97 protein-coding genes (1 of these 97 only partly in view) are annotated in these 115343 nt (G+C 38.3%); 39 read left to right on the top strand and 58 right to left on the bottom strand.

Annotated elements, in window-relative coordinates; genetic code table 11:
* The first annotated feature begins 514 nt into the window (after nucleotides 1-514).
* A complete protein-coding gene (locus tag EL17_RS18555; RefSeq protein ID WP_035077379.1) occupies nucleotides 515-1126 on the top strand; it encodes a class I SAM-dependent methyltransferase in 612 nt (203 codons plus the stop codon).
* Nucleotides 1127-1231: 105 nt separating this feature from the next.
* Here EL17_RS18555 and EL17_RS18550 read toward each other — a convergent pair whose 3' ends face one another.
* Nucleotides 1232-1447, bottom strand: coding sequence for a hypothetical protein (locus EL17_RS18550; RefSeq protein ID WP_035077377.1), 216 nt, complete (start codon nucleotides 1445-1447; stop codon nucleotides 1232-1234).
* Nucleotides 1448-1803: 356 nt separating this feature from the next.
* On the opposite strand from EL17_RS18550, the gene EL17_RS18545 reads away from it, so the two are divergent.
* On the top strand, nucleotides 1804-4221 hold the full coding sequence (locus EL17_RS18545) for an ABC transporter permease (protein WP_035077375.1): 2418 nt from the start codon (nucleotides 1804-1806) through the stop codon (nucleotides 4219-4221).
* 214 nt (nucleotides 4222-4435) lie between these two features.
* On the opposite strand, the gene EL17_RS24385 is transcribed toward EL17_RS18545, so the two are convergent.
* Nucleotides 4436-4498 carry a hypothetical protein gene (locus tag EL17_RS24385; protein WP_394332177.1) on the bottom strand — a complete coding sequence of 21 codons (63 nt, stop codon included), beginning with the start codon at nucleotides 4496-4498 and terminating at the stop codon, nucleotides 4436-4438.
* Between the two features lie 3 nt (nucleotides 4499-4501).
* The gene (locus EL17_RS23910) at nucleotides 4502-4675 is read right to left on the bottom strand and encodes a hypothetical protein (protein ID WP_205623582.1); all 174 of its coding nucleotides are present in this window, start codon (nucleotides 4673-4675) and stop codon (nucleotides 4502-4504) included.
* A 764-nt stretch (nucleotides 4676-5439) separates the two neighbouring features.
* Here EL17_RS23910 and EL17_RS18535 point away from each other — a divergent pair.
* The 10 genes from EL17_RS18535 to map all read left to right on the top strand — a co-directional run bounded on the left by EL17_RS18535 (nucleotide 5440) and on the right by map (nucleotide 18412).
* Nucleotides 5440-5838 carry a hypothetical protein gene (locus EL17_RS18535; protein ID WP_164675148.1) on the top strand — a complete coding sequence of 133 codons (399 nt, stop codon included), beginning with the start codon at nucleotides 5440-5442 and terminating at the stop codon, nucleotides 5836-5838.
* Between the two features lie 1354 nt (nucleotides 5839-7192).
* Nucleotides 7193-10186, top strand: coding sequence for a SusC/RagA family TonB-linked outer membrane protein (locus EL17_RS18530; protein WP_240486021.1), 2994 nt, complete (start codon nucleotides 7193-7195; stop codon nucleotides 10184-10186).
* A gap of 25 nt (nucleotides 10187-10211) precedes the next feature.
* Complete coding sequence (locus EL17_RS18525) at nucleotides 10212-12038, top strand: RagB/SusD family nutrient uptake outer membrane protein (RefSeq protein WP_051720136.1); 1827 nt, start codon at nucleotides 10212-10214, stop codon at nucleotides 12036-12038.
* Nucleotides 12039-13065: 1027 nt separating this feature from the next.
* Nucleotides 13066-13767, top strand: a complete 702-nt coding sequence (locus tag EL17_RS18520) for a helix-turn-helix transcriptional regulator (RefSeq protein ID WP_051720134.1) — start codon at nucleotides 13066-13068, stop codon at nucleotides 13765-13767.
* Nucleotides 13768-13832: 65 nt separating this feature from the next.
* The gene (locus EL17_RS18515) at nucleotides 13833-15077 is read left to right on the top strand and encodes an epoxide hydrolase family protein (RefSeq protein ID WP_035077367.1); all 1245 of its coding nucleotides are present in this window, start codon (nucleotides 13833-13835) and stop codon (nucleotides 15075-15077) included.
* A 121-nt stretch (nucleotides 15078-15198) separates the two neighbouring features.
* Nucleotides 15199-15591 (top strand): alkaline phosphatase, encoded by a 393-nt coding sequence (locus tag EL17_RS18510; RefSeq protein ID WP_240486020.1) that lies wholly within the window; start codon nucleotides 15199-15201, stop codon nucleotides 15589-15591.
* Between the two features lie 176 nt (nucleotides 15592-15767).
* Nucleotides 15768-16331 (top strand): GNAT family N-acetyltransferase, encoded by a 564-nt coding sequence (locus EL17_RS18505; RefSeq protein ID WP_035077363.1) that lies wholly within the window; start codon nucleotides 15768-15770, stop codon nucleotides 16329-16331.
* 70 nt (nucleotides 16332-16401) lie between these two features.
* Complete coding sequence (locus EL17_RS18500; RefSeq protein WP_035077362.1) at nucleotides 16402-16968, top strand: Crp/Fnr family transcriptional regulator; 567 nt, start codon at nucleotides 16402-16404, stop codon at nucleotides 16966-16968.
* Nucleotides 16969-17021: 53 nt separating this feature from the next.
* On the top strand, nucleotides 17022-17474 hold the full coding sequence (locus EL17_RS18495) for a DoxX family protein (protein WP_035077360.1): 453 nt from the start codon (nucleotides 17022-17024) through the stop codon (nucleotides 17472-17474).
* A 173-nt stretch (nucleotides 17475-17647) separates the two neighbouring features.
* Nucleotides 17648-18412, top strand: coding sequence for a type I methionyl aminopeptidase (gene map, locus EL17_RS18490; RefSeq protein ID WP_035077357.1), 765 nt, complete (start codon nucleotides 17648-17650; stop codon nucleotides 18410-18412).
* A 120-nt stretch (nucleotides 18413-18532) separates the two neighbouring features.
* Here map and EL17_RS18485 read toward each other — a convergent pair whose 3' ends face one another.
* Entirely contained in the window at nucleotides 18533-19105 is a 573-nt protein-coding gene (locus tag EL17_RS18485; RefSeq protein WP_035077355.1) for a DNA-3-methyladenine glycosylase I, read from the bottom strand.
* 597 nt (nucleotides 19106-19702) lie between these two features.
* Between EL17_RS18485 and EL17_RS18480 the strand changes: the two genes are divergently transcribed.
* Both EL17_RS18480 and EL17_RS18475 read left to right on the top strand, forming a co-directional pair.
* On the top strand, nucleotides 19703-20740 hold the full coding sequence (locus EL17_RS18480) for a zinc-binding alcohol dehydrogenase family protein (RefSeq protein ID WP_316932676.1): 1038 nt from the start codon (nucleotides 19703-19705) through the stop codon (nucleotides 20738-20740).
* A 50-nt stretch (nucleotides 20741-20790) separates the two neighbouring features.
* Nucleotides 20791-21186, top strand: coding sequence for a RidA family protein (locus EL17_RS18475; RefSeq protein ID WP_035077353.1), 396 nt, complete (start codon nucleotides 20791-20793; stop codon nucleotides 21184-21186).
* A 195-nt stretch (nucleotides 21187-21381) separates the two neighbouring features.
* On the opposite strand, the gene EL17_RS18470 is transcribed toward EL17_RS18475, so the two are convergent.
* A complete protein-coding gene (locus EL17_RS18470; protein WP_035077351.1) occupies nucleotides 21382-22383 on the bottom strand; it encodes a zinc-dependent alcohol dehydrogenase family protein in 1002 nt (333 codons plus the stop codon).
* A gap of 128 nt (nucleotides 22384-22511) precedes the next feature.
* Here EL17_RS18470 and EL17_RS18465 point away from each other — a divergent pair, with 128 nt between their 5' ends.
* Nucleotides 22512-22862, top strand: coding sequence for a winged helix-turn-helix transcriptional regulator (locus tag EL17_RS18465; RefSeq protein ID WP_035077349.1), 351 nt, complete (start codon nucleotides 22512-22514; stop codon nucleotides 22860-22862).
* 43 nt (nucleotides 22863-22905) lie between these two features.
* Here the strand turns inward: EL17_RS18465 and EL17_RS18460 are convergent, their stop codons facing one another.
* The 17 genes from EL17_RS18460 to EL17_RS18380 all read right to left on the bottom strand — a co-directional run bounded on the left by EL17_RS18460 (nucleotide 22906) and on the right by EL17_RS18380 (nucleotide 50795).
* Complete coding sequence (locus EL17_RS18460) at nucleotides 22906-24273, bottom strand: pectate lyase family protein (protein ID WP_035077347.1); 1368 nt, start codon at nucleotides 24271-24273, stop codon at nucleotides 22906-22908.
* Nucleotides 24274-24276: 3 nt separating this feature from the next.
* Complete coding sequence (locus tag EL17_RS18455) at nucleotides 24277-25698, bottom strand: glycoside hydrolase family 28 protein (protein WP_035077345.1); 1422 nt, start codon at nucleotides 25696-25698, stop codon at nucleotides 24277-24279.
* A 27-nt stretch (nucleotides 25699-25725) separates the two neighbouring features.
* Nucleotides 25726-26124 (bottom strand): VOC family protein, encoded by a 399-nt coding sequence (locus EL17_RS18450; RefSeq protein WP_035077343.1) that lies wholly within the window; start codon nucleotides 26122-26124, stop codon nucleotides 25726-25728.
* A 206-nt stretch (nucleotides 26125-26330) separates the two neighbouring features.
* Complete coding sequence (locus EL17_RS18445) at nucleotides 26331-27782, bottom strand: pectate lyase (RefSeq protein ID WP_035077341.1); 1452 nt, start codon at nucleotides 27780-27782, stop codon at nucleotides 26331-26333.
* 151 nt (nucleotides 27783-27933) lie between these two features.
* Nucleotides 27934-29586 carry a DUF4957 domain-containing protein gene (locus tag EL17_RS18440; protein WP_035077336.1) on the bottom strand — a complete coding sequence of 551 codons (1653 nt, stop codon included), beginning with the start codon at nucleotides 29584-29586 and terminating at the stop codon, nucleotides 27934-27936.
* Nucleotides 29587-29611: 25 nt separating this feature from the next.
* A complete protein-coding gene (locus EL17_RS18435) occupies nucleotides 29612-31360 on the bottom strand; it encodes a RagB/SusD family nutrient uptake outer membrane protein (protein WP_035077334.1) in 1749 nt (582 codons plus the stop codon).
* 11 nt (nucleotides 31361-31371) lie between these two features.
* Nucleotides 31372-34590, bottom strand: coding sequence for a SusC/RagA family TonB-linked outer membrane protein (locus tag EL17_RS18430; protein WP_084166264.1), 3219 nt, complete (start codon nucleotides 34588-34590; stop codon nucleotides 31372-31374).
* A gap of 641 nt (nucleotides 34591-35231) precedes the next feature.
* Nucleotides 35232-37106 (bottom strand): pectinesterase family protein, encoded by a 1875-nt coding sequence (locus EL17_RS18425; RefSeq protein ID WP_035077332.1) that lies wholly within the window; start codon nucleotides 37104-37106, stop codon nucleotides 35232-35234.
* A 366-nt stretch (nucleotides 37107-37472) separates the two neighbouring features.
* Complete coding sequence (locus EL17_RS18420) at nucleotides 37473-38255, bottom strand: rhamnogalacturonan acetylesterase (RefSeq protein ID WP_035077330.1); 783 nt, start codon at nucleotides 38253-38255, stop codon at nucleotides 37473-37475.
* A 16-nt stretch (nucleotides 38256-38271) separates the two neighbouring features.
* The gene (locus EL17_RS18415; protein WP_035077328.1) at nucleotides 38272-39012 is read right to left on the bottom strand and encodes a rhamnogalacturonan acetylesterase; all 741 of its coding nucleotides are present in this window, start codon (nucleotides 39010-39012) and stop codon (nucleotides 38272-38274) included.
* 3 nt (nucleotides 39013-39015) lie between these two features.
* A complete protein-coding gene (locus EL17_RS18410) occupies nucleotides 39016-40716 on the bottom strand; it encodes a glycoside hydrolase family 28 protein (RefSeq protein WP_035077326.1) in 1701 nt (566 codons plus the stop codon).
* A 126-nt stretch (nucleotides 40717-40842) separates the two neighbouring features.
* Nucleotides 40843-42477, bottom strand: coding sequence for a glycoside hydrolase family 43 protein (locus EL17_RS18405; RefSeq protein ID WP_035077324.1), 1635 nt, complete (start codon nucleotides 42475-42477; stop codon nucleotides 40843-40845).
* Nucleotides 42478-42507: 30 nt separating this feature from the next.
* Nucleotides 42508-43476 carry a pectinesterase family protein gene (locus tag EL17_RS18400; RefSeq protein WP_035077322.1) on the bottom strand — a complete coding sequence of 323 codons (969 nt, stop codon included), beginning with the start codon at nucleotides 43474-43476 and terminating at the stop codon, nucleotides 42508-42510.
* Nucleotides 43476-44687, bottom strand: coding sequence for a glycoside hydrolase family 88/105 protein (locus tag EL17_RS18395; protein WP_035077776.1), 1212 nt, complete (start codon nucleotides 44685-44687; stop codon nucleotides 43476-43478). The genes EL17_RS18400 and EL17_RS18395 overlap by 1 nt, the downstream gene beginning before the upstream one ends.
* 59 nt (nucleotides 44688-44746) lie before the next feature.
* A complete protein-coding gene (locus EL17_RS18390; RefSeq protein ID WP_051720193.1) occupies nucleotides 44747-46444 on the bottom strand; it encodes a RagB/SusD family nutrient uptake outer membrane protein in 1698 nt (565 codons plus the stop codon).
* A gap of 24 nt (nucleotides 46445-46468) precedes the next feature.
* Entirely contained in the window at nucleotides 46469-49495 is a 3027-nt protein-coding gene (locus EL17_RS18385) for a SusC/RagA family TonB-linked outer membrane protein (protein ID WP_240486019.1), read from the bottom strand.
* 28 nt (nucleotides 49496-49523) lie between these two features.
* A complete protein-coding gene (locus EL17_RS18380) occupies nucleotides 49524-50795 on the bottom strand; it encodes a DUF4861 domain-containing protein (RefSeq protein ID WP_035077320.1) in 1272 nt (423 codons plus the stop codon).
* A 290-nt stretch (nucleotides 50796-51085) separates the two neighbouring features.
* Here EL17_RS18380 and kduI point away from each other — a divergent pair, with 290 nt between their 5' ends.
* The 5 genes from kduI to EL17_RS18355 are packed head-to-tail and all read left to right on the top strand — an operon-like array spanning nucleotide 51086 to nucleotide 56676.
* Complete coding sequence (gene kduI, locus EL17_RS18375) at nucleotides 51086-51925, top strand: 5-dehydro-4-deoxy-D-glucuronate isomerase (RefSeq protein WP_035077318.1); 840 nt, start codon at nucleotides 51086-51088, stop codon at nucleotides 51923-51925.
* A 2-nt stretch (nucleotides 51926-51927) separates the two neighbouring features.
* Nucleotides 51928-52728 carry a gluconate 5-dehydrogenase gene (locus EL17_RS18370; protein ID WP_035077317.1) on the top strand — a complete coding sequence of 267 codons (801 nt, stop codon included), beginning with the start codon at nucleotides 51928-51930 and terminating at the stop codon, nucleotides 52726-52728.
* Nucleotides 52729-52772: 44 nt separating this feature from the next.
* On the top strand, nucleotides 52773-53846 hold the full coding sequence (locus EL17_RS18365) for a LacI family DNA-binding transcriptional regulator (RefSeq protein WP_051720132.1): 1074 nt from the start codon (nucleotides 52773-52775) through the stop codon (nucleotides 53844-53846).
* Entirely contained in the window at nucleotides 53821-55242 is a 1422-nt protein-coding gene (uxaC, locus tag EL17_RS18360; RefSeq protein ID WP_035077315.1) for a glucuronate isomerase, read from the top strand. The genes EL17_RS18365 and uxaC overlap by 26 nt, the downstream gene beginning before the upstream one ends.
* 27 nt (nucleotides 55243-55269) lie before the next feature.
* Nucleotides 55270-56676: a tagaturonate reductase gene (locus EL17_RS18355; RefSeq protein ID WP_035077313.1), complete on the top strand. Its 1407-nt coding sequence runs from the start codon at nucleotides 55270-55272 to the stop codon at nucleotides 56674-56676.
* 168 nt (nucleotides 56677-56844) lie between these two features.
* On the opposite strand, the gene EL17_RS18350 is transcribed toward EL17_RS18355, so the two are convergent.
* The 6 genes from EL17_RS18350 to EL17_RS18325 form a co-directional block, all read right to left on the bottom strand.
* Complete coding sequence (locus EL17_RS18350) at nucleotides 56845-57759, bottom strand: DUF4625 domain-containing protein (RefSeq protein ID WP_035077311.1); 915 nt, start codon at nucleotides 57757-57759, stop codon at nucleotides 56845-56847.
* 152 nt (nucleotides 57760-57911) lie between these two features.
* A complete protein-coding gene (locus EL17_RS18345) occupies nucleotides 57912-60278 on the bottom strand; it encodes a TonB-dependent receptor (protein ID WP_240486018.1) in 2367 nt (788 codons plus the stop codon).
* Nucleotides 60279-60395: 117 nt separating this feature from the next.
* Nucleotides 60396-61739 (bottom strand): M24 family metallopeptidase, encoded by a 1344-nt coding sequence (locus EL17_RS18340; protein ID WP_035077309.1) that lies wholly within the window; start codon nucleotides 61737-61739, stop codon nucleotides 60396-60398.
* Nucleotides 61740-62095: 356 nt separating this feature from the next.
* Nucleotides 62096-62800, bottom strand: coding sequence for a tetratricopeptide repeat protein (locus EL17_RS18335; RefSeq protein WP_035077307.1), 705 nt, complete (start codon nucleotides 62798-62800; stop codon nucleotides 62096-62098).
* Between the two features lie 11 nt (nucleotides 62801-62811).
* The gene (locus EL17_RS18330; protein WP_035077305.1) at nucleotides 62812-64233 is read right to left on the bottom strand and encodes a CCA tRNA nucleotidyltransferase; all 1422 of its coding nucleotides are present in this window, start codon (nucleotides 64231-64233) and stop codon (nucleotides 62812-62814) included.
* Nucleotides 64233-64694 (bottom strand): hypothetical protein, encoded by a 462-nt coding sequence (locus tag EL17_RS18325; protein ID WP_035077761.1) that lies wholly within the window; start codon nucleotides 64692-64694, stop codon nucleotides 64233-64235. The genes EL17_RS18330 and EL17_RS18325 overlap by 1 nt, the downstream gene beginning before the upstream one ends.
* Before the next feature lie 198 nt (nucleotides 64695-64892).
* Between EL17_RS18325 and EL17_RS18320 the strand changes: the two genes are divergently transcribed.
* The 8 genes from EL17_RS18320 (at nucleotide 64893) to lepB (ending at nucleotide 73466) form a co-directional block, all read left to right on the top strand.
* A complete protein-coding gene (locus EL17_RS18320; RefSeq protein WP_035077758.1) occupies nucleotides 64893-66512 on the top strand; it encodes a CTP synthase in 1620 nt (539 codons plus the stop codon).
* A 59-nt stretch (nucleotides 66513-66571) separates the two neighbouring features.
* On the top strand, nucleotides 66572-68392 hold the full coding sequence (gene yidC / locus EL17_RS18315; protein WP_035077303.1) for a membrane protein insertase YidC: 1821 nt from the start codon (nucleotides 66572-66574) through the stop codon (nucleotides 68390-68392).
* Between the two features lie 215 nt (nucleotides 68393-68607).
* Nucleotides 68608-69288: a metal-dependent hydrolase gene (locus EL17_RS18310; RefSeq protein WP_035077301.1), complete on the top strand. Its 681-nt coding sequence runs from the start codon at nucleotides 68608-68610 to the stop codon at nucleotides 69286-69288.
* Between the two features lie 9 nt (nucleotides 69289-69297).
* Nucleotides 69298-70080: a ParA family protein gene (locus EL17_RS18305; protein WP_035077299.1), complete on the top strand. Its 783-nt coding sequence runs from the start codon at nucleotides 69298-69300 to the stop codon at nucleotides 70078-70080.
* Nucleotides 70081-70083: 3 nt separating this feature from the next.
* Nucleotides 70084-71001, top strand: coding sequence for a ParB/RepB/Spo0J family partition protein (locus EL17_RS18300; protein WP_035077297.1), 918 nt, complete (start codon nucleotides 70084-70086; stop codon nucleotides 70999-71001).
* 1 nt (nucleotide 71002) lies between these two features.
* Complete coding sequence (locus tag EL17_RS18295) at nucleotides 71003-71644, top strand: DUF5683 domain-containing protein (RefSeq protein WP_316932675.1); 642 nt, start codon at nucleotides 71003-71005, stop codon at nucleotides 71642-71644.
* A gap of 4 nt (nucleotides 71645-71648) precedes the next feature.
* Nucleotides 71649-72371 (top strand): 4-hydroxy-tetrahydrodipicolinate reductase, encoded by a 723-nt coding sequence (dapB, locus tag EL17_RS18290; protein ID WP_035077295.1) that lies wholly within the window; start codon nucleotides 71649-71651, stop codon nucleotides 72369-72371.
* Nucleotides 72372-72386: 15 nt separating this feature from the next.
* Nucleotides 72387-73466, top strand: coding sequence for a signal peptidase I (gene lepB / locus EL17_RS18285; protein WP_035077752.1), 1080 nt, complete (start codon nucleotides 72387-72389; stop codon nucleotides 73464-73466).
* Nucleotides 73467-73499: 33 nt separating this feature from the next.
* Here the strand turns inward: lepB and ung are convergent, their stop codons facing one another.
* Nucleotides 73500-74162, bottom strand: coding sequence for a uracil-DNA glycosylase (gene ung / locus EL17_RS18280; protein ID WP_035077293.1), 663 nt, complete (start codon nucleotides 74160-74162; stop codon nucleotides 73500-73502).
* A gap of 72 nt (nucleotides 74163-74234) precedes the next feature.
* On the opposite strand from ung, the gene apaG reads away from it, so the two are divergent.
* Both apaG and EL17_RS18270 read left to right on the top strand, forming a co-directional pair.
* A complete protein-coding gene (gene apaG / locus EL17_RS18275) occupies nucleotides 74235-74621 on the top strand; it encodes a Co2+/Mg2+ efflux protein ApaG (protein WP_035077291.1) in 387 nt (128 codons plus the stop codon).
* An 11-nt stretch (nucleotides 74622-74632) separates the two neighbouring features.
* Nucleotides 74633-75400 (top strand): O-methyltransferase, encoded by a 768-nt coding sequence (locus tag EL17_RS18270; protein ID WP_051720128.1) that lies wholly within the window; start codon nucleotides 74633-74635, stop codon nucleotides 75398-75400.
* On the opposite strand, the gene EL17_RS18265 is transcribed toward EL17_RS18270, so the two are convergent.
* Nucleotides 75387-75977, bottom strand: coding sequence for a class I SAM-dependent methyltransferase (locus EL17_RS18265; RefSeq protein WP_035077287.1), 591 nt, complete (start codon nucleotides 75975-75977; stop codon nucleotides 75387-75389). The two genes, EL17_RS18270 and EL17_RS18265, sit on opposite strands and share 14 nt — an antisense overlap.
* A 36-nt stretch (nucleotides 75978-76013) precedes the next feature.
* Between EL17_RS18265 and EL17_RS18260 the strand changes: the two genes are divergently transcribed.
* The 8 genes from EL17_RS18260 (at nucleotide 76014) to pfkA (ending at nucleotide 83708) form a co-directional block, all read left to right on the top strand.
* Entirely contained in the window at nucleotides 76014-76934 is a 921-nt protein-coding gene (locus EL17_RS18260; protein ID WP_035077285.1) for a hypothetical protein, read from the top strand.
* Between the two features lie 192 nt (nucleotides 76935-77126).
* Nucleotides 77127-77498 (top strand): 30S ribosomal protein S6, encoded by a 372-nt coding sequence (gene rpsF, locus EL17_RS18255; protein ID WP_035077283.1) that lies wholly within the window; start codon nucleotides 77127-77129, stop codon nucleotides 77496-77498.
* Nucleotides 77495-77746, top strand: a complete 252-nt coding sequence (gene rpsR / locus EL17_RS18250; RefSeq protein ID WP_035077281.1) for a 30S ribosomal protein S18 — start codon at nucleotides 77495-77497, stop codon at nucleotides 77744-77746. The genes rpsF and rpsR overlap by 4 nt, the downstream gene beginning before the upstream one ends.
* Before the next feature lie 38 nt (nucleotides 77747-77784).
* The gene (rplI, locus tag EL17_RS18245; protein WP_035077279.1) at nucleotides 77785-78228 is read left to right on the top strand and encodes a 50S ribosomal protein L9; all 444 of its coding nucleotides are present in this window, start codon (nucleotides 77785-77787) and stop codon (nucleotides 78226-78228) included.
* A gap of 229 nt (nucleotides 78229-78457) precedes the next feature.
* Nucleotides 78458-79438, top strand: a complete 981-nt coding sequence (locus EL17_RS18240) for a GSCFA domain-containing protein (RefSeq protein WP_035077277.1) — start codon at nucleotides 78458-78460, stop codon at nucleotides 79436-79438.
* A 144-nt stretch (nucleotides 79439-79582) separates the two neighbouring features.
* Nucleotides 79583-82099: a replication restart helicase PriA gene (priA, locus tag EL17_RS18235; protein WP_035077275.1), complete on the top strand. Its 2517-nt coding sequence runs from the start codon at nucleotides 79583-79585 to the stop codon at nucleotides 82097-82099.
* A gap of 246 nt (nucleotides 82100-82345) precedes the next feature.
* The gene (locus EL17_RS18230) at nucleotides 82346-82732 is read left to right on the top strand and encodes a methylglyoxal synthase (RefSeq protein WP_035077272.1); all 387 of its coding nucleotides are present in this window, start codon (nucleotides 82346-82348) and stop codon (nucleotides 82730-82732) included.
* Entirely contained in the window at nucleotides 82722-83708 is a 987-nt protein-coding gene (gene pfkA, locus EL17_RS18225; RefSeq protein ID WP_035077270.1) for a 6-phosphofructokinase, read from the top strand. Before EL17_RS18230 ends, pfkA begins: the two co-directional genes overlap by 11 nt.
* A 56-nt stretch (nucleotides 83709-83764) precedes the next feature.
* Here the strand turns inward: pfkA and EL17_RS18220 are convergent, their stop codons facing one another.
* Nucleotides 83765-85681 carry a polysaccharide biosynthesis protein gene (locus tag EL17_RS18220; protein WP_035077269.1) on the bottom strand — a complete coding sequence of 639 codons (1917 nt, stop codon included), beginning with the start codon at nucleotides 85679-85681 and terminating at the stop codon, nucleotides 83765-83767.
* A gap of 227 nt (nucleotides 85682-85908) precedes the next feature.
* On the opposite strand from EL17_RS18220, the gene EL17_RS18215 reads away from it, so the two are divergent.
* A complete protein-coding gene (locus tag EL17_RS18215) occupies nucleotides 85909-86679 on the top strand; it encodes a hypothetical protein (protein WP_035077267.1) in 771 nt (256 codons plus the stop codon).
* Nucleotides 86680-86770: 91 nt separating this feature from the next.
* On the opposite strand, the gene EL17_RS18210 is transcribed toward EL17_RS18215, so the two are convergent.
* The 27 genes from EL17_RS18210 to EL17_RS18080 form a co-directional block, all read right to left on the bottom strand.
* A complete protein-coding gene (locus tag EL17_RS18210; protein WP_051720126.1) occupies nucleotides 86771-87646 on the bottom strand; it encodes a glycosyltransferase family 2 protein in 876 nt (291 codons plus the stop codon).
* 162 nt (nucleotides 87647-87808) lie between these two features.
* Complete coding sequence (locus tag EL17_RS22805; protein WP_051720124.1) at nucleotides 87809-88822, bottom strand: glycosyltransferase family 2 protein; 1014 nt, start codon at nucleotides 88820-88822, stop codon at nucleotides 87809-87811.
* Nucleotides 88823-88934: 112 nt separating this feature from the next.
* Entirely contained in the window at nucleotides 88935-89888 is a 954-nt protein-coding gene (locus tag EL17_RS18200; RefSeq protein ID WP_205623580.1) for an MraY family glycosyltransferase, read from the bottom strand.
* Nucleotides 89885-90814, bottom strand: coding sequence for an NAD-dependent epimerase/dehydratase family protein (locus tag EL17_RS18195; protein ID WP_035077265.1), 930 nt, complete (start codon nucleotides 90812-90814; stop codon nucleotides 89885-89887). The genes EL17_RS18200 and EL17_RS18195 overlap by 4 nt, the downstream gene beginning before the upstream one ends.
* An 83-nt stretch (nucleotides 90815-90897) precedes the next feature.
* Entirely contained in the window at nucleotides 90898-92400 is a 1503-nt protein-coding gene (locus EL17_RS18190; RefSeq protein WP_084166260.1) for a putative collagen-binding domain-containing protein, read from the bottom strand.
* 157 nt (nucleotides 92401-92557) lie between these two features.
* The gene (locus tag EL17_RS18185; RefSeq protein ID WP_035077260.1) at nucleotides 92558-93466 is read right to left on the bottom strand and encodes a beta-1,6-N-acetylglucosaminyltransferase; all 909 of its coding nucleotides are present in this window, start codon (nucleotides 93464-93466) and stop codon (nucleotides 92558-92560) included.
* Between the two features lie 10 nt (nucleotides 93467-93476).
* A complete protein-coding gene (locus EL17_RS18180) occupies nucleotides 93477-94433 on the bottom strand; it encodes a glycosyltransferase family 2 protein (RefSeq protein WP_051720122.1) in 957 nt (318 codons plus the stop codon).
* Nucleotides 94434-94634: 201 nt separating this feature from the next.
* On the bottom strand, nucleotides 94635-95654 hold the full coding sequence (locus tag EL17_RS22800; RefSeq protein ID WP_051720119.1) for a glycosyltransferase family 2 protein: 1020 nt from the start codon (nucleotides 95652-95654) through the stop codon (nucleotides 94635-94637).
* Nucleotides 95655-95660: 6 nt separating this feature from the next.
* The gene (locus EL17_RS22795; RefSeq protein ID WP_051720117.1) at nucleotides 95661-96674 is read right to left on the bottom strand and encodes a glycosyltransferase family 2 protein; all 1014 of its coding nucleotides are present in this window, start codon (nucleotides 96672-96674) and stop codon (nucleotides 95661-95663) included.
* A 20-nt stretch (nucleotides 96675-96694) separates the two neighbouring features.
* The gene (locus EL17_RS22790) at nucleotides 96695-97729 is read right to left on the bottom strand and encodes a glycosyltransferase family 2 protein (protein ID WP_051720115.1); all 1035 of its coding nucleotides are present in this window, start codon (nucleotides 97727-97729) and stop codon (nucleotides 96695-96697) included.
* 34 nt (nucleotides 97730-97763) lie between these two features.
* Nucleotides 97764-98828 carry a hypothetical protein gene (locus tag EL17_RS18160; RefSeq protein ID WP_035077258.1) on the bottom strand — a complete coding sequence of 355 codons (1065 nt, stop codon included), beginning with the start codon at nucleotides 98826-98828 and terminating at the stop codon, nucleotides 97764-97766.
* 49 nt (nucleotides 98829-98877) lie between these two features.
* Nucleotides 98878-99885 carry a glycosyltransferase gene (locus EL17_RS18155; RefSeq protein ID WP_035077256.1) on the bottom strand — a complete coding sequence of 336 codons (1008 nt, stop codon included), beginning with the start codon at nucleotides 99883-99885 and terminating at the stop codon, nucleotides 98878-98880.
* A 17-nt stretch (nucleotides 99886-99902) separates the two neighbouring features.
* On the bottom strand, nucleotides 99903-100904 hold the full coding sequence (locus tag EL17_RS22785) for a glycosyltransferase (protein WP_051720113.1): 1002 nt from the start codon (nucleotides 100902-100904) through the stop codon (nucleotides 99903-99905).
* A gap of 395 nt (nucleotides 100905-101299) precedes the next feature.
* Nucleotides 101300-102325, bottom strand: a complete 1026-nt coding sequence (locus tag EL17_RS22780) for a glycosyltransferase family 2 protein (protein WP_051720111.1) — start codon at nucleotides 102323-102325, stop codon at nucleotides 101300-101302.
* A 128-nt stretch (nucleotides 102326-102453) separates the two neighbouring features.
* A complete protein-coding gene (rfbA, locus tag EL17_RS18140; RefSeq protein ID WP_035077254.1) occupies nucleotides 102454-103326 on the bottom strand; it encodes a glucose-1-phosphate thymidylyltransferase RfbA in 873 nt (290 codons plus the stop codon).
* 369 nt (nucleotides 103327-103695) lie between these two features.
* Nucleotides 103696-104445, bottom strand: coding sequence for a glycosyltransferase family 2 protein (locus EL17_RS18135; protein ID WP_035077252.1), 750 nt, complete (start codon nucleotides 104443-104445; stop codon nucleotides 103696-103698).
* 283 nt (nucleotides 104446-104728) lie between these two features.
* Nucleotides 104729-105634, bottom strand: coding sequence for a glycosyltransferase family 2 protein (locus EL17_RS18130; RefSeq protein ID WP_205623578.1), 906 nt, complete (start codon nucleotides 105632-105634; stop codon nucleotides 104729-104731).
* A complete protein-coding gene (locus EL17_RS18125) occupies nucleotides 105635-106198 on the bottom strand; it encodes an LbetaH domain-containing protein (RefSeq protein WP_035077250.1) in 564 nt (187 codons plus the stop codon).
* A gap of 2 nt (nucleotides 106199-106200) precedes the next feature.
* Nucleotides 106201-106863 carry a hypothetical protein gene (locus EL17_RS18120; protein ID WP_164675147.1) on the bottom strand — a complete coding sequence of 221 codons (663 nt, stop codon included), beginning with the start codon at nucleotides 106861-106863 and terminating at the stop codon, nucleotides 106201-106203.
* Between the two features lie 293 nt (nucleotides 106864-107156).
* Nucleotides 107157-108314, bottom strand: a complete 1158-nt coding sequence (locus EL17_RS18115) for a glycosyltransferase (RefSeq protein ID WP_035077246.1) — start codon at nucleotides 108312-108314, stop codon at nucleotides 107157-107159.
* Nucleotides 108315-108326: 12 nt separating this feature from the next.
* Nucleotides 108327-109469, bottom strand: a complete 1143-nt coding sequence (locus EL17_RS18110) for a glycosyltransferase family 4 protein (RefSeq protein ID WP_084166259.1) — start codon at nucleotides 109467-109469, stop codon at nucleotides 108327-108329.
* Nucleotides 109469-110668 (bottom strand): O-antigen ligase family protein, encoded by a 1200-nt coding sequence (locus EL17_RS22775; RefSeq protein ID WP_164675146.1) that lies wholly within the window; start codon nucleotides 110666-110668, stop codon nucleotides 109469-109471. The genes EL17_RS18110 and EL17_RS22775 overlap by 1 nt, the downstream gene beginning before the upstream one ends.
* A 5-nt stretch (nucleotides 110669-110673) precedes the next feature.
* Complete coding sequence (locus EL17_RS18100; RefSeq protein ID WP_205623577.1) at nucleotides 110674-111147, bottom strand: acyltransferase; 474 nt, start codon at nucleotides 111145-111147, stop codon at nucleotides 110674-110676.
* Between the two features lie 20 nt (nucleotides 111148-111167).
* Nucleotides 111168-112325, bottom strand: a complete 1158-nt coding sequence (locus tag EL17_RS18095; RefSeq protein WP_035077240.1) for a glycosyltransferase — start codon at nucleotides 112323-112325, stop codon at nucleotides 111168-111170.
* Nucleotides 112326-112456: 131 nt separating this feature from the next.
* Nucleotides 112457-113818, bottom strand: a complete 1362-nt coding sequence (locus tag EL17_RS18090) for a hypothetical protein (RefSeq protein ID WP_035077238.1) — start codon at nucleotides 113816-113818, stop codon at nucleotides 112457-112459.
* A 121-nt stretch (nucleotides 113819-113939) separates the two neighbouring features.
* Complete coding sequence (locus EL17_RS22770) at nucleotides 113940-114911, bottom strand: glycosyltransferase family 2 protein (protein WP_051720106.1); 972 nt, start codon at nucleotides 114909-114911, stop codon at nucleotides 113940-113942.
* On the bottom strand, nucleotides 114908-115343 hold the end of the coding sequence (locus EL17_RS18080; RefSeq protein ID WP_164675145.1) for a glycosyltransferase. Its footprint extends 677 nt past the window's final position; the window shows 436 of its 1113 coding nt (coding positions 678-1113); its start codon lies beyond the right edge, outside the window — the gene reads right to left on this strand; the stop codon is at nucleotides 114908-114910. The genes EL17_RS22770 and EL17_RS18080 overlap by 4 nt, the downstream gene beginning before the upstream one ends.

Raw genomic sequence — 115343 nt, 5'->3', positions numbered from 1 at the left:
AAATCTATCTGAACCTATTGGGTTTTCCGATCAAATCCAATAAGTATTATCCTTTAAGCGTTTCCTACGCATCTTAGTTTGCCAGGAATATTTTAAGGCAACTACTATTTGACCACCTGTTCTACTGATATCCAAATAACTTCTATTAGAATACCGGCAAAGGCCTTATCATTTCCAATGAATAATAGATATTCATCAAAATCTTTGTTGCAATAATATTGCATTTATGATATTATGCTTACCTTTATCCAAACTATATCAGTGATATACAACTGTATGAAAATGGCAGAAGTTTTCAATACAGATATCAAAGCCACAGTTTAAGCAGATCAAGTTATAAGCTCAATACGTGGTCACTACCCTGAACTAAAAATTCACCTTGACAATGACAAAACAGGTATGCAATATCCCTGTGTAGGTTTGAAGGCAGTTCATTCAGTCCTGAAAAAATTGACTATTGGTAGTGATCTGGGTTATCAATGTGCAGTTATGGAAGATAAAATTTGTATAAAAAATGACAGAATTCTGGGAAGAAGCATTTAAGGACAAACGAGAAATGTGGGGCAGTGAACCTGCGAAATCCTCAATACTCGCCAAGGAGTGTTTTGTGGAGAATAAAGTAAAAAACGTCCTTATTCCAGGCATTGGGTATGGAAGAAACGCTAAGATCTTTGCAGATAATGGAATGACTGTCACCGGAATTGAAATTTCGCAGACAGCCATAGATTTAGCTCAAAAGCATTTTGGAAAAGACTTGACCATATACCATGGTTCAGTAACTGAAATGCCCTTTGACGACCACTTGTATGACGGTATATTTTGTTACGGCTTAATTTACCTATTGGACAAAGCCGAGAGAATAAAGCTCATCCAAGACTGCTATAATCAGTTAACAGAAAACGGACTGATGATTTTTACGGCAATAACCAAAAACGCACAAACCTATGGGCAAGGAAAACTTATAAGCAAAGACCGGTTCGAAATGTTTGGTGGTGTTAAAATTTTCTTTTACGATATAAAAACCATAGAAGAAGAATTTGCCAATGCTGGTTCTTTTGACATAACAGAAGTAACAGAGAACTATCCTTTTTACTTCATCAAGTGCAAAAAGGATAAAGCTAACTGATCTGGTTACAGTATCGTAATTATACTATTCATTTACCAATAGCTGTGCTCGTTCTTCTAATGATCCCCTCCTTGCCCCCTTCCCCAGTGGCAAATCCTTCCTCACTCAAACCGGGTCTTCCAAATATGGAAAGAATAAGGTGGATAAACTGATATGGATAATATCCTGACCTAATCCGCTAATAAATATTTTCCTTTTGCCCATACCGATCCCGGTGGTATAACCGGCTCCATAAAAATCGAAGTATAATGGTTTACCCGTTTGTCTTGGGTAGATTGCAAATCCAAAAATCGTCAATAGGATTACTATATTTGATTTCATCTAATTATAATTTGTTATTCAAGGGTCAGGGTCTGTGCCATACCTGAGTTGGGGGTAGGCAGTATTTCCTACGTACCTCACTTTATTAGTTTTGAGCACGCACTCTAGCGATCTGTTCATTATTTCCAAAACATTTACGGGGTAGTCCCTATATCATATGGATTTTTAAAGAATTTCAGTTTGCTAAACATAACTTCATCCTATAATTCAGAATCGACCATTACCGATCAATTTTGTTCGATAAAATTATTAATGTTGATATAATTATAGCCATATCAGATTCCTTTAGGGGTTTTCCATTGGCACCAAACTCGCAATTCTGTCAGTCAAAACAACGAGCTATAAGTGTATATCACATGTTAAAAAACTACATCACCATCGCCTGGAGAAATCTTGTAAAAAATAAGGCTTATTCCTTTATCAATATATTTGGATTAGGGCTAGGGATGACCTGTTGTTTCCTGATTTTTATGTATGTGCAGGATGAATTATCTTATGATTCTTACCATGAAAAGGGAGATAGAATATACCGTCTGACCCATGGAAGCCTACCTGCCGAAGGCCAACCTGAAAATGCCGGGGCCAATCCTTTTTGGGTATGGAATAATGCCCCGATTGGTCCGGCCATCAAAAGTTATTTCCCTGAAATCGACAAAGTAGTCCAGTTCTCCGGCAGCTCTGATATCCTGCTTACAGATGGTGACCGTTCTTTTCAGGAAGAAGGCGTATTCTTTATGGATTCTACTGCCTTTGATATTTTTAGCTGGAAGGTACTTAAAGGCAATCCCAACACTGCATTAACGGCACCCTACAGTATGGTGATGACCGAAAGTACCGCCAAACGTTATTTTGGAGACGAGGATCCTATCGGAAAGATCTTAAAGGGAAGTGATTCACCGGGAAGATCAGAGGCCGGTGACTATACCGTCACTGCTGTCATAGAGGATATCCCTGCCAATTCCCATTTCAGTTTCAATATGCTGCTTTCATTGAGTACCTTTAGGATATCAATCCCCGAGGTATTTGAATATTGGGGTTACGCAGATTTTTATACTTACTTTTTGGCCAACGAAGATTTCAACCTGCGCTCTTTTAGGCAAAAAATCCCGGATTTTCTGGCAGCAAGACAGGACAACCCCCTCTACACTATCAAAGTAGAGCCGATGAAAGATTTTTACCTCAGGACAGATGCTGATAGACAACCCGGTAAAACAGGCAGTTTGTCCAATATTTATGTTTTTTCGACAATAGGGATTTTTATTTTGATCATCGCCATGATCAACTTCATGAACCTGTCCACAGCCAGATCTATGGAGCGTGCCAAGGAAGTGGGCATCAGGAAATCGGTAGGAGCGGATAGAAAACAATTGATTTACCAGTTTCTGGGTGAATCCGTTATCATCGTTTTTCTGGCTATGGTCGTTTCAGTTATTTTCGTTACTGTTGCCATTCCGTTGATGAACAGCATCACGGGCAAAGAATTGGAAGTAGGAAGATTTGTAATTTGGCAGGCGATCCCTGCCATGACCGTAACTTTAATTGTCATCGGGTTGCTAGCAGGATCATATCCTGCCATTGTATTGTCAGGATTTAAGCCGGTACAGATTTTAAAAGGAATATCTGTCAGCGATAGCAGTAGTGTCAACCTGAGAAAGGGTCTGGTAATTTTCCAGTTTAGCCTTTCTATCATATTGATAGCAGGATCTATCATTGTCTATACCCAAATGAATTTTTTGTTGGACAAAGACATGGGGTTTGACAAAGAGCAGATGTTGGTATTGGATTATAATTATGATGAAGAGGTAAATAGTAAATCGGGTGTCCTCAAAAGTGAACTGGAAGCAAATCCTGCTATGCTTTCAGTGGCATTCTCCAGAAGTGTACCGGGAAGTTATTTCCCAAATGCCGGCACAAACATCCAAAATCCCGAAGGTGAAATGGTCCTTAAGGGACAGGCTATTTTTCAGGTGGGTATAGACTTTATTGACCATTTTGATATGGAATTGGTGGCAGGCAGGTCATATTCAAGGGAATTTCCATCAGACTCTACCTCAGCCCTGGTGGTCAACGAAGCCGCAGCCAGACAATATGGTTACGCCAATCCGGCTGATATCATAGGGAAGAAATTTGACCAATGGGGAAGGGAAGGTGAAATCATTGGGGTAGTAAAAGATTTTAATTTTATCTCACTCCATCGCCCTATAGAACCCCTGACATTGCCATTTGATGCCTATGAAAGCCGCTTTCTTTCGATTAAAATAAAGGCAGACAATATGCAAAATACGATAGCTGAAATAGAAAATATTTGGAAAAACGCTTTCCCACACAGGCCTTTTTTATACAGTTTTTTAGATGAAGATTTTAACAGACAATACCAGGCAGATTTTAGGTTCAGAAAGATATTTACAGCATTTTCTGTGTTGGCAATTCTAATAGCAAGTTTGGGATTGTATGGATTGGCGACCTATACTGCCGAAACCCGAACCAAAGAAATCGGAATCCGAAAAGTACTGGGGGCAGAAGTATCAAGTATCGTTACTCTGTTATCCGGGGATTTTATCAAACTGGTCTTAATAGCCATTGTACTTGCTACACCCATCACTTGGTATGCCATGAATATTTGGCTGGAAGGATTTGCCTATAAAGTGGAAATCAGTTGGTGGATTTACATTCTAGCCGGTATACTTGCTGTCATTGTAGCAATGGCGACCATCAGTTCTCAGGCCATCCGTGCAGCAATGCTGAATCCTGTGAAGAGCTTGAGAAGCGAATAGAAAAAGAGGTGAAAATGACATTCTCTCCATATTAAAATCAGCTAATTCATTGGCTCAGGGGTCACTTCTACAATATGTGATCGCTTTTTATATTATCCAATACTAACGTTGGTCATCACTACCCTACCTAATGGTGGAGTGGCAAAATCCCTAATAGCAATTACTAATCATATTAACCCCCATCCCTTCATTTTATTTTTATACTTAAGGCTTTTCAGGTTTGCCAGCCTTCTTTATCAGTCACATGTATCATCAGATGATAATCACCAAGATCAATATCTTAGGGAACTACACTGTATCGGAAAGGCCTCTCGCCCCACTGCTTCCCCTCATGTTTCACCCTTTTGTCCAGCATCACTACCCTGTAGAATCCAAGCCCTCTTTTCAGTGGTTTCGATTTGCGGGAACCGATTCCTATTTTGCTGATTTCTGGGAATCTTTCCAAAGTCAGCATAAGGCTTCCAACCAGGTTCTTTGTAAAAAATGATGGTCCTCCAATTCAATATTAATTGATTCTTTCAGCTTGGTTATGGTCAGGTGATCACCGCTGATATCTACTTCATTATAGTGGCGGATGGCATCGGGTGTCCTTTTTCGTCTATTACCGTAACTGACAAATGAACTTTTTGATCCACGACATACCTCATAGTAGAGACAAAACAGAACTCCCCGGTACCCTTAAAATCATATAGTTCACCTTATTCATGGTATTAAGAATATAGCTGCTGATCACGACAACAGATTTATCCGTGGCATTTTATACAAGATAAATTGCGTATCTTAATATGGAAATAAATTAAAATTGAAGATAATTTTTGATTGAAATAGAACATTTTGATCTACGGATATTCCTCCTACATTACACTTCGAGCATCAGATTGTGGAATGCTGTAATTAACGGGAGTAGAAAAAAGATCAGTTTGCGAAAAGTACGCTTCAATGGATAATGCAAATTGCTATAGATCAAAGCATAAACCTATCAGAATTCATTCTTTAATGATTCACTATACACCTACACCCTATACAATATTTCATACCGTTTGTATTTAAGCAAAGACATAACGAAATCATTTTTATTGACTTTCCGGTATAACATTTAACTTATGAATAGCATCATAATGAATTTATAAATACCTTGTTATCTGGACCTAAAAGCACAGGACTAGAATAAAAGATTCGTATATATTAATATTATCTATTTCTAAAAAATATTATAATATGTCTAGAAAAAATAATAAATCAATGCACCTACGCATATATGATTTAAGCTCCCTTTTTACTGTAACACTCTTGGTAATATTATTTATAGGTATGCACGCTTGTGTTCCTGTCCGGTATGGGATTGATGCGCGGAGAGTCAGTAAATTTGCAACATTCAGTGAATTGGGCATTGACAAAAATGCTTTTATTCAACAATATGGAAACCCTACAAATAAGGGCATGTACACAGTATCTGAGGATAAAGTAATAGAAAAATTATACTATACGGAGAAAATTAGAAATTTTCTGGTTACGACAGCGTTTATATTTGAAAATGACGTTTTGGTCCAGATGGAGCGGGTGGATACCAGAAACGATTACCAGGAAATCTTAGAACAGCTAGATACAGTAAGATAATAGAAAGCAGGGTCAAATAAATTGTTTAAATCAAGTTCATAACCTTTGGCTGCCAAACCACCATTGTGGCTTTTCGATTGTATTATCAATAATGGACTGATCATATCAGTTGATGAACCACAATATATAAAAACTACAATGAACAAATAGAGATAGAGTCTCAATTACCAATAGACAATTTCAGCCAAGAGGCAATTATTGCTAAATTTTATTATTTCACTCGTTATTACTTAGGCAAATTATCTCTAGAGCATAAAATATAATATCCAAACGTGCATACATTTAGCTTCTGTATAGCAAGTGTTTCCTTTGGATTTTGCAAAAAAAATTAGTTGATATTGACATAATTTTTAAATAAAGATATCCTTATTTTTTATAGTTCTTTTTAAGAATATTCTCTTTTATGAATTACAGTTGATAAAAAGTATTGATTTTGTACTTTGTTCAAGGTTCATTCACTTCTAAAACTTAAGCAAGAAAACAATTCTTTTTTTCTCTATGCCTACCCTTTTTCATGACGATGTTGCAGACAGATGGAGAAAAAAATATTAATAATAAGGACGTTCCCCATTACTATATTACAACATTTATTAAATAATAAAATTAAAATCATGATGGTGCAGCGTTAATTAAAAATGCTCAAATAGTATTCACCCCCTGATGAACTTTTTTATAACAATGGTGGCCATATTCATGAGAGAGGCTCCCCAAAAACTGCTAAAAATTTGATACGTGATAAAAAAATCGGATCCGATCCGGAAAAGTCATAGTCCTTTTAGTAGTAAACCATGGCCTACCAAAAGATCCTTTACAATTTCAGCACCCATTAAACCAACTATTTTTTATTAACCGGTTCCCATTCTGTCTTGATATCGTGGGATGGTGTGCCGCCCCCTGTTCGTAAGTGCCGAACACATTCTGCAGTTCAAACATACCAGGATAATTTTCTATATCCACATTTAAAATTTGGTTTGGCGGTGATTATACCTGTATATCCATATAGATGTCAATAATCTGTATAGGACTTTACCTTGACCCTATGTGGCTGAACTTATACTGTAATGCAGGTATAAAAATCTTGTATTTCAATCATATTTGAAAGAACACCATTTTATAATAGCGTTTGTAAAATCATAAATTTCCGAAATCGATTGCGTAGATTATTATCATGATATTAAATTATAAAAGTCAGAATTTATATAATATTAAATATTGAAATAAATTCTATAAATAATTGATTCAATTTCTATATAATAACTTAAACCCAATACTTATGAAATGTATAATTTACTATTTAAAATGGGGACCATTATTTATTGCTCTATTTATTTCCTTTAGTTCAAATGGCCAAAATTTGCAAATTACAGGAACAGTTTTAGACGAAACAGACCTACCAATGCCCGGAGTCACAGTTAGAATAAAAGGAACCGATGTAGTAACCATAACTGATATAGAGGGGCATTATGGAATAAATGTCCCCAATAATGGGCTTTTAATATATTCGTTTATTGGATATGACACTAAAGAAATCTCTGTTAATAATCAATCAGTGATCAATTTAAAAATGATTCCCAATACATCCGATTTGGAGGAAGTAGTAGTAATAGGTTATGGAACAGCTAAAAAAAGAGATATAACTGGAGCTGTTTCGACTATAAAAAATGACTTATTAAAAAACGAAAATCCCAATTCTGTCCAGGATATCTTGAGGGGTAATGCAGCAGGTTTAAATGTAGGCTTAAATACGGATGCCAAAGGAGGTGGATCATTGGAGGTAAGGGGAAGAACATCTCTAAATGCGGGAAACAGTCCACTATTGGTAGTGGATGGAGCGATTTATTACGGCCAGTTAGCAGATATCAATCCCAATGACATTGAAACGATAGAAGTATTAAAAGATGCCAGTGCAGCTGCAGTATTCGGAGCTAAGGCCGCAAGTGGGGTAATTTTGATAAATACCAGAAGAGGTAGAGAAGGTAGATCCATGATTAATATAAACTCTAATGTTGGATTGGCTACCAATTCCAGATTCCCTTCAGTATATGGGCCTGAAGGATTTATAGCTTGGAGAGAAGACGTGCAGAAAAGCACTTTTGCAGGAGGTGGGTTTGGAGAACATCAATTTTCAGATCCAAGAAATTTACCAAGCAATGTATCAATGGATCAATGGCTAGCATATGATGGGTCTGCAGGGGATCCTATAACGGTATGGTTGCAACGCTTAAACTTACAGCCAGCAGAGATAGAAAATTACCTAAATGAAAGATCTGTAGACTGGTACGACAGGATATTTCAGGTGGGACTTCGCCAAGACCATACTGTCAGCTTATCAGGAAGTAAAGACGATTTTAAATATTATTGGTCTCTAGGTTACCTCAACAATCAGGGAATAGTCATTGGAGATGAATTTAAAACGTTCAGAAGCAGGATAAATCTTGAGGGTAAAGTCAATAAATTTCTTACAGTAGGAATGAATTCACAGTTTGCCAACAGAGACGAAAGTCAGGTACCTGTTAGCTGGGGGAATATAAGAGTACTTTCACCATGGGGTACTGAATATAATGATGATGGATCATTAAAATGGAGACCTAATGATGAAGCCAGTGGCGGAAAGCATCCTTCATATGATAGGGCTTTCATAGATAGGGTACAACGTGAATTTACCATCAATTCCACCTTGTATGCAGTTATTGATCTTCCATTGGGATTTTCGTTCAGGACCAACTTTACTCCTAGGTTTGAATTTTATGAAAGGTATAACCACGAGTCTGCAGCACATGTAGAATGGGCAGAAAGGGGAGGGAATGCCTCAAGACAGCAACGGAAAGTTTATACATGGCAAATAGACAACATTTTGACATGGCAAAAACAATTCGCAGAAAAGCATGATTTTAACGTCACCTTACTTGCCAATGCAGAACAGTTTCAAAGTTGGGACAATACTATGTCAAACAATGGGTTTCAACCGCATGACCGGCTGGGATTTTCTAAAATCGATGCCGGCATCAATCCATTAATTTCTAGCCATGATCAGTACAGTACCGGGGATGCATTGATGGGAAGGATGATTTATAGCTATGATGGCAAATATTCCACTACAGTCTCAGTGCGAAGAGATGGATACTCTGCCTTTGGCCAACTCAACCCACGAGCTACCTTTTATTCTGCGGCAGTAGGTTGGATATTTTCAGATGAAAATTTTATGAATATCAATTGGTTAGATTATGGCAAGCTGCGCTTATCATGGGGAAGTAATGGAAATAGAGATATAGGCATGTATGATGCCTTGTCAGATTTGGCTACAGGAAAATATTTCTATCAAAGGCCTAATGGAGAACTGTATTTGGTCAATCAGCTCTACGTAAACAGGATGGAAAATTCCAGACTGCGATGGGAAAGAACGGCTGCATTTAATTTAGGTTTGGATTTTTCTATATTAAAAACAAAAATCGATGGTAGCATAGAAGTATATAACATGTCAACCACTGACCTTTTGGTACAAAGAAACCTGCCCGACATCTTAGGCTTCAACTGGGTTTACGATAACCTCGGAGAGGTGCAAAATAGAGGGATTGAATTTTCGCTAACATCCAGAAACATCACAAGAAATAATTTTTCATGGATTTCTACAGGCAATTTTCAATTGAACAGAAATGTTATCAAAAGCCTATACGGCGATCTAGATGAAAATGGAAAGGAGCTTGATGATCTTGAAAATCAATGGTTTATTGGTCAGGCAATAGATAGAATTTGGCATTATAAAACGGATGGGATATGGCAATCACATGAAGCGGATGCAGCGGCTGAATATGGAGTTAGACCTGGAGATTATAAAGTTATAGATGTCAATGGAGATGGTCAGTTCACTAATGCTGATCGACAGTTTCAGGGTTATACCCAGCCTCGATTCAGGTGGAGTTTAAGGAATGATTTTAAGTTATTTAAGAATTTTGAGCTTTCCTTTATGATGTATTCCTACTGGGGACATATGGGCTCCTTCAATCAAATGAAAAATAGGGATGGTTTCCTAGACAGGACAAATTCATATGTCACGCCATATTGGACGGAAGAAAATCCCAACAATGAATGGGCTAGACTAAATTCAAGTGAAGGTGGTGCTAGTGGTTTCAATGTCTATAGAGACAGATCATTTATCCGACTGGAAAACATTTCTGCATCTTATTCTGTGCCAAAATCAAAACTAGAAAAATTGAAAATTGAGAATTTTAGAGTATATGGTAATATAAGGAATGTGGGCTATTATGCTCCTAATTGGGGATTTTGGGATCCAGAAAATTCTGGACCTGTGCCTACCATTTTTACTTTAGGAATAGATTTGACGCTTTGATTTTCAATATTTAAAAGACTAAGACATGAAACGTAAAAGAAAAATATTGCCATATATACTATTATTTCCAAGTCTATTGATTATTGGGACGTCCAGTTGTAATGAGGACTGGCTGGAACCAAGACCATTGTCATTCTATGCCCCCGAAAATACATATAACGTGGCAAGTGGGCTTTGGGGAGCATTGGTGGCCTGTGAGCGTAATATGAGGCATGAATGGACTGGTGATAACCCACCTATCCATACTGAAATGGTACTGACAGACATTGCTGTGGATGGTACTACAGATAAATCGAGCCCTCCACAAGATCTTAATCTAATCCTAACTCCTGATGCAAATCTTAACGGTTTGGATTATAATAGGATTGGCTGGTATTGGTTTGAAGGCTTTAAGGGAATCAAATATGCAAATGTTGTCATTTCAAGAATCGATGAGCCAGAAGATTACCAATCAGAGGCAGAAAGAAACCATATATTAGGGACCGCTTATTTCCATAGAGCACTTCGCTATTATAAACTTACTCATCAGTTTGGTGATGTACCACTGATCCTGGATGAAATTCGGGAACCAAAACTTGACTTTTATTCCACAGATAGAAACGTAATACTCAGGAAAATGAAGGAAGACCTAGAGTTTGCCGAAATTTGGGTTCCAGAAATAATGGATCGGGGAAGGGTCCCAAAAGGAGCGGTACAGCATTTATTAACTAAGGTAAATTTAGCCCTTGGAGAATTCCAAGATGCTGTGGCATCAGCATCCAGGCTCATTGATGAGGGACAGTATAGTTTGATGAGAGACCGATTTGGGATCAATGCATCAGATGCCAGCAGAAACGTTATATGGGACTTGCATAGGCCTGATAATAAAGCTAGCAATATCAACACAGAAACCATACTCCTGGTAATGGACAGAATAGACACCGAAGGAAATTCAGGTGGAACAACATCCATGCGACAAGCTGTACCATTTTGGAGTGTAAATATCAATACACCGTCAGGTAACAAAGGCACTCTGGATCTAGCGACTGCTCCGATACCTCAAGTCTTACATGTAGGTAGAGGTATCGGTAGAACCAGAGGCAACTGGTACTCCATGAATACTGTATGGGATGATGAAAATGATCTAAGACATGCTCCAGGTAACTGGATGAACATGGAAGATTTGGTCTATAACAACCCGAATATCCAAAACAGTGACCCAGACTATGGCAAAAACCTGAGGATGAGAAATGACAATGGGCAACTATTGACTTCTGATTCCATCAGAAGCTGGTTTTCATGGCCCCATTATAAAGTTTTTATTCCAGATCCACAGAGGGTACAGCCACAGGGAGGGCATTCTGATTGGTATATTTTCCGGCTGGCAGAATCCTACCTTTTAAGAGCAGAGGCATATTATTGGCTGGATAATTTATCCGGTGCTGTCGATGACCTTAACCAAGTCAGGACCAGGGCTGGTTGCGCACCTTATAACGCATCCCAATTGAACATGGAGACTATTTTGGATGAAAGAACTAGAGAATTATTCTATGAAGAACCCAGAAAAACCGAACTTACCCGTGTAGCTTATCTCTATGCCAAAACAGGAAAGGCCGCTGCATCAGGGAAATCATATACCATACAGAATTTTTCGACAGATAATTATTTTTACGACAGGGTGATGGAAAAATCCGATTTCTACAATAAGGGAGTCACAACCAGGCATGGCAACTTATTTACTATGAGCCCATACCATGTGCTATGGCCAGTACCTGCCAATGCCATCAATACCAATACGAGGGGGCAAATAAATCAGAACCAAGGATATGCGGGATATCAAAACAATAAACCTCCATTAACTACTATTGATTAGTTAATATATCATACCGATGTTTATTACATCTCCACTAACTTAAGGGACTGGTTTATTCCAGTCCTATTTTTATTTCTCTTTTACATAAAGGGATAACGGTATTTATACATTTAATTTTAAAATAGATGAGTATATCAATTGGATCGTTTGTTATGGCCTAGGTTAAAAAATGACTTCTCCTTCCTATGGGGTAACCAGAAACATATTCCCTTTCGATAAAAAGTAATCCTACCACATTCATGCTTTCCACACCTCCTCCTACCAACAATGAAATAATAATATCATTCCTTTCTTAACTTATATTCTAGTGCTGCTGTGAAAGTTTGCACCTGGTCAACTGTAAGCTATTCACAGCCGTAATGGTACATTAAACAGTAGGCGTGGGTTACATCTTAAAGCTCAGTGATCATTCCGGTTAGGATTACTGTACCTCCCTACTTATTTTTGCCAAGGTGAACAATAATTACCATCGGTATGGATAGCAGCAAATAAATTCTTTTAATTATCAACATAAGAGGATGTAGCATATAGATAAATCTGTCGGGTAAAAGATGATAATTTTAAAGAAAATGGGGTTGTGTTTAATACATTTGGAAATGGTGAAAATAAATTGAGGTAATCCCTCATTTAACGTACTCATGTTCCTAACAGAATGGGCTTACAAAAGCGAATACCTAGAAGGGGTCCAAAAAAAATCAATTATAGAAATGTTTAATGCTGGCCTCCATTCTATCATTTATAATATCAATATAATCGGGGCATTATCTTTTAAAAGTTATTTATTCAACCTTTTTCTTCATTATTAAATAGTAATATAAAGTGATTCCAAACAGGGGTTTTCTCTACTTTTGTGACGGGCATATAATTTTTGCAAAAACCGCAGATCTATCCAAGAGTGCTTTAAAGGTAAAGTTACCGATTTTGTCCAGAAACAATAAAATTTTTCCGACGTTCGCATGTATAAATAAATTGCCTATAGTGAAGTAGCCATATCCCAACTTTAAGCTAATAATTATATTCTTAAACAATGCAAGATAAAAACATTAAGCGGATTTCAAGACTGACAGCCATTCTCACACAGTTACAATCAAAAAGAATAGTCACAGCAACATCTTTGGCAGAAATGTATGAAGTAAATGTAAGGACCATATACAGAGATATTAAGGTTTTAGAAGCATCCGGTATTCCTATAATTACAGAAGAGGGTAAAGGCTATGCTATCTTGGATGGATATCGTATCCCTCCTGTTATGTTTACAGAAAGGGAAGCGCTCGCCCTTGTAACCGCTAACCAGATAATCGCTACACAAAAGGACAGTTCATTTAGAAAGGAGTTTGGCAATGCTATAGGCAAAATAAAATCGGTTTTAAAGAATTATGATAAGGTAAAAACTGAAATCCTTGAAACCAACCTTTATGTTGGCAAAAACCCGGAAGAAGAAACAAATAGCCATTCACTCATGGATATCCAAATGGCTATAGCAACCAATAAGGTAATAGGCATTGAATATAAAAATGAAAGTCAGTCTATCTCAGCTCGCCTACTGGAGCCATACCTACTTTATTATAGTAATCATGATAACTGGGTGATCTGTGCCTGGTGTACCCTGCGCAATGATTTTCGTTCATTTAGACTGGACAGGATCATAAAGTATGCTATTCTTGACAAAACTTTTACACCAAATAAAAGACTGTTTAACCATTACATAAAAGAAAATTTTTTGAACTGATACCATACCCTTGACATAGTGCTGTCACCAACCTACCTTTTCTTTGTGGTAAACAATAAAATAAAATGAAAACCAACGTTACCACCGCTTTTATAGCTGTACTACTCGGGATTAGCCCGGTTAAAGCGCAAAACTATTTGTCAAACCCAAAGCATCATCATCAAATGGAAGCATTTCAAATCAACATTTCCCAAGAGAAAATAAACGAACTTAACTCACGCATCAGCAAAACGCGCTGGATTAGTGAAACTGCTGCACCTGTCTGGGGAGATCCAATATTGGACTATTCCACTATCAAGGCACTAACTGATTATTGGGGGGCGGACTTCGAATGGAAAAAGCATGAAGCGCATATCAATAATTTCCCTCAATTCAGAGCTTTTGTAAAGGATATCAACATACATTTTGTATATCAAAAAGGAAATGGAAGCGGTCATATACCTATCCTATTTTTGCATGGATGGGCGAGCAACTTTAATGAGTTTTTAAAAACCGCCGAACTGATAGGAAAAGAAAATCCAGGGTTTGATGTCATCATTCCGTCCCTTCCCGGGTTTGCTTTTTCAGATGTACCAGAGAGCATGGACTCAGCCACTGCCGCAGAGTACATACACCATTTAATGACGGGAATACTGGGGTACGAAGATTATTATGTCCACGGTAGTGACTATGGAGCTTTTGTCGGAGAAAAACTGGCATTAAAATATCCGGAATCAGTAAAGGGATTACATTTATCTGATATACCATTTTACCATTTGTACTCTCCCGGTGAAAACCTCTCTCAATCAGAAAAAGATTACATAGAAAAGATAAACGACTGGTCCATGCGAGATGGGACCTATGGCATGATACAAGGTACCAAGCCCCAAACTTTATCCATTGGACTTAATGATTCGCCCGTGGCACTTGCAGCCTGGATTTTGCAGTTATATTTTGACTTAGGAGATAAGGAACTATCCATTTTTGAAAGGTTTTCAAAAGACGATTTGCTAGTAAACATTTCTTTGTATTGGTTTACGGAGTCTATTTATCCATCTATCCGGCTATACTCAGAAGACTTGAGTGGTTATGATGGTAAACCTGTTGAAAAAGTCACCGTCCCAGTCGCTTTTAACTTACATAGATTTGATATTTCAGGATTTGTGCCTAAAGCATTTGCTGAACGTTTTTATGCCAATATTGTATCATACACGGAGTTTAAGGACGGCGGCCACTTTAGCGGACTTTCCCATCCCGAACAATTGAAAAATAATTTAATCGATTTTATTGAACAGATTGAAGAAAACAAAACAGGGATCATTAACATATAAACATATCAAATCAGGGGGGCAAAAGAGAAAACCTCCCTAACCCGCTTCAAATTACCGTTGATCAAATTAATAAGATGGAAAAATCGGTTATTTTGCTTCCAGCCAGGAAATACCTTCCGTGGTGAAAGGTAAAGGGGGCTATCTTTTCGAAGCTACCGATCGGGCCCTATCCTATCTAACCAAAAAAGGGAAGCCGTTTTTCATTATGATAGAAGTAGCAAAGATAGATACAGGAAGACATCAAAATGATGCTGAAAAAGTAGTAGAAGAGGTGATAGATTTTGATCAAGCTTTGGCTGGGGCCTTGGCATTTGCAGATAATCATCCGGGGACCCTAGTTCTTATTACTGCAGATCATGAAACGGGAGGAGCAACCTTACCTCAGGGAAATGTATCAAATATGCAGATCGAGTTGGAGTTTTCCACTGAAGACCATACCGGAATCATGGTCCCGCTCTTTGCATATGCCCTCATGCTGGTGCTTTCAGATGTATGTATAAAACGAGATTTATAAAAAGCTAAAGGAATTTATCTTAAGCTATCATACGTTTGATGAAGGTGTAGCGGCTTTCTTCTGATTATTCTGATTAAATACTTGAAAAGCTATAGATAAAAAGATTATCTTAACTTCGGTCTTTTTTGAACCTATTTTAATAAAAAAACTTACCGGGGAGTAAAAAATCAATACATATGGAATGTTTACCTAAGATTGAGACGGAAAGACTTATTTTGGATGAATTAACTGCAGCAGATATCCCCTACATTGTATCATATGCATCTAACATAAGTATATCAGCACATACACTCAATATCCCCCATCCTTATGCCGAAAAGGATGCTATTTATTGGATTAATCTATCCATTCAAGGACTGAAAAATAAGACAAATTTTATTTTTGCTATACGGTTAAAAACTTCAGGTGAGTTTATTGGAGGAATTGGTCTGACAGTAGATCAAAAATTTTCGCGAGCGGAGGTTGGGTACTGGATTGCGCAATCTTTTTGGAATAATGGATACACTACAGAAGCTGCCAAATCCATTATTCAATTTGGATTTGACAAGTTATCATTAAACAAAATAACATCTTCCCATTTTGAAAAAAACCCTGCTTCAGGTAGGGTAATGGTTAAATGTAAAATGACTAAAGAAGGTGAATTGAAAGAACACATTCATAAAAACGGATTATTTCATACCCTTTTCCTATACGGTCTGACAAAATCTGAATATAAAACAATTATTTCAACGGCCCGATAATCGAATTAGGAAATAAAACCACGAGCTACAAAAGGCATCAAGGCAAAGTTAAAACCGTACTACATTTACCATGGATCAAATCAGAAAACATTTTGAAAGAACCTTTGAGCTAAGTGATAAAGATTGGCAGATTTTCTCTTCTAAACTTAAAAAAAAAGAATTTGCAAAAAAACATGTGCTCTTAAAAGCAGGACAAATTGAAAATCACCTTTCATTTATAGAAGCCGGTATTATACGTTTCTATATCTCCAAAGAAGAAAATGATCTCACCTTTGCTTTTACTTTCGACAACTGTTTTATCAGTGGCTATGATTCCTTCCTAACACAAACACCATCTATTTACCATATTGAAACTTTAACAGATACTACTCTTTGGCAACTCACCTACAATGACCTGCAAATAATATATAAAGAAACCGAAATAGGTAATTCTATAGGCAGACATGCAAGTGAAGATTTGTTTCTGAAAAAATCCAAAAGAGAACTTTCCTTGCTCAATGAAACGGCCCAACAACGGTATCTGAATTTATTAACTGAGCAACCCCATCTAATAAGCCATATTCCACTGAAATACATAGCCTCGTATATAGGGATTACACCACAGGCTTTGAGTAGGATACGAAGAAGGATTTCTTAACCCAGGTTCATTGATTTACATAGCAGAACAAATGACCTTTGTAGAAAAAAAATATGAAACCCTTTATAGTTTTGATCGGTGTATTTGCTTTCTCCATGTTGACTACAAAAATAGGATTTGGACAATATGATGTGCCCTTTTCAGGTAGAATGGCATTATCAGCCATGTTTTTATTTTCGGCTATGGGCCATTTCCTATTTACCAAAGGGATGTCATTGATGATTCCACCCTTTGTTCCATTTAAGATTAAAATCGTTTATTGGACAGGAATACTAGAAATTGCATTTGCAATAGGGCTATTAATATCAGATTACAGCATTACATCGGCCTGGGGGGTCATCATATTCCTAATAATGGTCCTCCCTGTCAACATATATGCCTCCATTAAACAAGTGGATTATCAAAAAGCCACATACTATGGAAAGGGATTATCATACTTATGGTTTAGGATTCCTTTACAACTGCTCTATATCACCTGGACCTATATATTCTTCTTGAAATACTAACTAACTCTATCCTTCCCAATAAAAAATAAAATAGTCATTTTACCATTTGGCGACAGGTTTACACCACCTTTAGAATTTTATTTTAAGTCAAAACCAGGGATTTTGATTAAATTGCCACTTGAATGCATTATGTAAGTGACCACGCAAAATAGTAAAAGCTAAAATTAATCTCCATGTCAATATCTAAGGAATCTGAGCTCATCGGAATGAAAAAAATAAGTGAAGTAGTTGCTTATACTTTAAAGGCTATGAAAAACTTTGCACGGCCTGGTATATCCACAAAACAGCTTGATGACTATGGTGCTGAAATATTAAACGATTTTGGTGCCCATTCCGCTCCTTATAAAACTTACAAATTCCCGGGTTGGACCTGTATAAGTGTGAACCATGAATTTTGTCACGGTATACCTTCCCCAAAATGCATATTAAAAGAGGGAGACCTTATCAATATTGACGTGTCAGCTGAACTGAACGGTTTTTGGTCGGACAATGGTGCATCATTCGTTATGGGTGAGGATATTTATGGACACCAAAAACTCGTAGATGCTTCAAGAGCAATTTTAAAAAAAACCTTAGACAATATCAAAGGTGGAGTGAAAATAGCTGAAATAGGCCATCTCATGGAAACAGAAGCAAAAAGGTCCGGTTATAAAGTAATCAAGAATTTAGGTGGGCATGGCATCGGTAGAAGTCTGCATGAACAACCAGACGAACTTCTTAACTATAAAAACCGATTGGACCATAGACGTTTCAAAAAAAATGCTGTTGTAGCCATCGAAACTTTCATTTCAACTTCATCCAATTATGCGGTGGGGATTAATGACGGATGGACTTTAATCGGCAATAAAGGTGGATTTATGGCCCAACACGAACATACTATTTTGATAACAGACCAAAAACCGGTGATTTTGACTGAAAGTAACGGTATCTGGAATTAAAAAAAACTCCAGACTTTATATGTGGTTTTAGGTCCAAGGTGCTCCGAGGGGAAAAGGTTTGACTACAAACAGATCCCTCTACTAGGTAGCGGTGGCATAAGTTTAGACTTAATAAGCCAGTTATTTATTACATTTAAGTTGGTTGGACATGATCCACATTGGCTTATCCAATAAGATTTGTTTGTATATAGGACAATTTTCAGAATGGGCTCCAGGCAAATAACCTATGCTCATCAAAAATTCGTTTACGATTTCACCACCAGTAAAACGGAATGTTTTTTTAAACAATTTGGTCCATTGATCCTTTGATTTCGGGTGCTGGTGCTCCAGCCATTTTTCAAATGAGCCGAACTCATTTTGCAGTTTAAGGATAGTTTTAGCGTTTTCTATTGCTGCATTTACTTTTAGTCTATTACGGATTATTCCTGCATTTCCCAATAACCTTTCCCGGTCGGCTTCGGTATAGGCAGCTACTTTTTTGATGTCGAAATTACTGTACGCTTGACGAAAAGATGCTTCTTTTTTTAATATAATCTCCCAACTCAAACCTGCCTGGTTAATTTCTAGAATCAATCTACCAAACAGTTCATTGTCATCATGTATGGGAAAACCATAATGATTGTCGTGATAATTTCTATGCAATGCCTGTCTTACTTCATCTTGCATAGTTTCTATAGCGTTACAATAGGACATATTATTCTGATTTTTTTTATTAATGATAATAACTTTATGCCATCAATTTTAATAGGATCATACAATACAATAGGACAGCCTGCGAATGACCCGGTTAATTCTGTCTATTAAAAACCTATCCTATTTTCCAGACTAATTTTAAAGGTCACACTCCCATTTTATCTTATTTTCAGTCAGATCATTAGGTAATTTCTAAACCATCCACTTTAGGGTAAGGTATAGTATCAGGGTAAAGATAAAGCTACAAATCTTTGAATAGTTAAAAAAGGGAGATGACTTCTAATATTCGGTATACTATTTCAGAATTAGCCCCTGCCCTCCATCCCTATGCTAAAAATCCACTATTGCCTGCCCCCCACTTTAACATGTAAGGATCAATTATCAAAATCCCCAACTTTAGCATATAAAGCCAGTGACTCATTTATTTCATATATTCTGAATATATATCACAGGATAAATGGCCCACCCTCCGATCAAGAACGGCCTACTTGAGTGCTATCAAATTTACCTTGCCACTTCAGCTATGCTCCACATAAGTTAGCTGATCAAAATTTATTACCGGATCCTAAACAGTTTTTTGGACTACCAGTTAAAATTATGGAATATACAAAGCCAGATATTATGAAAGCCATTGGATTTAAAAAATCATTACACATTGATGAAGCAGATAGCTTTATTGAATTTGAAAAAGAAATACCAACTGCTGAAGGCAGAGACATACTAGTAAAAATCGAAGCCATATCGGTCAACCCTGTAGATTATAAAATAAGAAAAAACAGCCTCAAAGACACCCAGCAGGACATACCTAAAGTAATTGGTTGGGATGCCATAGGCACAGTAGAAGCTACGGGGGATGAAGTTACACTATTTAAAAAAGGGGATCGGGTATATTATGCAGGTGATCTAACCAGGGATGGTTCTAACCAAGAATTTCAAATAGTCGATGAACGCATTGTAGGAATGGCACCTAAAAATATCAGCATCGAACAGGCGGCTGCCATGCCACTTACATCACTTACAGCATATGAAATTTTATTTGACCGTTTACAATTAAATAAGGAGAAAGATAAAGATAAAACCATCCTTATCATCGGAGGTGCAGGAGGTGTTGGTTCGGTGGGGATACAACTGGCTAAAAAGGTCCTAGGCTTATCCGTGATCGCCACAGCTTCCAGAGAGGTAACTGCTGAGTGGTGCCTAAAAATGGGTGCAGACCATTTAGTCAACCACCAGGACCTCGTCAGTGAGGTAAAAAAAATCGGCTTCGAACAAGTAGACTTTATAGTAGACTTTGTAAACCTGAATGAATATTGGGATGCCATAGTAGAACTCATCAAACCCCAGGGTAAAATCGGTTCTATCAGCGATCCCACCGGCCCGGTACCATTGAATCAGTTAAAAAAGAAAAGTGCCGCTTTTTATTGGGAATTAATGTTTACACGTGCTATGTTTCAAACGGAAGATATGATCGCTCAGCATCACATTTTGAACCAAATTTCTCAGCTGCTAGATGAGGGTATATTACAGCCCACTATGAATACTACATTAGATGGTTTTACGGCAGAAAATATGAAAGCTGCACACCGATTATTAGAAAGTGGCAAATCCGTAGGAAAACTGGTAGTGAAATTTTAAAAAAACAATGCACGAATGAACCTTACTAAGAAAAAAATAAGAATACTAAAATTGAATACATCAACCCTGAGGGACTTCCCAGTAATTCGGCATTTAGGCAAGCTGTGACGACTGAAGGTAAAGGTACGACTATCTATATTGGTGGCCAGGATGCTGTAAATGAAATGGGAGAAATAGTGGGTAAAGGTGAGCTGGCCAAACAGACAGAAAAAGTTATTATAAACATAAAGACAGCACTTTCTGCGTGTGGGGCTACATTTGATAATCTGTTAGAGCTTACCTTCTACATGGTTGAGGATCAGTATATAAAAAGGAGTATTAAGATTTCTCAGGAATTTTTCGGCCATATGACCAGCCCCCCCGTTGTCTCCGTTCTTTTAGTTTCGGGCTTGGCACATCCTGATTTCCCGGTTGAAATAGAAGGCACTGCTTTTATACCTGGATGAGAGCATTACAAAATATGGATAGAAAAGATCTAAAGAATCTTCATAGATCCAAGGGTTCTATATCACTGTCAAGTGTTCAGTCTCCACTAGCATACAGCACAAGCCAATGAAACCTGTAGGTAATCAAACTTTAAATTTATATTACAGCCTAACAATAGGGGCTCCCCCCTATTGTTAGGCCCCTTGGTAAAAAGTTTAAAAGGTTATAACTACTTTACCAAAATGCTTCCCTCTATCAAAATAGTTAAATGCGTCTAAAAATTGGTTTATGTTAAATGATCTATCTATTATAGGCCTGATATCAAAATGCTCAATGGCTTTGTTCATCGCTTCAAATGAGGATTTGGAACCAACCTGAATACCTAAAACGGATAGACTTTTTTGCATGATACCAAACACCGATAAGTCCGTATTGGCCCCTCCCATCAGTCCTACCACCACAATTTTACCTCCCAGTTTCATTCCTTCCATGGTTTTGCCTACATCTTTCCAGGACATTTCCAAAGCCAGATCAACACCGTTTCCCTCTGTGATTTCCAGGACCTTATTTTGCCAATCGGGTGTTTTGGAATAATTAATGATTTCATCTGCCCCTAACATTTTTGCCTTGCCCAGTTTTTCGTCATCACTAGATGTCAAAATTACCCTGGCCCCTAATGCCTTCGCAAATTGTAAAGCAAAGATAGAAACACCCCCGGTGCCCTGTAATAAAACTGTTTGCCCAGATTTTAATTGCCCTGCATTCACAATCGCCTCCCAGGCAGTAAGGCCGGCCATTGGTAACGTGGAAGCCTCTTCCATATTTAAGTTTTGGGGGATTTTAACCACTGAACCCATAGGCAAAGCCACATATTCTGAAAACACTCCGGAGACTGTAGTACCCAAACGCTTTTTTAAATAACCTGCCTCCAAACTACCGGCTTCCCAATTCTGAATAAAATGTGTGGTCACCACATCACCGACCTTCAGGGTAGTGACTTCCCGTCCTGTTCTTTCCACTATCCCCACCGCATCGGAACCTAAAACATGCGGAAGATCAGTACCGAATGCACCTCTTACTATCATCAAGTCCAACTGGTTTAATGAAATACATTGTACTCTTATCAAAACTTCATCCTCCCGTACATCGGGCATCGCTTGCTCTTTTAAGATTACTTTATCCAATCCATACCCACTTTGTAAAATTATTGATTTCATAAAAACACCTTTAAGATTATGAAGCAAAGTTATTTTTAGGGTATCTTTAAATCAAGTATGCACAAATTAGTAACCTAATTACCAAAATGATACTATAATTGATTATCAGGCTAAAAAAAAATTTAAAAATGAAAAAAAAAGATATTCAAGAACCCATTTGTGCGGTGGATTACGCATTCAGACGCATCGGCGGAAAGTATAAAGGTAGGATCATCTGGTATCTTTATAGCAAACAGATCATGCGCTATGGAGAGCTACGAAGAAAATTGACCGACATTACTCCAAAGATGCTTACCCAAACCTTACGTGAACTGGAAGATGATCAATTGGTACATCGGAAAGTTTATCACGAAGTCCCTCCAAAAGTGGAATATACCCTCACCGAGACAGGAGCAGAACTTATCCCATTTATTGACCATTTGAGACAGTGGGGAGATCATCAAATAGAAAAAGAAAACCGAATACCTAAGTCATGCTGAGAGGACAAAAAGTGCCAGCGTAATAGGTAAAGACTGACAAACGCTATAATACTTCTGCCACTACCAAGCTGTTGAGGTAAACTTCAACATTGGTATAATAAGCATGGAGGTCCAGACCAGCTGCATCATTGGCGTCATGTGGATCAAGGCCATTGGCCTGCTCCCATACATCCGGCATACCATCCATGTCACTATCCAGGGGTGCCTCCCCCTGTTTCAAAACCGGCCATCCGCCTACATCTTGCTGGCTGTCAATAATCCCATCACGGTTTTTTCCATGGACACTATTTCCAGAGCGGACTTCAGTGATCAGCCTTATATCCACTTCATCTCTTTTATAACTAGCCCCGGCATATGCCAACACTGACCGGAAAGCTTCCTCAGCAGTTTCGGTATTGCTCATCATATACGCATAGGGTGTAGCCACCAAAACTAGATCAGCAGATACACCGTCCACTCCTTTAGCATTATCCCGGGTGACATTTTCATATCCTTCTACTACATTTCCTGAAAGAAAAAAGGTACCATAGGGCTTATATGGCTCGATCAGCCTGCTCCGGTTGGATCTGGTGGCCGGGCCTGGTTTGTAGTAATTATTAATTATATTATGCATACCCTGCTCTCCTGCATATGAACTGTTGCTCTTCCAGTTATATAGTACATTGTTTCTAAAGTCCACTAGTTCTTTTTGGGGTTGCTTATGGTATCTGGATCCGTTAAAGCGGGGCAGACGGCTGTTGTGGCTGGCGATCAGATTGTGGTGAAAGGAAGCATTCTTACCTCCCCAGATCCCACCGTATCCATGGTCACCTTTGGCATGAACGGATTCATTCAGACTTTCTGAGACGATGCACCACTGTAGGGTAAAATTCTCATTGTCATAAAAAGAAGCACACTCATCTGTGGCCCAACTAAGTGAACAATGATCAATGATCAGATCTTTGTTCCTCAATCCGCTCATGGCATCATCCTGCACATCATACAGGTCTCCCAGTCTGCTCCTGATGTAGCGGATGATAATATTGTCCCCCTTGATTTTGATGGGATAGTTTTGGACAGTGATGCCTTCACCGGGGGCACTCTGTCCTGCTATGGTAAGGTCACCATGGTTGATGTCCAGATTTGATTCCAGCTCTATATTGCCCGCTACGGCAAAGACAATGATCCGGGGTTCTTTTTTCTGAACAGCCTCCCGCAAGCTGCCCGGGCCACTATCAGCTAGTGTGGTGACCACATACACTTTACCACCCCTTCCACCAGTGGTAAACTTTCCAAAACCATCTGCTCCCGGAAAAGCCAGGTTTTTCTCTGTCTCACCTATTGATTCACTGCCTTGTGGGAGTAGGCTCTGTGCCTGACATCCCAATGACAGCAAACCTAACAGCGATAGGTATATGATGCTTTTTATCATGAATTAGTCGTTTTGAAGTATTATTTCCTCCCCGTTGATGGTCACATTTTCAAAAATAATGTTCTTTACATTTGAGAATTTAAAATTTCGGTCCACTGATTTGATGTTTACATTTTTGAGTTGAATGTTCTCTACCGGGGAATTCTCATATCCTTCCAATAGCACACCTACTTTACCTCCCTTTTCTACATTGAGATTTTCTACTTTGACATTTCTGACAGTGGGCACATAGGCGCCGGAGTCTTCATAGAACATATTCACTCGGAACACCTGCTCTGCTACTTCTCCTACTTCTATATTCCTCATATATATATTTTCGATAACACCGCCCCTCATTGAGCTGGTTTTGATCCTCAAGACCCTGTCCAGATTAGGACTGTTCATCTCACAGTTTTCGGCAAAGACATTTCTCACACCTCCAGATATCTCACTTCCGATGACCACACCTCCATGTCCATCTGCCATCTGACAGTTTTGGATGATGATGTTTTCACTTGGTACATTAATCCTCCTTCCATCGGCATTTCTGCCAGATTTTATAGCAATACAGTCATCTCCTGTGTCAAAGAAGGTGTTTTTAATCAGAACGTTTTTAGAAGATTCAGGATCGCAGCCATCTGAATTGGGACCGTGACTGACTATCCTTACTCCTTCTATGGTCACATTCTCACATAACACAGGGTTCAAGATCCACATAGGTGAGTTTATGATGCTAACACCCTGGATCAATACATTCTTACATCTATAAGGCTGAACGAACTGGGGACGCAGATAAAAACCTTCGCCAAAAATCCTTTCTTCTACCGGTAAACCATCTTCTGCCATCTGAAAAAGGGCATGCCTCTTATCCCTATCCTCTTGATGAGGTTCGCCGGGTATCCATCCGTACTGTTCTTTGCCCTTCCAAGGCCACCAATTGGTTTCATTGGCCTGTCCATCCAATGTGCCTTCACCGGTGACGGCGATATTCTCTTCTTCAAATGCATAGACCAAAGGTGAATAGTTCATCAGCTCCACTCCTTCCCATCGGGTGAACACATTGGGCAGATAATCTTTAGGGTCTGTTGAGAACAGTAACGTAGACCCTTTTTCCAGGTGGAGATTTACATTGCTTCTGATATAAACGGGACCTGTGGCATAATATCCTTCAGGTACCACTACCCTGCCGCCGCCTGCTTCAGCGCATGCATCAATGGCAGCTTTGATAGCAACACTGGCATCTGTCCTTCCGTCAGCTATGGCGCCATAATCTAAGATACTGAAGTCATTGTCCGGAAACTCCGGCGACTGTATTCGGGAGAGGATATCTTCCACCTCATCCCAGGGATCCGTCTCTGTTTCATGGGCCACTTCGGGACCATTACAGCTGATGATAAGGGATGATATAATAAATAGAAAAAGGGTATTGATAGGAGGGGTTTTCATTTTGGGATTTAATATTGAATGGATTCATTATAATCTCTGACTTTTAAGCATTGGCATTGCCCTTTTACATAATTGGAGCGAAATGCCCCATGGATCCCTTAACATGACCAGACGTGAACCGTCCTTCAGCAGTTCATCGGAGACTTCCGTTGCGCCCGCTGCCAGAAGCCTTTCTTTATCGCTGGTAGGATTCTCCGATACAAATGCCAGGTGAACTGTCAGTGGATGCATATCAGCTAGAGGCAGTATGTGGCCTTTGGGATTATTATAGATTTCCAGCATGATGTCCCCGCTTTCGTCTGCTAAAAAGGTCATAAAAGGAGCTTCCTCCATCTTTTTGACCACCTTCAGTTTAAGATGTTCCTCATACCACTCTCCCATGGCTACAGGATGGGTCACGTTTAAGGCAAAGTGTTCGAATTTCATAAAATTATTTGGTCCATGCTTAACAGTTTACGGTGACACTTGAGTGCCATATTCGGTCCACTACCTACATTAGACAGTTAGTTTTTACATTAATTTATTTTATATGCTCAAGTAGATCCTACGGTTATATGGATAAATCTATATCACATTATTCATGTTTTAGCCAATGGTTCTTTATCTGAAGTTCCATTACAGCAACAGCATATTTATTTATACTGTCTGTCACTGATTTCTTTTACTATACCATTTATATACACTTCTATATTATCATAGGCTGAACTTAAATCCCTACCCTTGGCATCATCTTTAGTCGGATCCAGCCCATGGGCTGCCTCCCAGTCATCGGGCATACCATCTCCATCTGTATCTTTCAATGCAGTGGTTGCAATCAGATCAGGCCAACCGCCCACATCTGTTTGACTATCTATGAGCCCATTAAGACTGCCCTTAGAACCATGTCCATAGAAGCTCCTGTCTTTTGTCTCCTGGACAATGCGTACGTCTACAGCATCACGGACCAAACTCGCTCCTGAATATAAAAGCACCCGATCATATGCTTCCTGGGCAGTATGCATGAAGGAAAGATCTCCGTTTGGAAGTGGAGACGCCAGCATCATGTTTTCTTTATCTGCTATGGATCCCTGTTTAGCCATTACCCCTAACCAGTTGTCATTCGATATATCCTGCCTTCCATCGAGTACATTTCCACTGACATAGAATTTACCATATCCATAGATAGGCGCATTATTACTGGCCTGCTTATATGCATTAAGAAACATGTTGCTGTTTTGGGTGGCAGGTCCTGGTTTAAAATAGTTATTGACTATATTAAAGGTACCTAATTCCCCTCCATAGGCTGCTTCAGTCCCCCAGTTATAGATGACATTATTTCTAAAGTCAACCGTCCCTCTGAGATCACTTGTATTTTGGGGATCGGGGTAGATGGCTGGATGATCAAATCTAGGATTTCTGTTATCATGATGAGCTAAGAGGTTGTGGTGAAAAGAGGCGTTTTTACCTCCCCATATACCGCCATAGCCATGTCGCCCTTTGTCATGAACAGAATTTCTAAGGCTTTCTGACAGGATGCACCACTGCATGGTGAAATTTTCGTTTGCATAAAAGGAAGCTGTTTCATCAGTGGACCAGCTCATAGAACAGTGATCGATGATAATGTTTCTCTTATATCTGCCTTCTATGGCGTCAGCTTCAGCCCCTCCCTCATCTCCCATCCGAAAACGTAGATACCGAATGATCACATTGTCTGCATTGACGATGAGTGAATGGTTTCTAATGGTAACACCATCTCCTGGAGCCGATTGTCCTGCAATGGTAATATTGCCCTGAGTGATCACCAGATTACTAGATAAGTGTATATATCCGGACACATCAAAAATTACTATCCTAGCTCCGGGTGTATTGATGGCATTTCTCAAGCTACCAGGTCCGGAATCATTTAGATTGGTCACCTTAACCACCTTTCCCCCTCTTCCTCCCGTAGTCTTGTAGCCGAAGCCTGCTGCTCCTGGAAAAGCATATGCTTCTTCTTCAACAGGTTGAAATATGGTATCTCCTTCAAATTCGGATAATGACATATCTGTTTCATTACAGGAAATCATTAATAAAGATAAAAGAAGTATATAAGTTGTATTTCTCATGGCTGTTTATGTCGGATCATGAAGAGATATATAGGTAACTTAAGACAGATAAGCAGCCAAGGAACAAGAAGGAGTGGCCAAAGCCACAGATGAACTAACCATTTCTGTCAATTTCCACTCTATCTTATTCATCAACCTAAGGAAATGTTCTCTATAGAGTCCACCTTGGATCTCCTACAGGACTTCCATTTATGCCGGCCGTCCTTAATGGTGAGCCAGCAGGCAATGCCATATTGCTGGTATTCTGTGTCCACCCTAGGTCTACTTTAGTTATATTCAGCTGACTGAACAAGGCTGGAAAGGTAAGCTCTACCGGATCTGCCCCACCAGTGCTCAGCTTAAAAACATTGCTGTTTGCAAAAACCACCTGTGGTGAATCTGCATGCGCTCTTCCCAATAACGCACCTACGGTCTGGCCTTCAAGAGCCATATTGGCCACTATAGCATTTCTCATTCTGAAATCTACCTGATTATTATTGGCATCCAGTAAAGTATGGTTTCTGTTACTTGACCCTAAGCCGTTGATAGTTACATTTTCCACTCTGATCACAGGAGGAGCAGGCATAGGTATATTAGTAGCCCAACCTATAAATCCTCTACTGCCAAGATTACTGAAGGTAGAATTGGTGACTTCCATCTCTTTAAATTCAAGTTTGTCAAGGTGGAACACATGATAATTTGCTACCAAGTGATTTCTTAACCATGAATTGTTCACTTTGATCAGTTCAATTTTGTGCTCATTATTACCGGCCCTGTTGGCCCTCATAAAGGAAACCCTTACATTCTCCACTATACAGTTTTCTACTACTACATGAGTAAAGGCTGCGGCACTACCAGCAAAATTGAAAAAATAATCACCTGCTCCCGGCAGACCGTCGAAGGTAATACCATTTACTGATATGCCAGCCCCGTTGCCGGTAAAGGTTATTTCCTTAAAGTTTACCCGGGTATCTGAGGGATCACCGGATACTGACTGTAGGGTTATTGTTTTTTCTATAATCCTGAGATTGGCATACTCCCCTGCTCCATCAAATACATTATATATACCAGGTTCCAGTCCTATCATAGCACCGTTTTCTGCACCTTCTATGATATCCCTAAAATTATCAGTAGGAGAAAGTATGATATCATATATACTGGGTTCTTTGGTGACAAAAGAAGTCGTCCCTTTAATCCTGGTGCCTTCAAAGATTCCAGCAATATATTCTGTAAGAGGTAGTAATCCCTCCACCATCTTATTGGCAGCAGCTTTTTCTTCATCACTAATAGGAAATTCGGTAACTAGGCCAGATGGGTCTGTCAGTACTATACGTGTTGGATTGGCAGTAGGCCTCCACCTGAGGAGCACTGTATTGGATCCTATTTCATTGTCAAAAGTAGGAAGGAATATCTGCTCTCCAGTAATCTGAAAAGCCAAACTTCTTACCCACTCCGAATGTTGGGCAGGTGTGGCTCCGTTTGCCCTGATTCTGGCATAGTATTCTACCTGGATCTCCAGATCATCATCTGAGATTTCCATACTTCGGTCTTCTGTTTCCTGTTCAAATATTACTGTGGAAAACAAGCTGTCCTGAGCCACCTGAATGGTATATACCACTTCCCCCGGATCCGTAAACAGTGCTTCTGGCCAAGTGAGCATTACAGAAACCTCTCCCCCTGCCGCTGTAAGGGATACCGGTCTGAAACGCTTCATGGTATCCGGTACAGTGAGATCATCGATGTCATCGACGCAGGATCCTATGACTATTGCCAAAAGGAATAACGAGGCAATGTATCTGAATTGAAATAATTTATATGATTTCATATTAAATGCGATTATTTGGGAATAATTAATATCCGTACTCTTGTTTTAGCCTAGGGTTAGAATCCAGTACAGAAGTATGTAAAGGAAACAGTTCGCTCTTATTTGGCGTAAATCCAACAGCAAAAAACGCACTGATGGTATTGGTGATGCCACTTCCAGCCCAGACCACACTAGCAGATCCTGCAGGGGCAGTGGTGGGCTGTGGTTGATACAGGGAATTTAACCAGTTAATTTCAGTGGCCCCTGCTTCATAATACATGATAGTAGGCAGATTGGCATATTGACCCTGTCTAGCTGCCATAGCCGCAAGATTCGCTTTAGTTTCGTTTAGCTTGGTTTCCAAAAGATTCCATCTGATCAGGTCATATTTCCTCAGTGCTTCACCCGCAAATTCAAATGCCCTTTCGTCAACAATAGCCGAGAAGAATGTCTGATAATCTGAAGGAGTAATCCCTATTAAAGAAGCATCCCCTCCGAAAGCTCTTACTCTTACTTCTTCATATGCCGCAATAGCCTCTGGAGTAGGTCCATTGTTGAGTTCATTTTCTGCCTCTGCAAACATTAACAGGACATCTGAATATCTAATAACCGGCCAGTTGACGCCAAAATATTGGGCTGCAGAATTGACTACCACAGGATTTGTGATCCAATCTCTTCTGAATTTCCCATCTACTATAGTATGTAGGGATCTGGCCACCAATGTCATGTCCTGGTTAATGTTATAAGGTGCTGCCGTTACATCTCTCCGTTCATCATTTTGATCAAAAGCATAGAAGAAGGTTGGTAGAATAGTAAGTGCTGAATTGCCCAGGTTATTCCATCTTGGGCCGTTATAATATCCCAATTTACTATCACCCAACATACTTCCTCCGCCCGTCATGGCTATTTCCCACATGATTTCCCCGTTCGGTTCTCTTCTTCTGGCCAGTAGGGCATCTTTGAACACTGCCTGAAAATTTGGGTTCAATCCATGTGAGCCACTCTGCATTACTGCCAAAGTTTCATCCCTAGCGATCTGGTAAAACTGTCTATAGTCCGCAGATCTTTCCATTTGCCTGCTCAATCTCAAAGCATACCCTCCTCTAAAGAGCGCAATCCTTGCCCTCAAAGCTCTGGCAGTGCCCTGGGAAATTCTTTCACTGTTGCCGCCCCATGGAAGCAGTTCCGCTGCCTCTGCCAGATCAGCTATGATCTGATCATAGATTACATCCCGGTCTGTCCTTTCTGTAAAAAGGTCTGTCTGCATACTAGATGGTATAAAGCTGGCAGGTATATCACCCCAATGCTTTATAAGGTCAAAATAAAACAAGGCCCTAAGCGTCAACGCTTCTCCATGGAGTCTTCGGAGGGCAGCCTGTTGGGTAGGGTTCCCGGATACGTACATGGTCATTCGGGGAATTTCCTGAATACATATATTGGCCCTTTCCACCCCTACATACAACTGGTTGAAAGGTATCCTGATCTGGGTGTTACTAGGCTGTACATTATAGTGGGCGATGTCTCTTCTTTCATTATCTGGAAATGGATTGCCACCCTGCCCCATCATGATATCATCATCCAGAGAATAGTACATGCTCAATCTTATACCATAACCATGGTCTCCCCCCAATGCGGCATATACGCCGGATACCGCTTTATCTGCATTGGTCACATTGCTGAATACGTAATCAGGACCGAAGGAAGACACGGGTGTCTCTTCCAAGTAATCTGCGCAGGATGTTAGTAGTAAGACAGAAAATATGATTGCTACAATATTTTTATATAATCGTTCCATATGATAATCAATTAGAAAGTTAAATTAACACCGCCTATGAAAGTTCGGCTTCTAGGATACGCGGAGTAATCTACGCCAGGTGTCATAGGAGTTCTTCTTCTGGTATTTACTTCTGGGTCATAGCCGGTGTAATTAGTAAATACAGCCAGGTTATTACCTGTAGCATAGAACCTGATCTTCGCTATTTTCAGGCGGCTCAGTAATTGGGGAGAAAAGGTATATCCTACCGTTACGTTGTTTATCCGTAAAAAGGAGCCATCTTCCACAGCCCATGAATGCATATAAAATGAACTCGCTGTGGTCAGCGGTGTCCATATCTGAGCATTCTGATTGAGTGCCGCTAGTTCAGTAGGATCGGTCACCACCTGACCTGCTGGATTTACATTGGTCCATCGCTCATTCATGATAGCCAACATATTAGAGTTGGGGGTATATCCTGATGAAAATTCCAGCTTATTGGCATTTAAAATATCATTGCCTACCACAAAATTCAGGAAGATACTGGCATCAAAGTTTTTATAACTGAACATCTGGTTGAATCCTCCAAAAAACTTAGGTGTGGCATTCCCTATAGCTGTACGGTCATTATCATCAACTATACCATCTTCATTGATATCACGGAATTTCAAAGAACCTGGGCGTGGTGCCACCGCTGTAATTCCTTGGTTATTTGGCACACCATCTCTAAGGGTATATACTCCTTCAGCATAATCAAAATCATCCAGACCATAAAAGCCATCAGTGATGAGGCCCCACATCGTCCCGACAGGCTGCCCCACTAAGATCGCATAATCGAAAGGGACATTACCCCCAGCCCATCCAGATGGAACCAGAAAAGATGTCTGCTGACCTAAACTCTCTACCCTATTTTTATTGAAAGAAATATTAAAAGTGGAGTTCCAGGTAAAGTCACGGGTGTTGATCACTGTTCCGGACAGCTGTATTTCTACTCCTCTATTAGAAGTTTCACCTATATTCTGAAGCTGTGTGGTATAACCTGAAGTAGCCGGCACAGGGACTTCTAAAAGCAGGTCTCTGGTGCGGTTAAGGTAAGCATCCACCGAAAGCTGGACTCTTCCTCCCAAAAAACCAGCGTCTAAACCAAAGTTCTGTGCAATAGTGGTTTCCCATCTCAAATCCTCACGTGCCAAGGCATCTGGGGCATACCCCACCTCCAGCTGGTTACCAAACCCATAATAGGTGTTTGGCACAAACTGGGTCAGATAAAGAAAATTTGGGATTCTATTGTTACCGGATTCGCCATAACTAGCTCTTAATTTTAGATCCGATACCGTCCTATTGATACCCGCCATAAACCTTTCTTCAGAAATCCTCCAAGCTCCTGATACAGATGGGAAATATCCCCATTTGTTCCCTTTGGCAAATTTTGAAGAACCATCAGCTCTCATGGTGGCCGCAAATAAAAACCTATCTCCAAAAGCATAATTTACCCTGCCAAAGAATGACATAAGGGTGGATTTCTGGTAATTGGAGGTCGGTATTTGGGGCAGCCCCAAGGACATATTGCCCAGGGCCCTTTCTGCTGTAATGCCTATAGGAAAAAATCTGGTTTCCAGGTTATCTATCCTGAATTCCTCTTCAAAGATCTCATGGCCGATCAAGGCATCCAGTCTATGTTTTTGAAAGAAAGCAGAAGTGAGTTTATTACTGTTAAAAGTAAGGACATTTGAATTGTTCAATATTCTTCTCTGATTGGTTCTGATGGAAGCGATGGGCTGCCCCGAACCTACCTGTCTAGCGGGTCCTGTAATGGTGTCATTGAATGCGTAATCCGTAATATTATTTAAATCCAATCCTACTGTGGTCCTGAAGGCTACATGTTCATTGATTTTATAATTTACTGATCCGCTGAAGTTGGTCACTGTTTGCTCACGCTGTCTATATTCAGCATCGGTAAGCAGGATCGGGTTGATCAGGGCCAGGGAGTTGGCATTGGTCTCATCCGCGTAATCAGGATCATAGGCTGTAAGATCGGTACCGTTCATTAAAATTGGTCTGTATTTTACGGCATGACGCAGCCTATTGGTAGCCGAAGATCCTTCAGAAGCAGTACCGGCACCATTGACAGTCGTATTGTTAAACCTTACATTGAAACCTGCGCTGAGTCTTTCATTGATCTTATGGTCAAATTTGAAATTGATAAGTTGTCTATCAAAATCAGACGCTAACATGATGCCCTCTTCTTTGTTTTGTGTAACACTTAAGTTAAACTTAGTAGCAGCTGTTCCCCCTGCCACTGCCACATTATGGGTGGACATGACGGCATTTCTACCAAAAATTTCTTCCTGCCAGTCCACAAAAGGTACTTGACTATAATTTCCCATGTCACCGAAGTGTCCATAGGTATTTAAAAACCTGTTTCTTTCCTGCTCGCTACCTCTGGATCTTTCATACTGATAATTAACAAAATCCTGTGGTTTCATCACATCCAGTTTATTGGCCAGTTGCCTCACACCTACAAAACCGTTATAACTTACTGTAGTCTTCATCTCACTACCGCCTTTGGTAGTGATGATCACTACACCATTGGCTCCTCGGGCGCCATAGATGGCAGTAGCGGAAGCATCTTTCAGTACATCTATTGATTCTATATCCTGGGGAGACAATACCGAAAGCGCATTTTCAACCTGGATCCCATCCACTACATATAATGGGGCATTATCCTGTGTGATGGAACCTCCACCTCTTACCCTGATCATGACATCTGCATTGGGAGAACCTTCAGAACCTGTCACCTGAACACCCGCAAGTCTACCTGCCAAAGCCTCTGCAGCAGAATTAAGCGGTATATCTGCAAGCTGTTTTGCCCCAACAGAGGAAACCGAACTGGTAAGGTCACGCCTCTCAATAGAACCGTAGCCTATGACTACATATTCGTCCAATGTAGCCATATCATCCTGCAGAGTTACATTAATGACTGTTTGGTTACCTACAGCAACTTCTCTTTTTTCCATCCCCATAAAGGAAAAAATCAATACTGCATTGGATGGAACTTCTAAAGTATAAGTACCGTCAATATCAGTCACCATACCTGTGGATGTTCCTTTTACCAATATAGAGGCCCCAGGAATAGGCTCACCTGTCTGGTCTACCACGACCCCTCTTACAATAGACCCCTGCGCCATAGATAGGCTTTGGGACATTATCAGCAAACATATTGTCCAAAACATGCCTCTGATCAGGACTGGAAGATTTTTAGTAATTTTCATTTCATTTAGAATTGGGTTATTGTTTATAGGTTTTATTATTTTTTTTCTTCCATTTCAATCTAATTGCAGCAAATGATAATGAAGTATCTTTAATTATAGTGTTCTGATTCCCTACCCTATTATCGCCTATTTAAAACACTAAACTGCAATTATTGCGCAATCGATTGCATATTAAATAGAAAAAATTATTTAACCAAAAATTTTTTAAAAGAATGTGATAAAAATATATTTAACGCCTAAAATGCTATTTTTTCGTAATAAAAGATTTCATTAATTGCATAAATAAAAATATTTACAAACTATATATAGAACATTATGCGCAACCGATTACATAAATAAAAATCGTTTAAATTTAGGTTCATTAGCTCAATAGGGAATCATTCGATGCTGCTAAGAATATGATATTCGATTTCTACCGATTGTACCGCTAAACCAAAATAGAAAGCCTAAAACCCAATTCCTTATTACCAGGAAAGGAGAAGAAAATTTTCTGCTTAAATAGACTTGGAGGATGGACAGACCTCTCATACTAGCGGCCGGCCTATTGCTCGATTTAAATAAATCTAAAATGCCCTTTGGATCTCCCTCAGATTACATGGAGAACTTATTTCACTTCAATAAATATAAAATCTATATAAAAACTATTGGGCAAATACTTTTTCCAAAAAACTAACCATCAGTTCAAGGGTAGGCTCAAACCAGGGATTAAAAAGCCAAAAAGTATGTGGACTCGGGTCAAAGGTATGGACTTCAGCATAAACACCTTGGTTGTCCAGCAAGGCCATCATGTCATCCCTACCTGCATGAAAACGTGGATATTGGCTATTGATAAACAATACGGGTACGGCGCTACCATTGATCTGATACAGAGGTGAAGCAGCTATCCATTTTTCAGGAACTTCATAATATGTCCCTCCAAGCCAAAGAGCAGCCATCTCTCCTTCCTTAGATTCTGGATGATAAAAAACCGAGATACCATCCATATTGATAACCGCCTGGACTGTACCGGACGTTTTTAAATGACTAGCCTCTTCATATTCCTTATCCCCACTAGTATAAGCCACTAAGTGGGCCAATTGGCCCCCGGCGGAACTTCCCGAAATCGCTACCATAGTGGTATCCAAACCAAATGTATCTGCATTAGCCTTAAACCATTTAATAGCATCTTTTAAATCAAATACAGCTGCGGGATAAGGTTCTTCTAAAGAAAGCCGGTATTCAACCACTGCCGCCACATAGCCACGTGAAGCCAGAGCCTTTGCTAAGGGGGCCTGAAGCGACCTGTCCCCAGACTTCCAGCCACCACCATGAACCAGGAGCACTCCTGGTGCAGCCTTGGCATTTTCTGGCCGATAGATATCCATCTTTAAGGTCCTATATCCTAAATTTTTATATTCTACATCCATATCTGTTTTTCCTCTAAAATCTACCTCAGCTGGACTGATATGTGGAATTTTTTTCTTTGCTTTCTGATAGGCACTATAAAAAGTATATGAAGTATCCCGTTCATAATCATACCATACCTGACCTAATAGGTTTTTAGCATCTCTGCCCAAAATATTGACTTTACTAAATTCAATTGCTTTTTCTTCAGACAGTGTATATGACCATTCCACACGCTGACCAGTAACCGCTCCTGGTCCGCTGTTATTATACTCTGCATAAAACGCCGTTTCAGTCACGCCTGATCTATTCCAGTCATGCCATCCTTCTGGCCGTATATGGGGGCCCATTTCAGAATTCATAAAAACAGTTCTTGCAAAATCCCTCCACGGTCTGCCCAGATAAACCTGATTTACCCCTTCGTCGGCTGTTAATCTGCAGTTATCAAATACGAATCCACCATCCACCCATGCAGGAGTAGATGCAGCAGTAATATAGCTGTTGGATTTAGATTTGATTTCACATTTATCAAAATAGGCTGTGGCCGATCCAAAAATAAAATCTGTAGTACCTTCAATATAGCAGTTATTATAATACTGTTTCGAATTTTCTCCGGACGCGAACATGGTGTCCTGATCCCCTTTAAAATGGCAGTTCTTGAAAACCAACCGGTCTCCCTCGGCATGCAGCGCAACTGCCTGCCCCACCGGGCCGGCTGTATTCTGTATAGTAAGACCTTTAAATACGAGACCGCTGCCCAATACCATCAAGGTATAGGTTTCGAAAGTTTGCATTCCATTTTTGCCGGCATGGTCGTCATAAGTGAGTACAGTCTTATCAGGTCCCTCTCCCAGGAAAGTTACATTGGTGATGGTACCGGGGATGTGGATTTTTTCTTTATAAACTCCTTCTTTGATATAGACAGTTATCGGCTTGGGCAGGTAAACCCTGATGGCGTCTATGGCGTGTTGGATAGTGGTGAAGTCTCCAGTACCATCTTTGGCTACTACTATATCTCGTTCCAATTTACCTTTTAATTCCTTCGGCAAGCTATTTTTTTTATCCTGAGCCGATAAATCATTGGCCGCAAGGAAAACAAATAAGAGCATGATATAGAAACGGGCAAGTATCATGAGCTATGCTAGTGTTATTAATAGTAAGATGATGATATACCTTAAAAATAAGAATAAGACCCGGTTTATCTATTGACTAGGATATTAATATTTTTAATATGGTAATGCTTTAAATTTCAGCACCTAAGGCAAGGGATCGCATATAGGTGAGCCATCATAATTTTTGATATGGTTAAATCGGTTATTCCTTCGCTTTCAGCTACGGGTAATAATCTGATTTAAATTCACAGACCCAATGGGGCCACATAATGTAGCATAATTTAAGTGGATCATTTCCCACGTCCCATAGTGAACGTATGTTGAACCTCTGACTACACAGATATCATGTCTATCTCAGAGGCCTTCATAAAATATTTGTGAAAATAATTACCGGATAGATTTAAGTGCCTCAATTACCAGATCTGCCACGGCTGCTGCACCTTCGGGTTGAAAGTGGGTGTTGTCCTCCAGTCCATCTGGATAAGCACCATATTTACCTGGGGGAAGATTCATGAAGTAATTTTGGGTCACATAATCCTGTCCTTTTTCAGTGAACAGTTCCAATGATAACTGTGTCAGATCTATCAAAATCACACCTGTTTCTTCAGCTATCTCAGTTGCAGCTAGATGGTAGGCTTCATGGGAATTTAACAGTTTACTATCCTTCCAGGGATAATTTCTGTTTACCGGGGTGATCAGCACCGGCTTTGCTCCTTTATCATAGGTCTGGGAAATAAACAGTCTCAGGTATTCTTTGTAACCTTCCACAGATACATATCGCTCTGGCTTGCTTTCAGCAGCATCATTATGTCCAAACTGGATAAGCACCATATCCCCTGGCTTCAAAGCTTTATATACCGCCGACCACCTACCTTCTTCGAAAAATGTCCTAGTACTCCGGCCACCCCGGGCACGGTTATCTACTTTTATTGAATCCTTATTTATAATGTTTAAATCCCAAAGATTTTCAGATACCATTTGAGGAAACACTTGCCCCCAACCGGTCATTGGATAGCGTTTCCCCATATAATCCTCATCATAAGAGGGATAATCGGCCATCGTGCTATCACCAATCAAGAAAAAAGTTATTACTTTATTTTCTGTAGACTGAAAGGACCATAGCCCTACAACCATTAAGCCAATACATATAATACTGACGGTAAACTTCATATGCCTCACCTGTCTATTATTTTTTGATATACATGGTTAACTCCGGTATTTTACTATTGATTTCTTCCACCACCAGGTCACAGACTTTAAATGCTCCTATGGGAGACAGGTGGGTGTTGTCCACTACTCCTTTGGGAAATCGACTGTACTGGCCTGGTGAAAAATGTAGAAACAATAGCTTTGACTCGACCTCTCCCCATATATTGATCAGCTCTGTAGTTCTTTTGTTTATATCCAATAGGGGTATGTCCATTTCCGCAGCTAGCGCTTTCACTTCAGACACATAATCCATGTGGGTATCCACCAACATTCCTCTTTCATCATAATCTCTCCTGGCTATAGGTGTAGCCAATATAGGATGCCCCCCTTTGTCAATTACTTCTGTAATGTATAAGCGCAGGTTTTCTTTATATCTATAGGGGTCAGTGTATCTGGTCGGATCCTCTAGCTTCTGGTCATTATGCCCAAACTGGATGATCACATAATCTCCTTCCTGTACCTGAGCTATTACTACGTCCCAGCGGCCTTCATCCCTGAAGCTTTTACTGCTACGGCCATTGACAGCATGGTTTTGAACCCTGATATCATCATTGAGATACAAAGGAAAAACCTGTCCCCAGCCTTTTTCAGGGTTAGATGGTGAATATCCCTTGTCTGCCATAGTAGAGTCACCTATCATATAGATGGTTGGATATTTGTCTTTCGCCAGGCCGGAAAATATGGACAGGCCTATCAAGAATTGGATTATTAATGCCATAGGTTAATTATAAGTAATGACTTTAGCACCTACTTCTTTTGCCTGATTTACCTGCTGCTTAAAATTTTTAAAATCTTTCTGGTCCAGCATTATTTTTTCAGACTTGTGACCCAAAACCTTAACAGCATGAGGATCTTCACTTTCATAATCAAATCCAGATACTGCTACATTTTTACTGTTATATAGTGTTAGTGCGGGGCCTTTTCCCGGCACAACTTTGACATTTTTTAAAACCAGACCGTCAGTATCCATGGCAAGTATCCCCTGCTCTGCTTCAAAGGTGGAATTTTCAAGTGTCACGTTCAGCAGGTTCATCTCAGGCAACCCCTGAAAATTAGCCGCCACACCGCTACCGGTAGCGGTGATGTTTTTCATAAAGATGTTTCGGAAAGAGGGAGTCTCCTCATTCACAGGTACCAATGTCTCATCCATTGCTTCTCTTTCGGCACTTTGATCCGCTTCAAGCACTGGGGAGTTACCGCCGTAGAACATATTAAAATTGATTACATCAGTTGGAATATTGATCATATCTATATCAGATATATAAATATTTTCTACTACTCCACCTCTGCCCCTGGTGCTTTTGAACCTCAATCCCACATCCGTGCCCATAAAAGTACACTTGGATACGTGAACATTACGCACACCACTGGACATCTCACTGCCTATCACAAATCCTCCATGAGCGTGATAGACAATATTGTTTTTTACTACCACATTTTCCGTAGGAATATCCCTATCCCTTCCATCCTGATCCTTTCCACTTTTAAAACAAATGGCATCATCCCCTACATCAAAAGTATTGTTATAAATCAAAACATTCTTGCATGACTCCAGATCCAACCCATCACCGTTTTGGGAATACCATGGATTTCTTACATTCAAATTTCTGATGATGATGTCTTCGCTCATTAGCGGGTGGATGTTCCAAGCCGGGGAATTTTGAAATGTCACTCCATCCAGCAGGATTTGCCTGCTATCTACAATGCTGACCATTACAGGTCTTAAAAAGTCCTTTACCTTAGATAGCTCAGTCTGATCGATCAGATCTGGCACATTAAAATTACTGGAGGCAACAGAACCTGCTTTTGAAGATTCCGAAGGGAACCACATATCACCTTTCTCATTCAGCACCCCACCGGACTTTACCAGTTTTTTCCACTGGGCTTCCGTCATCTTACTTTTTTTTACGGGTCTCCATGCATCACCGTTTCCGTCTATGGTACCGGATCCTGTGATGGCTATATTCTCTACGCCCCTGGCATAAATTGGAGACACATTTCTTACCGTATTCAAACCTTCAAATGAAGTTTCTATCAAATGATAATCATCGAAATCTTTACTGAATAGCAATAATGCACCAGCTTCCAGATGTAAATTGACATTGCTCTTGAATTCGATAGGCCCGGTCAGCCATATGCCTCTCGGCACTAAAACCTTTCCTCCCCCGTTTGAAGCCACCGCCTCAATAGCTTGAACAAATGCATCGGTATTTTTAGTCAGCCCGTCCGCTATAGCACCATGTTCTTTTATATTTACTGTAAAATCAGGAAATTCCGTCACCTTTACTTTAGGCATATCAAACTCCACTTTTTCATATATGGATGTTTCATTTATCAATGAACTCTGATACTGCCCAAATACCGTAAAGGTAGAGGCGGCCATCATAAGGCCTGTGAGCAATGTAAAGTTTAAATTCTTCATTATTTTGAGGTTTTTGTTCTGTATATTGAGTAGCCTATAGTCTATTGATCATGGATTATAGTTGCTTTGATATATTAGAGAAGATAATAACATCCTTTATTAGAATCTGATTAACTCTTCGGTTAGTTATTTTTTTGTGATCCTGAACCAGTCTATATCAGCATATCCCGAATCGTTGATTTGAGATTCCCGGACAGCAAACAGACCGACTTTAGCTCCTATCCACTTGCCGGGTTGCGCTTTAAACGACTGTCCTACTCTCGTAAAATTTGTACCATCTTCACTAAAACTGAACTGGCATAAACCGCCTTCGTTTACCTCCACCTTCAGCTGAAGGCTGTGATGGTTCAACTTTTTTATAACTCTTTTATTTTCTGGCTTACCGTTTTCGGCATCCTGACAGATGCCATGTGTAAGATAAAGACCATCCATTTTACTTTCTAATCCTAGATAGACATAGCTCATTCCCATGACCAGTAGACCTACCTGCTCGTTTTCCAGCTTTTCATTTGGATGGAAAGTCAGTGAGGTGGTGGCGGTAAATTCTTCTGCTGGAAATTTCTGCAAAAGAAGGTTGGGTACATCCCAAAGATTTTTGTTTCCATCGGGCTTTAAATAAGTGTACAACCTCAGCTGCTTCTTTGCTGGATTGACAAACGCCCAAGTAGCTTTAGGGTTGGCATGCCACTGCCACTGTAGTCCTAAAGCGTCTCCATCAAATTCATCGGTATCTGGAGGAGTGGCTATGCTATGTGTTTTTCCGACATTCGGCTTTTTGTGCCGCATTACTGGCTGGCCTGTCCCATCACCATTTATATCCTCTCCCATAGTAGGCCAGTCTCCGTTCCAAGTCATAGGCTGCAGGTGAACTATCCTCCCGTAGGCGTCCTTATCCTGAAAATGAACAAACCAGTCATCTCCGTTTTCGAGGCTGACCCAGCCTCCTTGGTGGGGTCCATTGATCTCGGTTTCCCCCTGTGCTAAAGCTATATGCTCTTCGTAGGGGCCATAAGGATTTTTTGATCTTAAGATGAGCTGCCAGCCTGTAGACACTCCACCGGCTGGAGCGAATATATAATAGTAGCCGTTTCTTTTATAAAATTTGGCACCTTCTACTGTAGGATGATTTTCGTGTCCGTCAAAGACAAGTCTTCCGGTTCCGGTAGTCTTCGTTCCCTCTCTATTCATCGGCTTCACCACCAAGATGCTCTTTATACCCGCCCTGCTGCCTGCATAGGCATGAACCAGATAGGCCCTGCCGTCTTCATCCCATAGTGGGCATGCATCGATTAGCCCTTTTCCTTCTTCCACCAATACCGGTTCTTCCCACTGGCCAGTTGGATCCTTTGTTTTTACCATGTATATACCAAAATCAGGATCACCCCAATAGATATAATATTCACCCTTATGATATCGGATAGCAGGTGCCCATACCCCATTTCCGTGCTGAGGTTTTTCAAAATGTGCACCAGGAATCTGTCGGTCCAGGGCATGTCCAACTAATTTCCAATTGACCAAATCCCTAGAATGTAAAATAGGTAAGCCCGGAATGGCATTGAAGCTGGAAGCAGTCATATAAAAATCCCCGCCTACCCTTACTACATCCGGATCTGAATAATCTGCATGGATAATGGGATTTATATAGGTACCATCTCCCTGATCTGCTTTCCAAACTTTAGACACCCCCTCCTGGGACATAGAACAAGGTGATGCAAGTATAAGTAGGAGGAAGCATAAATATATAGGTTTGATAAATGTCATTATGTCAAGATTTAATGTATAAAGGCACGCCTATCTGATCTCCGGTGGGCTCCAGCCATCATCACCTTTCAGAATATTATTTACTGTATATGTTTGAAGCTGTTCTTCAGTCAGAAGATGGGACCAATTCACGCGGTCCCCAATATTAGCTCCTGCTCCTTTAGAACCCCATTCTGCGTAGTAACTGGTTTTTTCTGCATGTGGCTTGTTCCAGTTGTGCCATCCTTCTTTTTTGATATGATTTCCCAGAGCACTATTGATAAAAACGGTTTGGGCAGCATCTCTCCAAGGCCTGCCTAAGTATACAGAGTTATCTGGAGCATCTCCGGTCAACTTACAATTGATGAAAACAAACCCAAAAGACCGGCCTTCATGGGTAGATGCTGCGGTAATATATTGTCCGCCTTTCTTTGAATAAATTTCACAGTTTTCAAAGACTGCAGTAGCCCATCCAAAGATAAAATCGGTAGTTCCTTCTATATAACAGTCTTTATAATATTGCCTGCTGTTATCCCCATGCGCATAGAGGGTGTCCTGAAATCCAAGAAAGCGACACTTTTCAAAACTAGCCCTATCTCCCGTTACCCTGATAGCCACTGCCTGTCCTACCGGGCCTGCTGTATTGGCAAAAGTGATATTGCGGGCAGAGAAGTCCGAACCGAACACAAAAAAGCTGCTTGACCCTGTGGTGCCCATTTCTTCTCCAAAGGTATTGTGCTTTTGAGCATAATCGTCAAAAGTCAATATAGTACCGACTGCACTTTCTCCAAGTAGCAATACATTGGTCTTAGAGGTAGGGAGAATGATTTTCTCTTTATAGGTGCCGTTTTTGACATAAATAACTGTCTGTATTTTTCTGAAATCAGGTACTGCCCATATGGCTTCCTGGACAGAATTGAAATCGCCGGAACCATCCTTAGCCACTGTAAAATTTGCCTCTTGAGCATAACAACAGCAACTTATAAATAAGAGGATAAAGAGAGGTAACCTGACTTTCATTATTTATTCATGTTTTCATATATCAAAGAAGCCAATATAAAAGGGCCTACACCTTTGGGATCATTTTCCCTGATCTCTTCATTGATATAATATTCATATGAGCCATCCCGGTATGGGTTGCCTCCCAAACCTGCCACCCCACATACCTGGGTGATGCTGATGCCACCATCTGGATCTTCTCTGATGAACTGTTCCAGGATTCCTTCATAGGCTTTGATTCCTGCCTTTCTGTACTCTTCTCCCAGATAACCTTCTTCGGAACCCTTTAAAAGGAAATAGGCAAACATGCTAGTGGCGGAGGATTCCAAATAATTACCTTCACGGTTACCCTGATCGAGTACCTGGTACCAGGTACCTGTTTCATCCTGGTACCTGACAATGCCGGCTGCCAGCTTCTGCGCTATCTGAATTATATCATCTCTTTTCTCATGGTTCTCAGGGAGGTAATCAAGAACATCCACCAGCGCCATGGCATACCATCCTACACTTCTGCCCCAATAGTTGGTGGACAAACCTGTTTCGGGATCCGCCCACCGTTGCTCTTTGCTTTCATCATATGCATGGTGGTACAGACCAGTTTCCTTACTGTAGGCATATTTATCCATTATGATGATCTGGTTGGCTACATCATCGAATAGCTCTGGCTCGTTAAATACTTTAGCATATTGGGCCAGGAAAGGTGAGCCCATATAGATGCCGTCCAGCCACATCTGGTGAGGATACACTTTTTTGTGCCAAAATCCGCCCTCGGACATGCGGGGATGTTCCCTCATTTGGTCCCTTAATTCTTCTACTGCTTTGCGGAAATGCTCCTCACCTGTTTCTTCATATAACCTGATCAGGAACTTACCACCATTCACCCTATCAATATTGTAATCCGATTTTTTGTAGGTTTTAATTTCCCCCTCTTCATTGATCATAAAATCAGTGAAATTTCGGATGTATTGATAATATTGCTCCTCGCCGGTTTCCTGCCAAACCCTTTCCATGGCCATCATGACCAGACCATGGGTGTATTCCCACTTTGGCTTTTGGTTGAAATCCAAGGTCCAGCCTTCAGGATTGCGTCTGATTTCAGATGCAGCCATTTTTTCAGCAAAACCGTTTTCTATAACCTCTTCTGAGGTAGCTACAGGCTGCTGGCTACAGGAAGCAAAGCATACGATAGCTCCTAAGGCAAATGGCAGAACTGTTTTCTTTATAATATTCATATTTTGATAGATCATGATAAAGCTGCCCTAATATAAAGCCAGGGCAGCCTGTTTTAATACTATAAATAACCTTCGTTTTGAGTGAACTCACTTTTATTAGAAACAGCATCCAGCATAGCTTGGGGTATGGGCCTCACCATATGGAAAGGTCTGATATTGGCAGCAGCATCTGGATTATGTGCCTGCACCCTTTCTATCAATTTACCGGTTCTTTTCAGATCAAACCATCGGATCTGCTCACCGGCAAATTCCCGGGCACGCTCATCCAATATTAGATCAATGGTCATCTCAGCGGCAGAAACTTCCATTTGTGCTTCCATTCCTGGATACGCAGCTCTCCTCCGTACCACATTGAAATGATTAGCGGCCTCTGATAAATTTCCAGTCATCATTTCTGCTTCTGCTACTAGTAAATACATCTCGGCTAATCTGATTACAAAGGCATCTCGCTGGCCCTGCTGCTGAGAAATAGTGGGTCTGGCTGGATCTAAGAATTTTCTTAAAGACATATACCTGTCTCTAACTCTTGGCTCACCATTAGGGCCGTATGTCCTGCTCCTATCGATCACGTTGTAGGGTAATGCATCTCTCTGTGCTAATGGTATTACATATTTAGTAGCCAATATTGCTGTATCACCTGCTGCGAATGTCACTGGTTTAGTAGAACCATCCGATAGCGGAATATTATAAGTTCCAGGCCTATTACTGTACCATACTGTCTGGAAAGTAGCATGAAACCTGCTATCAATATTTTCATTGTAAAGATCCAATAAAAAAGCAGTGGGCATAAATCTGGCAAAAGGTCGTCCGTTGACTATATCCCTGGCCATACCGGGCAGCTGATCATAGGTCATGATGAAGAACAAATGACTGTTGTTTCCTCCGTCACGGAGCAGGATATTTCCACTTTCATTTTGAGGGGTGACTGGAGTTTCTAATTCTCTATTAAGAATAAGGTCTGCAGTGAAATTGACGGCCCATACTATCTCGGGGTTTCTTACATTATTTATATTCCAAAGGTCTGCATAAGTATTGACCAAGGAATAATTATAGTTATTGATCACTCTCTTTCCTAGGGCTGCTGCCTCTGCATAATTACCTCTAGTGAGGTGCATTCTCGCCATAAAAGCTTCTGCAGCCGGTTTTATAGCTCTCCCGTAATCGTTTGATGATTCAGGTAAATGCTCCAAAGCAAATTCAAGATCATTGAATATTTGGGTATAGAAGTCTTCAACCGAAGTCTTGTTTGCTGTAGTTTGAACACTGGTTACCTCCTCAGTAGATAAATGCACCCCACCCCAAGTCTCTACGATATGCCAAAGATAAAATGCACGTAAAAAACGTGCTTCCCCTAACCTTGTCAGCTTTAGACTGGCGGAAAGAGGTGATGCCGGGATTCTGGCTATAGCAGCATTTGTACTGTTTAAAGCGGAATAAAATCTGGTCCAATGAAAATTTAAAGGGTTATTAGCACCGGAAAGGTCTGAGTTGTACAAGGCCACAGGTGGATTTTCCATACCATTGCCCCTAGTAAAGATATCCGTACCAGTCTCGGTTAAAGCTATGCCGTCTTCTTTTCCATACCAAAACCGCATTGGCGTATAACACGAATTGACAAGGGCTTCAATCCCCTCTTCAGTTACATAATAACCATCTGCAGTAAGCCCGGTCAAGTTCTCTTCTTCCAGGAAATCATTACAGGAAACGGTGACCAAGGCCATCATTAGGGCGAAAATTTTATATGATATATTTTTCATCTTTTTCATCTTTTTGGGTTATGCTTATAGGTCGATATTCACACCGAATACTAACTGGCGGGTCATTGGAAAACTTAAGTTCCCCCCTCTTTCCGGATCATAAGGTCCCATATTACTCAATACAAAGTAATTTTTGGCAGTAGCATATACCCTTAATCTGGATACTGCCAATCTGGAGGCAAACTGGTTGGGCAGGTTATATGCAAGGGTTACGTCCCTTAATTTTAAGAAAGATCCGTCTACGTACTGTAAAGTAGAATAATATCTGGTACTGGCCCGGCTCGTACCTGCATCAGGTCTCGGATAGGCGTTGGTTGGATTCTCAGGCGTCCAGTAATCCACCATAGGACCATTTTCTAATCCATCTATTTTAAATGAACCTGCAGCCTCACTGATGATGGTCTGCCCTACTCTAGCAAAGACAAAGAAATTAAGTTCAAAATCCCGATAGGAAACCCTATTGTTGACCCCTAAGGTGAAGTTCGGTACCTCGCTGCCTAATATTGTTCTATCTTCAGGAGTAATTATGCCATTTCCATCCTGATCCCTCACCCGTATTTCACCTGGACTTTGCTGATTGACTGCCGCTTGATCTGCTTCATTGGTCTGCCAGATCCCTATCTTCTCGTAATCATAGAAAGAACTTATAGGGTAACCTACAAACCAGCCATTAGCGAGGTCTCTGTCTCCGGTGACCAATTCTCTGATTTCCTCCCTGTTTGCTCCAAAGGTGAAATCAGTACTCCACCCTATTCCTGTAGGTCTATCGATATTTATAGTGCTCAAAAGCAATTCTATCCCTGTATTTCTGGTCTTACCGACATTGTCCCAAGATGAGGCAAAGCCTGAGGTAGTAGGCAAGGCTCTCTGCATCAATAGGTCACTGGTGTTTTGTTGATAAATATCCAGGTTACCGGTTATACGATTATTAAAAAACCCGAAATCTATCCCGAAGTTAGCAGAAGCCGTAGTCTCCCAACTTAAAGTAGGTGCTGATATAAGAGATGGATAGAAACCAAAAGCCGCTACTTCATTTGCTCCTCTGTCAAATGCATAGGTACTCTTAGACAATCCACCTAAAGTTTGATAGGGAGAAACGGCACTGTTACCGGAAATACCGTAACTCATCCTGAATTTCAATTCTGAAACCGCCTCTACATTTCTAAGAAAGCCTTCTTCTTTGGCCAACCATGATACCGCTGCTGATGGAAAAAAGCCCCACTTATTGCCTGGAGCAAGCACTGAGGACCCATCCGCTCTAAGCACCCCTGTAAATAAGTATTTGTCAAATAATTTATAATTAAAACGCGTAAAAAATGATGCGATAGAGGTTTCAACCAGTTCGCTGCCTATTCTGACAGCATTTTGTGTCGCTCCCAAATTGTGAAAGAGCATCGTGGAAGACAATAAATCCCTTCCTTCAGCAAAGTTCTCCTCATCTCTGTTAGCCCAGATACTGGATCCCATAAGGACCTGGAATTCATGATTTTCTACATTTCTGGTATAGGTACCAAAATTTTCAAAGGTGATCCTTGAATTGGTGAAATTGGTAATCCTTGCCAAAGATTGCCCGTTTGGGCCTACTTCTATTGTATTAGTGGCTGAAAACAGTCCCCGGCGTGAACTGGTATTATCAAGACCTAACCTGGAAGTAAAAGCCAAACTTGGGCTTATGGTCCAATCTAAGCTGATATTACCAAAAAACCTTTTGTTCATTTCATTATCCACATAGTTACCAGGAATCTCATCTACCAAAGGATTTAATGTAGAGGCATCTCCTACCGGAAATGTTACCACATTTCCTTCAGCATCAAAAGGTGCCCCCAAAGGACTCATTTTATTGGCCTGGTTCAATGGATCTCTCCTTCTGTCATGGTCCCTAATGGTATACATGATATTAGTGGAGAGTTTTAAATTTTCCTGGATCCTATAATCTATGGTAAACCTTCCGCTGTATCTGTCCAACTCATCATTGGCCATCAATCCCTTTTCGTTAAAATATTCCAGTGAAAAATAGTAAGCAAATTTTGAATCACCCCCGGATATACCTACCTGATGGTTCTGCTGGCTACCAGTCTGGAGTACTTCTCTGGCCCAGTCCGTATAGATTCCGTTTCTAAAATTATCCAATTGAGCTGGATTGAAAATATTGACATCATCGGCTGGACTGTTCCATTCTCCTACAGTTCTTCTCGATTCTCTTCTAAGGTCTACCCACTGTGGGCCTGTCATGATTTCTGCATAACCTCCCAGATCTGATATACCATAGTAGCTGTTTACTGAAATTTTACTTTTGCCTTCCGCACCTCTTTTGGTCGTAATCAATATAACGCCATTTGCCCCTAAAGTACCATAAATTGCTGTCGATGCAGCATCTTTTAATACTTCTATAGAGGCTATATCATTGGGATTGACATCCAAAGTGGAGCCATATATGATACCGTCCACCAACACCAAAGGCTGGTTTCCGGCATTTAGAGACCTATTGCCTCTAATATTAAAATTCATACCGGCTCCTGCTTGCCCGCTTGCTCTGGTCAGATCAAGACCAGGAACTTTGCCCTGCATGACTTCTAATGCATTAGTGACCGGTATAGCCGTCAGATCTTTGTCCCTTACCGAAACCACTGATCCGGTCAGATCTGATTTTTTAACCGTTCCATAGCCTATTACCACCACTTCACCCAGATCCTGAAGGTCTTCCTGGAGTTCTAGGTCTTGTGTATTCTGATTAGTGACCTGGACCTCTCTTCGGTTAAAGCCGATAAATGAATAGGTCAGAGTAGCACCTACTGTAGGTATATTAATGGAATAATTACCATCTATATCTGTAGTGGTACCCACAGAAGTTCCTTTGATCATTACCGCTACTCCGGGGATGGGCTGCTTGTCTACAGCAGAAATGACTGTACCAGTCACAACCCGACTAAGCTCTTGCGCAATCGATTGCGCAACCGGTGCGAAAATGATCGCCATCATTATAGCAACCACAAAAGTAGTTTTGATCGGAAATGCTTCCCGATCTTTTCTTGGGTATAGATTCTTCATCATTTTATCAGGGGTTTATTGTTATAATTATTTAATTGATTGTGATATGCACTGGATTTGATAATTCCTCTACTAGTTCTTCTAAATAAGAAATAAATGATAATTCATCTCTTATACCGTTTTTCTCTTTCTCCCATGCAGCCAGAAAATAATAAGTCAGGTTATTATTAACAGGTGTCAGGACCACCACATGGGAATGGGTATCGGTGGTGATCTCTTTTTTCTGATCATTTCGGAAAAGTACAGCAATACCCAGGTTGTCATCATTCAGACTCTGGGGGCCATAGGTGGCCAGGTAACCATAGGCAGTGCTTTCGCCACCCTGTAATACTTTCCCCTTAGGATCCTTGATAAGACCGGTAGCAAAATTTTCTATATCAGCAGAACTGTTAAGCTCCTGCTTGCTCATGCGGGTACCTGCATGTATACTGATGTGGGAAGTAATGGTAGTTTTATTATTTTTAAGATTCCATCCAAAGTATTTGGTTAGAACAGACGAATAGACCGGTCCATTATTGGTTATCCCGGCATATAAGCTATCTGTTTCATCCACTCTCCTGGCCTGTCCATCCGTGAAAGTAGCGATCGAACCTACACCGAGAGATTTGCCGACCTTGAGCACATCCATTCCCCATTCTTGAAGCTCATGATAGGAATCGAAGCCATCTTGTCCGACCATCTGAAGTATGGGATTTGGCGTGGTCTTTCCAAAAACATCTACCCCGTTCCTCCAGTCCAAATAAAAACGGTATCCTACTTTATCAGATTCCCACCCAGGTCCCTCGTAGCGAATGTACCAAGAGTGATCGGTATGAGCTGCTGGAACATGCAGCTCGCTTACATTCTGAAAACTCCCGCCTATGTATTTTCGGTTTTCAAAATGTCCTCCAACCTTATGGGAAATTTCTGCCTGAGTTTTTTTGACGTAATGGTTTTCAATATTTACTTTCGGATCAAAATGGATAGTGAAGTACTGTTCTTCCTTTGCATTCATTTCAGAAATTACGAAAACTATACCCTTATCTGTACCTAATTCATTGTACTGAGATGGGATTTCTTCTTGACCTCTGAAAACTTTGAACCCTTTTTTATTGAAATCAGGATACTTCAATAACAACTCTCGCTCCTCAATATGAACCAATATATCGAATCTGCTCCGCTCCATTGGGTTTTGGACAGTAAACAGGATTGCATTTGGCAGAGGATCTTCTGATTGGCCATAAAGGCAAGGCATATTAAACATTCCGAAGAAAAAACTGCTTAAAACTATAGCAAACTTATAGTAAAGATAGCTCAGGTTCATGTTGGGTTTATTGGGGGTTATATATATTGCGCTATAATTGCACAAATTATTACACAAATTTAAATTATTTGTACAATCGATTGCATATTATATATCTCTTCGCTAAATTCAAAATTATTCCGATAAAAAAATCCATTACATATAGAAAATGTAGTAATATTCAAAAATATAATAATTTTATATCGTAATAATATATATATGTTTATGCAATAAAATCGATTGATTTATTGATTCATATACACAAATAATATTATATTGCGCAAACGATTACATTACAAACCAACACATTTATGCATACATTCATCCATACCCGCTACTCCACTCACCCTGAAGACGCGAAGCATTATGATACCGCTAAACTGAGAGAGCAGTTTTTGATCGAAAGACTTTTTGTTTCTAATGAAATACATGGCATCTACACTTTAAATGACAGGCTTATAGTAGGGGGCATCCATCCTGTAGACATGGCCATCAATCTGGAAACAGTAGATCAACTTAAATCCACTTATTTTTTAGAAAGGCGGGAAATAGGGCTCATCAATGTAGGTGCGGAAACAGATATAGAAGTAGATGGTACCCGGTATACGCTAGGTCACAAAGAAGCATTGTATGTAGGACAAGGAAGCCAAAAAGTTATATTTTATCCTTCATCTTCTGGTGAATCATATATCTATTTTAATTCTGCCCCGGCACATAAAGCCTATCCTACCAAAAAAGTAGGTTTGGATGATGCCGAAGTTGTCACACTTGGGGCATTGGAAAACTCTAACCACAGGACCATATATAAATTATTGGTTAACAGTGTAGTGGAGACGTGCCAGCTACAAATGGGTATGACACTGCTTAAGCCGGGCTCTGTCTGGAATACCATGCCTGCCCATACACATGATAGAAGAATGGAAGCTTATTTTTATTTTGATTTGGAGGAAGATCAGGCTGTATGCCACTATATGGGCCAGCCAGACGAAACCAGGCATATCTGGATGAAAAAGCACCAAGCTGTCATCTCGCCCCCCTGGTCCATACACAGCGGAGCAGGAACATCTAACTATACCTTCATCTGGGGAATGGCCGGTGAAAACCTGGATTATGGAGATATGGACATAGTAGCCCCTACAGACTTAAAATAACCATGGAAAACTTATTTGATCTAACAGGGAAAGTTGCCTTGGTGACCGGTGCTACCCATGGACTGGGCATGGCAATGGCCAAAGCCCTTGCCAAAAATGGTGCTACAGTGGTAGTAAATGGAAACACGCCTTCTAAAATGGAAAATGCGCTACACCAATATGCAGCGGATGGTCTTGAAGTAAAAGGGTATCTCTTTGATGTGACCGATGCTGCTGCTGTGGCAGCATCCATAGAAAAGATTGCATCCGAAGTGGGGGAAATTGATATATTGGTAAACAATGCAGGAATGATCATGCGGGTACCCGCACTGGAGATGAGTCCGGAAGATTTCCGCAAAGTGGTGGATGTGGATCTGGTATCCCCTTTCATCATGTCTCAGGCCGTAGCTCACTCCATGATCAGACGCGGTGGGGGGAAGATTATCAATATCTGCTCCATGATGACAGAACTGGGAAGAGACACAGTCACCGCTTATGCAGCTGCTAAGGGGGGCCTGAAGATGCTGACCAGAAACCTGGCTACGGAATGGGCCAAATACAATATACAGGTGAACGGAATAGGCCCTGGCTATTTTGCCACGGATCAGACCGCCCCTATAAGAGTGGATGGACACCCTTTCAATGATTTTATCATCAACAGAACCCCTGCCGGTAAATGGGGGGATCCTATGGATCTTGGCGGTACAGTAGTATTTCTAGCCAGCAAAGCCAGTTCATTTGTTAATGGTCAGATTGTCTATGTAGATGGTGGGATTTTGGCTACCATTGGCAAGCCCATAGAACCAAAAACACCCCTATCATAAGTAGGGAATCATAGGCCAAATCCTGGAGCTGATATAAAATCCATATGAAAAAAGGAAAAGCGACCATACATGATATTGCTGAAAAATTAAACACAACTGCCTCCACTGTGTCAAGGGCCTTAAATAACAATCCAAGGATCTCGGATGCCACCAAAAAGCAGGTGTTAAAAATGGCCAAGCAACTTAATTACCAGCCAAATAATATTGCATCTGCTTTGCGTAGCGGAAAAAGCAAGCTTATAGGGGTGGTGGTACCCACAGCAAACAGGAATTTCTTTTCCTCTGTAGTACGGGGCATAGAAGAAATCGCTAATAACCTGAATTATAAAGTGATCATCTCCCAATCCTACGAGGAATATGACAAAGAAGTGGACACCATCGAAACCTTACTTAGTGCAAGGGTAGATGGCATTATAGCTTCCATTGGCAAAAACACAGAAAATTTTGAACATTTTCAAAAAGTTTTGGACAAAGGAATTCCTTTGGTCCTTTTTGACAGGATCACAGATCATCTGGAAGTCAGCCAAGTGGTCATAGATGATTACTATGGTGCTTATCAAACTGTACAGCACCTGATCAAACAAGGTTGCAAGCGTATTGTGCATTTTACCAGCCCTAAAAAGATCAATATTTATAAAGAAAGACTACGTGGATATGAAGATGCTTTAAAAGAAAATGGTATACCATTTGATCCACTGCTAATAGAAGAAAGCAATATGCAGCTGGAAGACGGCAGGCAAAGTATGCAGCATATCCTGGATAAAAAAATACACTTCGATGCTGTTTTTTCTGCTTCAGACTACGCGGTAATGGGTGCCATTCAGGTCCTTAAAGAACATCATGTCAGGATACCTCAAGATGTAAAACTTGCTGGATTTGGCAATGAGCCTTTCACCACTTTCAGTGATCCTTCCATTACTACTGTGGATCAAAAAAGTATCCCTATGGGTAGGGTAACTGCAGAAACCTTTTTTGATTTATTAAAATCAGGCACCAATAGCGTTCCCCAAAAGACCGTACTAAAACCTGAACTGATCATCCGTCAGTCCAGTCAATCACCAGAAGAATATAAAACACTAAACTTTGACCAAAATGATCTCACCAACAGTTCATACTAACAGATTTCTTTCGGAAGATTTCCTGCTTAAAAGTGATTTTGCCAGATTGCTATATCACGATTATGCGGCCCAGCAGCCGATCATAGATTATCACTGTCATCTCTCGCCCAAGGACATCGCGACCAACAGACAGTTTAATAATATCTCAGAAGTTTGGCTGGCAGGTGACCATTATAAATGGAGGGCCATGAGAACATTGGGCATAGATGAAAAATATATAACAGGAGATGGCTCAGACGAAGACAAATTTGCCAAATGGGCCGAAACTGTTCCCTACACCCTTAGAAATCCACTGTACCATTGGACCCATCTAGAACTACAACGCTATTTTGGCATTACTGATCTATTGACCCCCAGCACTAGTAAAAGCATATATGATGCGGCTACTACCCAGCTGAGCGACCCTTCTTTTAAGACTCAGGGTTTAATGAAAAAAATGAATGTAGAGGTGGTCTGCTCTACTGATGACCCTATAGACAGTCTTGAATATCATATCCAGGCAAAAAAGGACGGTGTAAAAACTAAATTGCTCCCCACATTCAGACCCGATAAAGCCTACGCTGTAGAAGAAGCCAAATCATATTTAGCCTATTTAACACGACTGGCTGAAGTAAGTAAAGTTGAAATCAAGATGTATGATGACTTTCTTCAGGCTATGCAAAACCGGGTGGACTACTTCCACGAGCAGGGAGGAAGATTATCGGATCATGGATTGGAACAACTGTACTTTTTTGAATTGGGAGATCTGGATATCAATTACCTTTTTGATAAACTTCAGCAAAATGAGCAGTTATCTACTAAAGAAATCCATTATTATAAATTTCATACCATCTATGAACTTAGTAAAATGTACCATGGTAAGGACTGGACTCAGCAGTTCCATCTAGGTGCACTTAGGAATACCAACACTAGAATGCTTACCAAACTCGGTCCAGATACTGGATTTGATTCCATAGGAGATTTTTCACAGGCCCGGGCATTGGGAGGTTACCTTAATTTATTAGATACTACCGACCAGTTGGCCAAAACTATTCTGTATAATCTAAATCCTGCAGATAATGAAGTGATGGCTACTATGATCGGTAATTATAATGACGGCAGTATCAAAGGCAAGGTACAGTTTGGTTCTGCGTGGTGGTTTCTTGATCAGAAAGACGGTATGGAAAAACAAATCAATGCTCTTTCAAATATGGGACTTCTCAGCTGTTTTATAGGGATGCTGACAGATTCCCGCAGTTTTCTTTCTTTTCCAAGACATGAATACTTCAGAAGAACCCTTTGTAACCTGATCGGCCAGGATGTGGAAAACGGAGAATTACCGGCAGATGAAGCTTGGCTTGGTAAAATTGTCTCAGACATAAGCTATCACAATGCCAAAGCTTATTTTAAATTATAAACCCTTCGGCCCTAATTATCAACCATAATGAAGACATTAAAAAGAAATGCACTTACTATAGCCGAAAGACCTATAAAAGTAATACAATTTGGAGAAGGCAATTTTTTAAGAGGTTTTGTGGACTGGATCATAGACGTGATGAATGAAAAAACATCCTTCAATGGTAATGTCCATATAGTCCAGCCTCTGGCTACGGGCCTGGCTGACATGATAGAAAATCAGGATGGACTATACCATGTATTATTGGAAGGCATCCATCGTGGAAAAACCATACAGGAAAGTCGGTTGATCACTTCAGTAGAAGGGGCCTCCAACCCTTTTGAAGATTATAGTAACTATCTAAGTTTGGCAGATAATAAGGATCTGAAATTCATTATCTCCAACACCACCGAAGCAGGCATAGCGTATGACCCAGAAGATAAGGCCCATACTATATTACCGGTAACCTTTCCCGGCAAACTGACTGCACTTCTTTATCAGCGATTTAAAACATTTGAAGGCCAAAAAGATGCAGGCCTGGTGATCATCCCCTGTGAACTGATCGAAAAAAACGGGGAACAGCTAGAATCATGTGTACTACAATACGCTAAACTGTGGGACCTCCCAGCAGCATTCAGCAGTTGGATAAAGGATGCAAATTCATTCTGCAATACCTTGGTAGATAGGATAGTGCCTGGATTTCCTAAAGATACAATTAAAGAGATTCAGCAAAATTTGGGGTTTGAGGATCAGCTGGTAGTAATGGCCGAACCTTTTCACCTTTGGGTAATAGAAGGACCAGAAAACTTAAAAGGGATATTTCCGGCTGAAGAAGCGGGGTTAGAAGTAAAATTTGTCAAAGACCTCTCCCCCTACCGTACCAGAAAGGTCAGGATACTGAACGGGGCCCACACAGCATTAGTACCGGTAGCCTACCTGGCAGGATTGAGAACGGTAAGGGAAGCTGTGGAGGATCCGCATATAGGAAAATATATTAATGAAACCATCTTCTCAGAAATCATCCCTACTTTGGATCTTTCTGAAGATGAATTGAAACAATTTGCGATAGATGTGCTGGATAGGTTTAAAAATCCGTTTATCCGGCATGAATTAGCTTCAATAGCCCTGAATTCAATTTCAAAATTCAAAGTGCGGGTATTACCCAGTTTACTTGCCTATAAACAGGTCAAAGGGACATGGCCGGACCGCCTTACCTATTCTTTAGCTAATCTGATCATGTTTTATAATCCTACTATCGGCTGTCCCATTAATGATGACGAGGCTTACTGTGAGTTCTTCTCACACCTGTGGAATTCTGAAAACATACTAGATACAGTATATAAAACGCTGAGTAATATTACCTTTTGGGGAGAGGATCTTACCCTACATGCAGGTTTAACTGAAAAAGTAACAGAACAATTAAATCTAGTCGCTTCACAAAAACAGCAATGCTAGATGAGCAGATGATCAGTATAAAAAACCTTAGGTTCAAACCCGAGGTTTTTTTCTGATTATATAGCCTTACTTTTTATTATTGGATAGGGATAACCCTGCTTCCATAAAAAACAAAACCTCCTGCCGATTAACAGCAGGAGGAATAAAAAAAGTAACCTTTAAATAATCTTAGTGAGCATGTACTTCATAAGTTCTTCTGGTCACATTGCCATTCACATCTTCAGCCCAAATGATCAGCTCGTAGTGTTCTTCACCTGCGGGTAATACTATAGCATTATCTCCGGTAAATGCCTGAGAAAAATCTATAGCAGTGCCGGCTGGAATAGGAGATCCTGAGTAAAAATTACCATTACTGTGCTGTCTCCACTGAGACGTTCCCCACATTCTCTCATATACATCTTCTCCATGTGCATGTCCATGTCCATCATGTTCTTCTTCCGCAAGCCTTACCCATAAGAACCTAATATCTGAGCTTAAGGGGTCATTCCCTTTATTTACACTTCCCTGGACGACCAGAGGCTGACCCGCAGTCCCTTCAAGTTCATCACCCTGGAGATTAGTCACTGTCATCTCAGGACCGTAAGGTCTTTCTATATAAATGGTAGTCGAATAGTTATTTCCCTCCGCATGTGTGGTGACATTGCTATGTATATCAACAGCATCAATAATAAAATCATAAGGTCCTGCTAATATATTACCCTGGACAGGAGAATTTTCACCTACCCAATAAATATCGGTTTCATGATCATCCTGATTATAAAAAGTAACCCCATCTAAAGGGATAATCTTTAATAATGTTAGTGGCACAAAATCATTGGATAACCTACCATGCGTATGCCCATCTGATACTGAATGGACGTCTATTCTTACCTCCTGTATGCCTGAAGGGTCTTTAACACTGAACCGCACATGCATGTGATCTGAAGTAGCACGCATAATTTCCCCATGTCTTGGCCGAATTTCATCACGCCCCTCTGCAGCTGCGATTACCGGAGCTTCCATGTCCCGTATACTGTCATCATCATTGTTACAGCTGAACAATGTAATGGCTGCCAAAGCTGAAAGTGTAAGGTATTTTTTCATTAGTATAATATGTTATTTAATTGTATGTGCAATTATATTGCAATAATAAGATTAAAAATATATCTTTCCAAGATAAAAATTGATTTAATCCAGAGACATACTTATTTTAACTTAATGAAGTCCCCGATTACCCTATCTTGGACCTATACTTACTATTTGAGTTGAATAGGCACTTTTATGCTGAAATTGATATTTCTACCCTGCTCCGGCAAATTGAGAAGACGATAGCGGCTTAGATGGTTAAAATAATATTCATCTGTTAAATTCTGACCAGTGACGTTCAATCTAATCAGCTGTCGATAAAAACGCAGGTCCATACCTACACCCGATTCATAAAGCATATAGCCATCAGTTACCCTTTCATTCCTATCTACCCTGTTTTGGGTACTGACAGCCCTAACTTCGACAAAAACGTAAAAATTCTCCAACACCTTTCCGGGTAACTGTTTATTATATTCCATTCGGGAGAGCAATGAAAACGGAGGGGTAAGCGGAAGAGGAAGGTTGGTATCCAGATTTATATTCCAAACATACTCTGCAGCAGCACTTATAAGCAACCCTTTGGTAATGGCATATTCTGTTTTTAATTCCCCACCTGCAAAAACAGCATTGTTCTGCCTATACTCCCACAGCATACTGGCAGCAGGTAATGTTGAAAATCTTCCGGTAGGCGCTAAATAAATAAATCCATCATAATAACTGGCAAAAGGACTCAGAACCAGATTAAAATCCCTGTTACGAAAGGCATAACTTAAGTCTATCTGATAACTTCTTTCACTTTCCAGTGAAGAATTCCCAACCTCATGCCTAAAATTACCATGGTGAACACCATTAGAGGCCAATTCTATAGCAGTAGGAATTCTAAAACTTGATCCGAAATTGAATTTCACATTATTTGATTGATTAATAATCCACGACAATCCGCCAGCTCCACTGAAGTTCAATAAAGATCTGTTAATATCCGGATTCCTTTGCTCAAAATTACCTGTAGGTTCCAATCTATTATAAATAGGCTGTAGGTGCTCCTGAATATCATGGCGCGCACCATCCACACGTATACCTGCATTAAGGATTAAATTAGGAGTATGTTTATATTCATGGAAGTAAAAAGCTCCTCCCTGGGTAGTATTAAATTCAGGCAGTAAAAACTCAAATCCACTTTTCTCATTGACCATATGCTGGAAATTAAAACCATATATTGTCTGATGCATATCATTTTTGGTCACATTATAGCGCACATTTGCAGTATAGGTATCCAGGTCAAGGCCCAAAGCCAAAGTCCCTTCTGGAGTGGGTCCTACACCATGTGTGTGTGGGAAGGAATTTTCTTGCCTGATGTTCTTTTGATACCCCAGATCTACCTCCACCCAGTTTCTGCCCAATAGGTATTTGGTATTGCTGATTACCTTGATATGGGTATTGTTTTGATTGGGAAGGTCTATATCAGTATGATCACCTCTGTGCTGCAGACTGTAAGAATTGGGAATTCCGACAGCACCGGGAAAGATACCGGCTAACTGATGGAACCTGCTTACCGTAAGTGTACTTTTCCCCCATTCTTTTCTTATACCCGTCATGAAGCTGAAGTGCCTTTCCTGTCCAGCTGTATTCTTTAAACGGGAGTTGTATACCGGCAGTACATATCCTGCATAGTTAAATCGATCAGTAGGGATATGGTAATCTTCATAATCCTGTGCCGTAAACCTGGCTTTGTAAACAATATCATTTTCATTTCCCTCCAGCATAGCTGTATGCCCAAACATATTATTATTGGACCTATAAGTGGACATCAGGTCAAGGTTCATGATACCAGGAGCTGGCATTGCAGCTGGTACTATATTGATCACTCCCGCCATACCATCAGATCCGTATATCAGAGACCCAGGCCCTTTTATCACTTCCACCCTATCCACATCAAAAGGATCTATCTCTAGTCCGTGATCTGCGCCCCACTGCTGCCCTTCCTGCTTTATACCCCGATCATTTATCATGATCCGGTTAAAGCTTAGTCCTCTGATCATAGGTTTGCTGATTCCTACACCTGTATTGATAGTACTGATCCCCGGTAATTTCTCTAAGGCATTGGCAAATGTACCGGAACTGTTTCTTTCTAGATAAGCCCTGTCTACCACTTCTATAGTCTGACTATGTTCCAGTGGGCCATTTTTGAACGGATTGGCTTCAATGGTCAAGGTCTCCAGTTCAAAAGAGGTTTCTCTCAGGGAAATCTCCAGATTTTCGATGTTTTCATTCAATATGACCGTCCGGGCATGCGACTTATACCCCAGCATGGTAACATGAAGGTGATAACTCCCTGCCCGAAGGCCAGATAGAAGGAAGGCCCCGTCAATGTCTGCTACTGTGCCTTTTTGAAGTTCATGAAGGATGATCTGTGCAGGAAGGCCGTCACCTGTCTCGGAAACCACCCTGCCTGAAATCTGAAAAGTCTGCTGTCCATAGGATGCCAGTGCCAGGCAGGTGAGACAATAAATGAGGAATGTATTTTTTATTATTTTCAAGACGCCGTTAAGTATCATGCAAAAATATAAAAAACCAGATCCGAATGCAACACTATATCATTTGTATGGCCATGTAATGACATATTATTTGCTCCATACTAAAATTCATTTTGGTAATTATTGTTTGATTGCATCCTTTATTAAAATCAATTCCTCCTGTGGATCTATAAGGTATGATGCACCATCTGCTGTCACTACAGCCATTTCCTCCACAGACATGGTCTTTTCTCTACCATCAGGCAATTTCCAGGCAAAAAATCCATCAAAGGCAAAAACCATCCCCGGTTTCAACTTTTTAAAGGATTCTGCTCTTGGTTTGGAATCTATCAGTTGTGCTCCGCCAAGACTTGGTCCCACATCATGTGCCACATATCCCACGGGATGCCCGGTACTCCACATCACGTACTCAGACCCTTTCTTTTTCATAAAATCCCGCTGGGCCTTATCTACATCATATCCAGTAACGCCAGGTCTCATGGCCGACAGTGCAATTCTGGAGCCCTGCTTGCTATTTTCCCAATACTGCTGTACAGAATCTGGTGCAACAACCTCACCGGGTCTCAGTACGTAAGCGAACCGTTGGATGTCAGTGACCCACATATCATACACCCTTATCCCAAAATCGATTTGGATGACATCACCTGGCATGATGATCTTATCGGTAGCATGGGAATGCCCCCGGTCGGGACCTGAGTTGACATTGGGATTCTGATCTGCTGCCCATCCATCCTTAAATCCGTATTCGGCTATTTTGTTTTTTAAAAACTTTGCTATATCTGCATCTGTACTTTTCCCAGGCCGTACTTGGGAGTACGCTTCATACTGCCAGTCTGAGGTCAGCTGAGCAGCTTTTTTCATTATATCTACTTCGGAAGGCAATTTAATGCTTAACCACTCATACAGAAGTTCATTGGAAGAGACAAATTTTGCAGCTTCAGAACCAAAAGCTTCTTCCATATTTTTTCTTTGAGTATAGCTTAACCCATCTGCCATTTCATTTTCCGATGAACTATTAACCGCTATCTTTGTAAACGGTCTGCTTTTCGCATATTCAGCAGCAGCACTTATAGCAGAATGCCCCCTCGGTATAGGGAGGACCTGATCATGTATATGGAGGTCTGCCAATGCTGTAGCCTCCCCTGCAGGGGAAAAAACTATGGAACCAAATTTTTCATCTTTAATGTAAAATAAAAACACTGCGGTCCCACCTGCATTTTCCCCGCCGATATGATGGGCGATGGGATCATTATTATTCTCCCGGCATACCACAATCCAAGCATCTACGCCTGCTGTTTTCATAGCCTCTGGCAATACCTTAGTGATTCTTTCCTTTCTGATATCTGGCCATGGATTATCTCCGGTAAATGGATTTTCTTGTCTGGCTACAGCTTGACCAGTAAGCATGACAAACATGATAAAAAAAACCAGGTTTCTTGGCAGTTGAAAAATATTCTTATTCATCGCTATATTATTGTTTTTTTGTTTTGATAACTTGTCCCGTACTCAAGGAGGGATAGCCTGTTCCGAATATGGCCCGGGAGTCAGCTTTGTGACGCACTTGTCCATACTTTAATCATCTGATGATATTAATGCATACAGATTATATGTAAAACAATATACTGGTTTATCTTTATATGCTGTTACAAATTGTATTGAAAATCTTTTTGAGGAAAAAATATTCTAATTGAAAATAAAAAGTTTTTAATTACCCAATTGTAAAAACAGACTTTCAAAAAGACTATACTTTATAAAAAACTTCTTGAAGACAAAAGAGGAATCCTAGGATTCCTCTTTTAAAAGTATCAATGAAGCTTAACCTATTGTAGGGAAGCTATATTCTCTTTTGCCACTTCAAAATTAGATTCCACAGCAAGAGCTTCATCAAAAGCCTTCTTAGCTTCTGTATTACTGCCCTGATCTTTATAAATAAGACCTTTTAAATTAAGGGCTGCTGCTCTCATAAGGATTTCTTGTTGTTCATTGTTTTTGGTAGGGAAAGCTAATTTCTCTTCGTCTGCCTTTTTGTTTTTTGCCAGCATGTTTACAGAGTTCAGTGCTTCCTCATACTTCTTTAAAGTATACTGAAGATAAGCTGACTTATACAAGCTGTAAACATCTCCTGACAATAAATATAGCGATTCGAAATGTCTTAATGACCTGTCCAAAGCGCCTAACTGCTCTAGGGAATATGCTGCTATTTCGAGGGCAGCTGTATTTTTACTGTTATTCTCCACTATATCCATGGCTATAAGTGCTGCAGAAGCATATTGCTCCATTTCAAAATAAAGCGTGGCCAGTAACTCGGCATACCTGGGATTGGTAGGATTTCTTTCAATAAGCTCGTATAATTTTACTTTGGCCACGTTGGTGTCATTGTACCTTAAAGCCATCTGATAAATTTTTTGATCCGATTCGTTCTTTATCTGCAGCGGATCCTTTGGTGCCGGTGTAGTGGCTTCCTGTGCCAGGAGATTAGTGCTGACCATAACCAGCACCAGGGCTAGAACTTTAATTTTATTCATAATATACTGGGTTAATTTTCTGATGGTTTTAATCCTTTTTTGGAAGCTAATTTATACATTAACTCAATAGCTTCCTCTTTATTGTTCTGTATTTCGCCTTCCAATATAGCTTCTTTTATTTCTTCTTTTAGTTCCCCGACGATTTTTGATGGATTTAATTTGAATATATCCATAATTTCCTCACCGGATATCGGAGGCTGGAAATTTCTCACATGGTCTTTTTCCTCTACATCCTGTATCTTCTGTTCCACTTTATCAAAATTGGCCAAAAAACGTTTTACCTTATTATTGTTTTTTGAGGTCACGTCCGCCCTACAAAGTTTCATCAGATCATCGATATCATCACCTGCTTCATACAATAATCGCCTTATGGCAGCATCTGTCACCTTATCATTTACCAGTGCTATAGGCCTAAGGTGCAGTCTTACCAATTTCTGGACATATTTTAACCTTTCATCCATGGGCAACTTCAGCCTTCTGAATATCCCGGGGGTCATCTTGGCACCTTTATCTTCATGACCATGAAATGTCCAGCCTACTTTATCATTGAATCTTTTGGTAGCTGGCTTAGCTATATCATGCATGATCGCTGCCCACCTCAGCCATAGGTCATCAGACATGTGTGACACATTATCAAGGACCTGAAGGGTGTGATAGAAATTGTCCTTATGTGACTTATCCCCTACCGAATCTACGCCCTGCAAATCTACCATTTCTGGAAAAAACTGGTGCAATAGCTTACTTACAAATAGCAATTTGAATCCATAGGAAGGTGTATGAGACTGAATGATCTTATTCAGTTCATCTATGATCCGCTCCCCTGATATGATTCTGAGCCTTTCGGCATTCCCCATAAGGCCCTCAAAAGTGGAAGGCTCTATGTCAAATTTAAGTTGGGCCGCAAATCTGACAGCCCTCATCATGCGCAATGGATCATCTGAAAAAGTAATGTCAGGATCTTTAGGGGTTCTAATGAGCTTTCGCTTAATATCTCTCAGTCCATCAAAAGGGTCAATTAGCTCACCATAATTATGCACATTGATGCCAATGGCCATTGCATTGATGGTGAAATCACGTCTGTCTTGGTCTTCTTTGAGTGTACCGTCTTCCACCAATGGTTTACGAGAATCCTCCCGGTAAGACTCTTTTCGTGCTCCTACAAATTCCAATTCGAAACCGTCTATGGTCAACATGGCAGTACCAAAATTTTTAAAAACAGATACCGGCACGTGGGTGTCAAAACTTTGAGCTACATGGCGGGCCAAGGCTATACCGCTTCCCACGCAGACAAAATCAATGTCTTTACTTTCTCTCTTTAAAATCAGGTCCCTTACATAACCTCCTACTACATAGGTATCCACACCAAGTTGGTCAGCACAGCTACCTACTTTTTTAAATATCTCTAAATGATCTAAATTAGCTTTAAAATTCATTAATCCAATATTTTCACATCTCCATCAGGTCCCAAATAGAGGCTTCTGTGTGCCATAGGAAAATTATCCTGCAATATATATTCGGAACCGTTATGCCTAGATTTCTGAAACACCAAAGGCTTTCCAAAATTGAACAACAGCGTATTCCAAAACCCTTTCTTAAGCATCAAAAATTTCACATTCCCTTCCGTAATAGGGCCACCTGGGAGAGCCCTGCCTGCTGGGGTATGAAATATAACGGGTTTTTCGGAAAATTCTACAATATCCAAAGCCACTTCGGAGAACTGTTCTGCTATACCTCTTATCTGAAACAAATCAAACAGGAGGAAAATGCCTTCTGCATCATCTTTTTCACTGCTCCACTTATGTGGAACGATAAGATCGAAAAGAAGGCCGTCTTTGTCTTTCAAAGTAATCCGCCCTTCATCAGTCAGTATTTTTGTAATTGTTTTGATTTCCACTGTTGCTATTTTCTGTTTAAAGTCCAAAAGTAAAACAGATTATTGACTGTACCTTATAATTTACGAGATTTACTAAAAATAGAAGCAGGCTATCCACCCCTACTATCCGAATATTAAATCTCTTTTGAGACATTTAATCCGGAAATTTACCTAATTTTGTATCCCATAAGAATTAAAACAAAATTTCCTCAGCTTCTTATGGCTTCATCTACCAAGTACATATTTATTACCGGAGGGGTAACTTCCTCATTAGGAAAAGGTATCATAGCTGCATCTCTGGCCAAACTCCTCCAGTCCCGTGGCTTCAACGTTACCATCCAAAAATTCGATCCTTACTTAAACATCGATCCAGGCACGCTCAATCCCTATGAGCATGGCGAGTGCTATGTCACAGAAGACGGAGCTGAAACGGATCTGGATTTGGGGCACTATGAAAGATTTTTGAATACCCCTACTTCCCAAAACAACAATGTAACCACGGGCAGGATTTATAACAATGTGATCACCAAAGAAAGAAAAGGTGAATACCTTGGGAAAACTGTACAGGTGATCCCCCATATCACAGATGAAATCAAAAACAATTTCTATAAATTAGGAGAAGATGGTAAATATGATGTAGTAATTACCGAGATAGGCGGATGCGTCGGTGATATTGAATCTTTACCTTTTATAGAAGCAGTAAGACAGGCCAAGTGGGATTTGGGGCCAAATAATTTTCTGGTAGTCCACCTCACCTTGATCCCTTACCTAGCCGCTGCCAAGGAATTAAAAACCAAACCTACCCAACATTCGGTAAAGCAATTACTAGAAGCAGGTATTCAGCCCGATATACTGGTATGCCGGTCAGAGCATCATCTTCCTCAGGACGTAAAGAAAAAAGTAGCACTTTTCTGTAACGTGCAGCTTAATTCGGTGATTGAAGCGCTGGATGCTGATACCATCTACGATGTACCCCTACTGATGAAAAAGGAAAAACTGGATGAAAGGGTGATGACCAAACTTAAACTGACCGCCAGGGGAAATACTGAATTAGAACACTGGAAGGAGTTTTTGGGTAAGCTCAAAAATCCGACACAGGAAATCAATATCGGTCTGATAGGCAAATATGTAAGTTTACCTGATGCTTATAAATCTATCATCGAAAGCTTTGTCCATGCCGGTGCAGCCACAGAATGTAAAGTCAATCTCAAACTCATCAGCTCTGAAGAAATTAACCCCGACAATGTAGGCAGAAAGCTGGAGGAGCTTCATGGAATCCTGGTGGCACCAGGATTTGGTGAAAGAGGGCTTGATGGTAAGATAGAAACAGTTAAATTTGCCCGGGAAAACCAAATCCCATTTTTGGGTATCTGTTTAGGTATGCAGGTCGCCGTTATAGAATTTGCCAAAAACGTCCTTCACCTCAAGGGCGCCAATAGTACAGAAATGGACCCTCAAACTCCTCATCCGGTCATAGCACTCATGGAAGAACAAAAAAATGTAGTAGAAATGGGAGGTACAATGAGGCTGGGCTCCTATCCCTGTGAAATAAAAAAAGGCACCAGGGCTAGTGCAGCTTACGGTAAGTCAAAGATCAATGAAAGACACAGGCACAGATATGAATTTAACAACCACTACTTGAAGCAATATGAAGAAAATGGTATGTTTGCCTCAGGTATCAACCCCGAAACCAAACTGGTAGAGATCATCGAAATCAAAGACCATCCATGGTTTGTAGCGGCACAGTTCCATCCAGAATACAAAAGTACGGTCTTGGGACCCCACCCACTGTTTGTGAGGTTTATCAAAGCTGCTATAGAAAATAAAGTTAAAATTTAAATCAATTAAGCAGACCAGGGATCTCTTTTAGATCTTCTGTTTGTAATAATCAGAGTAATATGGACAAAAATCAAGCGACAGGTTTAATCCTATTCGCAGCAGTCATTCTATTGTATTCGGTATTTTTTTCCAGTACACCAGAGCCAGTGACCCCAGAGGTACAGACCCCTACAGACACTGAAGTCGTAGATGCGAACAGGCCTGAACAACAGTCAGCCTCACAGGCAGTTCCACAAGAAGCAGACAGTTTAGCCCAAATCAGAAATCAGCGACAATTCGGAGCTTTTGCGGGGCTGATTACAGGAGAAGAAGAACCTATACAGCTGCAAAATGAGGAAATGGTCGTGACCTTCTCCAATAAAGGTGGTGAAATCAGATCAGTGGAACTAAAAAGACATTTAAGATGGGATCAGCAACCATTGATTCTAATGGACGAAGCCAGTTCATCTATCAACTATCAGGTGCAAACCAGACAGGGTCCTATAAGTTTGAACAATATCTACTTTGAACCCGCTATCAGGGAAGTCAGGGATACAGAAGCACCGGGTACAGAAGTGGTGTTTACCGCCAATACACCTGCTGGCACCTTAACCAGAACATACTTTCTGCCTTATGATAGCTATGTGCTGAACCAGAACATCAGTACATCTGCTGGCTCAGATCTCCTTACAGATAGAAATATCACCATCAACTGGGAAGATAATCTCATCAAACAGGAAGCAGATATAGAAGAGTCCAGGAGGAAGACCTATATGAACTTCTTCACGGCTGATGAAAGCTATGATTACCTGAGCACCACAGCTACTGCTGATGCTGAGCAGGTAAATCAACCGCTAAAATGGGTAGCTTTCAAGCAGCGTTTTTTCACTTCCGCCATCATTGCAGGACAGCAGTTCCAAAGTGGCAACTTGGCGCAGGAAATCCCTACAGACACCATGTCTGTCAAAAACATGTCTGCCACCCTGATCCTTAATTTAGACCAGGCAGGTACAGATATCTCCTATTTCTTTGGTCCCAATAATTATAACCTTTTAAGGAAAGTTACCCCTGGTTTTGATAAAAACGTGGAGATGGGTTACTGGTTTGTCAGCTGGGTAAACAAATACATTATCGTGAATCTTTTCCATTTTCTGGAAAGGTTTTTCACTAACTATGGTGTGATCATCATTTTGATCGTATTGATCATCAAACTATTCCTGTTTCCGCTGACGTACAAGTCATATGTGGGTATGGCTAAAATGAGGGTCATCAAACCAGAAATAGATGAGCTGAAAGAGAAATATAAGGATGATCCTACCAAGCAGCAGCAGGAGCAGATGAAGCTATTCGGCCAGTTGGGGGTTAGTCCCATCAGTGGTTGTCTTCCTATGTTGTTGCAGATGCCGTTCTTGTTTGCCATGTTCTTCTTCTTCCCAAACTCTATAGAATTAAGACAGGAATCGTTTTTATGGGCACATGATCTCTCTACCTATGATTCGGTGATCAACCTGCCATTTACTATCCCTTTCTATGGGAGCCACGTGTCCTTGTTCACTTTGCTGATGACCGTTTCACAGATTGTGTATACAAGGTTTAATAACCAGCTTACCGCTGCACAGGGACCAATGAAAAACCTGGGCTATATCATGCCGATAGGATTTATGTTTGTGCTGAACTCCTACCCTGCTGCATTAAGTTTTTATTACTTTGTGTCAAATATGGTGACATTTGGCCAGCAGGCCTTGATCAAGGCTTTTGTAGATGACTCTAAGATCAGAGCCAAAGTAGAAGAAAGCAAAAAGAAAAATGCCAATAAGAAAAAATCAAAGTTTCAGCAAAAATTGGAAGATGCTATGAAAAGTGCTGAAGCTCAAAAAAACACTCCGAAGAAAAAGAAATAAACCTTTTGTAGTACATAGAAAAGAGTAGTGGTTTTCAAGCACTACTCTTTTTTTGTTTCAGATAATTAACGGGAAATATTATGTAAAATATACCGTTAAACTCTTAAATTCCAGCCTGAAATCATATCCACATAGCGGTGTGGATAACAAACTGTTTCTAGTAAGGATTAAACTTATATCTTTGTAAGTATCCACAACCTAAAATACAAATAACGATGGAGGTAACATTCTTTGGACATTCCAGCTTTTTGGTCAATATCTCAGGTATAAATATTTTATTTGACCCATTCATTTCTCCCAATGATCAGGCAAAAAGTATTGATATTAGCACCATAGAGGCGGATTATATACTGGTGACACACGGTCATGAAGACCACGTGGCCGATGTGGTGAGCATAGCCAAGAGAACGGGAGCTATGGTGATTTCGAATTTTGAAGTGGTATCATGGTTTCAGAAACAGGGATTGGAAAATGTACATCCTATGAACCATGGGGGGAGTAAGGTTTTTGATTTTGGTAAAGTCAAATATGTGAACGCCATCCATAGCAGCACGATGCCGGACGGTTCTGCCGGGGGAAATCCCGGCGGATTTGTGGTCCAGACAGATGATAAAACATTTTATAATGCCGGAGATACCGCTTTAACTTATGACATGAAGTTAATAGGTGAAGCATTTACTATTGATTTTGCTTTTCTTCCTATAGGAGATAATTTCACCATGGATATTCATGATGCTATCAAAGCTGCTGATTTTGTGGGAACCGATAAATTTATAGGAATGCATTACGACACCTTTCCTTATATAAAGATAGAGGCAAGTGAAGCAAAAAAAGCAGCACTCGAAGCAGGAAAAGAATTGATAATGCTTAATATTGGGGAAAAAATTACCCTTTGATCGCAAATAATGGGAAAAGTTATTGCAATTGCCAACCAAAAAGGTGGGGTAGGTAAGACTACTACAGCCATGAACCTAGCGGCCAGTCTGGCAGTATTGGAATATAAAACGCTAGTAATAGACGCCGACCCTCAGGCCAATACCACTTCCGGGCTTGGTCAGGATCCAAAAGAAATAGAGACCAGCATATACGAATGTATGGTGGATGGGATTGATATCCATTCTATCATCATGCCCACCAGTACAGATTATCTGGACATGGTACCTTCCCATATAGATTTGGTGGGGGCTGAGGTGGAGATGATCAATCTGGAAAACAGAGAAGAAAAAATGAAGGAAGTAATAGCATCTATCAAAAATCTTTATGACTTTATTATCATAGACTGCTCCCCTTCTTTAGGACTTATTACTATCAACGCCCTTACAGCAGCAGACTCAGTCATTATACCCGTGCAGTGCGAATATTTTGCATTGGAGGGACTGGGTAAATTGCTTAATACTATTAAAATCATTCAGACTCGTCTCAATCCGGACCTGGGAATTGAGGGAATCTTATTGACAATGTATGATGTACGACTAAGGCTATCCAATCAGGTAGTAGAGGAAGTACGCATGCATTTCAAAGACATGGTGTTTCAGACCATTATACCAAGGAATGTAAGACTGAGTGAATCACCTAGTTTTGGCATACCGGTGGTAGCATTTGATGCAGAAGGAAAAGGTGCTATAGCTTATCTGAATCTAGCAAGCGAAATAGCGGAGAAAAATAACGTAGTAAAAGTAAACGGATAGTATATGGCTAATAATAACCCTATAAAAAAGAAGAGTGCATTAGGCAGAGGATTGGGTGCATTATTAGAAGACAGTCCAAAAAAAGTCAGAACTACAGAAGCACTAACCCCTCCCCCATCTGCCAGTATTAATGAAATACTGTTGGAGGATATACAGGTAAATCCTTTTCAGCCAAGGATTCATTTTGATAAGGAGGCATTGGAAGAACTCTCTGAATCCATAAAGGTGCAAGGGATCATACAGCCCATTACCGTCAGGAGATTGGGGGACAGTGAATATCAGCTCATATCTGGAGAAAGGAGATTTCAGGCATCCAAAATGGCTGGATTTACTAAAATCCCCGCCTATATCAGAACGGCGAATGATCAGCAAATGCTGGAAATGGCGCTGATAGAAAATATTCAAAGGGAAAATCTGAATGCACTGGAGATAGCCCAGTCCTATCAGAGATTACTGACCGAATGTGATCTTAAGCAGGAGCAGCTCGGAGACCGTGTAGGCAAAAACAGGACCACGGTAAATAACTACCTACGCCTACTCAAGCTGCCGCCCGATATACAGGCTGGCATCCGAGACCAAAAGATATCCATGGGACATGCACGTGCCCTCATCAATGTAGAAGACGTGGATAAACAGTTGGCCATTTTTAAGAAAACGGTAGAAGAAGAACTAAGTGTACGTAAGGTAGAAGCGCTGGTAAAGGAACTAAACAATGAACCTGAGGAAAAACCTCAAGCTTCCCAGAGTAGCTTAGATCCCCTGAAAAAATATGAAATCGGTAAACTACAACAGAAACTAGCCTCCCATTTTGGCTCAAAGGTAATGCTGAAGGCTGATCATAAGGATAAAGGCGAAATTAAGATCCCATTCAGGTCTGCCGATGACCTTAACAGGATTTTAGAAATTCTTGAAATTATATAAAGTGATAAAGAACTTAGGTATATACTTAAGCGGTAAAACCTTACAGGCAATAGTTTTTTCAAAAGCTATTGCTGTTTTTGTTTTAATATTTATAATATCAGCGGATGGATATGGGCAGGTAACCACTGATACTACTGCCAGAGGTGTAACATTGGAATCTCCGGATGCTAATAGGATAAAACTGGATCCATCTGCAGCTAAAGACCCTACCAGGGCAGCATTACTATCTGCTATATTACCTGGAGCAGGTCAAGTGTATAATAACAAGATGTGGAAAGTCCCCATTATCTATGGTGGTATTATCACCAATGTATATTTTCTGGATTTTAACAGCCGGAGATATCTGCTTTTCAGGGATGCTTTACAGATAGCCCGTAACCCTGATGACCCCCGTCAAAATCCATTTCCAAACCTGAATGAAGATGGTATTATAAGAAATGTGAATTATTGGAGGAGGAACAGGGATTTAAATTATATGGTATTTGGGATAATTTATGCTATCAATATCGTAGATTCGCTCGTCGATGCACATCTGTCAGGATTTGATATCAGTGATGATCTGAGTCTGGATATCAGACCTTCATATGAAAATATGTACGCAGGGTCAAGTTTAATAGGTTTATCAGTAAAATTAAAGTTTTAAAAAAGTGAACATATTGATTTTGGGATATGGTAAAATGGGTAAAATCATCTCTGCAATAGCAGAAGAACGAGGCCATACTATCATAGGAAAGATTACAGAAGAAAACATCAGTGATTTGGATGCTTTGGATGGCACCACCATAGATGTAGCCATAGAGTTCAGTCAGCCGGAAGCGGCCATTTCTAACATAACATGGGCCCTAGAGCAAGGCATACCAGTGGTAAGTGGTACCACCGGATGGCTGGATAAAAAACCGGATATTGAACGACTTGCCTTATCTAAAGGTGGGACATTCTTCTATGCCTCCAACTTTAGTATCGGGGTAAATATATTCTTTAAAATCAACCGATATCTAGCCAAACTCATGGATGAACAGCCCAGCTATAAGGTAAGTATGGAAGAAGTTCACCACACCGAAAAGAAAGATGCTCCCAGCGGAACAGCCATTACGCTGGCTGAGGACATCATCAATAAAGTCAGCAGGGCCAAGCGTTGGAATCTGGACACTGACCCGATCGATAATGAACACAATATTCTCATCAGTTCAAAGCGAATAAACGAAGTACCCGGTACCCACACCGTTACTTACCAGTCTGATATAGATGATATTGAGATCAAACATACTGCTCATAACCGAAAAGGATTCGCACTTGGTGCAGTTTTGGTAGCCGAATGGATCAAAGACCGGAAAGGTTTATTAACCATGAATGATTTTTTATCTTTTTAAATTATGAAAGTGAAAATGTCGAGAGAAAAAAAGAAAAAATCACCTACCCGTGAATGGGTAGATGCATTGGTTTTTGCCGTAATTGCCGCTAGTTTAATCCGATGGTTGTTTTTAGAGCCATTTACCATACCTACTGCATCGATGGAAAAATCCCTATTGGTAGGGGATTTTCTTTTTGTGAGCAAAATGCACTATGGTACTAGGACCCCACGTACCATCATACAGATGCCCTTGACGCATCAAACTATTTGGGGAACCAATATCCCTTCCTACTCTGAGGCAGTAAAGTTGCCTTACTTTAGATTACCAGGATTTACCTCAGTGAAAAGAAATGACGTCGTTGTGTTTAATTATCCTGTAGAGTTTGAACATCCATCGGACCTGAAGACCAATTATATCAAAAGAGCGGTGGCCATACCCGGTGATGTACTCGAAATCAGAAACACCCAGATCTATATCAACGGAGCACCGGCTGAAAACCCTGCCAATATGCAGTTTGCCTATGAATTAATGACTGCACGTAGATTAAGCATGGAATTTTTTCAGCAATATGACATCAACCCTGAGAGTGTATATCCATTTTCAGACGGTTCAGGATACATGATTTCAACTACACCAGCCACAGCTACTCAGCTCTCAGGCGTAAACGGAATCACAGGAGTAAACCTGCGGTCCTATAAAGAAGGGATGGGTGAACCTGATATTATGCCTGACGGTGCCTATTATAGTTGGAACAGGGACAATTTTGGTCCTTTGGAAATACCTGGCAAGGGATGGACCATAGATCTTACAGATGAAGACAATGTTAGAAAATATGCATTTACAATAGAAAGATTCGAAGGACATAAAGATATTAAAATAGAAGCCAATCAAATATACATAGAAGGAAGGCTGATAGAATCATATACTTTTAATCAGGACTATTTCTTCATGATGGGAGACAATAGACATGACTCCCTTGACTCCCGATATTGGGGTTTTGTACCTGAAGACCATATCGTGGGAAAAGCTTGGTTCCTCTGGCTATCTCTGGACAAACATAGGAATATGTTTAATAAAATCAGGTGGAGAAGATTTTTCAATCCAATAAATTAACCAAAAAGCCCGGCCGATAGCCGGGCTTTTTGGTTACCATTTTATAGGTGCGTTACCAAGGTGGACCAGATATTCATTTGCACTGGAAAAATGGCCGGAACCTATAAAACCCCTATAGGCTGAAAGTGGGCTTGGATGAGGTCCTTTTAAAATAAGGTGTTTATTTGGGTTTATAAGTTTTGTTTTTTTCTGTGCATATGATCCCCACAGCATAAATACCACCCCTTCTCTATGATAACTGATGGCTTTTATCACCTCATCTGTAAAAACTTCCCACCCTTTGTTCTGATGAGAACCCGCTTCACCTTTCCTTACCGTCAGGGTAGCGTTCAATAACAACACCCCCTGCTCAGCCCACTTTACCAGGTTCCCTGATTCAGCCATAGGTTGGCCAAAATCTCTTTGTATTTCTTTAAATATATTTCGGAGAGAAGGAGGCAATTTCACTCCCTCAGGTACTGAGAAACTTAGGCCATGTGCCTGGCCAGGGCCATGGTAAGGGTCCTGGCCCAGTATCACTACTTTAGTATGTTCCAAAGGAGATTTATTAAAGGCTTCAAATATATTTTCCTTTAACGGATAAATGGTTTTATTTTTGTATTCATCCTCGATGAATGCCATTAATGAAATAAAATATGGTTTTTGGAATTCTTCGCTTAAGGTTGTTTTCCACTTTTCATTTAATAATAAATCCATTTTTCTTTTACTATATTGGGATTAAAATAAGAATGCCTGAATTTCGTATAATTTATACCTAGAAACAAAAAAATGGCTACCGCAATCACAGAAGGGATAAAAGTAAGTATCAATGCAAATTACCAGCAGGATTTCTCCAGCCCGCATCAGCACCATTATGTTTTCACTTATAAGGTATTGATAGAAAATGACAGCAAATCCACCATTCAGCTGCTCAGCCGTAAATGGGAAATATTTGATGCAGGAGAATTATTAAAAACAGTCGAAGGTGATGGAGTGGTGGGCAACCAGCCTATTCTCGAGCCAGGTCAGACACACTCTTATGTTTCGGGCTGCAACCTAAAATCAGGGCTCGGCAAGATGCGGGGAAGTTACTTTATGGAAAGACTCATAGATGGAAAAAGGATTGAAGTTCAAATACCTGAATTTCAATTAATAGCCGCCATTTTCAATAATTAATTAGCATAGAATTGCACGATTTAATACAGTACATCAAATATTTTTTTTTAAAAGAAGACCGCCATTCCATACAATCTCCTCTAGCCTATAAAATCTATGACGGATTACTGGCACATAAAAAACACAAAAAAAATCCCGAGATAGAAACCATTAGAAAAAAATTTTTAATGGATAACCGCATCCTACCTATGCACGATCTGGGGGCTGGCAGCAAAAAAACCTCTACTAAATCCAACAGAACCTTAAAAAAGGTGGCTAAGTATAGCAATTCCCCGAAAAAGTTTAACCTGCTTTACCAATATTTCCTTAGCATCACCCCATCTATTTACTGTGTAGAACTGGGCACTGGAGTTGGTCTTAATGCAGCATACCTTTCAGCCTATACTACCGGCAGGTTAATTACGATCGAGGGAGATCCTACCCTATATGATATTTCATCTGGACATCTCAAACAGCTGAAAAATGTATCCTCCCGATTGGGGGATATAGATATTTTGCTCCCTCAACTGATTAAAGAATTACCACATATCGATTTCATCTTAATAGATGCCAACCATACTTATGATGCTACTATGGCTTATTTCCACATGTTGATCCCCAGAATGGGTGCTGACAGTATCATTATCATAGGAGACATATATTGGTCTCCCGAGATGACCAAAGCTTGGAAAGAAATAATGGCCCATCCGCTTATCACGTTAAGCTTTGATTTCTATGAATGCGGGGTTTTATTCTTTAAGCCCAATATAAGTAGAGCGCATTATATCATGGATTATTGATCAATTTGATGAATAATTCCCTACCCTGTCTAGGTGGAATGGAATTGAAACAGGGGTCCATAATTCCTATAGTAAAGTCGCTTTTAAATAATGAATGGTATTCGTCTTTAGTACCTCCAAATGGTGGACCCTGTTTATTAAAATATGTATCAAAAAGCAAACCCACTAATTTCCCTTTAGGGAATAAAATATCTTTCATTTTTTTTACGTAATTTTTGCGCATAGAAGGATTTAATGAGCAAAAAAAAGTTTGTTCCAATACTAGATCGTATTTTAAATGATGAAGAAAAAAATCTTCTAGATGAATCTGTTCTTTTGGAAAATTGGGATATTCCTTGATAAAATTATCTAATGGAACAGGTGAAAAATCCAAAATATGAACATTTTCAAATCCATTATGAAATGCATATGCGGCCTCATGTCCATTACCCGCTCCAGGGACCAGTATCTTAACCGACTTATCCTTTAATTGGTCTAGATATTGCTTTATCGGCAAAGTGATAGATCCAGCATCCCATCCTGTATCGTGTTGAAGGTATCTTTCTGTCCAATAAATAGAATTTAATGAATTTCGCATCAATAATTATCTAATTTTAGAGTTATATATTTCACTATGAATAACGACAATCTTTCTGACAAAAGCCATAATAAAGAAAAAGGCAAAAATATACTTATTATCGTCTTGATTATATTGGTAATTGTAAGTGGTATAAAACTTTACACCGATCATCAGGATAAAGAAAAAAAAGCAGAAGAGATCATCATCCTTTCAGAAGAAAACAATGATCTTAATTTGAGAATTGACTCAGTGACTTATCAGCTTACCCTAAGGATAGAGGAAATAGAGCACCTGGGTGGAAACATTGACTCACTGGTACAGCTTAGGGAGCAATTAATAACTGAGCGAAATACAGACAGAAAAAGATCCGCCACCGAAATAGCAAACCTTAACCGTAAGATAGATGGTTATGCCAACCTGCTCCGAGAAAAGGACGAAGACATCCTAAAACTTAGAGAACAAAACCAACAGCTTTATTCTGAAAATAAGGAACTTAAAACCACCAAGGCACAAATAGAAGAAGAAGTAGCAAAACTTAACATCAAACAGCAAGAATTGACTGAAAAAGTAACAGTAGCTGAAAGACTTAAAGCAGAAAATATAAAAGTGGCAGCTATCAATTCGAGAGGAAGAGAAAGAGAAGATAATTTCCGAAACAGGCAACTGGATAAACTTAAGATATCCTTTAACCTTTCCGAAAACAGTTTGGCTCCAGCTGGGACCAAAGATATATTTGTACAGGTGATCGCTCCTAATAATCAGGTAATCTTTGATATAGCAAGGGGATCAGGTACTTTTGATCTGAATGGTAAAGAGGAATTTTATACAGCCAAACAAGACATATTATTTAATAATACCCGTCAGCAGCTCACCTATTTTTATGAAAAAGGTACTGACTATACTTCAGGATTATATAAAGTGCGTATTTTTGCTGATGGCTTTCAGATAGGAAACAAGGAATTTGAAGTGAAGTAAGGCATTATAGTCGATAGGAGCTTTTGTTTCCATAAAATCATATGAATATATTCGCAAGATAAATTCGGCCACTGCCCTTATATTAATATAACTTCACGGATTGACATATTTATCTATCAAAGTTTTGATAAAGCCAAATAAAGCTCTAATTTTGCGGTCTGTTTAAAAAATATTAATTAAACGAATAAACAAATGTTCCAAAAAAGTTATGAAACGGTATTCATATTAACTCCCGTTTTGTCTGATGTTCAGATGAAGGATACCGTAGACAAGTTCGTGAACTTGTTAAAAGAAGAGGGGGCAGAAATAGTAAATGTTGAAAATTGGGGTCTTAAGAGAATGTCTTACCCAATTCAGAAAAAAAGCACCGGCTTTTACATCATGGTAGAATACAATGCTCCTACGACTTTGATCAAGCGATTTGAGCTTGAGTTCAGAAGAGACGAGAAAGTATTGCGTTTCTTGACCACCGTTTTAGACAAGCACGCAAAAGTGTACGCTGAAAGAAGAAGAAAAGGTGAATTTAACAAAAAATCTGAAGTTAAGGAGGAAGCTGCGAAATGACACTTAAGAACGAACCAATCAACAGAGTAGAGAATAGAAAAAAATACTGCCGGTTTAAAAAACTAGGTATCAAGTATATAGATTACAAAGATCCTAACTTCTTATTGAAGTTTGTAAATGAGCAAGGTAAAATTCTTCCTAGAAGACTAACCGGTAACTCGGCAAAATTCCAGAGAAAAGTAGCTGTTGCTATTAAAAAGGCTAGACATTTGGCTCTATTGCCATATGTAACTGACGGATTGAAGTAATCAGTTCTGTTCTATTCAACATTTAAAAATTTACAACAATGGAAGTTATCTTAAAAACAGATATAAAAGGACTTGGTTATAAGAACGACCTGGTATCTGTAAAGCCTGGATATGGTAGGAACTACCTAATTCCACAAGGTTTTGCGCTACTGGCCACCAATTCCAATAAAAGAATCCTTGAGGAAAATATCAAGCAGGCTTCTCATAAAGCTGAAAAAATTAAAACTGAAGCTGAAAATCTAGCTGCACAACTTGAAAAAGTAACCTTAGAAGTAAAAGCTAAAATCGGTGAATCAGGTAAAATCTTCGGTAAAGTTACCACACTTCAAATTTCAGATGCACTTGCTGCTAAAGGAATCGATATTGACAGAAAAAAAATATCTATCAATACTTCAGTTACCGGAGCAGGTGAATATGAAGCTGAGGTAGATCTTCACAGAGAAGTAAAAACCAATGTAAAATTTGAAGTTGTGGCTGAGTAATCAGCAACTTTAAAAAATATCAAAAAGCCGAGAACATAGTTCTTGGCTTTTTTTATGTTCTTGACCTAATGATCATCTATAAATAGTTTTTTGGCCAAATTTAATCTTACAGCCCCATAAGCATCGGAGTTTCTCATTGTCGAAGATTGTCCCCATGCCTGAATTCATCTATTCATATTTTGCTAAAAATCTGTTCCATTACGTATCTTTAGATATCTAATTTCACGGAATGAATTTAAGGACTACATTTAATATACCCCCATCACTTAATCAGATCAGTCACCATTCAAAAATAATGGCAATGGGATCCTGTTTTGCCACTATGCTGGGAAAGCGGCTGGAAGATAGGAAGTATGATGTACTGATCAACCCGTTTGGGACCATCTTTAATCCTGTATCGCTGTTTACTCTCCTTGAAGATACTATCCGGAGAACATCTCCCAATATAGACCGTAGCATATTTTATCAAGACAGATACCTGCACTACAATTACCATTCTAGCTTATCAGCGGCTACCCAAGGGGAGTTAATATCTGATTTAGAAAATATTCATCTGTCTACAAACAGCTATCTTAAGAAAATTTCACACCTCTTTATCACCCTAGGTACAGCTTACGCTTACCAGCACAATTACACAGAGCAGCTAGTTGCCAACTGTCATAAGCAACCTGCAGCACTTTTCACTAAACGGCTATTGAGCTTGGAAGAAATGAAGTTATCATTTGAAAGCTTATATCATCACCTGATAGATATAAATCCAGAAATCAATATCATCTTCACAGTAAGCCCGGTAAGACATACTAAAGACGGAATACCTGATAATCATCTAAGCAAAAGCCTCTTGAGGGTATTGGCAGCCCTATTGGTAGAGCAAAGCGAAAACGTTCATTATTTCCCAAGTTATGAACTCATGATGGATGACCTAAGGGATTACAGGTTTTACAAAGAGGACTTAATCCATCCAACTGAACAGGCGGAAAATTATATATATGCAAGATTTGCAGATACATATATATCAGATAAATACAAGGAGCTTGATGAAAAAATCCTTAAATTACGTAAGTCTATTGAACACAAACCATTTAATTCTAAATCTGCTGCACATCAAAAGTTTTTGAACAAATTATTAATCAATATAAAAGAAATGCCGGACTATTTGAATTTTGATGCTGAACTAGCAAAGATAAAAAAGCAAATCAGAGAAGCTTAACCATACTTTATCAAAGCAATTTGCTAAAGTATCTTTACATCAAATAGATTTTATACGAATCAGCTATTTCATATAGTGAAAAGTAAACCAACCTTTACATTTTTTCTAAGATTGCATAACCTACTATAAAAGAGCTCTATTAAATTGGAAGACTTATTTGGAAACCCTATTGACGACAAAACCAGCATCCCGATTTTTGCGGATGTGATTTTACCTGTTCCTATTCCCTGGATGTTTACCTATATGGTGCCACGGGAAATGGAACCTATAATTGGAATAGGATTTAGGGTGATCGTCCAGTTCGGAACAAGAAAAATACTCACAGGCATAGTGGGTAAAATCCATCAAAAACCTCCCAAAGAATACGATGCAAAACCACTATTAGAACTATTGGATAACCAACCTATGGTAAATCCACTTCAGATCAAGTTTTGGCATTGGATAGCGGATTACTATTGCTGTCATATAGGAGAGGTGATGAATGCCGCACTGCCCAGTGGCATGAAACTAAACAGTGAAAGCCGGCTACAACTAAATCCTACTTTCCAGGATTCAGGAAGTGACTATCCTATAGATGAACGTGAAAAAATCATACTTGACCACTTAGAAACCGAGGGAGAGTTAACTTTTGAAGCATGTGGCAAAATACTAGAACTAAAATCTGCCCACCACATCATCAAAAGCTTGGTAGCAAAAGAAATGGTTTTGGTTTATGAGCAGCTAAAAGAAAAATTTACTCCTAAAATTGAGAACAGGATAAGACTGTCTGCCCTGTTTGTGTCAGATAAATCTGCATTGGAGGCTTTATTTGCAAAATTAGAATCTAAGCCAAAACAAGAGGAAATAATATTAAAATACCTACAGCAAGTTCCGGTATATAAAGATGAGAAAATAAACCATGAAGGATTAGATAAAAAATTATTGACAGAAAGCGGTATTTCTGTCAATTCATTAAGAACTCTTATAAAAAATGGAATCTTTGAAGAATTTACCAAAATTATAAGCAGGTTTGAAAACTTGCCTACAAACCCTGATACCTTATCATTATCGCCTGTTCAGGAAGAAGCTTTGAATCAAATTAAAGAAGCCTACAAAGAGAAACAAACTGTTCTTCTACATGGAATAACAGGTAGTGGCAAAACATCGCTTTATATTAAGCTGGTTCAAGAGGTCATGGATAGTGGCTCACAAGTATTGCTTTTATTGCCGGAAATAGCACTTACTACCCAAATGGTAAACCGCCTCACAAAAGTATTTGGAAATAAAATGGGCGTATTTCATTCTAAATATTCGGACAATGAGCGAGTAGAAGTTTGGCAGGGAGTGATCCAGGGAAGATTTCAGTTTGTAGTAGGTGTAAGATCAGCCGTATTTCTACCATTTGACAGTCTGGGACTGATCATCATTGATGAAGAGCATGAAACGAGCTATAAACAGCATGACCCAGCCCCCAGGTACCATGCCAGGGATACTGCTATCATGCTGGCTTATCTGCACCAATCCAAGGTACTTTTGGGCAGTGCCACTCCATCCTTTGAATCATATTATAATGCCAGACAAAAAAAATATGGGCTGGTAGAATTGAATCTGAGATATGGCGAAGCACAGCTACCTCATTTCCATATGGCAGATATCCTAGCGGACAAGAAGAAAAACTTACTAAAATTAGACACCACACGGCTGCTTAGGGAGAAAATACAGGAAGCTTTAAATAATCAGGAGCAGGTATTGATCTTTCAAAACAGAAGAGGATATGCTCCCTATATAAACTGTGAAGACTGTTCTTGGGTACTTGAATGTGACCACTGTGACGTAAGCCTTACCTACCATCAATTTGGTGAAGAAATGCGCTGCCACTACTGCGGGTTCAAACAGAAAGTACCTACCTCCTGTCCTGCCTGCGGCAGTAATAATCTAGTTACAGTAGGCCAAGGAACAGAAAAAATAGAAGAAAATTTAGCTATGCTGTTTCCTGAAGCCCGTATAGCCAGAATGGATCTGGATACTACCAGAAGTAAATATGGGTATCAAAACCTTCTCGAAAACTTCAGTGCAGGCAATGTGGACATATTGGTAGGCACACAGATGATCACAAAAGGACTGGATTTTGGAAATGTAACAGTGGTAGGGATCGTAGATGCTGACAGGCTGCTTTACTTTCCTGATTTTAGATCAGGAGAGCGTGCCTTTCAGCAGATCACTCAAGTAGCGGGAAGAGCTGGAAGAAGACAAAAAACCGGGAATGTCATCATTCAAAGCAGAAAACCAGATCACCCTATTTATCAGTCAATTCTGTCAGGTGACTACAGGAATTTTTACCTGCAGGAAATGGGGGAAAGACAACAATTTTTCTACCCACCCTTAGTTAAAAATATAAAAATAACATCCAAGCACAAGGAATTTAAAACAGCTGAAACGGCAGCTCTTCATTTGAAAAACTTATTGCAGGCCATTCCAGTTAAAAAAATTATTTTAGGTCCAGAAAAAGGATTAATAGGTAAGATTAAAAACCAATATATTTTTGAGCTTCTTATAAAGCTGGATAAAAATGGTCAGGCGCCTCCTATTTTTAAAGAACACCTCAAACTAGTATTAGAAGAACTTGCCGCTGCCAAAGCATTTAAATCTGTCAGGTTTATTATAGATGTAGATCCAGTATGATTTATATCATATAACTGGATAAAATCATGCTATGATAAAACTATACTTATATAAAATTACCGGCAAAGCATTTCTACTATAAAGAACTGCCTCTTGTAGAACTGTTTGTTTTATTAAACTTTACATTTTGGAAACAAAATAATGCAATATCAGGTAGAAATAGCTTTAGATTCATTGTAGGTTGTTGCAATACCTACTGGGATTTTTATAACTTTAGACTTCAAACCTATTAGAAGAAACTTATTTATGAAAATTGCTTTAATCGCCCATGATGGTAAAAAAGCCGACATGGTACATTTTCTTAGTGGATATAAGGATAAGCTGCAGGGTAACCATATAGCACTGGTAGCCACTGGCACTACCGGCTTACATATAGAGAAAGCTGGGTTTAAAGTTCAAAAGCTACTATCCGGACCACTTGGAGGAGATGCCCAAATAGCGGCTTTAGCTGCCCAAAAAGAATTAGACCTGGTGATCTTTTTTAGAGATCCTCTTGCAAAACATCCACACGAACCTGATGTACAGATGCTCATGAGGATATGTGATGTACACCATATACCTTTGGCCACTAATCTGGCATCAGCAGAATTAATGATTCAACAAATAACCACTACCCCTACATATGAGCAATAATCCAATCACTAGAATAGGAGTATTCACATCAGGTGGGGATGCACCTGGGATGAATGCTGCCATTAGGGCAGTAGTAAGATCTGCCAAGTACTATAATCTTGAAGTATACGGGATATATAGGGGCTATGAAGGCATGATCCAAAATGATATAAAAAAGCTGGAAAATATAAATGTAGGCTATATCCTGGAGAGAGGCGGCACTTTTCTTAAATCCGCCCGAAGTGCTGAATTTCGTACTCCAGAAGGCAGAAAAAAAGCTTATGATAACCTGACCGCCCATAATATAAATGCTCTGGTAGTAATCGGAGGAGATGGTTCACTTACTGGTGCACATCTATTCTACAAAGAATTCGGCATACCCTCTATAGGTATACCAGGAACTATCGATAATGATCTTTCAGGAACTGATAGCACTATAGGGTATGATACTGCCTGCAATACCGCCATCCAAGCTATTGACAAAATTCGAGATACAGCTGTGTCCCATGACAGATTGTTTTTTGTAGAGGTAATGGGAAGAGATGCCGGATTTATTGCTGTCAATGCCGGCATAGGTAGCGGAGCGGCAGCTACGCTTATTCCTGAACGAAAAATGCCCATAGAGACCCTAATCGAAAGATTAAAATCTAGAGCAAAAGCTAAAAAACAATCCAATATAGTCATCGTAGCTGAAGGGGGAAAAAGCGGTGGTGCCCTTGAGATTTCACAAAAGGTTAAAAAATTTCTCCCTAATTATGATATCCGGGTCACTATATTGGGGCATCTTCAGCGGGGTGGCTCACCTACTTCTTTTGACAGGACCTTAGCCAGTAAACTAGGCGTGGCTGCCGTAGAAGGGCTGATCAATGGTAAAGCTGATGTAATGGTAGGCGTTATCAATAACAAAATTGTATATACTCCTATAAAAAAGGCTATAGTAGATGATAAGGAAGTAGACGAAGATGATTTTCGTATTGCAAAAATCCTTTCACAGTAACAAAAAAAGAAGCTTAAAGCTTCTTTTTTTGTTACTTTTATATAGGTTCAATAATATTATCGCGTCATTGCTTCTTTTCTACTGTCTAAAAAGTTAAACCTTGATGAATTACTAATAAATTCAGGAACAATAGTCTTCATGTGGCTGACCAGTGATACATCAGAGGATTTATTTAACAGACCATTAAAAAGCTCAAGTTGCTCATGAATATCTTCAAAGGATACCTTAGAGACTTTTGCAATCATAATCTTAGGATGATGGGTTTCCTTAACTTCCTCCTCATTGTTCAATAACTCTTCGTATAACTTTTCACCCTGGCGAAGTCCCGAATATGTTATTTTAATATCCTGATCTACTTTTTTGCCACTCAACTGAATCATTTTTCTAGCCAAGTCTACTATTTTTACAGGCTCTCCCATATCAAATACAAAAATCTCTCCTCCATTTCCCATTACACCAGCTTCAAGTACTAGCTGACATGCTTCCGGGATAGTCATGAAATAACGTGTGATATCCGGGTGAGTTACAGTTACTGGCCCACCTTTTTCAATTTGACGCTTGAATAATGGTATGACCGACCCGTTGGATCCCAATACATTTCCAAATCTAGTTGTAATAAACTTTGTATTTCCTTTACTCATTCCTGAAATAAAATCATTGAGGGATTGGACATACATTTCTGCTATCCTTTTTGATGCCCCCATTACATTTGTAGGATTGACTGCTTTATCAGTACTGATCATGACAAATTTTTCTGCCTTATATTCCACAGATAAGTCAGCTAAATTACGTGTACCCAATATGTTACATTTAACAGCCTCTTCTGGATAGGATTCCATCATCGGAACATGCTTATAAGCTGCTGCATGGAAAACAATCTGGGGATTATATTTTTTAAATATATCTGAAAGGTTTTTTACTTTTCTGATATCCGCTAATATGGCTATAACATCTACGTCTAGATTTAGCGATAATATCTCGTGGTTGATTTCATACAGTGCAGACTCCGCCTGATCTAACATGATAAGTAGTTTAGGATTATAATGTGCTACCTGTTTAGCTATTTCACTACCTATAGAACCTCCTGCGCCAGTTACCAGCACTACTTTACCTGCTAACTCTTCGCTTACGTGGGTGCTGTCCAATGAGATAGAGTCTCTGGACAATAAATCCTCTATTTTCACTTCTCTTATACCACCAGCGTTTAAACCTCCGCTCATCCATTCATCTATAGGAGGAATGATGCTGGAATGAATATCCAGTCGCAGACATTCATCAATAATTTCTCTTTTTCTTTTGCTGGGTATATCCTGTGTGGATATAATTAATTCCTTTACGTTATATTTAAAAGACAAAAATTCAAGATCCTGAATATTACCATATATTTTAGACCCACCAAGGAATTTCCCTGCTTTTTTAGCATCATCATCTATAAATGCTATTACCTTTTTATTGATTTTAGTATCATTCATCAATACTTCATGGGCCAACATTCCGGCTTCACCAGCTCCGAAAATGACTACATTTTCAAATTCCCTTGTTTTGTTTTTAGCAAACCCAAAAATTTCTTTTACCATCAGACGATAAAAAACAAGTAGCGATAATGAAATAATAGATGCGATAATGATAACCGTGAGGGGCATTATCGAGTATTTATTGAGTATATGTTCGTAACTAAAATCTACCAGTGCTACGATCAAAAAAGTAAACAATATCGTCCTAGCTATGACAAAAGCATCTTTAACCCCCGTATGCCTTACTATGCCTTGATAACTTCTAGTGATCAGCATGATAATTACCCCAGTAAAGGTGAAAAACAGACTACTTTCTAGAAAATAATAATTGCCAATTTCTGACCATTCAAAATTAAGTCTTAATAAATAGGCAAAGATTACTGAATAAAACAATATAGTTGTATCCAAGGCTGCTATTACCCATCTAGGAAGAATATTAATATTTTTTAAAAATGCCATGATTTCTTTTTTGGATGATATTAAAGATATTAAACAATAGGACTAACCAAGTCCCCCTCATATTGATTTACAAAGGTACTTTACAAAGTACATACCAAAAAATTAAATAGCATTTTTTTATTATTAAATGAAAAAAAACTATGTTTAAACAGCAAAATTAGCAAAATCAGCTGTTTTGTCGTATCAACTTTTATAGTTGGCATATCTATTGCAAAATCAACCTTCCTATGAAAAGCACGCATATAAGGATTATTAGTATTTTTGTTGTTTTTTTTATATACAGCAGTATCAGTGCCCCCTTATATGGTCAGAATTTTTACAAAGACCTTACCCCTAGAGATAGACAGGTAATTTTTGGTTTAGGACCATCTGTAGCTATAACAGATTTTAGCTATCATGATGCATCGCTACCATCAGTTTTACTTCCAAGTGGATTTATTGCTTTTAGCCAGCAATTAAGGCCTCATTTCTCTTTGGTGACCACTGGGGGATTTCAGTCATCAGAAAGCAATCATAGATTCACTTCTGTGGCATCCTTAAATCCATTTGTAGATGTAGACCAGGCTATCAGCTACAAAAACTTTTCAGGCTTTTTAGATATCATGCCACAGTTTAATATCTGGAAATCTGACTCCCATATTTGGCGACCTTCCCTACAAATTTATGGAGGCGTAGGTTTGGGGATTATAGCCACCACCGGGGTAAATCAATATATCACATTAAGAGTACCGGATTCTGAATTTGTTAACGATGGAGATATCAATAGAACATACGTAAGAGAAAACAGGGTGACGGGATATGTACCTATAAGGATAGGGGTAAATAAAAAAATCCATCCTAACTGGGATATAGGACTACAAGCCACTTATATGTATCTATTTACTGATCGTTTTGATGGAAATAACATTATAAATAATGCAAACGACAGGTTGTTTCAGCTTCACTTTACCATCAAGAGATATTTATCACCCTCTTTCGCACCTATCATTTGCTATTGACGATGATTTCATTACCATATTAAGTGTTTAAGACCATGCTGGAAAAAATTTCAGTTTTATTTGGCAATGATATTTATAGCCTAAGACAAAACTATCTTTTTAATATATAATTGACCAAATACCTGATATATAATGAAGGGTTATGCTTTCTCAGAATACCCACCTCTTCATTGGTTCCTTTAATTTTAAATCTTCTCAGTTTGTCCCAATAAAGAGATTTTGTATAAAATTTAATGAACATTTTTCTGCCTTCTGTATAAGCTTTCAATTCATTCTCAGAATGAAGATCAAGTTTGTACTTATCCAATATATCTAATAGCTCATTGAGCATAAGAACATAATTAGAAGACATATTAGATGAGTGTAAGCGATATGCAGACACCAGATGACTATGATGTAATACTTTATGGTTTTTAGATATAGCCAAATAAATGGCAAAATCCTGACAAGACTTATAGTTAATATCAAAAATATAGGTATCCAAAGCTTTTCTTCTAAACAGAACTGAAGCGGGATGGGAGATGTAATGATGCTGTAATATATATAAAAAGTGGTCTTCGGTAATGTCATAATCAGCCTTTTGGATTAAGATATTTCGATCTACGAATATCTTCATATGGCTTCCAGAAACAAAATAAAGCTCCGGATCCTTTAACAGATATCGGAGATGATGGTTCAGAGCCTCTGGATAAAGCCAGTCATCAGCATCCAAAAATAAAACAAATTCACCTTTACAATGAGGTATAGCATTATTTCTGGCCGCTGAAAGTCCGGCATTTTGCTGATACAGATATACTACATTTTCAAAATCAGCAACCACCTGCTTGGTGTGATCGGTAGAACCGTCATCCATTACTATAACTTCTACATTAGTATAAGATTGGTTTTTTACACTTTTTATGGCCTTGGATAGATAGATAGCGTGGTTATAGGAAGGGATTACCACAGACACTAGTGGGTTGCTCATAATACTCATTTAATGAAAGGGGTAAAATTAATGATAGTTCAGAAAACTATTAGAATTAAATTTAATGAAGTTGAAGCTATCATTTAATTTCAGGCATTAGTTAATCAGATACAGACAAACGATACTGACATCCATAGGACCGCAGAGCCAGATTTTATTTTTTCAGACACTCGATTTGGTATTTCTTTTCAGGATAGCTTTGACGAAAAATTTCAGATCAAAATCCTGAATGTTCAAAAAGTTACTCCTATGAATGAAATAAAGCAAAGACATACCTATATTTAAAGATTTATGCAGCGTCTTAATCAGCTGTTCTTTGAGAAACCTGAGCACGGTTTCCTGATCATATTTTGGATCCATATGTAAAGCTGTCACTATTTCAGCAATAAACTTATCCACCTCATATAATTCCTTTACGTCATAACAACGTTGGGGATAGGCGATAAACCCGATAGTCTTATTATTGAACCTGTCCATTGGTACGCCCAAATTAATGAGGGCCTCTCTGGTAATGGCCATACTGATGACGTACTGTTCTGCAAAATGCTTGGTAGATACCTGGTTTTCATGGACCCTATAATATAAAAGTGCTTCTTCTAAATTTGCTATAGCTCCATGTAAAGAAAGGGCTATCCATAGTGCCTTATCTTGGGAATATTTAAAATCAGCTCTATAACTTAAATTATGGGCCTTTAAAACATCATTTCGTATGATCATAGTAGGATGCCAGAATGCAGTATAAAAAATAGATTTTATCCTCAGGGAACCATCATCTAAATCTACCATAGATGGATTGGTTCTGCTGATATCATCATTATAAAATCGGAGGATGTTGGTTCCGCTAGCTACCAGTTCCGGATTGGTTTCCATAAATGCTACCTGTCTCTCCAATCGATGGGGAAGTGATATATCGTCTGCATCCATTCTCACTATATATTTAGCCGTGGACAACTCTATCCCTCTATTCAGTGTCTTAACTATACCTAGGTTTTTCTCATTGAGCACATACCTGATCCGTGTATCAGCATAGGATAAGATTATTTCTTCCGACTGGTCTGAGGATCCATCATTAATGATGAAAAATTCAAAATCAGAATAGGTTTGATTAAGAATGGATTCAATGGCTTCTTTTAGGTGTTTACCGCCATTATAGACGGGCATAATTACAGATATCATTTTATCTTTTATAGTAGTCTCAAATAAAATTTAATATATAAAGTAGCGCTTGAACTGAAGATTGATATACTTCCTTTATAATCTTGGCTTATGGATAAATCTTTACAGAGATTTAAAGTACAGACATTTGTTTTATTACTCTCAGGCGAATAGCAAAATAAATACCTGCTATGATAATGAGAGAAACCAAAAATTCAAACCAGCTCAGATTTTCGAAGCCCACAAAATGTATAAAAACCAGATTGATCGCTAACTGGACTGCCGCATAGCATGCTGAGACTACCAAATGGTTCACTTTAATTTCATTTGCTAAAAACTGATATAAGTGCGATCGATGTGGTTCAAAAATGTTTTCTTTGTTAATGATCCTAACAAGAATGGTAATAACTGCATCCACACCATATACGGAAAAGAATAGCAAATAGTAAAAATTACCGCCTGTATTCAGTATGGTATATATCATAAAATATCCTAGAATAATGGCTAAACTTATACTTCCCACATCACCTAAAAATGCCTTGGCTTTTATCCTCAGATTAAATAGAGCAAATACTGCCGAAGCTAAAGCAAGAGTGATGTAAAGGTCAGTATGCACATGATTAACAGGTATTAATGAGAATGAATAAAGGGTTACAAGGGTATATAGTACTGATATCCCATTTATCCCATCCATAAAATTAAAAGCATTGATCCACCCTATCAATAGGATTAATGAGATGACAATAAATATCCAATGGACTTCGAATAGATCCAAATCATAAAACAAAAGCAGTGATCCAAGAACCTGAATAGCAGCTCGGGGACCCTGACTTAATGAATACATGTCATCTATAAAACTCACTAAAGCTATGATACCAACTACTGCTGCCAATATCCATGTGACCTGACCTAGGGCCAGAGCTACTACCAAGCTTATCGGAAAAATCACCCCCCCACCCCGTATGGTCAGAATTTTATGAGATGAACGTTCATTGGGTTTGTCTAATATATTATACCGTTCAGCAATCTTAAAATAAATTAACTCTACTAAGAGAAAACCTAAAAATAAAAGTACATATATCATCATTTCTTAAAAGAATTAAACGTTTGCCTGAGACCTTCATTACTCGAGAGCGGTAATTCTACAGTCATATTTTCCAATAATTTTTTATTGGACACCACATAATCTTCTGTGAGCTTTTGTAGGCGCTCTGAATTTATAGGCAATCTAAAAACATCACCCATTCTTACCAAACCTAATATTACTTTTTTGGGCAATGTTAAAATTGTAGCTTTTTTACCCATAGAATCCCCCATCAATTTGACAAGTTCGTTAGTGCTGATCGGCTTATCATCCGCTACATTATAGATACCTGATTCTATTGGTCGCTTAATGAGCTGATGAATCAGGAAACACAGATTTTCTATGCTTAGAAAAGATCTTTTATTTTCGAATGCACCTAAAGGATAAGGTATACCTTTTGAGATCATATTATAAAGAAGATTTAGATTTCCTTTATTAGAAGGTCCATGAATCATACACGGCCGAAGAATATATACATTTTTATCAGCGGGGACATTATTCATCAAATATTCTTCTGCTTTTCGTTTTGACCTCCCATAGGCAGTTTTTGGATCAGGTAAGGCATCTTCTGTCAGCACTTCATTTATACTGTCTTTAGCAGCTTTTACCGAACTTATATAAATAAATGTTTCAGCTTCCCTATCCTTTAAAAATCTGTCAAAAATGGATTTTGTCAGCTCAAAATTTACTTTAAAATATTCTTCGTCATCCGATGTTTGTTTAAGATCGTGAGCTTTCCCTGCCAGATGGATATAATGGTGAGCAGACACATCTCCATTGAAAAAATCAGTATAAGTATAAGAATTTTCCCCACCGTATACATTTTTTCTATTCACAAAAAGCAGTGAGGCTTCAGCATTTATTGCTAAATATTTAATAAGATTAATACCTACAAATCCAGTAGAACCGGTAATTAATGTTTTCTTCATTTCCAAGGGATGAAATAGAAAAGAATATTAAATGAATTTAAAGTCCAATGCTTCCTTGCGTAGGGAAGCATTGGATTAAATTTTTATATTTTTCTTTTTAGCAATACTGCCCAGTGACCTGTACCAGGTGCAGTCAATTCGACATCTCTGGCACCTTGAACTTCGGTTTCAGCTGACCAGGTACCATTTATCACGTCAAACCATTTCATCGTATAACTTCCATTAGCCTGCTGTAAATTAAGGACCACATTACCTCCATCAGGAAAATAGACAGCATACTGATTGTTTTGATGAGAAAGGCAAAATGCTTCATTTGCAGACCTGTTACTTAATAAATTATTAGTAGGTACAGGACTAAATGAATTCATAGCATCGGCAAACATTCTCATGTGCTTTATCTGTGCTTTTCCCTGCTCATTAAATCCCATAGAAAATGCATTGGTATACGGACCTTCCTTATGAAAGTTGGTAGCTGCGCTGCCGGCAAAGATCGTCTTCCAGAACCTTTGGATGCTTTGATCCACCCCATCAGACCAGGGGGCATCACCGCCATATATTTTACTGTTGCTAAACGGTACTGGATTATCTTTGATCCTATTTCGGGCATTAATAATCCTATTGTAATGTTCATCACCACTATTTAAATTATTTTGGGATGCTTCAAAAAAATCAAAATGCTTACGGTCAGTTAAGATTTCTATCTGTTCAGTTGAAGAAAGATTTGCACTTCTGTGCATATCTGTGATATAAATTTTCTTCTGAATTTTATCCGCCTCATTACGAATAAATGCTGACCAGTATTTACTCCATTCCATATCCTCACCCATATCATTATTTATACAATAAAGTATATTTTTATAAGGCAAAGAGATTTCCATTATTTTCTTCACAAACGCTTCCTGGTATCCCCTGACAGAAGTAATATCCTCTAGGTTAGGCACTGTTTTGAAAAACTTGTGTGATGTAGGTCTGTTGGAAGGATAAAAACCGATGTCAGTAGCCAGGCCAGTTTCTTGTGATGTATAATTTGAATTTAGCGCTGGGTTAAATGGATTGCTTTCCCATCCCAAATTATTGGCCCCATAGCCAAGGTCAGCATCAGTACGGAAATAATCCCACATGTCCCATATAATGAGCTGTACGACTATATCTCTTTCTGCACATAAACTTAAAAACCTATCCAGCCTGTTCCAGTATTCAGGATTCCACTGAGATAAATCATATAAACCATCTGCATTTTTTAGAAATGGATATACATTGCCTGGAGTTCGGCTGCTCATCATATTTTTAATATAATTTCCCCCATTGGCCTCCAGCTGATCCAAATAGTCCACTAACCCTTCCTGAAAATTGAATATATTATCCTCTTTGGCCCCACCTAATAATAATAGCGGTACCCCATTATACTGCCAGTAATAATTGTTGTCAGTAAATACTTGGATGCCTGAATTGTCTTTCGGTCTATCGGTATTTCCTACCTCTTCTATAATATCTTCACCACCGGGAAGAATGTCCTCATCCTCAGAACAGCTTATAAAAAATGCTGCACATAACATTAAGGAAATAAACTGTAAATTCTTAATCATTCTAAAGATTTTTATTTGGTTATATAATTTAACTTTACCGCATAGATAATAACATCTTAATGAATTGTAAATCTTATATTATCTAAAATGGTTTTCAAATATACAAAAATGATTTTTATTCTCAATTCCTTTTACCAAATATCTTACAAAAAATACCTTAATTGTTTAAATTTAAGATTTCCCTATCGATCCAATCCAATACAGTAGGGTCTACATTCTCATCAAACTTTCTAGCAAATAAATGAGAAGTCTGAATGATATTATCCTGATCAACTCGAGTCAGGACAGCTCCCGGCCTCCGCCATTCCAAAAAATGGAGCGTATCATTAATGATTTCTTCCTTTGAATGGGAATAATTTCCCATAATGGTCTGAAATAATATTTCATCAGGTACCAGTACATGTTTAAAAAATTTAAAATAAGCAGGGTTTTGGTGGATATGATCTCCTATATAGGACACATGTTTTTTATCTAATGCCCAAAACTGCGCACCGCCAAATGGTTTATACCTAGAGGGCCATTTTCTCTCTGGCACACATCTACCTATTGTACGACTGATAAATTTCGAAAGTCTAGGGAGTTTATTGAACAACTTATTTGGGAAACCATATTGATTTCTAGCATTAATGAAATACCAATTTTGTATCCTGTCATATCCCCCATTATGATAATGCCACAATGATACAGGAAAAGAGCGGGTATTAATGAATGATTTTCCTTTATGTTTTTTAAAATATTCACGGATATAATGATTTGTTTTGATCGGGTAATCCTGTCCGCTCATCAGGCAAAGATAGTCAAAGGGAATATTTCCTTCTAAGGCCTCCCTTATTCCTTGGAAAGTAGCTTGAACTATACCATACCCACCCCAATAGCAGGTATAGCGCTTTATAAAAGTAACATTTTTTAAAGGTGCTAATTTATTTAAAACATACTGATATTCAGGATCTTTTACTTTTTTATCTATATGGATCAAAAAATTGACGCCTTCGTCATTTAACCTTTCTACCAACCTGAACAGCTGTTCAGGATACCTATGGGCTAAAATGAGATATGTTATATTCATTAAGTTAAACCTAGATTTTGTTGAATTTGGTATTATTTTTTTGCCTTGATAATTCTATCTGCAGTCTATTGAATATAGTTGCTATTAATATTTTATAATACATGCTTTTAAAAATAAAAGGGATAGGTGGATTCCAATATGTAAAACTCAAACGGGAATTATGCGCAAGATTACGGTGCAGTTTAGACACCAGCCATTCATAATTTTTGGCTTGCTGCCTGTCCATCATTATTCCTTGTTTATCCAGGGCAAAATTAATAACCTTGAGATTTTCATCAAACCTTGATATTTCTTGATAAATCGATTTTAATTGACGGGAACTTGCGGTGTGCTTCCTGAAATAATTTAGTTTCTCCGGTGTATAGGATATATCTCCCGATAGTAATAGCCATATCCAAAAATACCAGTCTCCGGCATATTTCATTTGAATGATGGTGTCTGGAAAATACTTTGGTTTCCTGAATAAAACCGCACTGGCATTTGGGATCTTGTTAAGTTTGCCCATTATAAATTTTAATTCATTCATCCCCTCATTAGTGAATGAGTGGTCCCACCTATCCGTGGGATCATATGGAATAGGTCTGTTTTGAATGTCATTCTCATCTACCCATATGGATTTACAGTAGGCTATCACTACCCTATCATCAAATAAATTGACTAACTTTTCCAAAAGTGTAGGTTCTGCGAAATCATCACTTTCCGCTATCCATATCAATTCTCCCTTAGCCATTGAAATCCCCTTTTTCCACTGGCTAAAAGGACTTCCGGAATTGACTTTATTTCTTTCAACAACACTTACCTTTTCATGGTTTTCATAAGCCAGCATGATATCCCAACTACTATCCAGGCTACAATCATCAAGAAGTATTACTTCAAAATCTCGAAAAGTCTGGTTCAAAACACTTTCAATTCTTTTTTTCAAAAATTTTTCGTGGTTGTAATTGGGAATAATAACTGAAACTTTCATTTTAAAGGGTTATCTTACAGACAAGAGTTAATACTGGACAGCATCTGATTTTTTTAAGTCTCTATTCATATGAACGGAAGGTGTTAAGATGCCCAAATCACTTTCCCTCCAACAAAAAATAAGCTATAAAATCAATCTTTTTATAAAGATCAATTGAAAATCAAATTTACTTTGAGAGTATATTTTGGGGAGATAACGGGGTTACTTAGCCTTTTTCGTAAAAGTTTTGATATAAAATTTCTTTCCAAATTTTAATAGCGTCAACCTACGGTTTGACATAATAAAAAATAAGATTGGTATACCCAATTCACTGGAATAGACAATTATCCTCGTGAGGCGATTAACCAAAAACGAACGCAAATATGAATAATCTATCAGAGGATTATTTTTTAAGCGCTTTAAGATTCTTTCTACGAGTCTACCAGCTATAAAAAGATTTTTCAGACTGCCACAGGACTGGGGATAGCATAGCAGCATTAAAGCCATAAGTTCTTCATCGCTGATTTCAACTCCCATATCAGAAAAAGCCAACTGAGAAATTTTAACACTGTTATTCCGACTAATACTTTGATGTTTAGTGGATACCTGATCGGCATGGAGCCTGTACTTGATCAGCGGTTCTTTAATATTGAAAATTTTACCATAACGGGCTAGATCCAGCCACATAGCCTTATCCTGAGCGTAGATATAGTTTGTATTGTACCTGATCTGATATTTATGCAATATGGAAGTGCGCATCATCACACTCGGATGGGATATACTGGTATTAAATAAAGAATGGATCAAAAGCTTATTTTCTTCATATATGGTAACCACTTCCTCTTCTGCCTTCTCATTACTACTAAAAAATGTATACCTGCCCGAACCGCATAGCGATATATCATTTCTCTCCTCCATCAAATGAACCTGAGTGGCCAGTCTATGGGGGAGCGAAATATCATCTGCATCCATGCGGGCTATATATTTTGTCTCTATTAAAGAAAGTCCCCTATTGAGCGTAGCAGTTACTTTGATGTTTTCTTCATTTTTTAAATACTTTATTCTTTCATCATGATATGATAAAATTATATCCTCTGTTTGGTCATTAGAGGCATCATTGATGATTAAAAAATCAAAATCTGAAAAAGTTTGGTTTAATATAGAATCAATAGCTTCTTTCAGATACTTTTCTCCATTGTAAACAGGCATTAAGACTGTTACTAACTTTGGCTGATTTCCCATACCTACTTATTTTTTAGCTCTTAAAAGGGCTTTTTTATAAAAGACATAACCAAATTCCCTTAATTTAAATCTTTTATTTTTATAAATAAATCTGAACAAGGATATTCCTACGGGGCTAGACCAGACAATTATACGCTTGATTCTCTTCGTAAAAAAATCTTCTACATAAGCAGCATCGCACATGCCTATCTCTCTAAATTTATCTGTAAGCTTATCCGCTAGTCTCTGTGCTGATTCCAGCATATGAATATCATCACAATTATGGGGATAACATAGTAAACTTAATGCTTTTATTTGATTTTCTTCCAAAGAAAATCCAAGTTTGTTAAGGGTTTCAAAAGTTTTGGCCACACTGCTGGTTCTTCCCTCTTCAAGCTTGGTATATGATATTTGGTTTGCATGATTTCTGTACCGGATCAGAGGCTCAGGGACATTATTAATCTTCCCATAAGCCGCAAGGTCCAGCCATAAAGCCTTATCTTCTGCTCCATAAAAATGATGGTCATACCTTAAATGATATTTTTGTACAATGTCATTTCTAAATATGGCACTCGGGTGAGGGATGGATGTATTAAAAATTGAATTGAAATATAGAAGCTGCTCACCCACTATTGGTTTGATGACCATATCCTGAGTTGAGTTACCGTTTACAAAATTGATCTTTCCCGATCCTGATAGCACTACATCCGGATTATCTTCCATGTATGCCACCTGCACCGCTATCCTATGGGGCAAAGCAAGGTCATCTGCATCCATGCGTATGATATATTTGGACCTTGAATGGTCCAATCCCCGGTTTAGGGTATCTATTATCCCTATATTGGATTCATTTTTTAAATATACGATCCTTGGATCATCATATGATAATATGATCTCTTCCGAATCATCCGTTGATCCATCATTTATAATTAAGAATTCAAAGACTTCATATGTCTGTGATAAGATGGAATCAATCGTTTCTCTTAAAAATTCAGCGCCATTATATACAGGCATGAGCACGGTAACGGTGGTATCTTTCATATAGTCATTCTAATAAAAAATTATTGTGATACTAATAATCCTCTTGTACTTCTTTTTAGGAAAGTTTTTATATAAAATTTATAATCAAAATCTGAAAAATGTAACAAATTACTGCTTTGGATGAACTTTAACAATGAAAGTCCCAAAACAGTAGAACGGGAAACCAACGTATACAACCTTCCATTTAAAAATGAAGAAACAAATATTTCATCAAAACCACCCACTTTGCCAAAGTGATTTTTGATTTTAAAAACTAATGCTTCAACTTGGTAAATATCTGTTATTTTTTCACAAACTTGGGGATAGCAGATCAGTCTTAATGGATGCAGCTCATTAACATCTAATTCAAGACCATGCCTTGCTAGAACCAATTTCGTTTTTGTAATACTATTGACCCTTTGTGTTTCATTAAATTTAATAGATACCTGATTTAAATGTATCCTATACTTAATCAGCGGTTCTTCTATATTATATAATTTGCCATATTGTGCCATATCCAGCCACATCGCCTTATCCTCAGCATAATAATAATCCTTATCATATTTTAGACCATATAATTTTAATATATCAGTTCGAAGTATAGCACTTGGGTGAGGTATAGAAGTATTAAATATCGAACTGAACAATAGATGATTTTCATCCGAGATGGTGTAAGCAACGCTTTCAGTATGGGGTTCCCCACTATAAAAATTAATTTTACCTGAGCCACATACTACTACATCCGGGCGGCTTTCCATTAAATTCACCTGTTTTTCGAGCCTATCAGGTAATGCTACGTCATCAGCATCCATCCTAAGGATATATTTGGAAGATATGAGGTCTATCCCTTTGTTCAAACTTTCTATATATCCAATATTGTGTTCATTTCTAAGGTATTTTATCCTTTTATCTTTATACCCCAAGATTATCTCTTCCGTATTATCAGTAGATCCGTCATTGATGATTAAAAAAACGAATTCCCCGTACGTCTGCGACAAAATAGAATCTATAGATTCATTCAGATATTTGCCTACGTTATATGCAGGCATTAATACAGTTACCAGTGGATGATCCATTATAGAAAAAAGATGAAAAGTTGCCTGTTAGTATTTATTTCTCCAAAGAAAGAACTTTATGTAAGGTGTTTAAGATCATCTGATCAGGTTTTAAATAAGCATTATAATAGGCATGGTTTGCTTCCATCATAGCCTTTAACTTGTTAGGGCTATCTAGCAACATCTGAATATTGGCAATCAATTCTTCAGTATTTGTAAATTTTAGATAGTTAATTCCTTCAACAAAATCACCAGGCAGCCCAAAATGTAACGGTTCACTTATAATCGCTCTTGAAGCTGCTACATATTCACCCAATTTCCAACCGATAGAATTATGAAGACCCGTGGTACCTATGCAAATATTAGCAGATCTAATATGATGAAGAAACTTTAATTTGTGTGTATAATCATTAGATACGATTAAATCAGGAGCATATTTAAGAGAAGTAGGATTATCATAGACACCACCGATAAAATTATCACCAAATGCTTCTTTGCAGGCCCGTATACTGGCTATTCTTGATTTATTAATTTGCTCTATCTGTGCCTGAAAAATCGGTGAGTCATCATACATCTCGTATTCCCATAACCGGCACAGAAACAATACCTTATTGGGTATATTCACCCTAGGACCATATTCATAAGATGATGAGGGTATCTGTTCTACTTTCCTGTTTAAAACATCTCTGTATAACTGTTTTGGCCGACTTAATTTTTTTAAAGATTCAAGTAAGCCATCATTGACCAGTTTATGATCGGGAACCACATTATAATTCAGACCTAAGGGCAAATAACTACAGCTAGGAGCCACATATTCTGAAATATCTGATAAATAGCTCCTTTTAAAATAAAAATCAACTTCACGGGTTAATTTCTGAAATTGTTTAAGATTTAAGGATTCATCTTCTTTCTTTATCCAGTTTAGACCATCTAAAGTATCATATATAACTTTATATTTACCATTTATCAAGACCCTGCAGACCATATCTTCCCCTTCCACCATTTCGGTTTTACTCACCTTGAGATCAATTATATTATTCTGGTATAACTTTTCAAACCCTGCATATACTTGATTAAGGTGCCTGCTTTTATGATACTGCAATTCACATTTGATTTTCATTCTTTATAATATAATAGTCGATCACATTAATAATAATACCGGTAGAACCTTATTTTTTAAAAATTAATTGATATATATGTCTTCCCACTATAGGATTTACATTTACTATATGTCTTACTATATTAAACACCAAATTCATTTTTATAGTAAAACCAGTTATTTTCATGAAAGGTAACAATTCATACTTCTTCAATAATGTTATAAATTTTTTATTTGTAACATAACTATATTTATTAAGAATAAAATTAGTAAACAGCATCTGATTTAATTGTTTTCTCTTAAGGCTCAAAGCTTTATATATTAAAATATTCTCATTTCTGTCAATTTGCTGTTGAAACATTCTCAAACTGTCAGCTACTATGACCATGGAAAAATAGAAATGAGCCCTTGCATTTTCATTCTTACTATTTACGGCAGATTGTTCTCTATAACGATAGTAGATTAATCTTTCATTAAAATGTTTCAAGGACTGACAATGGATCATTATTCTAGGGAATATTTCTCCATCTTGCATTTTAATTGAATTTTGGAAAGTCAAATTATGCTGTAAAAATATACGTCTTTTGAAAAAACAAAGCCATAAATAGCTTTTGGCGTAATTATAATAATAAAACTCTGAACCAGATACGATATTCCTATCAGAAGATTTAAAATTAAAAGAGACCCAGGTTTGGGGCAAACCTTTTTCATTTACAGGAGTAAAATTAAAAGTTAATACGTCCAGGTCATTAATAAAGGCTTCCTCCAGTCCTTGTTTTACCTTATCACTGTAAACAAAATCATCCCCATCTACAAACCATAGATAATCACCTTTTGCATGCTGTATACCTAGATTTCTGGCTGCACCAACTCCCTTATTGTTTTGATAAAAATACTGAATTTGAGGATATTTATGCACTAATGTATTGATTACACTTTCAGAACCATCTGTAGATCCATCATCAATAACCAGGACCTCATACTCGTCAGGAGATAACTGAATATCTGCTAATGATTGTAAACACTCAGCTATATAGTCTTCTAAATTATAGACTGGAACTATTATACTTAATTTCATTCAATATAAAAGATTACCTATCCACGAAAACATTTTTTATAAAGGAATCTAGCTTCATGTGGAAAAATGTTTACTAATTTTCTAATGAGATTGAGTTTCATATTCATCTTTGGAGAAAATCCTTTAATAGCAGAAAAAGGTAAAATCTTATACTCCCGCAGAAGGTCAATATAATATTTATTGGCTTTTGTACTATAATTATTATATAAAAAATTAGTAAAAAGCATTTGATTTATCTGTGTCCTTTTTAATTCGATGCCTTTAAAGATAACGGAATCTTGTGGAAACTGCTTTTGAAAATCGCGTAAGCTTTCTGCTATTTTGACCATAGAATAATAAAAATGATTCCTGGCCAATTCCTCCTTAATATTGGTTATCGATCCTTCTCTTTTTCTATAGCAGATTAAAGCATGGTTATAATATCCTACAGTCTCACAATTTGCCATAATTTTTGGCATGATTTCGCTATCTTCCATTTTAATAGACTCATGGAACAAAATTCCTTGATCAGTAAATAAACGTCTTTTAAAAAAGTATAGCCAAATGTAACTCTTGGCAAAATTTATAAAATAAAAATCAGGCCCTGACTGGGTAACATGCTCTTCACCCTTCAATTTAAATTGAATCCAATTTTCTAATTCTCCTATTTCATTAACAGGCACGAAATCAAAAGCTAATATTTCTACATTTGTAGAAAATGCATGTGCCAAAGCCAAAGATATATTTTCACTTATAACAACGTCATCACCATCTACAAACCATATGTATTCCCCCTTTGCTTGGGCAATACCAGTATTTCTGGCACCTCCCAATCCCTGGTTTTCTTGGTTCACTATGCGTATATGTGAATATTTATCAGCAAAAAATTCGATTTTCTCCAGTGAGTTGTCTGTAGATCCATCATTTACGATGATGACTTCATATTCATGTTCTTTCAGATCAGAGGATATGATAGATTGTATACATGCTTGTATATAGTTTGCTATATTATACACAGGTACTATTATACTTAATTTCATCTGGTTATAATTTGTTCTTCAAAGGTCATAACTAGTTCCGTGACAAAGAAAACGGGATGGTATCTCGCATGTATAAAATCATACCAGTGTGTGAAGTTTGCTTCATACTTGATTTCATCTGTTTAAAATTAATTTACTATGGTCCGATAGCGTCTTTGCGTAGCGGGTCCTCCACCCCATTCGATTATTATCGGAGTAATGGGCGTTAGAAGGGTTATAAAGGCTATCAGAGTATCACTTTTTATTAAAATTTCATCATATTAGATTTTCTCTAAAAATAAAAAGTAACTGGTGAAATGTGTTACCTAAAATAAAGAATAGTCAATATGTTATATAAACTTACGATAAAAAAATCTTCATTTGAATAAATTAATGAAAATTTAGCATTTTAATAATTATCTGATTTCAAAATCAACAAATGTTCGAACAGTTGTTTTAACATAAAACATAAGATCAAGGTCTTTTATGGATACAAGCCTACTATGATAAATTTCTTTCAATATCCTTGCACCAATTCTTGAAGACTTCAAAATAGAAGATTTAAATCTATTCCTTAAATTAGTACATAATTCTGAATAGCTTTCTAAGCCAAGCTCCTTTGCTTGAACCATAATACTTAATACTAAGCTCTCTAATGCTGCTATATCCTCGGTATTTTCACATTTTCTTTCATAGCATAATTTCAATAAATAAGGTTTATCCTCTTCATTGAGTTTTATACCCATCTTTAATAAAAATGCATAGCTGCAGTTTACACTATTGTCTTTCTGGATTAGCGTATATTGGTAAGACACTTGATTATAATGGATTCTATATCGTAATAATGCCTCCTCTATATTAGCCAGATCCCCATAAGCGGCTAGATCTAGCCAAAGGGCTTTATCCTCGGCATAATAGTATCTTTCCTGGTATCGTAGATTAAAATTTTTTAGGATTTCTGTCCTAATGATAACCGAGGGGTGATGTAAAGAAGTATTAAAGATAGAATTTACAAATAGTTTATTTTTTTCCGTAATCGCCTTCATAAAAACATCCTTTCTATGAACTTCTGGATAAAAATTTATACGACTGCTTCCGCATACTACTACGTTAGTATGCATTTCCATGTATGCCAGTTGCTTTTCGATTCGAGTCGGAAGAGATATATCATCCGAATCCATTCGGATGATATACTTACTATCAATTACATCTATAGCTTGGTTAAGACACTTTATATAACCTTGATTAAAGGTATTTTTTAAATATATGATTCTCTCATCATTATAAGACAAAATTACATCCTCACTTCTGTCTGTACTACCATCATTTATAATATAAAAAACAAAATCCTTATAAGACTGATTCAATATAGAATCAATAGCATCATTCAAATATTTATCAACATTATAAACAGGCATTACCACAGACACTAATGGCGGCATATTCTTAAATGAAAGTTTAAATCTTAATATATAAGTTATTATAAATAAAAAAATTATTCATATAATAATCAAGTATTAACTTTTTTATAAAAAGATATGAACCAAATATAGTAGGCTTGATAATTGGTTTATTCCCCTAAATGAAGTATATATTGACCATAAGAACTTTTGCCAAGTGGTTTGCCAAGTTCAATAAGTTGATCCTTATTGATATATCCCATTCTGAATGCTACCTCTTCTATACATGCGATTTTTAGACTTGTTCTTTTTTCGACAGCTTTGACAAATTCTGTGGCTTCACTCAATGATTCGTGGGTTCCGGTATCCAACCAAGCGTATCCCCTACCTAGTTTCTGAAGTTTAAGCCTGGTGTTATCCAAATATATCTGATTAATAGATGTTATTTCCAATTCTCCTCTAGGTGATGGTTCTATATCCTTTGCGATTTTCACTACATCATTTGGATAAAAATATAAGCCTACTACAGCAAAATTTGATTTCGGTGTTTTTGGTTTTTCCTCCAAACTTAGGACATTGCCCTGATCATCAATTTCAGCTACACCATACCTCTCTGGATCTTCCACATAATATCCAAAAACGACACCTTTATTTTCTTCTTTAGCGATTCTTACTGAATTGGTTAATACAGAAGCTAGTCCAGCACCGTAAAAAATATTATCTCCAAGTACAAGGCATACGTCATCATCCCCTATAAATTGCTCACCTATTATAAATGCTTGGGCAAGGCCATCAGGAGAAGGCTGTTCGGCATATTCTATATTAATTCCTAATTGGCTACCATCTCCTAAAAGGCGCTCAAATCCAGGAAGATCGTGGGGGGTAGAAATGATAAGTATTTCTTTTATACCTGCCAGCATCAATACTGATAATGGATAATAAACCATAGGTTTATCATATATAGGCATAAGTTGCTTACTGACAGAAATGGTAAGTGGATGCAGGCGAGTTCCGGATCCCCCGGCTAAGATTATTCCTTTCATTAAATTTTTTATTAAAATACTTTTTTTAAATAGAGTTTATCAAATGAGATACGCAGTCATAGATACTTTGCAGTCAATGACACTTTTAAGGCCTTTGCAAAGCAGAAGTTGATTTTTCTAATTTATAATTATATTTTATATTCATTACTAATACAACTCGAAAGCTTTGCAAACAGCCCTGATTTCACTTTTTTATAATGATAGAGTATTAAATACAGATATTTTCCATAATATACTTACATACTATTTAAAACAAAAATAACACAAATAGTTATTGAACAAAACCGTCCAGTACCTACAAAAATTGAAAATACTATTTCAATACATTTTTATGTTATATATGTATATAAATAAGTATTTTCCATAAAATCATTTCTTTAAAAGTTCAAATACTTTAACAAAGTATTTAAATGTCAATAACCACATATAAGTAGTAATGCCATTTTCTCTGCAGCCCCTAACTATTTCCTTATTAAGGATATAATTACTTTTAATTGACCTGGTGCTTGCTCCTCCTGTTCTCATGATGATCATATCCAGTGGAAGATATTTATAGGCTAATTTATGTTTATATAAAAATCTTATAAGCAATTCATAATCAGCTGCTATTTTATAGTCAATCTGGTAATATCCCAGTTTATCGAACCATTTTTTTCTTGTGAAAAAGGTGGGATGGGCGGGCATAAAGCCAAAGCGGAACTTGGAAGGTTTGAAATTTTTTGAAGAATAGTACCTTACAGTTTTGGTAAGGTTATCAGGGTTTACGAATCTAACATCACCAAACACTGCTTCTGTCTTATTATCCTGAAACCCATTCACTACTGCAGATATTATAAATTCATTTTTATAATAATCATCAGAATTTAATATACCCACTAGCTCACCGCTAGCCATTTTGATACCTTTGTTCATCCCATCATAGATTCCTTTGTCAGGTTCAGATATCCATTTTATTCGCGGATCATTATAGGATTTAACTATGTCAAGCGTGCCGTCTTTTGACCCTCCATCTGCTATTATATATTCTATATTATCATAATCCTGTGAAAGGACTGAATCTATAGTGTCTTTAATAGTAGAGGCACTGTTAAAACTTGTAGTTACTATACTGACTTTCATTTATTTATGTGTTTTTAAAGGTCAAACCATCTTACCATTAGTAAGGCAGATTTTCCATTTGTGGTCATGCCTATGAGCTTCTGGACCAATTGATAGCTGAACGAATCTCTTTTTGGATCTTGCTCAAAATCCGGTTTAATTAGTATGTTTTGCTAGAGATAACTTGTCCTATAGCGTAGATAGGAAAAAGTACCTAATCCCCGATAAGTTTTATTGGCAATCAGGATAAATCAAATATAACTCCGTATAATTTACTTCTTTGCGAATTAAAACTTGACTACGATTAAAATCTAATATTATACTTTTTAGAAAAGTAAGATTTTATTTCTTCTGGATTATTTCCACAAGTTTTTTTCACTTCAAATATGATCGTATCGACTAATGTTCTATACCACCATCCCTGTAAGAAATGCCAAAGAAAACCCTCTTTTCCTTCTGTAAAACCTAATTTAAATATGTACCTATAGATAAAATATGCAAATGCGCGGATGAATAGAGGCTTCTTGGCATAACTTAATTTACGGGTTCTTTTCGCACTTGCCTCCTCATTGAGTTGGAAGTGATGCTGGTCCCTTTTTTCTAAAAACTCATATTCAAGATCAAGCAGCTCTATAGCCTCACGAACAGCATATCCATTATGCTTTGCAGACCACCAAATAATATGGTTTAAATTATCATCCGCAAATTCATTTTCAAAGTCGATGATTTCTCCACTAAGCACCTGCATGTGTTCATCCATCCATCTCTGCTCACTGATTACCTTTCCTTTTCGGAATAGCCTTAGTAGCTTTATCCGGGCAGTTCCACCTTTTTTGATATGTCTTCCCAAAAAAATCCTTCGCAAAGGCAAAGTAATTCCACTTACATTTTCATCTATGGTAGGAAGTTTCTGGGCTATTTCCTGTATTAGCTCTGGGGTGAGGTATTCATCTGCATCTACTCTTAGAATCCATGGTGTCTCTAAAGGAAGATTTTCTAAGGCCCAGTTCAATTGCTTTGCATGGCTGTTTTCCCACTTATTTTGGTAAAAATTCGCCCCAAACTCTTCGGCTATTTTTTGGGTACCATCCGTGGAGAAAGAGTCCACTATAAAAATTTTGTCAGTTAGGAGTTTGACATTCTCCAAACACCTCCCCAAATGAATTTCTTCATTATAGGTTAATATCATTACACTTAATTCCGACATCATCTAATCTTTGAGTATCCTATTTTTAACAAATTCTGCGGGATTACCCCTCACCACCGTCCATGGAGCCACATTTTGGAAAACTACCGCCCTAGCACCAACCACGGCACCCTGCCCTACGGTAACACCAGGACCTATGAATGCATCTGCCGCCACCCAAGCTTGGTCCTCTATTGTAATAGGAGATATGATGAGTGGATGGTGGCTCAGACTTATATTATGAGAAGCGGCACAGAGATAAGCCTTTTGTGATACAGTAGTCTGGGCTTTAATAATAATCCTTCCAGGATTGTAACAATCTACCATAGGTGCCAAAGTAGCATAGGGGTGCATTTCCAGATTCCAAGGCGCCCAGATTTTTACGGAAGCATGAACTACTGACTGGTAGGACACCTGGGCCCCAAACAATTTTAAAATGAAGATCCTATATGGATTAAAAACATTTAAAATAAAAGGTCTGAAAAAAAAGAACGAAAATACATTCCATATGAGCCTTCCCAGTTTATTTTTAATGCCCAACTCATTTTTATATTCGGCTATGTTTATTTTAGGGGTATTGGTTTCCATCTTTATATAGCTACAGTAATCTTCCCAAATGTATCTTCATACCAGATATCAAATTTATCGTCAGGAAGTATGTTATTCAATAATGTGTTTTTATGAGAAACATATAAATCCTTAAAACCTATATATTTAATCACGTTTTTAAGCATCGCAAACCTTATTTGCGATTTCAAATCAAATCCTTTGTTTATAAAATTCCTTTCCTGCATTTCATTTACAAACACCTTAAACAATTCAACATCCAAATATTCATCTTTATAAGAATAAATGACCTCTATTATATCAGTGAAAATCCATTTATATTCAATAATACAGGATTCAAAATCCAAAAAATACAACTCTCCATTCTTATCTGTTACTATATTGCCCATGTTGTTTATATCTTTATGAAGCAATATAGGAGACATATTGGTTTTAACTTTGAATGATAACTTTAGGCAGAGATACAAGCATTTGACCATATCTTTAAACCCAAGTTTGTTCAGAACAATTGTGGCTATCAACCTGATGGTATTCCAAAATGGCCTTCTCAGAAATGATAAAAAATGGGTTTTAAAAGGTTTTTTAAATTCTTTTACACTAAGATGTAGGTCTACTAAACTATAAATGAGTTTACGATCCATGTCAAAAGTATACCACCTCCCCATAGTTCCCTCTATATAATCCATGATCATATATGATTTCCCGTCCGTATCATATATTTTAGGAATTTTTAGAGAATCAAAGGTCTGAGTACACAAAAATCTATGTACCGCTATTTCATTTTCAAAATTGTGGCTATTTATTTTTGTATACTTAAATATACATTTGTGAAAATATGAAAATGTCTCCCATAGTTTTTCAGAGGTTTTATATATATAATCTTTATTATATTTTGAGATTAGAAGTACATTTTCTTTTATGGATTTCTTTAATAAAAAACCACTCGACTGTAGTCTATTTAATACGGTATAATGCACCCTCAATTAAGATAAACCGTACTAGGAAGTGGCAGCTTAGGATCAATCATCCATGCGTATAGCTCTTTCATCTGTAGTGCCACGGCAGATTGACCATATTTTTTTACTACCAATTCTTGACCTCTCTTTCCCATCTCAACTCTTACTTCTTCATTTAGGAATACTGCAGTCTTTATAGCTGCTGTAAGGCTTTCCAAATCATTCTCCACCCACCAGCCACAGTTATATTTTGGCAAATCTCCCCACGGAGTTCCCTTTGAAGCTATCACAGGAATACCTCTCAATAATGCTTCAGTCACTACCATACCAAAATTTTCGGATTTACTGGGCAATACCAGATAGTTTAATGTATTGAGCATTTCCTCTTTTTCATTTCCATTCAAAAATCCTACAAAGGAAACATTTTTTAATCCATGCTGATTTACTTGTTTTTGTAAACTCTCTCGATAGCTCTTTTCACCGTCTCCTATCAGGACAAGCTCTATATCCCTATCAGGATTTTCTAAAGCAATTTTAGCCCAAGCATCTATGAGCACATCAATGTTTTTTATGGGATTAAAGCGTCCCATAAAACCTACCCTTACTTTGCTGCTTTTAAAAGGGGTAATGTTAGGAAGTTCACGCGGCAGCTCTAATGGATTCGCTATAACCGCTACAGGATTTTTAAGGCCATACTTTCTGATGTATTCATATTCCTGATAGCAGGTAGCCTGCAAAACTGTAGCCTGGCTTAGATCTTTATCCTGAAACAATAGCGCGGCAATTTTTTTGAATAAAGGCTTTATTTGTAATGCCGCAGGATACAGCATACCTGATACAGTAATCAGATAGGGTTTATTGGCTCTAAATGCCGATACAGCTGCCTGATGAGGTAAAAATTCCCATATCCCATGTAAATGAAACAAATCATAATTGCCCAATTGGGTTCTCAAGTAATTTGAAGCTATTTTAGAATATTGCCATTTAGGTATTTTAGACGGGGGTAGGGTATGAATAAATGCTTCGGTCGATATCATTTCATCATTTGCATTTTTAGGCTCAAAAGTAACCATATCTGCATCCAATCCTACCAGCTGAAGTCCTTTAACCAAGGTATATGAACTTAATGAAGTACCACCGGAACTCTTGTTCAATGATGTTAAAATATGTAAGGATTTCATTTCATTGTATTTTTATACATTCTTTATAATATCACTCGGCATAACTTCACCTTTAAGCCATGGAGCAATAGGCCGAGATGCTTCTTTACCATATATATACTTTACTATTCTTTTAAAATATTCGGCCCCCTGATGTCCTGATATCCTCTTATGGGCCCAGTCCTGAATGGTTTTTCTCCTTTCCGGGGATGTTGGACCAGCATGGATGGCTTTTTTGAAAACCTGACTAAAGTCCGGACTCCCATTTATGTTAAATACATATCCTCTGGTTTCATCCAATAATAAAGAGGCCGCTCCGGATTTATTACTTACAATAACACGGGTTCCTGCCATCAAAGCTTCATTCACTACTGCTCCCCAGCCGTCAAATAAACTAGGTAAAACCAAATAATCATGAGCGGACATTAAGGCATTAACCTCCCTATTGGATTTTTTACCCAAAAAATGAATCTTTTGGTGATTATCGGCTATCTGTTGGATTTCTTTTTCGAGAGGTCCAGTCCCTATGACAGAAAATTTTTCTATACCCGATGCCAGCGGTATGGCATCTTTTAATATGGGTAGTATATTCTTACGGTCGATCAATGCTCCAACGAATAAAAAACTAGGCAATTTAGCTGCACCTGAGTCTGATAAATCCACACCAGTTTTATCATGATCTTCTGTAAAATAAGCCCAGTCCCAAATCTTTTCTTTAGAAAAGCCCACTTTTTCATAACAGGCTCTTCCCAAAAATCCTTTTACTAATATTGCATCTATGTATCTACCATATCTTAATTTAATAATCCAATATTTGAGGATTCTAATCTTCCCTTTAACCCCATCTAAATTCAGGGGTTCCAAATGCACTGTAATATTTACCTTCTTTTTAACGGCAAGTTTAAATGCTTTATATACAAAAGGAAAAGCATCTATCCCCCCAAATGAATGAATAGCATTTGCTTTAGTGGTAAAAACTTCTTGGATTACCTCATCATTAGGTGAAATAATTACCCTGACACCGTCCAAATTAGGCTTTTCCCAACCTAAATTTTTTCTGTTTTCAGCCCATTCTTTTGAAACCAATAAAGTAACCGGATGATGTACAGCAAGATTTCTTAAGAAAGCCGATTGGTGCATGCTTAGGCAATACTGCCAAAATACGAATTCAGTCATTAGATGATGGATATTTTACCTGTCTGTTTAAACATATCTATATTGCCGAGCAATAACCAAAAATAGAAAAACAATACTCCTCCAGAAGATAGGACATACCCTTCTGCTATCATATGAAGGGTAAAAAATATTAAAAGACTCCCCAATACCGCAGTACTTAGCATATCAAATTTACTGTTCAATAGAAATATCAAATAACCTATAAATAATATAACAAAGGCAGAAAATCCCAAGATTCCAGTCATGGCCAAAACAGCGAGAAAAGAGCTTCCAGGTTCAATTTTTCCATCCTCAGCTTTATCATCCTTAGCACTGTCTCCTGTAAACATCAAATGGGAAAAACCTATGCCGTATAATGGAGACATGCTGAATTCCATTAGTCTAGCCTGCCAAATACTGGTTCGGGAAGCAGTCAAATCTCCTCTTTTTTCAGAACTTTCCATTTTTTGTTGTATACCGGTAGTATACTGGCTCCATATAGGGTAAGATCCTGCGGTCAATACTGTGACAATTATTATGGAATATAAAAACTTAGTAAACCGTTCCTGATAGATCTTATAGAAAAAAAACAACAATCCTGCCACACAAGCTAATATAGCGGTTCTGGAACTGGCCAATAATAAGCTTAAGAAAGAAGAACCTATACAGATCTGAAAGAATATAACCCTTTTTTTGACAGGGTGGTCCTTCCCTTTTTCCAAATAAAATAAATAAAAAGAAATCATAAGAGCTATAGCTGCCATAGGTCCCAGAATCATAGTATGGATAAAAAACCCACTCCAACCTCCCCGGCCTGCAGGTACGCCCAGTGGTAGCACCCTTGTAAGAAAACTACCGGCTCCTAATACCAAGATAGCTAAATTGGCTTTTGAAAAAGCAAAGTATCTGATCAAATAGAACTTGGGAGAACTAACCAACGGACCTATTAACCCTATGACCAATATGAATGAAACCAGTCGAAACCAGGGCTGAAAACGTGAAGGAATATCATTCATCACAATACTGATAACGCATATGAATAAAAATACACCTAAAATCGCGTTAAATCTCTGAACCCCTCCTGAAAATAAAACAAAAACAAAAAGAAGTCCCATCAATGCATAATATATATTCTGCGAAAGATGCGGACTAATTATTAAAACCTGATTAATGGCAATAAATCCCAGCCCCATGGCTGCATATCTTAAATAATTGTTCACGCTACTTAATTTAGGTTTTTTATAATCTTTGCAGGAACACCTCCTATAAGAACACCAGGAGGGAATACACCACGTACCACCGCACCTGCTGCCACTAAAGATTTTTCTCCGATAACACTGCCCGGAAGTATCGTAACGCTAGATGCTATCCACGTACCATCTCCTATAATGATATCTTCTGACTTTCCTTCTCCCGCTACCCGCTCTCCTGTTATATCTACGCTATGAGTACCGGTGGTCATTAATACATTTGGAGCAATATCTACATTCTTACCTATATGTACCATACTAGTAGATATTATCCTACAGTCATGTCCTACCCAAGTATTGGCCCCAATGTTCAGATTACCTATCCCCCTGACCCTCAAAGATGAACAGATCCTTACATTACCACCCAATTTTACCCCCATCCACGAATACATTTTGCTTTTGAGAGAAAACAAGCTTGTTTCAGGGATAAATGGTAATATAAAATTCATCAAAAATTGTAACTTGGAATTCATTTACCTGCTACATCTTTAAACAACTGATTATATTTTGCTGCTACTTTATCCGAGGTGAATTCTTTGGAATATGCTAAAGCTCTATTACTCATTTCCTTTAAATCTTGGCTGATGATGGTATGCATGGCCCTGGCCAGGTCATCCGGATTTTCATTTTCATAAAACTCCGCTATTCCTCTATCTTTTAAAAGCTCCTTTGTAATAGGTATGTCAGAAGCAATGATCGGTAACCCGCAGCTTAGTGCTTCTACCTGTACGATACCGAATCCTTCAAATCTAGAACTGAAAACAAATACGTCTGCATCAGAAAACCTATCTTCAACCTGGTCACTGAATGGCAATAAGGTAATTCTATCTGCTAAGTTATATGAATTTATTTTTTGTTCCAATAAGGGCTTTAGAGGTCCATCACCGACTATCTCCAAATTCCAGTCTTTATTGTCTCTGGCAAAGATATTAAAAGCCTCTACTACTATATCAAAACCTTTATGGTGAGTACATCTTCCCAGAGCCACAAATTTTTTATTGTTCAGTTTGGTTATTTTTTTATATCCCAAATTGTGAGCGTTATATATAAATCGGGTATTTATGTTTAGTTTCTCACTGAATTCCCTCTCATCATCTTTAGATAAAACTACTACCTTATTCAATTTAGGCAGCGTACTTCCAAATACTTCTTCGTGCTTCCAGCTGCCTCTATCAGGTGCCCCAAAAAAATGGTCGTAGGATGCCTGAATCCGACCTATCATGGGAACCCCTACACTTTCTTTAATAGAACCTATCCATAAAGAACCTGCTACATCAAATCCTACCACAAGATCAAATTTGTTGGATTGTATAAATTTTTTTAAAAAACGGTTTTGTTTGGGCAAAAACATCATCTTGGAATACCAATCTGCTCTCTTACCAGTAAAAAAACCTTTAGTAGCTATCCATGTCACTGCATTTCGTATTACTTTTCTGAATAGGCTCAATTCATAATAATCAATCTTAAAATCCTCTTCGTTGATATTATATGGATTACCTTCCTTTCTTTTTGAAGTAAGCAGAAGATGTATTTCATGCTCTTTAGAAAGCTCCTTGGCTATAGTGGATGATATACGCTGAGTGCCTCCATGGGAAAAAACCGTATAGGTAATAAAGCAAATCTTCATAATATTGTATTGTAATAAGAGTATATGTAGCCCGACTGTATATAATCTAACCTATCTATCCTATAAGAATTTGAATAATACTTATAAGCTTCTATTTAGGTGCTATTGATTAGGTGATCAGGAGGGCAAAATTAAATTTCACTGATATATTCATTCTTGTTAGCCACTATTTTATCTAATAATCCTAGACAATTATTAACCGCTGGCCTAAAAAACTTATCAGTATCTTCATTAATATAAGTAAAGGGCCTTTTCATCAGGGATATTGTTATCGCAGTTAAAAAAAATAAGACGATATCTATATCGTCATATGCCTCTGAATATTCTATTTCTTCAAGAAAAAAATCCAATATTGTTTGATAGCTGTATTGAGCCTCCACGAATAAAGTAGCAATATCCAGAAGTTTTGGTGCGAATGTACAATTAGCCCAATCGACAATCAAAAATTTTTCGGAATTCGGAAGGTATAAGATATTGGATATTTGAAAATCCCCCTGACAAAGCGAATAATGCTTCTCTGGAATTATATATTGGCATAAATTACTGGCCCTGATTTTTTCAAAAAACATAACCAGCATAAATTTGAGTTCAGGTCGATACGCCTGATTATTTAGTACTTCTAAATTCCACTCCATTATACGGTGGAAATAAGAAGGTTCATGTATTCTACTAAATGATCGCGACAAATAACGAGGTGCAGCACCTAGATAGAAAGGTCTTTTTATTTTTTCGTATATAGTAGTAGAAAAAGTACAGGTTTGAATGAATTCTTTATGGCACTTAATAATTCTATCTAACTTAGTATGGTCCGAAGGAACACCAGAAATAAAATCTAGGGTTAGACAGGATAATAGCCCATTTTTACTTTTTAGGGTACCTATCAGTTCAGGAGTAATTTCATGGAGATAGGGATAGATGTCTCTGATTTCCAAATAAAACAAATAATCATTCTGCTGTAATGCTGTTATACTAATTTTAGTTACGTATTTTTTTCTGACACTATCAATATTGTGTAATATATATCCAAAATTATCTGATCGATTTATGCCCTCTATATATTGGGAACTTACTTCATTAGGAAAAACAGATATTTTATTGGCCAGTAATTTAAAAAGGCGATTTCCAAATGAATGTTGTAAAGATTCTTTAAGGAGAGATATTACTACCGCTTGCGTTTCTTTATTAAGATGTTCAAGCAGACTATTCATGTATTGTTGGATTAAAAAGTAGTTACATATTTCTAACGAATTGTATTTATTTTTGATTTTAATCAAAAATGATATGGCTCTATAACTAATATTTTCATGGCTACAAAAGTATGAAAATTGATAAATTAATTCTAAATCCGCTTTACCCTGTTCAAAACTTTCTTCTATAGCTTTGGTATACCTATAATAGGTTATGTCATCATGATATGATTTCCCATACTTAAAAAGTATCTCAAATTTATTTTTAAGTATATCAAATTTGTACTTAAAATCAATATTGAACATAATTGAATGAGACCTGACCTATTAGCGTGTGTCCAAAATAAACAACTATAATAGAATATCTTATAAAATTGTTAATGAAAACAAAAAAATAAAAATAATTATATTAAAATTTTAATAAAGGTTAATTTTTAGTAAACTTATTAAAGGTACTGATCATTTTCGAATATTGAACAGGTAAGTTACTGATTAGCTTATATTTCAAATGATATTTAAAATTCATATTTGGCCATTTTTCTAAGGGTTTAAGTCGCTGGAGCTTCACAATATCTTCATTTCCTAGATCATACTGATTTCTATCAGTGAGGTAATTACTATATTGCTGAAGTATGTATTGGTTCAGGTAGATCCTAAAAGGACTACATGATGGTATCTGACTACGAAAAGATTTCATAGATTCAAATATTTTATACCAACTCTCTATTTTTTTAGGATTAAAAGTGGTCATGATAGAACCTGATCTAATTAAGTGAGCGTAAACGGGCTTGTTATATGTAATGAGTTTTTCAACATGATATAACAGCTTGGGTGTATGCTCATTATCTTCATGTACTATCCCTTCATAAAAAGAAAGATGATGTTGCCTCAAAAACTCAGTATTGCAAATGTACCTCCATGAATTGAGAAAATCTCCCGGCCGATTTTTAAAATATTCTGTACCGGTATATATGTGATTATCTAAATAGTTTAAATTTTCAATAGCGGAACCCGTAATGTTATCATTTTGATCCACTTTATAAAAATTGACTATAAGTGCATCAGCATTTTTTTCATCAAGTTTACCTATAATATCTGATAAAATATCATGCTCTATCCAATCATCACTGTCTATAAACCAGACATATTTTCCATTGGCATGATTTAAACCTGTATTTCTAGCACCACTTAATCCTTTGTTATCCTGCCTAATAAGTCGAATATTGCTATATGTATCTTCATATTCGCTGGCGATTTGATTAGAATTATCAGTGGAACCATCGTCTACTATGATAATTTCATATGTGTCTTTAGCTATATCTTGGTGTAGGCAACTTTCTATACATCTGGCAAGATATTTTTCAACATTGTAAACCGGTAAAACTAAAGATATTTTCATGATTCTATTAAATCATAGATTTCTGACATCACTTTATTCTCGTCAAATTGAACAGCTCTTTTTTTAGCTTGATTTCTGATATGAACTAGCTTTTCAGGATCATCAATCAGGGATTTAACACCCATATAAATGGATTCATCGTCATGATCTACTAATATTCCATATTCGCTTTTCCCTAGGATCTCCTCTGATCCTGAGTTATGGGTACAGATGACAGCTTTATTGAGGCATATGGCTTCACATACTGTAAGTGGATATCCTTCAGCTAATGATGAATTTATGTATATATCAGCAGCTTTTATAAAAGGGTAAGGGTTGGTTTGAAATCCTAAAAATTTAATATATTTTTCCAAAGACAGGTCTTTAACCTGTTGCTTTAATGCGTTTAATAATGGTCCCTGGCCGATTATCCATATCTCGAAATCGTATAGG

The organism is Anditalea andensis (assembly GCF_000714815.1).
Classification (GTDB): domain Bacteria; phylum Bacteroidota; class Bacteroidia; order Cytophagales; family Cyclobacteriaceae; genus Anditalea; species Anditalea andensis.
This window is presented reverse-complemented; position numbering and strand designations above follow the sequence as displayed.

Bases quoted from the DNA above. Each gene is read 5' to 3' on its own strand.
- EL17_RS18310 (WP_035077301.1), top strand. From the start codon at position 68,608: ATGGAGGTAACATTCTTTGGACATTCCAGCTTTTTGGTCAATATCTCA.
- EL17_RS18535 (WP_164675148.1), top strand. From the start codon at position 5,440: ATGTCTAGAAAAAATAATAAATCAATGCACCTACGCATATATGATTTA.
- rfbA (WP_035077254.1), bottom strand. From the start codon at position 103,326: ATGAAAGGAATAATCTTAGCCGGGGGATCCGGAACTCGCCTGCATCCA.
- EL17_RS18370 (WP_035077317.1), top strand. From the start codon at position 51,928: ATGGAAAACTTATTTGATCTAACAGGGAAAGTTGCCTTGGTGACCGGT.
- EL17_RS22795 (WP_051720117.1), bottom strand. From the start codon at position 96,674: ATGAAAGATACCACCGTTACCGTGCTCATGCCTGTATATAATGGCGCT.
- EL17_RS18410 (WP_035077326.1), bottom strand. From the start codon at position 40,716: ATGAAGAATTTAAACTTTACATTGCTCACAGGCCTTATGATGGCCGCC.
- EL17_RS18465 (WP_035077349.1), top strand. From the start codon at position 22,512: ATGAAAAAAAAAGATATTCAAGAACCCATTTGTGCGGTGGATTACGCA.
- EL17_RS18415 (WP_035077328.1), bottom strand. From the start codon at position 39,012: ATGGCATTAATAATCCAATTCTTGATAGGCCTGTCCATATTTTCCGGC.
- EL17_RS18220 (WP_035077269.1), bottom strand. From the start codon at position 85,681: ATGGCATTTTTAAAAAATATTAATATTCTTCCTAGATGGGTAATAGCA.
- EL17_RS18300 (WP_035077297.1), top strand. From the start codon at position 70,084: ATGGCTAATAATAACCCTATAAAAAAGAAGAGTGCATTAGGCAGAGGA.
- rpsF (WP_035077283.1), top strand. From the start codon at position 77,127: ATGTTCCAAAAAAGTTATGAAACGGTATTCATATTAACTCCCGTTTTG.
- EL17_RS18260 (WP_035077285.1), top strand. From the start codon at position 76,014: ATGAATAACGACAATCTTTCTGACAAAAGCCATAATAAAGAAAAAGGC.
- EL17_RS18160 (WP_035077258.1), bottom strand. From the start codon at position 98,828: ATGAAAATCAAATGTGAATTGCAGTATCATAAAAGCAGGCACCTTAAT.
- EL17_RS18110 (WP_084166259.1), bottom strand. From the start codon at position 109,469: ATGACTGAATTCGTATTTTGGCAGTATTGCCTAAGCATGCACCAATCG.
- EL17_RS18470 (WP_035077351.1), bottom strand. From the start codon at position 22,383: ATGAAATCAATAATTTTACAAAGTGGGTATGGATTGGATAAAGTAATC.
- EL17_RS18450 (WP_035077343.1), bottom strand. From the start codon at position 26,124: ATGAAATTCGAACACTTTGCCTTAAACGTGACCCATCCTGTAGCCATG.
- EL17_RS18385 (WP_240486019.1), bottom strand. From the start codon at position 49,495: ATGATGAAGAATCTATACCCAAGAAAAGATCGGGAAGCATTTCCGATC.
- EL17_RS18135 (WP_035077252.1), bottom strand. From the start codon at position 104,445: ATGAAAGTCAGTATAGTAACTACAAGTTTTAACAGTGCCTCTACTATT.
- uxaC (WP_035077315.1), top strand. From the start codon at position 53,821: ATGATCTCACCAACAGTTCATACTAACAGATTTCTTTCGGAAGATTTC.
- EL17_RS18190 (WP_084166260.1), bottom strand. From the start codon at position 92,400: ATGATTAAGAATTTACAGTTTATTTCCTTAATGTTATGTGCAGCATTT.
- EL17_RS18500 (WP_035077362.1), top strand. From the start codon at position 16,402: ATGGATCAAATCAGAAAACATTTTGAAAGAACCTTTGAGCTAAGTGAT.
- EL17_RS18440 (WP_035077336.1), bottom strand. From the start codon at position 29,586: ATGAAATCATATAAATTATTTCAATTCAGATACATTGCCTCGTTATTC.
- EL17_RS18460 (WP_035077347.1), bottom strand. From the start codon at position 24,273: ATGATAAAAAGCATCATATACCTATCGCTGTTAGGTTTGCTGTCATTG.
- yidC (WP_035077303.1), top strand. From the start codon at position 66,572: ATGGACAAAAATCAAGCGACAGGTTTAATCCTATTCGCAGCAGTCATT.
- pfkA (WP_035077270.1), top strand. From the start codon at position 82,722: ATGAGCAATAATCCAATCACTAGAATAGGAGTATTCACATCAGGTGGG.
- EL17_RS22790 (WP_051720115.1), bottom strand. From the start codon at position 97,729: ATGGATCATCCACTGGTAACTGTATTAATGCCTGCATATAACGTAGGC.
- EL17_RS18545 (WP_035077375.1), top strand. From the start codon at position 1,804: ATGTTAAAAAACTACATCACCATCGCCTGGAGAAATCTTGTAAAAAAT.
- EL17_RS18395 (WP_035077776.1), bottom strand. From the start codon at position 44,687: ATGAATATTATAAAGAAAACAGTTCTGCCATTTGCCTTAGGAGCTATC.
- EL17_RS18350 (WP_035077311.1), bottom strand. From the start codon at position 57,759: ATGAAAAAATACCTTACACTTTCAGCTTTGGCAGCCATTACATTGTTC.
- EL17_RS18120 (WP_164675147.1), bottom strand. From the start codon at position 106,863: ATGGATTATATAGAGGGAACTATGGGGAGGTGGTATACTTTTGACATG.
- EL17_RS18125 (WP_035077250.1), bottom strand. From the start codon at position 106,198: ATGGAAACCAATACCCCTAAAATAAACATAGCCGAATATAAAAATGAG.
- EL17_RS18240 (WP_035077277.1), top strand. From the start codon at position 78,458: ATGAATTTAAGGACTACATTTAATATACCCCCATCACTTAATCAGATC.
- EL17_RS18380 (WP_035077320.1), bottom strand. From the start codon at position 50,795: ATGAACCTGAGCTATCTTTACTATAAGTTTGCTATAGTTTTAAGCAGT.
- EL17_RS22770 (WP_051720106.1), bottom strand. From the start codon at position 114,911: ATGAAAATATCTTTAGTTTTACCGGTTTACAATGTTGAAAAATATCTT.
- EL17_RS18155 (WP_035077256.1), bottom strand. From the start codon at position 99,885: ATGAAATTAAGTATAATAGTTCCAGTCTATAATTTAGAAGACTATATA.
- EL17_RS18095 (WP_035077240.1), bottom strand. From the start codon at position 112,325: ATGAAGATTTGCTTTATTACCTATACGGTTTTTTCCCATGGAGGCACT.
- EL17_RS18185 (WP_035077260.1), bottom strand. From the start codon at position 93,466: ATGAATATAACATATCTCATTTTAGCCCATAGGTATCCTGAACAGCTG.
- EL17_RS23910 (WP_205623582.1), bottom strand. From the start codon at position 4,675: ATGCTGACTTTGGAAAGATTCCCAGAAATCAGCAAAATAGGAATCGGT.
- EL17_RS18320 (WP_035077758.1), top strand. From the start codon at position 64,893: ATGGCTTCATCTACCAAGTACATATTTATTACCGGAGGGGTAACTTCC.
- EL17_RS18455 (WP_035077345.1), bottom strand. From the start codon at position 25,698: ATGAAAACCCCTCCTATCAATACCCTTTTTCTATTTATTATATCATCC.
- EL17_RS18480 (WP_316932676.1), top strand. From the start codon at position 19,703: ATGGAATATACAAAGCCAGATATTATGAAAGCCATTGGATTTAAAAAA.
- EL17_RS18180 (WP_051720122.1), bottom strand. From the start codon at position 94,433: ATGAAAGTTTCAGTTATTATTCCCAATTACAACCACGAAAAATTTTTG.
- EL17_RS18555 (WP_035077379.1), top strand. From the start codon at position 515: ATGACAGAATTCTGGGAAGAAGCATTTAAGGACAAACGAGAAATGTGG.
- EL17_RS18515 (WP_035077367.1), top strand. From the start codon at position 13,833: ATGAAAACCAACGTTACCACCGCTTTTATAGCTGTACTACTCGGGATT.
- EL17_RS18305 (WP_035077299.1), top strand. From the start codon at position 69,298: ATGGGAAAAGTTATTGCAATTGCCAACCAAAAAGGTGGGGTAGGTAAG.
- ung (WP_035077293.1), bottom strand. From the start codon at position 74,162: ATGGATTTATTATTAAATGAAAAGTGGAAAACAACCTTAAGCGAAGAA.
- EL17_RS18400 (WP_035077322.1), bottom strand. From the start codon at position 43,476: ATGAAAGTCAGGTTACCTCTCTTTATCCTCTTATTTATAAGTTGCTGT.
- EL17_RS18200 (WP_205623580.1), bottom strand. From the start codon at position 89,888: ATGATGATATATGTACTTTTATTTTTAGGTTTTCTCTTAGTAGAGTTA.
- EL17_RS18330 (WP_035077305.1), bottom strand. From the start codon at position 64,233: ATGAATTTTAAAGCTAATTTAGATCATTTAGAGATATTTAAAAAAGTA.
- EL17_RS18230 (WP_035077272.1), top strand. From the start codon at position 82,346: ATGAAAATTGCTTTAATCGCCCATGATGGTAAAAAAGCCGACATGGTA.
- EL17_RS18100 (WP_205623577.1), bottom strand. From the start codon at position 111,147: ATGAATTTTATATTACCATTTATCCCTGAAACAAGCTTGTTTTCTCTC.
- EL17_RS22805 (WP_051720124.1), bottom strand. From the start codon at position 88,822: ATGATATCTGTAATTATGCCCGTCTATAATGGCGGTAAACACCTAAAA.
- EL17_RS18445 (WP_035077341.1), bottom strand. From the start codon at position 27,782: ATGAGAAATACAACTTATATACTTCTTTTATCTTTATTAATGATTTCC.
- EL17_RS18435 (WP_035077334.1), bottom strand. From the start codon at position 31,360: ATGGAACGATTATATAAAAATATTGTAGCAATCATATTTTCTGTCTTA.
- EL17_RS18335 (WP_035077307.1), bottom strand. From the start codon at position 62,800: ATGAATAAAATTAAAGTTCTAGCCCTGGTGCTGGTTATGGTCAGCACT.
- kduI (WP_035077318.1), top strand. From the start codon at position 51,086: ATGCATACATTCATCCATACCCGCTACTCCACTCACCCTGAAGACGCG.
- EL17_RS18430 (WP_084166264.1), bottom strand. From the start codon at position 34,590: ATGAAAATTACTAAAAATCTTCCAGTCCTGATCAGAGGCATGTTTTGG.
- EL17_RS18215 (WP_035077267.1), top strand. From the start codon at position 85,909: ATGAAAAGCACGCATATAAGGATTATTAGTATTTTTGTTGTTTTTTTT.
- EL17_RS18210 (WP_051720126.1), bottom strand. From the start codon at position 87,646: ATGAGCAACCCACTAGTGTCTGTGGTAATCCCTTCCTATAACCACGCT.
- EL17_RS22785 (WP_051720113.1), bottom strand. From the start codon at position 100,904: ATGAAATTAAGTATAATAGTACCTGTGTATAATATAGCAAACTATATA.
- EL17_RS18495 (WP_035077360.1), top strand. From the start codon at position 17,022: ATGAAACCCTTTATAGTTTTGATCGGTGTATTTGCTTTCTCCATGTTG.
- EL17_RS18340 (WP_035077309.1), bottom strand. From the start codon at position 61,739: ATGAATAAGAATATTTTTCAACTGCCAAGAAACCTGGTTTTTTTTATC.
- rpsR (WP_035077281.1), top strand. From the start codon at position 77,495: ATGACACTTAAGAACGAACCAATCAACAGAGTAGAGAATAGAAAAAAA.
- EL17_RS18405 (WP_035077324.1), bottom strand. From the start codon at position 42,477: ATGACATTTATCAAACCTATATATTTATGCTTCCTCCTACTTATACTT.
- EL17_RS18130 (WP_205623578.1), bottom strand. From the start codon at position 105,634: ATGATGTCGGAATTAAGTGTAATGATATTAACCTATAATGAAGAAATT.
- EL17_RS18365 (WP_051720132.1), top strand. From the start codon at position 52,773: ATGAAAAAAGGAAAAGCGACCATACATGATATTGCTGAAAAATTAAAC.
- EL17_RS18520 (WP_051720134.1), top strand. From the start codon at position 13,066: ATGCAAGATAAAAACATTAAGCGGATTTCAAGACTGACAGCCATTCTC.
- EL17_RS22800 (WP_051720119.1), bottom strand. From the start codon at position 95,654: ATGGGAAATCAGCCAAAGTTAGTAACAGTCTTAATGCCTGTTTACAAT.
- map (WP_035077357.1), top strand. From the start codon at position 17,648: ATGTCAATATCTAAGGAATCTGAGCTCATCGGAATGAAAAAAATAAGT.
- EL17_RS18550 (WP_035077377.1), bottom strand. From the start codon at position 1,447: ATGAAATCAAATATAGTAATCCTATTGACGATTTTTGGATTTGCAATC.
- EL17_RS18390 (WP_051720193.1), bottom strand. From the start codon at position 46,444: ATGAAAAATATATCATATAAAATTTTCGCCCTAATGATGGCCTTGGTC.
- EL17_RS18265 (WP_035077287.1), bottom strand. From the start codon at position 75,977: ATGCGAAATTCATTAAATTCTATTTATTGGACAGAAAGATACCTTCAA.
- EL17_RS18505 (WP_035077363.1), top strand. From the start codon at position 15,768: ATGGAATGTTTACCTAAGATTGAGACGGAAAGACTTATTTTGGATGAA.
- EL17_RS18420 (WP_035077330.1), bottom strand. From the start codon at position 38,255: ATGAAGTTTACCGTCAGTATTATATGTATTGGCTTAATGGTTGTAGGG.
- EL17_RS18485 (WP_035077355.1), bottom strand. From the start codon at position 19,105: ATGTCCTATTGTAACGCTATAGAAACTATGCAAGATGAAGTAAGACAG.
- EL17_RS18195 (WP_035077265.1), bottom strand. From the start codon at position 90,814: ATGAAGAAAACATTAATTACCGGTTCTACTGGATTTGTAGGTATTAAT.
- EL17_RS18355 (WP_035077313.1), top strand. From the start codon at position 55,270: ATGAAGACATTAAAAAGAAATGCACTTACTATAGCCGAAAGACCTATA.
- apaG (WP_035077291.1), top strand. From the start codon at position 74,235: ATGGCTACCGCAATCACAGAAGGGATAAAAGTAAGTATCAATGCAAAT.
- EL17_RS18090 (WP_035077238.1), bottom strand. From the start codon at position 113,818: ATGTTCAATATTGATTTTAAGTACAAATTTGATATACTTAAAAATAAA.
- EL17_RS22780 (WP_051720111.1), bottom strand. From the start codon at position 102,325: ATGCCGCCATTAGTGTCTGTGGTAATGCCTGTTTATAATGTTGATAAA.
- EL17_RS18525 (WP_051720136.1), top strand. From the start codon at position 10,212: ATGAAACGTAAAAGAAAAATATTGCCATATATACTATTATTTCCAAGT.
- rplI (WP_035077279.1), top strand. From the start codon at position 77,785: ATGGAAGTTATCTTAAAAACAGATATAAAAGGACTTGGTTATAAGAAC.
- EL17_RS18115 (WP_035077246.1), bottom strand. From the start codon at position 108,314: ATGAAATCCTTACATATTTTAACATCATTGAACAAGAGTTCCGGTGGT.
- lepB (WP_035077752.1), top strand. From the start codon at position 72,387: ATGTCGAGAGAAAAAAAGAAAAAATCACCTACCCGTGAATGGGTAGAT.
- EL17_RS18425 (WP_035077332.1), bottom strand. From the start codon at position 37,106: ATGATACTTGCCCGTTTCTATATCATGCTCTTATTTGTTTTCCTTGCG.